Source organism: Micromonospora sp. NPDC049275, from assembly GCF_043197115.1.
Lineage (GTDB): Bacteria > Actinomycetota > Actinomycetes > Mycobacteriales > Micromonosporaceae > Micromonospora.
Genome location: NZ_JBICSN010000001.1, coordinates 354,292 through 466,791, shown reverse-complemented (window position 1 = coordinate 466,791; position 112,500 = coordinate 354,292). Strand labels below are relative to the sequence as shown.

The window sequence follows — 112,500 nt, the reverse complement described above, 5'->3', positions numbered from 1 at the left end:
CTCCCTTCCAGATGGCACGCATCCTGCGCTCCCTTCCCCGGTATCGACCATGCTCGCATCCGAAAGAACATGGCGCGAGGTGTTCGGCCTGCTACTACAGTCGGGTCGTGCCCGGCGCGCCGCTCAAGCCGATGCTCGCGATGACCGGGCCGCTCCCGGCGGGTGACGGCTGGGCGTACGAGTTCAAGTGGGACGGGGTCCGCGCGCTCGCCGACATCGCAGGCGGCGTCCAGCACCTGTACGCCCGCTCCGGCGTGGAGATCACCGCCGCGTACCCCGAGCTGGCCACCCTTGGAGAGCAGGTCGACGACGTGCTGCTCGACGGTGAGGTGGTGCTGCTCGGCCAGGGCGGGCAGCCCTCGTTCACGGCCCTCGCCGAGCGGATGCACGTGCGGGACCGCAACAAGGCGGCCCGGTTGGCGGCGGTCATGCCGGTCACGTACATGATCTTCGACCTGTTGCGCCGGAACGGTGAGGACCTCACCGGCTGGCCGTACGAGCGCCGCCGCGAGGCCCTGGAAGCGCTCGGGCTCGGCGGCGCCCGGTGGGCGGTGCCGCCGGTCTTCGCCGACGGCCCGGCGACGTACGAGGCGGCCGGGGAGCACGGCCTGGAGGGCGTGATGGCCAAGCGGGTCGGCGCCGTCTACCGCCCCGGGGTGCGCTCCCCGGACTGGGTGAAGGTCAAGCTGGAGGTGACAGGCGACTTCGTCGTGGGCGGCTGGCGGCCGGGCGCGCGCCGCATCGGTGGGCTGCTGGTCGGGGTGCCCGGCCCGGACGGCCGGTTGATCTACCGGGGTCGGGTCGGCGGCGGGATCGGCGCGGCCATCGAACGGCAGCTCCTCGCCGAGCTGGAGCCGCTGCGCTCGGGCGTGTCACCGTTCGCGCCGGGCGTGCCGCGCGAGGATGCCCGGGGCGCCATCTGGGTAGAACCCCGGGTGGTGGTGGAGGTGAAGTACGGCCAACGCACCCCCGACGGCCGGCTGCGCTTCCCCCGGGTGCTGCGGTTGCGCCCGGACAAGCCGCCGGAGGAGGTCGACGATGCCGGTTGAGAAGCTACGGGTGGACGTCGAGGGCCGCCCCCTGGAGCTGTCCAACCTGGACAAGGTCCTCTATCCGGCGGTCGGCTTCACCAAGGGTGAGGTGATCGACTACTACACCCGGATCTCCCCGGTGCTGCTGCCGCACCTGGCCGACCGCCCGGTGACCCGGATCCGCTTCCCCAACGGGGTGGACGACAAGTCCTTCTTCGAGAAGAACAAGCCCGCCGCGACCCCGGACTGGGTGCGGGTGGAGACGCTTCCCGCGCCCGGGTCGACAAAGGGCCGGGAGACCATCGACTACGTGGTCGCCGACGACCTGCCCACCCTGGTCTGGCTGGCCAACCTCGCCGCGTTGGAGCTGCACACACCGCAGTGGAAGGTGGGCGAGGACCCGGACATGATGGTCGTCGACCTGGACCCGGGGCCGCCGGCCGGGCTCGCCGAGTGCTGCCCGGTGGCGGTGCTGATGCGCGACCGGCTCGCCGACGACGGCATCGACTCGTACCCGAAGACGTCAGGCAAGAAGGGCATGCAACTGTGCTGCCCGATCGCGGGCACCCGGTCCGCCGATGACGTCTCCGCCTACGCGCGCCGGATCGCCCAGGAGTTGGAGAAGGCCCACCCGAAGCTGATCGTGTCGAAGATGGCGAAGAACCTGCGGCCCGGCAAGGTCTTCATCGACTGGAGCCAGAACAACGCGGCGAAGACGACAGTGGCGCCGTACTCGCTGCGCGCCCAGTCGGTGCCATCGGTGTCGACGCCGCTGACCTGGGACGAGGTCGAGGCCGGCGCCCGCGGCCGGCGACCGACCGTCCGCCCGTTCACCGCCGCCGAGGTCCTGACCAGGGTCGAGGAGTACGGGGACCTGCTGGCCGCACTGCTCGACGGTGGCCCCGAACTGCCCGACTGAGACCGGTGAGGCACCTGCCGCTACAGTTCGTCAATGCATCAGAGTGAGCTTGTCGATGCTCTGAGTGAGCTTTCGGCGCTGCGGGTCGAGCTCGACGGCCCCGCCGTGGTCGTCACGGTGCCGGCCATCGGTGAGAGCCTGCGCCTCTACGCCGAGGCGGTGACCTGGCTGAAACGCGGAGCGCTGCCCGAGGGGGATCCGCTCCTACAGATCGTGGTGCACCACCATGGCCAGGTGCTGCGGATGATTCTGCTGAACGACGATGTCGTGTGGCAGCCGGCCGATACCGAGTCGGTGCTGGACGCGCCGGTGCCGGTGCGGCTCACGGACGCGCCGGATCTCGTGGCGTACACCGAACTGGAACAGCAGTCCGTCGCGGCGCTGCGTGCCCTCGACGCGCCGAAGGCGAACCTGGCCACTCTCGCCGCGACGCTGCTGCTGCATCGGTGCGTGATCGTCGCCGCCCTGCGACTCGGCCTCCGGCCGCTTCGTGCCGTGCGGCGGTGGCATGAGCTCTGGTGTGAGGTGGGCGAGTTTTTGCCCGGGTCGTTCTGGCCCGACCCGGACTGGGACCGGCTCCTGGTGCAGGCCGGAGTGCCGTTGGCCCCGTACGAGGAGGCCCGGGCCCGGGCCCGACCCGCCGGGATCAAGGCGCTGACGGTGGCAGACCTGCGAGCGACGGAACCGAAGCTGACGATCGACCGGGCAGACGACACGACACTCGCCGCCTGGCGGCAGTGGATGAAGCTGACGCCGCGCCAGTTCTGCGAGGTGCTGACGGCGGAGCTGCCCGAGGCGCGGGTCGAGGTATCGCTCTATGCCGACGGCGGGGGAGCGGTCTCGCTGCGCATCGTGGCGGGCGGCGCGCTGCGGGCACTGCTGGAGCTGCGTCTCTCCTTTCCGCGCAAGATGACGTATCTCGACGAGATCCGCATCGCCGACGAGGCGACCAACACCGGGCTCTTCCAGCGCCTGCTGTCCAACGTGAAAGATCTGAATCGCGCGCTGGGGCTACAGTCGATCAAGGTCTATGCCACAGGTGATGGCAGCGTCGCTTTTGCCCTTGCCGGTTTCGACTGGGATCGCGGCGCACCCGAGTGAGCTGAGTCAGCGCTTTTCTGCCCGGCCCGCCAGAGTCCGCCGCAGCTGGGCCGTGGCGTCCGGGCCGATGGCCTCCTGGGTCGCCCCGAGCAGTCGGGCACACAGCTCCCGTGCGGTGTCCAAGCCGACGCGGGCCTGCAGCACCTCGCCTCGCAGAGTTGCGCGCTCGTCGTCCGCGACGGCACGGATATCGGCCACCTCCCGCCGCCGCGCGCCGCGCACCTCGTCCGCCACCACCAGAACGAAGTCAGTCCGTTCGAGGTCGAGTGCGGTGGCGCTCGAGCCGGCCGGGGTGGCGGCCACCGCGCGGGTGAGGGCCTCGGCGGGCAGGAAGAACAGCGTGGTGGTGGAGAACCGACTCAGGGCGGCCTGTTGCTGCCAGCGGGTGAGCAGCCCCGACTTGGCGTCGAGGAAGGGCGCCATCGCGAACGCGAATTCCACGTCGACGGTGGCGAGCAGGGCGCGGGAGGCGTCCAGGCCGGTCCGGAGCTGGTTGATCAGCGCGGACTGCCGGCGCAGCAGAGCGGCGAACTCCGTCTGGTCGTCGGCCCGGGGCTCGACGCCGGAGATCATGGTGTCGGCCAGTCTCAGGAGACGGTCGCCGTTGAGGCACAGCTCCTGCAGCGTGAGGACCACGTCGAGCAGGTGGGCGCCGACCTTCGCGTCCTTCGTGACCGCCCGCCGGTCCAGCAGTCTGGTGACGTACGAGCTGACGACCTGAACCACCGTGGACAGCAGTTCACCCACTGCGCCGCCCCCTCCGAAGTGGTGTGAGCGCGAGTGTAATCGCCAGGTCACAGCGGTTGGCCGCTGACGTCTCCGCCTACGTGTGATCGGCTGGCACGAGCGACTCGGCGAGCCGGGCGTAGCTGTCGCCGCCGTGGCCCGCCGCGATGGCCCGGTCGATGATCGACTGCACGGCGCGCAGCGGTGCGGTCTCGATGCCGCGCGCAGTGGCGGCGTCGACGACGTGGGTGACCGCCGAGCCCGCCGACGCGATGCTGGAAACCTGGGCGGCGAAGGTCCCGGACGTGAGTTGCTCGGCGAACCGGTCGGCCATGTCGGGCAACAGGCCGCCGATTCCTCTGGCGAAACGGGCGAACTCTGCTGGCGCGATGCCCTCGGCGCGGGCCAGCGCGAAGGCGTGCGCGAGTCCGCCGACCGACATGGTGAACAGGTCGAGCAACGCCATCTCGTACGCTGCTGCCGTGCCGGCGTCCGGACCGAGGTAGAGGCTGGCGCCGCCGAAGCTCTCCAGCGAGGGAAGGCTGTCGTCGAAGTGGGCACGCGGACCGCTGTAGAGGATCGTCGCGGCCGGTGTCCCGATGGTCGGCGCGGGCGTCAGGATGGCGCCGTCCAGGTAGTTGATGCCCCGCTGCGCGGCCCAGGTCGCCAGGTCCCGCGCCTCGGTGGCGTGCCCGCTGCTGAGGTTGACGAACGGTCCTGACGGCGGGCTGTCGAGGCCCGACAGGACGGCGCGAGCCGCCCGGTAGTTGATGACGCAGGCGATGACGATCGATGCCCGGTGTGCGGCATCCTCAGCCGTCGGAGCGAGCACCGCCCCGGCTGCCACGAGCGCGGTTGCCCGGCCGGGTGTGCGGTTCCAGACCACTGTGGGGTGACCGGCTGCGAGCGACGCGGCGGCCAGCGCTTGGCCCATCGGGCCGAGCCCCAGGACGGCGACGGTGGCGGGTTGGTTGTCCTCATGATTGCGGTGAGTCACAGCGACGACGCTAAACCTTGCCGTTGACGTGAAGGTCAAGCGCTGATCTGCTCTCGGTGTGCGGATCAGCGAACTGGCGCGGCAGGCCGGCACCACCCCACGCGCCCTGCGCTACTACGAGGAGCAGGGCCTGTTGCGACCGGCCCGTCTCGCGAGCGGCTACCGCCACTACGAGCCGCAGGCGGTGGGCACGGTGCGGCACATCCAACTGTTGCTGTCCGCCGGATTGAACACCGCGGCGATCGCCGAGATCCTTCCCTGCATCCCCGACGACGTGACCGTGCTGGCCCCCACCTGCCCCGAACTCCTCGACGCTCTTGCCGTGGAGCGCAACCGGATCACCACGTCCATGGATCGACTCGCCGCCGCTCGTGCCGTCCTGGACCGCCTCATTCAGGCCGGCTCAGTCCGCGACCAGCCCTGAGCACCGTCCTGCCTGCTCAGGGGCGGTTCAGTTCGCGGCGACGTGCGGCGCGGGCGAAGCGCGGCGCAGCCGCCACCAGGCACCGCCGACCAGGGCCACCGTGACGACGCTTACCGCGATGTCGCCGGCCAGGGCCGCCGCCGGGCTCGCCGGGGAGTACGGCGGCACCAGGTACGCGAACGCGGCGGCGCTGACCACGCTCGCCGAGCCGGATGTGGTTGCCCACGTAGTCGAACGCCTGCCGCAGGCTGAATCCGAGCCCCGGCACCAGCGTGGCCTCGGCGGCTGCACGGGTGTCGGCGTACTGCGTGTCATTCAGGTAGTCGGGGTTGAACAGGGACTGGTCCACCAGGCCGGCCTGGAGCACACCGAACGCGGCGGCGAGCAGCACGATTGTCGGCCAGCCCGCGCCGAGACGCCGGGCGGTCTCCCGGATCAGGATCGCCGCCCCGCCGTACATCGGAGCGAGGCCGATCACCACCGGAAGGAAGCCGTCGATGGCGAAGCCGCCCCACGAGCACTCGGCCGCCCACGGCGCGACCAGCAGCAACGCCAGCACCGGCAGGAGCCGCCGGCGCAGGGGCAGACGTTCAGCGGCGGCGGTGCGCTCAGCGGCGGAGGGGTCGTCAGTGGTGGCGGGGTCGGGTCCGGTCGACATGGGGCTCCTCGGCGGCGTCGCGGGGGTCACCTGTCACCGTGCGCGGGCCATCCGGCCACCCGATATGGCCATCGGCCGACGAGGCGTACGACCAAAGTCGTTGCGTAGGGTGGTGGCGACGTCGTCACCCGGGGAGCACGCAGATGCAGTCACACGCCACGGCCGACCTCACGGTCCCGCCCGCCGCCGAGAGCCCACTGCTCAGCTACCGCGACGAGGCGACCGGCGAACGCGTCGACCTGACCGCACAGCAGGTAGGCGTCTGGTCGGCGCGCAGCGCAAGCCTTCTGCGGGACGGCTGCGGTCTCGGACCCGGCAGCCGCGTAGCGGTCCTGCTGCCGCCGCACTGGCGTACCGCCGCGGTGTTGATGGGCGCCTGGGCCTGCGGCCTGGCGGTGTCGTTCCGGCCGCGCGCCACGGCGGGCCTGGCGGCGCTGGAGCCCGGCGGTGACCGGCCGTTCGACGCGGTCTTCGTGACTCCGGAGCGGCAGGACGACTGGCTGGAGGACGTGCCGGACGCCCCGCACCGCTACCTGGTCGGCACCGGGCCGGGGCGGCTGGCCGACGTGCCGCTGGGCTGGCTGGACTGGTCCGCCGAGGTGCTCCGCCACTCCGACGTGACGCCCGACCACACCGCCATCCACCCGTCGGATCCCGCGACCGCGGACGGCACGACCTACGGCCAGTGGGGAGCGCTCGCCCGGGAGTTCGCCACGATGCTGGACCTGCGCGCCGGCGACCGGCTGCTTGTCGACGCCGCCGAGACCGAGCAGCCGCTGAAGTGGTTGCTCGCGCCGCTGTCGGCGGGCGCGTCGGTGGTCATCAGCGCCAACCTCGACCCGGCGCGGCGGGACGCGGTCGTCGCCGCCGAACAGGTCACCCGGGTCCTCTGAGCGTGTGCCCGGCCCGGGATCGGATGATCCCGGGCCGGGTCCGTTGCCGGTTCAGCCGAACGCGGCGGCCAACGTGCCGACCTCGTAGGAGCCGCCCCGCTGGTGCACGATCACGGCGAGCCGGTTGGCCGCATTGATCAGGGCGACAAGCGCGACAAGCGCGGCGACCTGGTCGTCGTCGTAGTGCTTGCGCACCTGAGCCCAGGTCTCGTCGGACACGCCCTGGTAGGCGTCGGCGAGCCGGGTGCCCTCCTCGGCGAGCGCGAGCGCGGCCTGCTCGGCCTCCGTGAAAACGGTGGACTCGCGCCAGGCGGCGACCAGGCTGAGTCGAACCGCACTCTCGCCGGCCGCCACGGCCTCCTTGGCGTGCGTGTCGATGCACCAGCCGCAGCCGTTGATCTGGCTCGCCCGCAGCGACACCAGCTCCTGCGTGGACTTCGGCAGCGGCGACTGCTGCAGCACCATGCCGACGTTCGCGAACCGCTTGAAGAACTTCATGGCGAACTCGTTCTCGAACATGTTGAACCGGGCGTCCATGGTTCCGTCCTTTGCTGTGGTGTTCGATCGGACGACCATGAGATGCCGGCGAGCACAGCCCTGTGACGGTCGAGCAGGGTGACCACCGCCACAGGCGGGAAGGTGTCACAGAACGGTCGGCTCCGGCATCTGGTGGGTGACGCAGTCGACAGCGAACAGGAGTTCACAGTGGTGGACATGCCGCAGACCGCAGCCGACGACCGGCCGGACCGGGCCACCGAGGCCTTCCTCGCCCACCGCAACCTGCTCTTCACCGTCGCGTACGAGATGCTCGGCTCGGCCGCCGACGCGGAGGACGTACTCCAGGACACCTGGCTGCGGTGGGCGGGCGTCGACCTGGGCGCAGTGCACGACCAGCGCGCCTACCTGGTCCGCATCACCACCCGCCAGGCGCTCACCCGGCTGCGGACGCTCGGTCGCCGCAAGGAGTCCTACGTCGGATCCTGGCTGCCCGAGCCGCTGCTCACCGCGCCCGACGTGGCCGAGGACGTCGCGCTGGCCGACAGCGTCTCGATGGCCATGCTGCTCGTGCTGGAGACGCTCGCGCCGACCGAACGGGCGGTGTTCGTGCTGCGCGAGGTGTTCGACCTCGAGTACGACGAGATCGCCGAAGCCGTGGACAAGAGCCCCGCTGCCGTCCGCCAGATCGCGCACCGGGCCCGGGCACACGTCTCGGCCCGCAGGCCCCGCCAGGTCGTCTCCGCGGCGGAGGCCCGGCGCGCGCTCGACGCGTTCCAGCGGGCGGTCGACATGGGCGATCTGCAGGGCCTGCTCGACATCCTCGCGCCGGATGTGGTGTTTCTCGGCGACGGTGGCGGGATCAAGCAGGCCGTCCCGCAGCCCATCCTCGGTGCCGACAAGGTGGCCCGCGCGCTGGCATCCGGTTGGGAAAGGGTCGCGGGCAGCACGTCGTGGCGGTCGGCGCAGGTCAACGGCTACCCGGCGCTTGTCGTCCACCTCGACGGCGAGCTGGACACCGTCGTGGCCGTGCGTATCGAGGGCGGCCTCATCACGGGGATCTACGCAGTCCGCAATCCGGAGAAGCTGTCCCACATGCAGCGGGAGAACGTCCTGAGCCGCTGACGTCGGGCCACAACAGCGCGCCTCGCGCCCCTGCCGTTACATCCCAGATCAGGCCCGTACGCAGGTCTTTTGCCGGTGCCATCGGCGTGGTCTCATACCGGAATACGACGTCATCGACAGCGCACCGCTCCCTCACTGAAAGGTGCACCGATGTACAGGAGACAAACCTTCCGACTGGCGGTTCTCACCGCCACCGCCGCCACGTTCCTGGCCTCCGGCGGCGCCTCCGGTGCGCTCGCCACGGCCGCCCCCGCGACCGCCTCCCCGGGTGTCGCGGCGTGCGCCCCGGGCACCGCGGCGCGGGTCGCACAGGGCGCCACCGCGCAGGAGCCGGCGCTGTACTCCAAGAACGAGGCCAACGCCTACGGCGTGATCAAGGACGCGCCACGCCTGCCCAACGGCAGCGTCACCGTGCCGACCGTCTTCCACATGGTCTCCGACCACCCCCTCAGCGCCGCCGAGACGACCAGGTGGAACACCCTGATCGCGGCCCAGATGACGGTGCTCAACGACTCGTACGCGGGCCGTACGGCAGCGAACGCCTCGGACACCCCGTTCCGGTTCTCGCTCGTCGACACGACGTTCCCGGTGAACAGCGCCTGGTACACGGTCGAGCCGGGCAAGAACGAGCGGGACATGAAGAAGGCCCTCTACACGGGCGACTCCCGCACCCTGAACGTGTACGCGGCCAACATCGGCGGTGGCCTGCTCGGCTGGGCGTACTTCCCGAAGGGCTACAACAACGGCCGCGATTACATCGACGGCGTGGTGATGCTCGACGAGTCGATGCCGGGCGGCACGGCCGGCAAGTACGCCCTCGGCGACACGCTGACGCACGAGGTGGGGCACTGGCTGATGCTGGAGCACACCTTCGCGCACGGCTGCTCCGCGTCCGGCGACTTCGTCGCGGACACCCCGCGCGAGGCGGCCCCGCAGTTCGACTGCCCGGTGGGCGCGGACACCTGCACCGCACCCGGGTTGGACCCGATCCACAACTTCATGGACTACACGCAGGACTCCTGCATGGACATGTTCACCGTGGGTCAGGCGGACCGGATGAGCGACGCCTGGGTGGCGTTCCGCGCCGGCGGCGCCGGCTGACGCAAGCCGTGTCGAGGGCTGGCGGGCTGTGTCCCGCCAGCCCCTTTCCGTTCCTCACCGCCGGTGCAGCCGGGGCGAGCAGGGCACGGTGTGGTCGGCGGGCAGGGCACACCGGCCGCCGCCGGGCAGTCGCCGGTCGCAAAAGACCCAGTGGCGTACGCCCTGCTGGTCCTCGGCCGACACGGTCACCCCGCCCGGCTCGACGCGGGCGCTGAGCCGGGCCAGCACCCGGGCGGCGGTCCGGGCGAGGATCCGGGCCCGGAGCAGGTCGGGTGCGGTGACCGGCAGGTGGATCACCCAACGTTCCGTCATCGGCTCACCAGTCGGCGGATCAGGTCACGCACGGGGGACCGCCCTTCGTCGGGTCGCGTCGAAGTGGAGGGGGCGGCCTCCGCCGGTTGCGGTCGGCGGAGACCGCCCCACCCTGCGACCGCAGCCTCGATCGGCGGTACGGCAGCAGGGCCGCGCCGGGGGAGCGCGGAGGGTGGGGTCTCGGCGGCGATGCGAGACCGGTACGAGAGGCGCCAACCGACCGCAGCAGCACCGCATCACCGAGAGCGACGCTACCGATGCAGCATCACCTACGTCAAGTACCGCCCCGTCCTCTTCTACTGAACTATCATCACCTTCAGCTATGTCACCACCGTCACCTCTTTCAGCGGATGCATTGCCTACGTCGAGGGTGTGGATCAATACTGGGTGGGCCAACCGACTGCAAGGGGCCGCATCGTGCCTATCCCGCCCACCATGGACGAGCTGCTAGACGATCTGCGAAGCAAGATCAAGGACCGGACCTACCCGCCGGGCAGCCAGTTGCCCTCAGGTCGTGCGCTCGCCGACTCCTACGATGTCTCGCACTCCACGATCCAGCGCGCGATCGCGACGCTGCGGGAGCAGGGTGTGCTGGTTGGGCGCCCGGGGCGCGGCGTCTTCGTCGCAGAGTCCACCCGGCGCTGACGCACGCTGGTCGGCTCAGCGTTCGGTCACGGCCCGGTTGGCACACGCGGTTCTAGTCTCAGAACGAGGCATGTTCGGCAGTTATCCGTCGCCAGTGTCCGACCTGGAATCCCAGATCGTCACATTGCCAGGCTTCACGCCACCTCCCGTTGCGGCTCCAGCCACAACCCGGATCTCGCCGCTTGACACGCGGCTCGCTGGTGGTTGGAGCTTGACGAACTCTTGGACCAAGCCCAGCTCACGCTGGGTGGTCGATCGCTCGCACCGCACACCATTCAGCAGCGCGAGTGCTCTCATCGCCATGCAAGCCCTGCAGTCGCGGCACAACGGGCGTGCAGCCGCCGATGTGCACCAGCCAGAAGGTCAGACATGACGCAGCGTTTGCGCCTCACCACGGACACCACCAGATGTGGCAACATCTAGTACCGTGACTGCTGCTGCCACGCTTCGTGCTATCGATCTGTTCTGTGGCCCTGGGGGCTTGACTCAGGGCCTCAAGCAGGCGCGCTTCGAGGTCGTCGGGGGCGTGGAGCAGGAGCCGATTGCGTGTGAGACATACTCGCGCAACCACCCTGAGGTCCGTCTCTGGCAAGGCGACATCCGGGATCTGGATCCAGCGCGTGTCCGAGAAGAGCTGGCACTGGAACCCGGCGAGCTGCACCTCTTGGCGGGCTGCCCTCCCTGTCAGGGCTTCTCGTCGCTCCGCACGAGGAACGGGAAGCGTGCCGTCGATGACGGGCGCAATGATCTCGTCATGCAGATGGCCTCTTGGGCGGCCGAGTTCCGACCGCGAGCGATCTTGATGGAGAACGTGCCGGCCTTAGCCCGGGACCATCGCATGGAAATTTTAGTCACAGCTCTGGAAGAATTAGGCTATCCTGCTCGCTCGGCTTATCGCATTGTTGATGCACAGGAATACGGAGTTCCGCAGAGGCGGCGGCGGCTGGTTCTCATTGCCGTGCGTGATGACGTGATACCTATCGCTGAGAAGCCGTATCCACGTCAGACAGTGCGCGATGCCATTGGTGACCTTCCCATTCCTGGTAGCTCCGGTGACCGACTCCATGATTTGCCCGAGCGTCGGAGCCAAAAAGTGCGGGATATTATTTCACGTATCCCTCACGACGGCGGGAGCAGAAAGGAACTTGGCGAGGATCAGCTTGAATGCCACAAGCGCCTGGACGGATTCTATGATATCTACGGACGCATGGCATGGAATAAGCCTGCACCCACCATCACCAGTGGTTGCAGTAATCCTTCGAAGGGACGCTTCCTGCATCCAGAGCAGGACCGAGCCATCAGCTTGCGGGAAGCTGCGATACTTCAGAGCTTTCCTAAGAAGTATTGGTTCTCGCTGAGGCGAGGAAAAGAGGCTGCCGCCCTAATGATCGGGAACGCGCTGCCGCCTAAACTCGTTGAGGCTCACGCTACAGTCGTGCGGGAGTATCTAGAACAACATGCAGGCGTATAGCGGTGAACGGAAAGGGCGGACGTGGATCGATCTAAGTAAGTCGCACAAAGCACCGCTGACGGTTTGTTAGCCGGAATCGACGCAGTCGGAACACACCACTAAAGGTGGCTGCATGGCCAAGTTTCTTACTAGCGCTCGTGCAGTGGACATGCTCGGTCGCCAACAGATCGCGAGCATCCCTACAGCGCTCAGCGAACTCTTCAAGAATGCCTACGACGCGTACGCGGATCATGTCCGAGCCGACTACCTGTCATCACGGAGAATCCTGCTGCTGCGTGATGACGGCGTCGGTATGTCTGAGAATGATTTCCTCAGTCGTTGGCTGACTATCGCTACAGACAGCAAAGCGCGGCAGTCCAGCACGAGTCGGCCTCCGGTGCCGAGAAATGCGAAGCAACGTCCTACAATGGGTGAAAAGGGCATCGGCCGGCTTGCGGTGGCAAGCATCGGCCCGCAACTGATCTTGGTGAGCAGGCCTAGGGTCGATACGGATAGCGCCACCCCTGGACTTTCGGCGCCCGAGCCGCCTTCGATCGCCGCCCTTATTCAGTGGTCCATGTTCGAAATACCTGGCCTAACTCTAGATGATATCGAAGTGCCGCTGATCCGGATTTCGTCAGGCGAGCAGTTAACGAGGGAGCACCTAGGAAGCCTTAGGCAAGGTGCATTAGGCTCACTCGATAAGCTAAAACATATCCCGGATACTCTTCGCCATAGGGTCACCCAAGAGCTTTCGCACCTCACCTTCGATCCTGCTCCACTCCTGCGGCTCCCCGGACCGACACTTCGCGACGAAGGCCATGGCACCCACTTCATTATTGCACCCGTCAGTGAGGATCTTCCGGCAGCGATGTCGACCAGCAGGAGGGACCGAAAGGAGGGGATAGCCTCTCCATTTACTAGATTACTCATCGGCTTCTCGAATACGATGCTGCCGGGACACGCCAAGCCTCCGCTGAAGACGGAATTCTTTCAACACGACGTGGGCGAAGGACCCCGCGACCTGATCGATGAGGACGAGTTCTGGCGTCCGGAGGACTTCGAGAACGTCGATCACGATATTCGTGGGTCGTTCGATGAGTACGGACAATTTTCGGGCTCTGTTTCGATCTATGGTCGCCCTCCGGTAGAACATGTAGTCCCATGGCTCTCTGCTAAGGGCGCACGTACCAAATGTGGTCCCTTCGGTTTGAGGATTGGCTATGTGCAGGGTACTCCTAAGGAGTCCCGTTTAGATGCTGAAACGTTCGCGTTGGTGACGCGAAAGCTCGTGCAGATTGGAGGGCTTTACGTATACAGGGACGGTATCCGCGTTCTTCCGTACGGCAGTAGTGACGTTGACTATTTGAACATTGAGGAGCGGCGAACACGAAATGCCGGGCGCTACTACTTCTCATATCGGCGGATGTTCGGTGCGGTGGAGGTCTCAGCCATCGATAATCCAGACCTTCAGGAGAAGGCAGGGCGTGAAGGCTTCCGCGAGAACGGCGCATACCGTGATTTTAAGGCGCTTCTTGAAAACTTCTTGGTGCAACTAGCCGTCGATTTCTTCAACAAGGATGGCACGTATGGTGGCGAGTTTGACGAGATCCGGAGCGAACTCCGTCGAACGGAATCTGTCCGACGGCAGCGCGAGAAGAGAAGCCGCGTCGTTCGCGACAACTTTGCTGCTGATCTAAGGCGGGCGCTAGACGCCTTGGAGAGCAATCAGGTTCGGAGTGATATCGGGGAGGTCCTCGAGAGTTGGAGGATGGCCGTAGCCCGCTTCACCCAATATCCTGGACAAATCATGGCCGATGATGTGCTCGAGGCGGAACGTGGTGCCCGCCAAGATCTTGAGTTTATCAAGCGTCGCTATAAGGTAGTCCGACCGCGGGGTATCGGTCTGACATTACAACTAACTAGAGAGTTCGACGCATATCAACGTTCCTGGCAGCGAGTCTACGAGACTGACTATTTGCCCGCAGCCGGCGTTATCGCTGAAGATGTGGAGCGGATAGCGAAGCTGACTGGCTCACTCGTGATTCACTCTAGGCTTAAAGAGTCCCTGGAGGAGGCTCAGAGCCAGGGACGGCGAGAGATGGACGCGGAGGTCCGGTCCACCCGGGCGATGGCTACGGCCGCGCAGGAAAGGGTAAATGACTACATCCGTGAATGTCTCCTTCTCGTTGAGGCAGAGTCGCGCCAAGCTGCGGTGGAGTTGGCGCGCTTGGATACAAGTGGTTACGACGAGTTTGAGGCTGCGCAGGAGCGAGAGCGCCTAACTGATCGGGTCCGGTCCATAGTTGAACTCCAGCGCACTCGCCTCTCCGACCTCCAAGATGCGTTGTCAAGGCTTGCTGCTTCCCGTAGCGCTCTCGTTGAGGACGAGGTCGAGGCATTGGAGGAGGAAGTACTGGCGCTAAAGGACCAAGGAGAATCTGATCTCGAGCTGCTTCAGCTCGGCACGGCGGTGCAGGTAATTAGTCACGAGTTCGAGGCCAGTATCCGCTCGATTAGGAAGTCTATCCGCCAGATGCGGCCTTGGGCGAGAGCCAACGACCACTTAGCCGCAATCTTCCAGGATCTTGTGGCAGCATTCCAACACCTGGACGGATACCTCACTCTCTTTACACCTCTTCAGCGGCGCCTGTATCGGCAGCGGGTGCGGATAACGGGTGAGGATGTCGGCAGATTCGTCTACGATGTTTTCCGGGAACGTCTTGCAAATCATGAACTTGTACGGCTCGATGTTACGCCGGCTTTCAGGTCCTTCAGTTTAAAGGGTTACCCAAGTACGTACTATCCCGTTTTCGTCAATTTGGTTGATAATGCGCTCTACTGGGTAGGTGAGCGTCTTTCCGCGGGCGGATGGGTTCGGCTCGACAGCGACGGCTCGTCGATGCTTGTCGTCGATAACGGCCCCGGCATTCCGGAACGGGATAGGCAAGCGGTCTTTGAGTCGGGATTCACGAGGAAACCCGGCGGTCGAGGTCTAGGGCTTCGTATAGCTCGATCCTTGCTGTCAAGGGAAGGCTGGGTTCTTGAGCTTCCCAATCCTCAGCCAGAGGTTGGAACCTGCTTTCGTATTTCACCGAAAAATGAGTCGGAAATCGGCTTTGACGATCGGGGCGATGGGAAATGACGGCTACTGTCAATGGGGTCGAACTGCTATCCAGCCCAGGAACGCGGTTTTTGCGGAATGTCATTCTAGTTGATGACCGGGCTCTAGCAGGTGGTTCCGGCGACCAGTCCTCCTCGGACTCAGCACTGGTCAACGTCGCAGTGCCTGACGAGGTTGTGGCACAGTTTGACGGAGGAGACAAGGAGCCAAGTTCTGATGATGGTGTACCGGACCCCATTCCGTCTCGCGTAGCGCCCCGTAGCCCTCTCGATGATCTTCTGGGTGATACCCTCGGTCCGTCTGGGGACATTGACACGGCCGCGTTGGTGGACGCTTTTGCTGATATCGGAATCGCCTGTGCAATTATGGCACCGGAGACGGCCGAAGGTGATGATCGCAGGCGGATACTTCAGCTGGCAAATCGAAGCGATATAGTCATATTGGACTGGATCCTCGCTAGTCGCGATGGCAGCCACCGGGTGAGCAGTGATTCCCTCATTCGGGAAATCGTAGAGCAGGACAAGTTGGTCGGTGGGCGGTTGCGGCTGCTCTGCGTCTATACGACGGATCCTGACTTGGGTGCTGTGCAGCGGACAATCCTGCGGTCGCTAGAATCCGTTTACAAAGACGAAGACGTAGAGGCAACAGATTCGGATGGCCGGCTCCTGATTTGCGGCCCTCATTTGCGGGTGGTGATCTATGCGAAGCCAGTGCGGCGAGTTCGCGACAATATCGTAACTGAGGCTGAACTACCCGCTCGGCTTGTCAGCGATTTTAATGAGTTCTCGCGAGGCCTACTTTCTGGCTTGGTCCTCCACTCCTTGGGCGTGGTTAAGGATGAAGCGCACCGACTTCTTGCCCGCTTCCCTGATGAACTGGATGCTCCCTATCTCTCGCACCGAGCGATGGTTGGGCCGGTTCAAGCGGAGCAGTTCGCGCTTCAGCTGGTTTCAGACGAACTGGGCTCGGTGCTTTCGTCTGCAAACGTGCAGGCGGCGGTTCACCAAGCGCAGGTTGAAAGGCGCCTTGAGTACCTGCTCCCTCGTCAGCGGTCACCACGGGCGAAGCTTGGAAATAAGTATGTGTCGCTCGATCGCGACTCAACTTTCCAGCTGCTATCTGAGGTGCCTGACGATAAGACTGTCTCGCTAACTGACGGCGAGGCCCGTTCGATGAAGAAATTCCGGAATTATACCTCGCTGCTTGTGGAGTCGGAGGAGAGGGCGAACGAGTTGGATCACTCGTTCGCCGCACTATCCTGCCTGGCGCGCAATCCCAAGTTTGAACTCGAATCCGCTCCGCCGCCTGTGCTCGCTCTAGGGACTCTGGTGCAGCGCGTTTTCGATCCACGTACTGATTCTGATCAACCGCCAGTAGGTGATAGGTACTTCCTATGTCTTCAGCCTCTCTGCGATACCGTGCGACTGTCAGGTCCAACACCCTTTCCCTTTATTCCTCTCCTGGGTCGAACTGAGGGCGATACGAAGCCGTTTAACATCGTGACGTTCGCGCCTCAAATCGGGGGCGGATCTGCGGAGCGTTGTTATCTGTCCACGACCGGTAAGAGAATTAGAGACTTGAAGATGATGGAGTTTACCCCCAACACGGAGCGATTCGTTGGGGCAGTGTGGGACGCCGCAGGTGGTGCATGGCTTTTCAGGGATACCAGAGGGGACGCCTACTGGTGGCTTGGCGATCTGCGCACGGACCATGGTCACAGAATGGCCGGGAATTTCGGATCGATGTTGGGCCGCATCGGGTTGGATGAGTCGGAGTGGCTCCGTCTCATGGCCGAGTGAAGGGCCTGTTGTAGGCGGAATCGAGCGTCGATTGGCGGTCAACTCGCATTGACCCCCGGCGCGATTAGGGCTGTTACGACCACTGACGTGCCAGCAGAACATCGCGTACAACGGTCTCTACGGGGTGTGCGAGCACTATTTCGGGAAGCCGCAGCAGGCCGGCACCTCCCATGCGGTGTTCAAGATGCCCTGGGCGGGCGATCCACGTGTCAACATCCAGAACGACAAGGGCAAGGCCAAGGCGTACGAGGTACGGCGAGTGCTCAAGGCGATCGACAAGGAGGCCATGTGATGCAGACCGAGGCTCTGCAGGGGCTCCAGGACCTCCTGCGGGAAGTGATCGCGGACATGGAGGAGCAGGGCGAAGAGGTGCCGCAGCCATTCGCTGAGCGCAGCTACTCGGGCAAGTTCAACCTCCGCGTCGGCGAGAGCCTGCACCGCGAGCTCGCCATCCACGCCGCCGAGGATGGGATGAGCCTCAACCAGTACGTCCTACGGAAGCTCAGCGCCGCCTGAGCGGTCGGGCAGACCGTGTTGCGGTAGAAAGCGCAGTTGATCAACTAACTGTTCATCCCCGCTGCGCCCGTTTCTCATCAAGCTCGCCTGGCGAGTTCGCCAACGGCCGGCAGGGTCACTGAACGGCCGCGCCCACCGGCGTGCCACAGCACCTGTAGACCGGAGCGCTGGCATGCCCCCAACCGCACCGTGGCCCCGCCGCGTCGTGATCGCGGTGGCGTTCACAGTCACCCTGCTCGCCATGGCGGTTCCCGCCGGAGCACACCCGTACGGCTATCCGCAGACCGTGACCGTCGCGGCGGACGCGGCCCGCCCCGAGGTGGTCCACCTGCGGTGGAAGGCGGGCGGCGTCGACGAACTGACACTGCTCGGCGTCAAACTCGGCCTGCTGCCGCAGGACCGCGTCCTGCTCGACGGCGCGATCTCCTTCCAGGCTTCGGACGCGACGGTGCTCGCCTCGTCCGCGCCGTTCGCGAACTACCTGCTCACGCAGATGACAGTCAGCAGCGACGGCCATGCCTGCGCCGGCACCGTCGACCCGCCGCGTGACCTCGCCGGCTCCGGTGTGGACGTCGACTACACCTGCACGGGGCCGGTCGGCGTGGCCCGCGTCGAGGTCCGGATGTTGAGCGATCTCGACCAGGCGTACCAGACGGTGGCGACCGGCCCGCAGGGCAAGCGCCAGGTGTACGGCCCCGGCCGGTACGCCCACGACTGGGCGCTCGGCGACGTGCCCGCGGCGAGCGAGGCGAGCGTTGCCGATCACGGCCACGACCGCGCGACCGCCTGGAAGGTCGCCGGGAGCGTCGGCCCCCTGCTGCTCGTCGCGGCCGTCGTCGCTCTGCTGCGACGTCAGGTACGTCGCCGGCGGCTCGCCCGCGCCCGACCGTCCTGAGACCGGCCACCCGCTCTGGCCCCCCTGCCCGCGGCGGTCGGCATTCCGGTGCTCGGCGTCGGCGGTTCCTCACACCCAACAAACTCGCACCCCGACGAAGGAGAAACCTCGCCATGACGCACGCACTACGTGCGCGTAGGAAGCGAACACGCGGACTCCTGTCCGCGGTGGCGCTCCTGCTCATCGCCGGACCGGCGACGACCCTCAGCCCCACCCTCGCAGGAGCGCAGACCGTCCCGACCAGCGGTAACGCGCCGCTGATCAGCTTGAGCGACGGGCAGAACGTCGAGGGTAAGGTCCCCGTCGTCGTCGAGCCGGTCACCGAGAACGACTCGGTCACCACCCTCGCCGTCGACGGGGACCGGATCGGCGCCGACAAGACCGCCGGCACCGCCCACTTCGCCTTCGAGATGGGCGGCAACGGCACCGAGGCCCGCTACCGCAACTACATCACCGTCAACGGTCACACCGCCGAGGCCGACCGGGTGTACCTCCCGGACATCCCGGGCGGGCAGGTCGGCACCCTCGACTTCCCCGGTGACTGGTTGCAGCCCGGCACGAACACCGTCACCGTCCAGGCCGGAGCGAACTGGGTCGACACGACCACCAAGACCGTCGTCGGCTACGAGGAGTTGCCGAACGGCGAGGGTGGCCGCTGCCCCAACTACGACGACTACGCGTTGAGCAGCATCAGCCTCAGCCTGCTCGGCGTGGTCGCCGACGGCGAGCAGAACCTGTTCAGCTACAGCTTCGGCGACGGCACCTGCGGCAGCTCGGCGAAGCTGCTCAACCAGGCCCTGACCTTCGTCATCTCCGGCGAGCCGGGCAGCACGTCCGGCCTGCGCGCCGACCTGGACACCACGAAGCTGACAAACGGTACGCACACCGTCAGCGCGACCACCCTGTCGGGCGCGAAGACCTCCGTGACCGTCGACGTCAACAACGCGCCGGCCGGCGCGGCGGTCGTCACCCCCGGTGACGGTGCCCGTGTCCGTGGCACGCGGCCGGTCATCGCCGCGCTGCCCAGCGGCGGCAAGGACCACGTGGAGTCGCTGGCCATCGACGACAAGCCCGCCGAGAACGCGGAGACGCTGGCCACCGGCACCGCAACCCTCGGCCTCCGGGTCGAGGCCGGCAACTCGATCGAGGCCCGCTACCAGAGCTACGCGCTTGTCAACGGCCACCGGGTCGACCTCGGCGGCGACTACGGCGCGGCCGGAGCCGAGGACGTCAGGCTGGCGTTCCCGAACCGGTTCCTGCGCCTCGGCGACAACGTCGTCGAGGTCCGCACCGGTGACTACAACGGCACTCTGAACGGCGCGACCTGCGCCAATCACGACGACTTCACCCTCAACCGGGAGGCCACGAGCCTCACCCTGAGCACCGCCGGCACGGTGACGGCCGGCACCACGTACGTCGTCACCACCAGCGGCACGACGGTGACGAAGGCGGAGACGACAGCCGCCACGCTGGCGCTGGGCGACGGCACCTGCGCGGCCAACAGGGACGCCGAACTCCACTTCACCGTCGCGGGCGCGCCCACGACCCGTACGGTCGACACCCTGGGCAGCGGCGGCGACGCGCACCTGAAGATGTTCGTCGGCGGTAACGGCAGCGACAACGGGTACGACAACAGAGTGCTGATCAACGGCATCCCGCTGGAGATCGGCATGTGGGAGAAGGAGACCGCCGACCTCGCGTTCCCGAACGAGTGGCTGGTGCCGGGCGTCAACGCCGTGGAGTTCGTCGTGGGCAACGACCACGGCAGCACCAAGCCGGGCGGCTGCGACAACTTCGACGACTACACGCTGCGGGACTTCCAGCTCCTGCCGACCGACGCGAAGGCGACCCAGCTGACCCGCTCGATCGCGCAGACGACTGTCACCATCGGTTCGGCGAGTTACCCCGCCGGTTCCCAGGTGACCACGTACCTCGGCGACGGCACCTGTGGCAGCAGCTACAACTCGGTGCTGACCAAGGTGGTCCTGTTCGACGTGACCGCGCCGGACGGCGCGGCGCTGCCGGCGCTGGGCATGCGCGCCGACGTGGACACGACGACGATCGCGGATGGCGCGCACACCATCAAGGCGGTCGTCGGGGACAAGACCTCGACGCGGCGCTTCACCACCGACAACACCGCCCCGGAGGTCGAGAGCAGTGTGCCGGCGGCCGGGCAGCGGCTGACCTCGACAGTCGCGCTCAACGTCAAGATCAAGGACGCCTCGGGCGTGGTCGGCACGCCGGCCATCACCCTCGACGGCGCGGCCGTGAAGCAGGGCGACCAGATCGGCCACGGCCTGCCGGCCGGTGAGCACACCATCGCGCTGACGGCGACCGACGCGCTCGGCAATACCGCCACCCGCGAGGTGCGGTTCAGCAGCGCCAGCATCCCGGACGTTCCGACCGAGCTGAACTCGACGGTCAAGAACACCGACCCGCTCTCGGCCGAGCTGTCCGCCCGGATCCCCGGCGCCGACGGCGTCGGGCTGACCGCCACGTTCACCAGGGCGGACGTGGTCCTGCCGACGGGCGGCTACCAGGGCGAGGCGGCCGACGTGCCGACCACACTGGACGTGCAGCACGACAAGACCGTGGACGTCGCCTCGCTGCGTCCGCTCGACGGGGCGACGATCGACACTCCGTCCAGCCGTGGGGTGATCTTCCAGCGGTACGACCTGCCGGTCGGAACGACCAAGCAGGAGCCGACACTGCGCTGGTCCGGCACCATCGACCCGGCGCGGATCGTGGCGCTGCGGGCGTGGGACCCGGCCACCGGAAAGTGGGTCGTGCTGACCAGTTCGCGGGGGCAGGCCGGGCAGGACACCGTCCTGACCGCGCAGATCGAGGCCGGCTACCGCGACGGCGGTGTCGTGCACGTGCTTGTCACCGGCGAGGACCCGTTCGCCGACGACCTGTCGCCGCACGACGCGTCGGCGCAGAACGACAAGGACCGCTTCGAGGATCCCGCGTCGTACGACTTCTCGTTGGCGCACTTCACCGACACCCAGTACGTCACCGAGGGCGCGGCCGGCGGCACGTACGACGACTTCGACGGCAACGCCGAGCCCTCGGACGTCGAGACGGCCGAGGAGCAGGCGATCTGGTCTGCCGCGTACCGCGACCAGATGCAGTGGATCGCCGACAACGCGGCCAGCCGCAAGATCGCGTACGCGGCGCACACCGGCGACGTCATCGAGAACGACTACTACGACCCGCTGGCCAAGAACCCGGACGGCTCGCTGAAGCGGCCCGGTCTGCACGAGCAGGTCGAGAAGGAACTCGCAACGGCCTCGGGCTTCCAGAAGATCCTGGACGACAACGGCGTCGTCAACCAGGTCATCGCGGGCAACCACGACGACCAGTTGGGCGCCGAGACGGGCCCCACCTCCCGGTTCAGCCGGACCTTCAGCGCCGACCGGTACTACGGGACGGCGAAGGGCTGGCCGAAGGGCACCGAATACCACGCCTGGGACGAGAAGACGAACGCCGACGGCTCCGTCACGCCGGGCAGGGACAACCAGAACAACTACCTGCTGTTCTCCGCCGGTGGACTGGACTTCGTGGCGGTCGGCCTGTCGTACGGTGTCACGCCGGCCGAGGCCAAGTGGGCTGACTCGATCTTCAAGCGGTACAAGGACCGCAACGGGATCCTGCTCTCCCACGACTACCTGAAGCCGTCGCCCAACCCGGACGGTCGCGGCGCGGACTTCTCCGCGCCGGACGGCTCGCCGCTGTTCAAGCAGGTCGTCGAGGTCAACCCGAACGTCTTCCTGGTCCTCGCCGGTCACGAGCACGGCGTCGGCACCAACCTGAAGTCGAAGATCGGCGTCACGGTCAGCCACGACGTGGTCGAGCTTCTGGCGGACTACCAGTTCTACACGGTGACAGCCGCCGAGCTGTGGCCGACGCGGGTCGCCCCGGACGGCACGATCGACGTCAACGGCGACGGCACCCCGGACCACAAGGCCACCGACCGGCTGCAGTTCGGCGCGAGCTTCCTGCGCCTGCTCCAGTTCGATGTGGACCGGGCCGAGATGCACATCGACACGTACTCGCCGTTCCTCAAGAACTTCGGGGCGACCGAGTACGACGTCCGCCAGGACGGCAGCCAGCCGAAGCCGCGCTACAACGGGTCCGAGGACAACCTGACCCTGCCGGTGGACCTGAGCACCCGCAAGACGTCGTTCACCACCGACTCGCTCGCCGCGTACGTGCCGTCCGGCACGATCGGCACCGACGAGGTGACCTCGAACGGCGTCGCCACGGCGACCTGGGACAAGCTGCTGCCGGGCACCTCGTACGGCTGGATCGTGTCGGCGAAGAGCGCCGACGGTGGCGAGGCGGTGGCCCAGCCGGCCGTGTTCACGATCGCCAAGCAGGTCCCGACGATGACCGTCACCGCCGCCCCGACCAACTGGGGCACCGCGGCGACGGTGACCGTGCGCGTCGCGGCCGGCGGCACGCCGGTAACCGGCGCGGTGGAGCTGCGCGAGGGTACGACAGTTCGCGGTTCGACCACGCTTACCAACGGGACCGCGACGTTCACCCTCCCGGTGGGCCTCGCGGGCGGCCAGCACACGCTTACCGCGTCGTACGCGGGCGACGCCCACCTCACGCCGGTGGAGGCCACCGCCGTATTGACGGTGAACCTGCCGGCGCAGTGGAGTTCGTCGACCGTCTACAACGACGGGGACCGGGTCACCTACCAGGGTCGGGTCTTCCGGGCCTCCTGGTACACGAAGAACCAGAAGCCGGGCGCCGATGCCAACGGCGCGTGGCAGGAAATCGCCATGACCGAGGACGGCACGGCGATCTGGACCGCGTCGCGGATCTTCAACTCGGGTGAGTTCGCCATGTACGACGGTAAGAAGTGGCGGGCCCAGTGGTACACCCGCAACCAGAAGCCGGGTGACCGCAACGGCTCCTGGGAGGAGATCGCCCCGACCCCACCGGACAACAGCCCGGCGGCCTGGACGCTCACCAAGGTCTACAACGCCGGTGACCGGGTGTCCTTCAAGGGCCACGTGTACGAGGCGAAGTGGTGGACGCGCGGCCAGGAGCCGGGCGACAGGTCCGGCCCCTGGAAGCTGATCAAGTAGTCAGGATCGCGTCAACGCCGGCCCGGGACCGTAAGCGGTCCCGGGCCGGCGTGCTTGATCGACTCGGTTTACGTGAAACCGGGGCATCATTCCGCGTCGGATGCCGCGACTTCCTGGAAACCGAGCCGATCACAACGTGCGGCTAGAGGGCGAACAGGAGGACGGCGTCCAGGAGGACGACCACGGCCGTGGCGAAGTGGATGCCGAAGGCCACGGCCTTCGTTCCACCGTTGCGGAGCACGATGACTGTGTCACCCAGCGGGACGAGCGCCACGATCAGCATGAACCAGGCGACCGCGTCGGCGGTGGTGAAGGCGATCAGGGCGAGGCCGAGCAGGCCGTAGCTGAGATCGCGTACTCCCTTGACCGTGAGGTAGGCGGGGTCGCCGTCCGGTCGGGCCGGTACGCCGTACCCGGCGGCTGCGGCCTGCGGCGCCAGCAGGAAGCGCGCGCCGATGAAGACGACGAAGAGGCTGAGCACGATGGCGAGCCCGTAGGCGAGGGGTGACAACATGGTTCGCTCCAATTGCTAGCGCCGCTAGATGTAAGAGCGACGCTAGCAGAGCAACGACAGCATCGCTAGCGATGCTAGAGTTTCGGTCATGTCGACTCAGACGCGCCGGGAGCGCGAGCGGGCGGAACGGGAGCGGGCGATCATCGCGGCGGCCCGCGACCTGGCCCTGGCGGAAGGCTGGGACGCGGTCACCACCCGCCGGCTCGCCGCCGAGATCGAATACAGCCAGCCCGTCCTCTACAGCCACTTCAAGGGCAAGGACGCCATCATGGCGGCGGTCGCCGTCGAGGGCTTCGCCGAGCTGGCCGACGCGCTGGCCACGGCGCGGGCCTCGGCCGCCAGTCCCCGGCAGGCGGTCGCGGACATCGCGGCGGCGTACACCACCTTCGCCGAGCAACGGCCCGCGCTCTACGACGCGATGTTCACCCTCGCCGTGGATCTGCCGTTCGCCAGCCAGGACGTTCCGACCGACCTGGCCCGGGGTTTCGCCGAGCTGGCCGACGCGGTGCGTCCGATCGCCGGTGACGACGACCTGGAGGCGGTCACCGAGACGTTCTGGAGCGGCCTGCACGGGCTGGTCACGCTGATGCGCAGCGGCCGACTCCGCCGCGAGGGCCACGACCGGCGGCTCGCCGTCCTGGTGGACCGCTTCTCCCGCTGACCGCCGCCGGCCGGTACCCACGCATTCGACTCGGTTTCACGGAAACCGCGGTATCAACCTGCTCCGGACACCGCGACTTCCTGAAAACCGAGTCGATCAAGGAGACAGCAGCTCAGTCGAAGGTCGGAAGGGACGGGCCGAGGACGTCGTCGGCGTCCACGATCGTGTACGCGTAGCCCTGCTCGGCGAGGAAGCGCTGCCGGTGCGCCGCGTACTCAGTGTCGATCGTGTCGCGGGAGACCACGGTGTAGAAATGCGCCTGTCGGCCGTCGGCCTTGGGCCGGAGCACCCGGCCCAGCCGCTGCGCCTCCTCCTGCCGCGACCCGAACGTGCCGGACACCTGGATCGCCACCGCCGCCTCGGGCAGGTCGATCGAGAAGTTGCCGACCTTGGAGATCACCAGGGTACGGATCTCCCCGGTACGGAACGCGTCGAAGAGCCGCTCCCGCTCCTTGTTCGTGGTCGAGCCCTGCACGATCGGCGCGTCGAGATATTCGCCGATCTGGTGCAACTGGTCGATGTACGCGCCGATCACCAGCACCTGGTCGTCCGGATGTCTGTCGACGAGCGCCTTCACCACCGGCAGCTTCGTGCGGGCGGTCGCCGCCATCCGGTAGCGCTCCTCGGCCTCCGCCGTCGCGTACGACATGCGTTCCGCGTCGGTAAGCGTTACCCGGACCTCGACACACTCGGCCGGGGCGATCCAGCCCTGCGACTCGATGTCCTTCCACGGCGCGTCGTAGCGCTTCGGCCCGATCAGGCTGAACACGTCGCCCTCGCGGCCGTCCTCGCGTACCAGAGTCGCAGTGAGGCCCAGCCGACGGCGGGCCTGGAGGTCCGCGGTGAACCGGAAGATCGGCGCGGGCAGCAGGTGCACCTCGTCGTAGACGACCAGGCCCCAGTCGCGGGCGCCGAACAGATCCAGGTGGGTGAACGCGCCGCCGCGCCGCGAGGTGAGCACCTGGTACGTGGCGATGGTGACCGGGCGGATCTCCTTGCGCTCGCCCGAGTATTCCCCGATCTCCTCCTCGGTCAGCGACGTGCGGGCGATCAGCTCCCGCTTCCACTGCCGGCCGGCGACCGTGTTGGTGACCAGGATCAGGGTGGTCGCCTTCGCCTCGGCCATCGCCGCCGCGCCGACAAGCGTCTTGCCGGCGCCGCAGGGCAGCACCACCACACCCGACCCGCCGGCCCAGAACGCCTCGACGGCCTCCCGCTGGTACGACCGCAGCGTCCACGGCTTGCGCCCGTCCTTGCCGGCCTCGGCCAGCTCGATCGGGTGCGCCTCACCGTCGACGTAACCGGCCAGGTCCTCCGCCGGCCAGCCCAGCTTGAGCAGCGCCTGCTTGAGCCGGCCCCGCTCGGACGGGTGCACCCGGATCGTGTCGTCGTCGATCTTGTCGCCGAGCATGCCGGCGAGCTTCTTGCTCTTGGCCACCTCGATCAGCACCAGCCGGTCCAGCGCGCGCAGCACCAGCCCGTACGCCGGGTCGTTGGCGAGCTGGAGCCGGCCGTACCGGTCCATCGTGTCGGCCACATCCACAAGCAGCGCGTGCGGCACCGGGTACCGCGAGTACTTGATCAGCGAGTCGACCACGCCCTCGGCGTCGTGCCCCGCCGCCCGGGCGTTCCAGAGACCGAGCGGGGTCAGCCGGTACGTGTGCACGTGCTCCGGAGAGCGCTCCAGCTCGGCGAAGGGAGCGATCGCCATCCGGCAGGCCTGCGCGTCGGGGTGGTCGATCTCCAGCAGCAGGGTCTTGTCCGACTGCACGATCAGGGGTCCACCACTCACGCCAGCGTCCTCTCCTCGGTTGGCCGTCCGGCCGGAACGGGTCGCATACCCGCCGCTGGCCGACCATCCAGTGTTGCACGGCGAAGAAGCTCCCAAGAAAGATGAGCACCGGGTGCAACCAGGACGGCACTCACGAACGTCTAGGAAAGGGACGACCGTCCAAGGGAGGTGCCATGAGGCGTGTCCGGAGCATTTCCCGGTTGGTTGCCCTGGCGGTGGTCGTGCTGGTCGGTGCCGGCGCGTGCACGTTCGATCCGCAGTCCGGCGGGAGTGGTGGCGGGGGAGCCGCCCCGGTCGGCGCAGCGGAACAGGCATCGGGGGCGAGCGGCACGTCCGGGCCGGACCAGCGCGGCCGGCCCACACCGGCCGCGCCGACAGCGAAACCCACCCGGAAACCCACCCCGAAGCCGACCCGCACGGCTTCCACCCCGACCCCCGCCAGCAGTACGCCTACCGTCGCCGGCTGCCCCCAGGGCCAGCACCAGCGTGCCGTGGAGACGTACCTCGCGCGGCTGGGCGGGTTCGGGCCGGTGACCGTGGACGGGCGGCAGTCCGCCGCCGACTGCGCCGCCATCAAGAAGTTCCAGAAGAGGTACGGGATTCGCCCCGTCGAGGGACGCGCCGGACCGACCACCCTCGACGTGGCCCAGCGCCTCGCCACCACCGACACGACCCGCTGCAAGGCCGGCGCCGGCACCACCTTCTGCGTGGACCTCACCCGGCAGACCGTCTGGGCCCTCCGGGGCGGCAAGGTGGTCCTCGGGCCGACGGTGACCCGCACCGGCATGTCCGGCTACCGCACCCCGTCCGGCACCTACAAGGTCAACTACCGCAACCCCAAGGAGTGGTCCAACCCGTACGAGGTGTGGCTGCCCTACTGGCAGCACTTCACCCAGGGCATGGGGTTCCACGAGACCACCACCTACCTGCACGACAAGTCGATCGGCTCGCACGGCTGCGTCAACCTGCTGCACGCCGACGCCGTCCGGATGTGGGAGCTGGGCAAGGTCGGCACCCGGGTGGTGCTGATCGGCCGCCGCCCCGGCACCTGAACATCCCGCCCGACTCGGGGTTTATCCCCTGTCACACGCGTCCCGGTAGTGACACTCTTGGGAGTCCAGGGCCGCACCGGGCGGGGAGGCTGGGCATGACTGTCGACCGTGACGTGATCGCAGAGCATGAACAGGCGCCACCCGACGAGGTGTCTCGCGCGACAGTGGTCGCGTACGCCCTCGCGGCGGCGCTCCTCGTCGGGTGGTTCCTCTTCGGCTGGCTGGTGCTGCGGCAGGGCTTCGTCGACTCGGTAGGTGAGTCCGCCGGCGCCGGCTTCGCCCTGTTGCTTGTCGTCTCGGTGGTCGGCACCTTCCGGCGCAGCCGCCGCTGACCGAGCGGGCAGCAGCCGCCGCTGACCGAGCACGGCCGGCGGCGGCGGTGCCCCTGCTCAGTCCGCCAGCACCGCCGCCGTGATCCGGTGCAGTGCGAAGGTGTGCAGCATCTCGGTCCGCTCGTCCTCGGCCCGCAGGTAGCCGGCGCCGATCGACACCGGCTTGACCAGCCGGGACGCGGTCGCCCCGTGGGCGTCGACATACCCGACCCAGACCAGCGCCTTGTCGCGGACCGCCTGTTGAAGCACCGCCAGGGCCTCGGTGTGGGTGTGCGCGGGCACCGGGCCTCCGCCCAGCCCCGCCGCCCCGCCCCGGACGACCGCCGGCGCCCGCCGGGCCGCCCGCGCCGCCGCGTCGCCGCGCCGGATGTGCTCCACCACCCCGAGCAGCCGGGGCATCGGCAGCTTCGGCGCGGCCAGCGGGTCCAGCGTCCGGGTGGTCACCGGAACCCGCGCCGGAGCACGCCGGATCCGTGGCCGGGACAGCATCGTGCCGCCCGTGCCGTCCTCCTGCACCGGGGCGTACCCGGCGTCCCGCAGCGTGACAAGCATCCTGCTGACCTGGTACGGGGTGCTCAGCACGGTCGGCGCCAGCCGGCGCAACGCCAACGGCTCCAGCCGGCGGTCCGCCAGCACTTCGGTGAGCAGCGCCTCGTCGTCGCTGCGCAGGTACGCCCCGGCCGCTCCGACCCGCAACCCGCCGTGCTTACGAGCCACGTCGTCCACCAGGTAGCTGAGCCCCTGTGGTACCGGGGTGCGTGACCGGCGCCGGAACAGCTCGTGCAGGTCGTCGGCCGTGTAACCGGCGTCCAGTGCCCGCCGCACGCTCGCCGTGGTGACCCGGTGCACACTCGCCCCGCCGGCCGACTCGGGTTCGGTAGTCGCCTCCAGCTCGGCGGCGAGCCCCGGCTCCGGCGGCCCGGGCACCACAACTGTCAGGTCGGCCTGCACCAGGAAGTGGTCGACCGGGGCGGGCAGCAACGCGTCCAACGCCCGCGCGGCACTCGACGGGTCGCCGCTCTCCGCGTCCACGTGCAACCCCAGCGGGTCGCCGTCCGGCTCATCGGCCGACGTCAGCTCGCCCAGCAACAACCGCCCGTACGAGGTGAGCGCCCCCAGGCCTGTCACACCGAGCTGCGTCGCCTCGGCCAGCACCTCCCGATGGGCGGCCTCCCGACCCCGGCTGCGCCGCGGCGCCCGCCAGTCCAGCAGGGCCTGCACCTCCTCCGGGGTGGGCGCGGTCGCCGGTTCCAGGTCGGCGAGCACCCCGAGCACCGCCCGCCGTGTCGCCGGTGCGCCGGCACGCTCGGCCTCGGCGGACAGCGCGGTGATCGGACGGTCCCGGTCGTCACGCCGGCCGACCAGGCCGACCTGCCGGGTCATCGTCAGCCAGGCACGGGCCAGGTGCTCCCACCGCTGAGCCAGTGAGGCGGCACGCCACACCTCGTATCCACCGGTCGGCAGCACCTGCTGATCCGCGCCGTACCGGCCGGTCGCCGAACCGGACATCTCCAGCTCACAGGCGAGCCCCGCCGCGTACGCCACCTCGAGCAGCAGGGCGGTTGTCGGCTCGTCCAGCCCGCCGGTACGCGCCAGTCGGCGCAGGTCCCGAACGCCGATGCCACCCGAGCGCAGCACCGGCGCGGGTTCGGCGGCCAGCTGCTCCAGCAACCCCTCGGTGTGCCGTACCGCCTCCATGGTCTGGCCGGCGCCGGCCGAGTCGACGGCCTTCGGCTCACGTGGGGCGGCGGCCACCGGCGGGGGACTGCTGCGCAACGGCCCGAGCGGGCCGCTGTCGCGGCGCAGCAGCAGGCCCACCTCGCGGGGCAGCTCGACAGTGCCGCTGGCCGTCGACGAGCCGGAGGAGATGGGGACCAGCAGCCTGTTGTCGACCAGCCACCGCACCGGTGAGCCGGTGGGCGCGCCACCGTTCGTCGGGTCGGCGAGTACGGCGTCCTGCGTGCCGATCGGCGGTGCCTGCAACGCGCCCGGGGGCACGCTGCCCACGGGTGGTCCGGCCGCCAACCGGTCCAGGATCGCCCGGGCCGACGGGGGCGCGGCGAGCAGCGTCCGGCGCAGCTTCGCCGGGTCCGCGCAGAGCGCTGCCGTGCGCGGGTCCAGGTCCGCGGCCGGTCGACCGAGGCCGGCGGGGTACGGGGTCGCCTCGTCGACGGCGCCCGCCACGTGCATCGCGTGCTCCGGGCCGTACAGCAGGAAAAGTGCTCGTAGCCGGCCCACGGCGGCCCGGACGGCGGTCGGCGCCGGCGGGTGCGGCCCGGCGGTCGCCATGGCGAGCACCGCGTCGGTGGCCGTGGTGCCCTCGTCCGGGTGTCGGGTGAGCCGGGCGGCGTCGAGGATCAGAAGGGTGAACTGGTCCAGCCCGTCCAGGGCACGGGCCACCGAGACCCGGGACTGGGCGCGGATGGCCAGGGCGGAGACATCGGCGGGCACGGGCACGACGAGGTCCGGCCGGAGCTGGAGGAGCGCGGCCAGCGACTCGTCGGGCAGCGACCGCAGGTGGTCGGCGAGTGAGGTGGTCATCGTCTTTCCACGCTAGCCCGGGGTGGGGCTGTCGCGCCCCTCGGACGTCCGGCCGGTTGGGGGTCACCGGTACGTTTCTCGACATGCCCGCACTGACCGTCGGATTCGATCTCGACATGACCCTGATCGACTCCCGCCCCGGCATCGCCGCCGCGTACCGGGCGTTGACCGCGAGGACCGGTGTGCCTGTCGACGCCGAGCTGGCGGTGTCCCGGCTCGGCCCGCCGCTGCGCACCGAGATCGCGCACTGGTTCCCGCCGGAGCAGGTCGAGTCGGCCGTGCTGACGTACCGCGAGTTGTACCCGGCGTACGCGATCACGCCGACGCTTCCGCTGCCCGGGGCGCGGGAGGCCATCGACGCGATCCGCGCGCGGGGCGGACGTGTGCTTGTCGTCACGTCCAAGATCGGCCGGCTGGCCCGGCTGCACCTGGAGCACCTCGGTATCACGGTCGACGAGCTGGCCGGTGACCTGTTCGCCGAGCAGAAGGCGACAGCCCTGCGGGAGCACGGCGCGACCCACTACGTCGGTGACCACGTGGCGGACATGGTGGCGGCGGACGCGGCGGGGGTGCCGGGAATCGCTGTCGCGACCGGGCCGTGCTCCCCGGATGAGCTGCGGGACGCTGGCGCGGCAGTGGTGCTGGACGATCTCACCGGATTCCCAGCGGCGCTCGACGGCATGATCCAGCTAGCCTGGGAGCAGTAGCGGCTCAAGTGAAGCAGGGGTTTTCAGGTGCCTACGGGTCGAGTGAAGTGGTACGACACGGCCAAGGGATACGGCTTCGTCACCAGTGACGAGGGCGGCGACGTGTTTCTGCCCAAGGCCGCGTTGCCGGCGGGCGTCACCGACCTCAAGGGTGGTCAGCGGGTCGACTTCAGCGTGGTGGACAGCCGCCGGGGCGCACAGGCCATGGGCGTCAAGCTGCTGGATGCGCCGCCGTCGATGGCGGAGCTGCGACGTCGGCCGGCCGAGGAACTGCACGGCCTGGTCGAAGACATGATCAAGGTGCTGGAGGCGAAGGTTCAGCCGGACCTGCGTCGGGGCCGGTACCCGGACAAGAAGGCGGCGCAGAAGATCGCTCAGCTGGTCCACGCGGTGGCCCGCGAGCTGGAGGTCTGAGGCACCAGTCCGGCGGTGGCGGCGCGGTCGAGGAGCGCCGTCACCGCGGCGAAGCCGGCGTCGCCCAGGTCGGCGGTGAACTCGTTGACGTAGAGGCCGATGTGCCGGTCCACCACGTCGAGTTCCATCTCCTGGGCGTGCGCGAGGACGTACTCCCGGCTGGCCGCCGGGTCTGCCCAGGCCTGGCGGACCGACTCGCGGATCCAGCCGGCCGCGGCCACGGGGTCGACCGCGCCGCGCCGGGCCAGGATCGCGCCGAGGGGGATGGGCAGCCCGGTGTCGGCTTCCCACCACTCGCCGAGGTCGACGAGCGCGGTCAGCCCGTGCCGGTGGTAGGTGAACCGGGCCTCGTGGATGACCAGCCCGGCGTCGAAGCGACCAGCCGCGACGCCCGGCATGATCTCGTGGAACGGAACCACCTCGATCCGGGCCGGTGGTTGCCCGGCCGACCAGAGCCGGAACAGCAGGTACGCGGTCGTCCGATCGCCGGGCACCGCCACCGTGGCGCCGGCCAGGTCCGCGCGGTCACCCTTGGTGAGGACCAGCGGCCCACACCCGCGACCGAGCGCGCCCCCGCAGGGCAGCAGGTGGTAGTCGTCGAGCAGCCAGGGCAGCGCCGCGTAGCTCACCTTCACCAGGTCGAACGCACCCCGTTCGGCCGCCGTGTTGGTGACGTCCACGTCGGCGTACGTCACCTCGACGGGCGGCGCGCCGGGCACTCGCCCGTGCACCAGGGCGTCGAAGACGAACGTGTCGTTGGGGCAGGGCGAGATCGCCAGGGAGAGCGCCACACCCTCACGTTAGTCCCACTCGTGCGCGCTCGACCGGCGCGGTCCTGGGCCCTGTGACGCTGCCCGCAGAACAGGGGACCGAGCCTGCACGCGTGCACGCCACCTGTCACCTGCACGCCACCTGTCGCGGAGGTGCAGCCGTCCCGGAGCGGTGGGGGCATTGCCTCCCCCCTGTAGAGCTGCCCCGTCTCTGGGGCACGGTGCCAGGACAGCAGGCGGGCTGATCGGCGGCGGTGTGGGTGCCGATGACGGGCGGTGGTGCGGTGGGCGCCGGTGAACGGCGGGAGCCTGCTGTGGGTTCTTGAGTGTTCTCGAATAGTCGACTCACAGGCCGGGCCGGAGGGGCTACCGGACGCGTCTCCGGTTGTTCGGGGCGTCCCCTCCAGGTGACGGTTGTTCGGCTCTGGCTCGACGAGGAACTGACCGCCCGCCCCATCGATGGGGCAGCTCTACAGGCGCTCAGCAAGGGGATCCACACAGCAGCGCGGCGGTGTTATCAACAGAGTTATCCACAGGTGGATGACACCTTGTTGACGACGCGGGACTGAATGAAAACCATGGACGGATGGCTGCCGGCAGAGGTGTGATCGACCTAGGGGAGGCCCTGCGGGAACTTCGCCGGTGTGCCGACCTGAGTCAGCGCGAGTTGGCCGAGCGGTCCGGGGTGCCGAAGAGCACGTTGGCTCGCATTGAGGCGGGGCAGGACGCCCGACCGGCGTTCCGGACGGTCGAGCGGCTGATTTGCGCGGCAGGGGGTGAACTCGTCCTCGCGCTGCCCGGCAACTCCTGCCACGCGTTAACCGGCGACGGCCGCCTCACGGCAGCCGGGGAGCCGCCGCTCACGCTCGACGAGGAGCCAACGGTTGAGCCGCCGGAAGAACTGCGGGACGAGGCCGGTCGCCGCTACCCCGCGCACCTCGACGTACGTCGGGTCCGGACCCTCAAGGACTGGCCGGCCGCCTGGTGGGTGCACTCGTACACGCTCCCGGAGCGCCTGTGGCCGGTCCGCGTTCCCGAACTGACCTATGACCTGGACCGGGCTCGGCGGGACGAGCGGCGACGGCGGAATTGGACGCGCGCCCGGGTGCGGTTTCGGCGAGCGTCCGAAGGGCTGCCGGCCACGTCCTGGCGGCTTCTCGCCGAGGTGCCCGGAGCCGGGCCGGTCGGTGAGCTTAGGGCGCACGAGCGGAGCGTGGATCTTCTCCTGGGCGAGGAGTGGGGCGACCAGCGTGAGCTGGTGTTGGAGGGCGTCATCGTGGCTCCCGGCCTGCGGACTCTGGGCATCGGGCGGGGTCTGATCGAGCTGTTGTCCAAGGAGATGGCTGCGGCCGGACTGCGGGCCGCCCACGCGATCGCCGAGGCCGGCGACGTGCAGTTTCTGCTGGCCTGCGGGTTCGAGCTGCAGGCAAGTCGGCCGTCGGCACTAATGCTCGAAGTGTGAACGTCGCTCCCCGACGTGGCCACCTGCGTGCGGGTCGCAGCCGGGCCGCGGCTCAGCGCAGCGCTGGAGCCGCTGCGGTCAGCGCGGTGAGGGCCTCGCGCAGCCGCCAGGCGTCACGGTCGCGGGGGCCGATCGGGTTGGAGATGGTGCGCAACTCGGCGAAGGGCACCCCGGCCTGCGCGGCGGCGACAGCGACTCCGTACCCCTCCATGGCCTCGGCGACCGCCTCCGGATGCCGGCGGCGCAGCTCGTCGGTGCTGGCGGCGGTGCCGGTGACCGTGCTGACGGTGAGCACCGGGCCGGTCGTCGCCGCCGGCAGGGCCGCCCGTAGCGCCGCGAGCAGGCCCGGGTCGGCGGGGATGATGCTGCCTCCACCGAGCAGCGCGGGTGGCATGCCCAGCTCGTCGACAGCGATGAAGCCGTCGGGTGACTCGGCGCCCAGGTCGGCGGCGATGCTCGCGGTGCCGAGCACCGTGTCGCCGACGGCGGCCCGCCCGGTGAAGCCGCCGGCCACGCCGGCGCTGACCACCGCGCGGTACGGGCGACCGGCCGCCTCGGCCAGGGCCAGCAGCCGTGCGGTGGCGGCGCCCGCGACGGCCGGGCCCACCCCGATCGGGGCGACGGTGACGCTGGCGTCGGTCAGGCCGGCGCGTACGGCGTCCGCCTCGGCCGGTACCGCGGTCACCACCAGTAGGCCGGTCACGAGAGCGAACCGGGGGACTCTCGGCGGGTCTCGTCGTCCGCTCCGCCGCCCGGGCCGCCGACCGACGAGGAGGGGCGGTAGATGTGGTAGCCGGGCGGTGCGAGCCCCGGCTCGTCGTGCTGCGGTGGGTTGGCCTGGGTGGGCGCCGGCGAGGTGGGTGCGACGTTCGCGGGCTCGGCCTCCGGCTCGTCCTCGGCCAGTTCGTCGTCACCCAGCGGCCGGCCGGCGAGCTTCTCGGCGCGCAGCCGGGCGGCGACAAGCACCCCCCGGACGGCGGCCAGGATGCCCACGCCGGCGGCGACCGCGATGCCGGTACGGCCGTCGAACGGGACCAGCCCGAGCCCGCCGCCGACGACGAAGGCGAGCATCAGCACCGTCTCGGAGTGGGCGAAGGAGCTGGCCCGCAGCCGCTCCGGGATGCGCTCCTGGATCGAGGCGTCCACGGCGAGTTTGGCCACCCCACTGACCAGCGCGGTGACCAGACAGAGCAGGGCCACCATCAGCAGCGAGAACTGGATGACGGCGAGCACTCCCACCCCCGCCACGATGATCATGCTGCTGGACTGGATGGCGGTCGGCCGGTGGATGCGCAAGCGGGTGCCGACTGCGGTCGCCAGGAAGCTGCCGACGGCCAGCGCGCCGCCGATCAGCCCCAGCGCCCACTCCGCGCCCAGGTCCCGGCCGAACACGCCGGTGGTCAGGTCACCCTTCTTGATGGCGAAGGCGAGGAACAGCAGCAGGAAGCCGTACACCGCGCGCAGGGTCGCGGCGCCGATCAGGGTGGCGATCACCAGTCGCCCGGCCGGTCGGCCCCGGCCCAGCGGCCGGTCTTTACGGCGGCCCAGCACGCGCAACGCGCGGGGCACCCGCTCCGGCGGCTCCGAGTCCGCCTTCGGCGGCAGCCGCAGGGAGATCACCATGCCGATCAGGAAGATCACCGACGCGACGCGCAGCGGCCACTGCGGCCCGAACCAGAAGGCCGCCAACCCGATCGGCGCGACGAGCGCACCCGCCACCGTGCCGTAGACGCTGGCCCGCGCGCCCACCTGGGAGAGGCCCAGCCCCTCCGGCAGCAGCCGGGGCACCGCCGCGGACCGGGCCACGCCGTAGGCACGCGACAGCGCGAGCACACCGAACGCGGCCGGATAGAGCCCGAAGCCGTGGATGTAGTCGGAGATCAGCCAGGCCAGGAACGCCCGGCCGAGCATGGTGGCGGCCAGCGCGTACCGCCGGCCGTGCCGGAAGTGGTCCAGCAGCGGGCCCACCACGGGGGCGAGCATCGCGAACGGCACCATGGTCACGAGCAGATAGAGCGCGACCTTGCTGCGGGCCTCGCCGAGCGGCACGTTGAAGAAGATCGTCCCGGCCAGGCCGATGGCGATGAGCGTGTCACCGGCGCAGGAGACGGCGTGCAGGTCGAACAGGCGGATCATGCCGACCTCGCCGCCGGCGCCTCGGGTCCGGGCCCGGCCGGCCCGGCGGGTCACCCAGCGGCCGCCGCCCACCGAACCACGCAGGAGCAGGCGAACGGCCCGAATGCCGGTGCCGACGGTCCGCCCGAGGACGGATCGCCCGGAGCGGGAGTACGACGGCATGTGCACCATCCTCGCCCATCTGATCCAGGTACGCCGCACCACTGCGGTGAAAGGTTCCCCGGGAGTCCCTGTCACCCCTGTGGGGAGCATGGGGAACAATGGTCGGGTGACCAGGCCCGTCTCCACCCGTGCCGCCCGTCTCGACCAGGTCTGCGCCGCCGCCGTCGAGGTGGCCCGCGCTGGCATCACCGAGGTGGACGCCGACGACGTCGGCGACCACCTGCAGGTCGTGGCCGAGGGTGAACGGCTGGTCACCCACTACTTCGAGTGCCTCCTCGCCGGCTATCGCGGCTGGCGGTGGGCGGTCACCGTCACCCGCGTGGCGCGCAGCAAGACGGTGACCATCTGCGAGACGGTGCTGCTGCCCGGCCCGGACGCGCTGCTCGCGCCCGGCTGGCTGCCCTGGCAGGAGCGGCTCAAGCCGGGTGACCTCGGCCCTGGTGACCTGCTGCCGACCTCCCCGGAGGACGAGCGGTTGGCCCCCGGCTACCTGCTCTCCGACGACCCGGCGGTCGAGGAGACGGCCTGGGAGCTGGGTCTCGGTCGGGCCCGGGTGCTCTCCCGGGAGGGGCGCGCCGACGCGGCACAGCGCTGGTACGACGGCGACCACGGCCCCACGGCGGCCATCTCCACCGCCGCCCCGGCCGCCGCCCGCTGCGGCACCTGCGGCTTCTACCTGCCGCTGGCCGGCTCGCTGCGGCAGGCGTTCGGCGCCTGCGGCAACTTCTACGCCCCGGACGACGGCCGGGTGGTAAGCGCCGACCACGGTTGCGGCGCCCACTCCGAGACGCTGATCGAGGCCGCCGAGACCGCGGTGGAGGATCTTCCGACGGTGTACGACGACAGTGCGGTGGAGGCCATGTCGGTCAGCCGTGCCCCGGGTTCGGTGGAGGCGGCCGAGCCGGCGGAGCCGTACGGGCACCCCTGAGCGTTCGCGCCGGCGTGGCCGGGTGCGCTCAGTTCGCGCGGCGGCGGCGTCGGTTGGCGTCGTGGCGCAGCATGACGGCGAGGCCGGGGAACCCCCACAGGAAACCGGCCAGGCAGGTCCAGAGCCAGTTCTCGTGATCGTGCTCGGTCAGCCAGCCCCGGAAGAAGACCAGCAGCACCAGTCCGACGACCGCCCAGGCGATCAGCCCGGCGACGGCGAACGGCACCATCGGCGGGTCCAGCGGCGCGGGGCGCGGTGGCTGGTCGTTCGGCATCGGGCAAGCGTACGCGATCCGCTTCCCCTGCCCGCCGGTGATCTGGGACGATGCGCGCGACAACCGGAAGATCACCTGCGAGGACCTGATGGCAGTAGCGCCGCCCGAGAACGGCACACCTCCCGACCCCGCTCACCCGCGTAACGGCTTCGACCGGTTCTTCGAGATCTCCGCCCGCGGCTCGACGTTGAGCCGTGAGGTACGCGGTGGCCTGGCGACCTTCTTCACGATGGCGTACATCGTGGTGCTCAATCCATTGATCCTGGGCGGCGCCGTCGACGGTGACGGCAAGTCCCTCCCGATTCCGGCGCTGGCCGCGGCGACCGCGCTGGTCGCCGGCCTGATGACCATCCTGATGGGTGTGGTCGGCCGGTTCCCGCTGGCGCTCGCCGCCGGCCTGGGCGTCAACGCCCTGGTGGCGTACGAGATCGCTCCCGAGATGACCTGGGCCGACGCGATGGGCCTGGTGGTGATCGAGGGTGTGATCATCGCGGTGCTGGTGCTCACCGGCCTGCGTACCGCTGTGTTCCGCGCGGTGCCGACACAGATGAAGACGGCGATCGGCGTCGGCATCGGCCTCTTCCTGACCATCATCGGTCTGGTGGACGCGGGTTTCGTCCGACGGATCCCGGACGTCGCGAACACCACAGTGCCGGTGGGTCTGGGCATCGGCGGCAAGCTGGTGAGCTGGCCGCTGCTGGTCTTCGTGGTGGGCCTGCTGCTCACGCTGGTGCTTGTGGTCCGCCGGGTGAAGGGGGCGATCCTGATCGGGATCCTGACCTCCACCGTGCTGGCGGTCATCGTCGAGGCGGTCGCCAACATCGGCCCGTCGTTCGTCGACGGGAAACCCAACCCGAAGGGCTGGGCGCTGAACGTGCCCGAGCTGCCCAAGACGGTGGTGGACGTGCCGGACCTGTCGCTGCTGGGCAAGTTCAACGTGCTCGACTCGTGGGGCCGGGCCGGCTGGGTCGTCGTGCTGATGTTCGTCTTCACGCTGCTGATCACGGACTTCTTCGACACGATGGGCACGATGGTGGCGGTCGGCCAGGAGGGTGGCCTGCTCGACGAGCGGGGCACGCCGCCGAAGGCCAAGGAGATCCTGCTCGTCGACTCGATCGCGGCGGCGGCCGGCGGTGCGGCGAGCACCTCCAGCAACACGTCGTACATCGAGAGTGCCGCCGGTGTCGGGGAGGGTGCCCGGACCGGTGTGGCCAGCCTGGTCACCGGCGTGCTCTTCCTGCTGGCGATGTTCCTGGCGCCGCTGGTGGTGATCGTGCCGTTCGAGGCGGCGTCGACAGCCCTGGTGGTGGTCGGCTTCCTGATGATGACCGCCGTGCGGACGATCGACTGGTCCGACTACGAGATCGCCATTCCGGCGTTCCTCACCATCGTGCTGATGCCGTTCACGTACTCGATCTCCAACGGGATCGGCGCCGGTCTGATCACCTTCGTGGTGCTGAAGCTGGCCCGGGGTAAGGCCCGGGAGATCCACCCCCTGCTGTACGGGGTGGCAGTGCTCTTCGTGCTGTACTTCCTGCGCGGGCCGATCGAGTCACTTGTGCTCTGACCTGCCGTCCGGGCGGGGAACCGCGTAGGATTTCCCGCCCGGATCAGCACAAACATCCCCGTGAGCCTGGTCATAACGGATGTCGTTAGCCAGGCTCATTAGTTAAGCTAACTATCGTGACGGAGCGGACGGTGACGGCGGAACGCGTGCCACCGGCGCAGCTGGCTCCCCAGCTGCGAGATGCGATCACCCGACTCAACCGGCGGGTCCGCCAGGCCCGACCGGTCGGCGACCTCACGGTCACCCAGCTCTCCGCGCTCACCAGCCTGCGGCTGGCGGGCGCGCTGACGCCTCGGGAACTGGCCGATGTCGAACGGGTGCAGCCACCGACGATGACCAAGATCGTCGCGAAGTTGGAGGACCGCGGCCTCGTGCGGCGGACACCCCATCCGACCGACGGCCGGCAGGTCATCCTCGCGGCGACCGAAGGAGGGCAGGCCGTGCTCGACCAGTTCGAGCGGGCCCGCAACGAATGGCTGGCCCGCCGGCTGGCCGAGCTCGACGAGAACGACCGGGAGACCCTGCACAGGGCCGCCGAGATTCTCCAGCAGCTCGCTCGCGCCTGAGCCCGCGCCCGCGCCACTCCGGCCGTGCCGTCACCTGTCGATGACGTGTACGTCCGAAGGAGGCGCACCAAGAGTGCAGGCCAAGCTGAGCACGATGTTCCAGTCCCTACAGGTCCGTAACTACCGGCTCTTCGCGTCCGGGCAGCTGATCAAACTGATCGGCGTCTGGATGATGTTCATCGCCCAGGACTGGCTCGTCCTCGACCTCTCCGACAACTCGGCCACCGCGCTCGGCGTGGTCACCGCGCTGCAGTTCACCCCGGTACTGCTGCTCACCCTGCTCTCCGGCCGCCTCGCCGACCGGTACGACAAGCGGGTGCTGCTCTTCGCCGCCAACGCCTTCTGGACGGTGCTGGCACTCGGGATGTCCCTGCTGGTGCTCACCGACCTGGTGCAGCTCTGGCACGTCTTCGCGTTCGCCGCCCTGCTCGGCACGGCCAACGCCGTGGAGACCCCGGTCCGCCAGGCGTTCGTCTCCGAACTGGTCGGCACGCCCCTGCTGCCCAACGCCCTGTCGCTGAACGCCGCCGTGTTCAATTCCGCCCGGATCGTCGGCCCGGCGGTCGCCGGCCTGGCCATCGCCGCCTTCGACGTGGGCCCGGTCTTCCTCTTCACGGCCGTCAGCTCCATCGCGCCGCTTGTCAACGTGGTCCGGATGCGGACGAGCGAACTGCAGCGCGACGCGCTCCCACCGCGCGACGAGCGGGCGTCCGCGAAGGTCGTCGACGGGCTGCGGTACGTGTGGCGTCGGCCGGACCTGCTGTTGCCGATGGCGGTGATGTCGGTGATCGGCATGTCGCTGTTCAACTTCCAGCTCACCCTGGCCGCGCTGGCCAAGACGGTCTTCCACACCGGCGCCGCCTCCTTCGGCCTGTTCAGCACCGCCCTCGCCGTCGGCGCGCTGTGCGGTGCGCTCAGCGGCACCGGCCGGCGCAGCCGGCCGTCGGTCTGGCTGGTGCTCGGCGCCGCGATCGCCTGCGCCAGCTTCGGCACCCTGGTCGGCTTCGCGTCGACGTACTGGCTGGTCGTCGTGCTGCTCGTGCCCACCGGCTTCTTCATGGTCTTCTTCGCCCAGGCCGCCAACCAGCGCGTCCAGCTCGGGGTGGACGCCGCCTTCCGGGGTCGGGTGATGGCCCTGTGGGTGCTGGTGTTCCTGGGCACGAACCCGGTCGGCGCGCCGCTCATCGGTTGGGTCGCCGAGCACTTCGGCGCCGGCGCGAGCATCTGGATGGGCGGGCTGATCTCGCTGGCCACCGCGCTGATCGCCCTCACCTGGCAACTGCGCCGCGCCGGTGCGCGACTGCGCTTCCGGGTGCTGCCCATGCCCCGCTTCTACGTCACCTCCACCGACTGCTGAACCGCGCGTTGGGCCCCTTCCGACCGGAACGGGGCCCACGCGCACGGTCGGGAAACGTGCGGAGGTCCGGATCGGCGGATAGCGCGGATGCGGCCAATTCGCTGGCGGGGTGGCACGACGGGGCTTAGCGTCGATATGTGGGAGTCGAACGCGCGCTGATGCTCGCCCTGGCGTTCCTCGCCGTGGCCAGCCTCCCGGCGGCGTTCGCCCTGCTCTTCTGCGCCGACGAGATCATCGACCGCGTGGTCTGCGGCTGGTCCGAGTGGCGCGAGCGCCGGCGGGAACGCCGCACCATCGCCCGCCTCGACCGGGCCATCGAAGCCGACGCGCTGACCCGCGACATCGACCTCAGCGAGTTCGACCGCGCCGACCGCCGCCCACTGGAACAGCTCGCCGCCGACCTGCGCCGCCTCGGCGGTCAGCGGCTCGGCGGCAACGCCCGGTCCATGGTCTGGCACGGCGCGGTGCTCCAGGCGTACGACGACCGGCTCCGGCTGGCCTGCCGCGCCCTCGGCATCGCCGAACACCTCGCCGAGCTGAGCGGCGTCGACCAGCAGATCGAGCGGATACGCGTGGAGGGTGTGCTGCACGCCGCCGGCCTGACCCTGCCGGCGGCCCGCGCCGGGCACCGGCAACGGCACCGCTGACCGGCCGGAACTCGTGATCCACCCGGGTTCTTGGAAGTCGGGGCTTCTTGTTGGGATCGATGGCCCGGTTTCCTGGAAGCCGAGTTGATCACGCAGTGGCTGCCGCGTGTCGGCGGTAGCGGTCAGCCAACCGCCGACGTCACGCGTCAGGAGGACTCGCGGGCCGCCGGGCCGGTGCCGAAGAGCACGTCGTCCCAGCTCGGCAGGCGCTTGCGCGGCTTGCCGCTGGCGTCGGTGGACTCGCCACCGGCCGCCGCAGCGGCCGTACCGGTCCGCCGGGGCCGCAGCACCGCCAGCGACGGCACGGCCGGGACCTCCTTGGGCGCGTCCGAGTCGTCGTCGAAGGCCGAGCCCTGGCCGCCACCGAGCAGCGCGGCAGCACCGCCGCCGACCGGCCGCTGCCGGGGAGAGTCCGACCCGGCCAGAGCAGCCGGGGTACGCGGCTCAAGGCCACGACCCGACGAGCCGCCGAGCGGGCGGTCCAGCGAGGCGAGCAGGGCGTCCCGGCCGGCCCGGATCGGGTCGCGACCCGGGCGCGGGTGCTCGGACGCGGCAGGCAACCCGTGCCCGCCACGGCTCGGCTCGCCGCGCGACGGGCCGGGCAGGCCGTGCCCGGTCCGCTCCGGTGCCGGCTCCTGGCCGAGGATCGGCGTGGGCCGCTCGGCGCACAGGTACTGCGCCATGTCGTCGTGCGGCGTGACCACCTGCCGGGCCTTGTCCATGTCCCAGATGGCCTGCGCGGTGGCCTTGCCGGACGGCCAGGTGGCGATGATCCGCCAGGTGCCGTCGTCGCGCCGGTAGGCGTCCCAGGAGATCTTCTCGGTGTCGATGCCGTGCTGGCTCAGCCGGCCGTTGACCACCTCGGCGAGCGGGGTGGGCTTCTCCGCGCCCTTGAGGCGGGTGCGGCGGGCGTGCTGGGCGAGCATCGCCCGCTCCTGCAACACCGGGCCGGCGTAGCGCAGCACCCGGTCGACAGGCACCCCGGCGATCCGGGCGACATCCTCCGCGGACTCACCGGAGCGAATGCGGGCCTGGATGTCCCGAGGAGACAGTGAGGGAATCGGATCGGTCGTGGTCGGTGCCACCGCGAGCGGCGGGGCACCCGGCTCGGGGTGCATCACACCGGCGATGCGTTCGTCGATCGGCAGGGCGAGGAGGCGCCCCACCTCGTCGGCGAGCACCAGGGCCTGGCCGTCCTCGGAGAGGGCGACGAAGCGTACTGGGCGCATAGCGTTGCCTCCGTCCCGCTTCGCTGGCCGCACGCCACGAGTCGGCCACCCAGGCGTCTCGGACCACCGTACGCGCATCTGTCTCGGGGTGGGGGAAGCGACACCCCGCATGTCGCGACTGAGCTGCGGCGATGATCACGGTGGGTGGCCGTCGAAGGCTCGACGGACACCCACCGTGACGATGCTCAGAGGCGCTCGACCACGTAGTCGATCGACGCGGTCAGCGCCTCGACATCGGCCGGCTCGACGGCCGGGAACAGCGCCACGCGCAACTGGTTGCGGCCGAGCTTGCGGTACGGCTCGGTGTCCACGATGCCGTTGGCCCGCAGCGCCTTCGCGATCGCGGTGGCGTCCACGCCGTCGGCGAAGTCGATTGTCGCGACCACATTGGACCGCAGCGCCGGGTCGGTGACGAACGGGGTGGCCACCGTGGACCGCTCCGCCCAGCCGTACACCGTCGCGGCGCTCTCCGCCGTGCGCTTGGCCGCCCAGGCCAGGCCGCCCTGCGCGTTCATCCAGTCGGTCTGCTCGGCCGCCAGGAAGATGGTGGCCAGCGCCGGGGTGTTGTACGTCTGCTCCAGCCGCGAGTTGTCGATCGCGGTCACCAGGTCCAGGAAGGCCGGGATGTAGCGCCCCGACGCCTTGATCTCGGCGGCCCGCTCCAGCGCGGCCGGCGACATCAGGGCCAACCAGAGGCCGCCGTCGGAACCGAAGCACTTCTGCGGCGCGAAGTAGTAGACGTCGGTCTCGCCGACGTTGACCTCCAGGCCACCGGCGCCCGAGGTGGCGTCGACCAGGAGCAGCGCGTCGTCGTCCGCGCCGGCCACCCGGCTGATCGGCACCGCCACACCTGTCGAGGTCTCGTTGTGCGGCGTCGCGTACACGTCCACGCCGGCCTCGGCGACCAGGGTGGGCGCGCTGCCCGCCGCTGCCTTGCGGACGGTCGGCTCACCGAGGAACGGGGCGTCGGAGACCGACTTGGCGAACTTCGCGCCGAACTCGCCGAAGCTGGCGAACTGCGCCCGGTCGCGGACGAGACCGAAGGTGGCGACCTCCCAGAACGCGGTGGTGCCGCCGTTGCCGATGACGACCTCGTAGCCCTCGGGCAGCGAGAAGAACTCGGCGATGCCGGAGCGCAGCCGGGCCACCTGGTCGCGGACCGTCTTCTGCCGGTGCGACGTGCCCAGGTAGCTGGTCGCCACCTCGGCGAGCGCGGACACGGCCGCCGGACGGACCTTGGACGGGCCGCAGCCGAAACGTCCGTCGGCGGGCTTGATCTCGTCGGGAATCCGGATGATCGGTGCGTCAGCCACGGTCTTGAAGGTCCTTCCGCATGGGCGAGGGAGGGCTCGGCGCGGACCGGCGGCGGGCGCGTACGGGGCGCACGGCTGCCGGGATCCGTACCGGCGATCCGGCGACACTGCCGGCCCTCATCCTCGCACCCGGGCCGGGCCGGGGAAGTCGGGGTCCCGAGGGCCGGCCTGAGTCCTTCGCCACACCCCGGTGTCGATGTCCGGGCCGCACAGAGAGGGCCCCTCCTGGGCGTGAGTCGCCAGAAGGGGCCCTGCCTGCCGGTCAGACGCCGTGCGGGATGGCCGCCCAGCCCTCGACGTCGCTGGGCTTGCGGGTGTCCGGGCCGACGTAGCGGGCGGACGGGCGGACCAGCCGCTGCAGACGCTTCTGCTCCAGGATGTGCGCGCTCCAGCCGCCCATCCGGGCGCAGGTGAACATCGACGTGAACATGTGCGCCGGCACCTCGGCGAAGTCCAGGACCACTGCCGACCAGAACTCGACGTTGGTGGCCAGCACCCGGTCCGGGCGGCGGGCCTGCAGCTCGGCGAGGGCGGCCTTCTCCAGCGCCTCGGCGATCTCGAAGCGCGGTGCGCCCAGCTCCTTGGCGGTGCGCCGGAGCACGCGGGCGCGCGGGTCCTCGGCACGGTAGACCCGGTGGCCGAAGCCCATCAGCCGCTCGCCGCGGTCCAGGACGCCCTTGACGTAGCCCTCCGCGTCGCCGCTGCGCTCCACGGCCTCCAACATGCTGAGGACACGCGACGGGGCGCCACCGTGCAGCGGCCCGGAGAGAGCGCCGATGCCCGACGAGATGCAGGCCGCGGCGTCCGCCCCGGTGGAGGCGACGATGCGCGCGGTGAAGGTGGAGGCGTTCAGGCCGTGCTCGGCGGCCGAGATGAAGTACGCGTCGACGGCCTTGACGTGCCGCGGGTCCGGCTCGCCCCGCCAGCGCTTCATGAACCGCTCGACGATGGTCTGCGCCTTGTCGATCTCCTTCTGCGGCACCGCGGGCAGGCCGAGGCCACGGGCGGACTGTGCGACGAAGGAGAGCGCGGTCACCGACACCCGGGCGAGGTCCGCGCGGGCCTGCTCGTCGGAGATGTCCAGCAGTTGGCTGAGCCCCCAGTACGGCGCCAGCATCGCGACCGCCGACTGCACGTCGACCCGGATGTCGCCGGAGTGCACAGGCACCGGGAACGGCTCCGCAGGCGGCAGGCCCGGCCCGAACCGGCCGTCGACAAGCAGCGCCCAGACGTTGCCGAACGAGACCTGGCCGATCAGATCCTCGATGTCGACCCCGCGATAGCGCAGCGCGCCACCCTCGCGGTCGGGTTCGGCGATCTCGGTCTCGAAGGCGACGACGCCCTCCAGACCGGGTTTGAAATCGGCCATGTCGCTCTCCTGGATCTGCTCGGTGCGCCTGATCAGCTGAGCCGGCCCGGTCGGCCGAGCGCCTTAGGCGACCCTCAGGGATGTGTTCGGAACATCTTGCCTGCTGCGTAACCGGATACGCGACCCGCTGCGACTGTGCTGCACACGACATCTGAGGACGCGCATTCTCCGCGTCACTCGGTGAGACTGGGCGATGCGGACTGGCCAGCGCGGGAGGGTGCTGGTCGGGTCGTCGAGGAGGAGTGGGGACGTGACGGGCGACACACCCGCCCCGGCCGCGATGCGTAACGAGTACGCCGCGGACCTGGGCCTGACCGAAGCTGACCTGGCGGCCGACTGGCACACCCAGTTCGACAGCTGGTTCGCCGACGCGGTGGCCTTCGGGCTGCCCGAGCCGAACGCGATGGTGGTGGGCACCGCCGACCCGGCCGGCCGGCCGAGCGGGCGAACGGTGCTGCTGAAGGGGTACGACCCGGAGGGTTTCGTCTTCTTCACCAACCACCTGTCGCGCAAGGGCGTCGAGGCGACCGCCAACCCGTACGCCAGCCTGGTCTTTCCGTGGTTTCCCATGCAGCGTCAGGTGGTGGTCGCCGGGTCGATCGTCCCGGTCGACCAGGCGGTGACCGAGTCGTACTTCGCGAGCCGGCCACGCGGCTCGCAGGTGGGCGCCTGGGCCAGCCCGCAGTCGCAGGTGGTGCCGGACCGGGCCGCGCTGGAGGAGCGCTACCGGGAGGTGGCCGACCGGTACGCCGACGCGGACGCCATCCCGACCCCGCCGCACTGGGGTGGTCTGCGCGTCCGGCCGGACTCGGTGGAGTTCTGGCAGGGTCGGGCCGGCCGGTTGCACGACAGGCTCCGCTTCCGTCGCCTCGACGCGGGCGACTGGATCGTCGAGCGGCTGGCGCCGTGACGGGCGTACAGGAGGCCCGGCCGCGCGGAGCGCGCCGCTGGGCGATCGACGTCCGCCCGCTGCGCGTTCCGGCGTACCGGCGGCTGTGGCTCGGCAACACCGTGGCGATGTTCGGCTTCCAGTTCACCGCCGTAGCCGTGCCGGTGGAGATGTACGCGCTGACCCGGGACTCGTTCTGGGTCGGCCTGCTGGGTGTGGCTGCGTTCGTACCCCTGCTGATCTTCGGGCTCTGGGGTGGCGCGGTGGCCGACGCCCGCGACCGCCGGGCGGTGCTGCTCGGCGGGTCATTGTTGCTTTGGGCATCCACCCTCGGGCTGCTGGTCCAGGCGCTGCTGAACGTGGGCAGCCCGGTGCTGCTGCTGGTGTTGATGGCGGTGCAGTCGGTGGCCTTCGCGATCACCTCGCCGGCCCGCAGCGCGATGCTGCCCCGGCTGGTGCCGGACGACCTCGTCCCGGCCGCCAGCACCCTGAACTACACGACCTTCACCGCCGCCTCGGTCGCCGGCCCGCTCGCCGCCGGCCTGATCCTCTCCGCCTCGCCGGACACCAGCGTCGTCCTGCCGATCGCCTACGGCGTGGACGCGGTGCTGTTCACCGCCATGCTCTGGGCCGCGCTGCGGCTGCCCGCGCTCCCGCCCGAGCCGACCGCCGACGGCCAGGCCCGACGTGCCGGCCTGGCCAGCGTGATCGACGGATTCCGGTACCTCGCCACCACGCCGGTGCTGCTGCTCTCGTTCGGCGTGGACCTGATCGCGATGATCCTGGCCATGCCGAGGGCGCTGTTCCCGGAGATCGCCCACGAGCGGTTCGGCGGCGGCGGCTCGGTCGGCCTGCTCTACAGCGCCATCGCGATCGGCTCGATGATCGGCGGACTGACCTCCGGCTGGATCGGTCGGCTCCGCCGGCAGGGCGTCGGCCTGGTGGTCGCGGTGATCGGCTGGGGCCTGGCGATCGCCGCCGCCGGGCTGGCCCACCAGCTCTGGCTGATGGTCCTGCTGCTCGCCGTGGCCGGCGCCGCCGACCTGGTGAGCGCCGTACTGCGCCAGTCCATGCTGCTGGTGTACGCGCCGGACCGGATGCGCGGTCGGCTCCAGGGCGTCAACACGGTGGTGGTGGCCGGCGGGCCGCGCCTGGGTGACCTGCGGGCCGGCACCATGGCCGCCGGTTTCGGCGGTGGGGTGGCCTGGGTCGCCGGTGGGCTCGCCTCGGCGGTGCTCGTGGTGGTGCTCGCGGTCGCCTTCCCGGCGCTGCTGCGCTACCGGGCCACGACGGCGTCGAGCGGCGACAGGCCGTGACCGGTTAGGGTCGCCGACATGGAAAGCCCCGACCAGCGCCCCTTCTCCGGCGCACAGTGGACCATCGCCTCCGCGGGCCACGAGGCCGTCATCGTGGAGGTGGGCGGCGGGCTGCGGACGTACCGGCACGACGGCGTCGACCTGCTCGACGGGTACCGCGCCGACGAGGTCTGCCCCGGCTGCGCCGGGCAGGTGCTCGCGCCCTGGCCGAACCGGATCCGCGACGGCCGCTACCCGTTCGCCGACCGGACGCACCAGCTCGCGCTGACCGAGCCGGAGCGGCACGTCGCCATCCACGGGCTGGTCAACTGGGTGCCGTGGCGTCTGCTGGAGCAGTCCGCGGACGCGGTGACCCTCGGCTACGACCTGCCGCCGCAGCCCGGCTACGAGTGGCCGCTGCGACTGGTCAGCCGGTGGAGCGTGAGCGCGGACGGCCTGCGTGCCGAGCACGAGGTGACGAACATCGGCGCCGAGGTGGCTCCGTTCGGCTTCTCCGTGCACCCGTACCTGCAACTGCCGGGTGTCGCGGTGGACGACCTGGTCATGCGGCTGCCGGCGCGTACCCGTGTGCTGGTGGACGGTCGGCTGCTCCCGGTCGGGGCGACCCCGGTGGCGGGCACCGAGTACGACTGGACCAGCCCGCGTCGGATCGGCGACGCCGAGCTGGACGCCTGCTTCGGCGAGGTGATCCGCGACGCCGACGGCGGGTCCTCGGTGAGCCTGGCCGCGCCGGACTCCTCGTCCGGGGTGAGCATCTGGGCGGACGCGGAGTTCGGCTGGTGGCAGGTGTTCACCGGGGACGCGCTCACCGGCGAGCGGCACCGGCGCTCGGTGGCGATCGAGCCGATGACCTGCCCCCCGGACGCGTTCCGCTCGGGCAAGGACCTGCTCACCCTCAAGCCCGGCACGACCTGGCGGGGTGCCTGGGGCATCCGTCCCGGAGCCTGATGGAGTTCGCCGAGGTCGTCCGCCGTCGGCGGATGGTGCGCAACTACGACCCGGACCGACAGGTCCCGCCCGACGTGGTGGATCGGCTGCTCGACCACGCCGTCCGCGCCCCGTCGGCCGGGTTCGCCCAGGGGTGGGGCTTCCTGGTGCTGGAGGAGGCGGCCGACCGGGACCTGTTCTGGGCCGCCACCACACCTGAGGGTGGGGGACGGGAGCGCTGGCTGGCGGGAATGCGCCGGGCGCCGCTCATCGTGGTGCCGCACGCCAACGAGTCCGCCTACCTGCGGCGGTACGCGGAGCCGGACAAGGGTTGGACGGACCGGTCGGCCGACCGCTGGCCGGTGCCCTACTGGCACGTGGACACCGGCTTCGCCGCGCTGCTGATGCTCCTCACCGCCGTGGACGAGGGGCTGGGGGCGTGCTTCTTCGGGATTCCGCCGCAACGGTTGGCCGCGTACCGGGACGCGTTCGGCGTGCCGGAGGAGTACCAGCCCATCGGGGCCGTCACAATCGGTTACCGCGCACCGGACCATCGGTCACCGTCGCTGCGCCGGGGGCGGCGCGGCATGGACGAGGTGGTACGGCGCGGACGGTGGAGTTGAGCGGGCCGTCCCGATCGTCCGGCTTGAGGATCGGACGAGCGATAGCGAAACTGACATCAGGGAGCAGAACGACTCGTGCGCTGGGCGGCTAGGCTGGCACGGTCATCGGTACCGCGCCACGCGGTGCCCGCCGCGGCCCGGCTCGGCGTCGTCGGTCGGCCCGGCCACGGGGAGGGGAGCGTGCCGTCGTGATCTTCAGAGCGGTCCGGGACGGGCGTCCCTACCCGGAGCACAACCTGACGCTCAAGCAGTGGGCGGAGATTCCGCCGCGCCCGTTGCGCCTGGCTGAGTTGATCACCACCAAGCGCGAGTTGGCGCTCGACAAGCTCCTCGCCGAGGACTCGACCTTCTACGGCGACCTCTTTCCGCACGTGGTCCAGTGGAACGGTGGGCTCTACCTGGAGGACGGGCTGCATCGCGCCCTGCGCGCCGCCCTGCAACAGCGCAACCAGATCCACGCCCGTGTGCTGGTGCTCAGCGGTCCGATCGAGTGAAGCGACGCTGGCTGAGGCTTCGTTAAGGTGACGGCATGACTGCCCTCGATCTGCTCGACCTGGACCCGTCGCTCAGCGCGGAGGAGCGGCAGATCCGCGACGTCGTCCGCCAGCTCGTCGACGACCGGGTCCGCCCGCACGTCGCCGACTGGTACGAGGAGGGCCGCGTGCCGGCCCGCGAGCTGGCCCGGGAGTTCGGCAAACTCGGTCTGCTCGGCATGCACCTGACCGGCTACGGCTGCGCCGGCGCCTCCGCCGTCGCGTACGGGCTGGCCTGCCAGGAGCTGGAGGCCGGCGACTCTGGGCTCCGCTCACTGGTCTCGGTGCAGGGCTCACTGGCGATGTACGCCATCTGGCGCTACGGCAGCGAGGAGCAGAAGCAGCGCTGGCTGCCGGCGATGGCCACCGGCGAGGCGATCGGCTGCTTCGGCCTGACCGAGCCCGACCACGGCTCCGACCCGGCGTCCATGACCACCCGCGCCCGACGCGACGGCGACGACTGGATCCTCACCGGCACCAAGATGTGGATCACCAATGCGCCGATCGCCGACGTGGCAGTCATCTGGGCGCGCACCGACGAGGGCGTACGCGGGTTCGCCGTGCCCATGGACACGCCCGGCGTCACGGCCCGCGAGATCGGCCGCAAGATGTCCCTGCGCGCCTCGGTGACCGGCGAGATCGTGCTCGACGACGTCCGGCTCCCGGCCGACGCCCAACTTCCCGAGGCGGTCGGGCTCAAGGCGCCGTTGAGCTGCCTCACCGAGGCCCGGTACGGCATCGTCTGGGGCTCGCTCGGCGCGGCACGGGACTGCCTGGAGACCGCCCTGGCGTACGCCACCAGCCGAACCCAGTTCGGTCGGCCGCTGGCCGGGTTCCAACTCACCCAGGCCAAGCTCGCCGACATGGCCGTCGAACTGGTCAAGGGTCAACTGCTCGCGCTGCACCTCGGCCGGCTCGCCGACGCCGGCCGACTCCGCCCCGAGCAGGTGAGCGTGGGCAAGCTGAACAACGTGCGGGAGGCCCTGGCCATCGCCCGGCAGTGCCGCACCATCCTCGGCGCCAACGGCGTCTCCGGGGAGTACCCGGTGATGCGGCACGCGAACAACCTGGAGAGCGTGCTGACGTACGAGGGCACCTCCGAGATCCACCAGCTCGTCGTCGGTCAGCGGCTCACCGGGCTCTCCGCGTTCGCCTGACCTGCCCGTTTACGCATTCCGGCCGCTCGACGCGCGGCTGTCGTACGGGGGCCGTACCGTCATTGACAGACGACGTGTCTGACGAGGACGGTGACTGTGATGGCCCGCGAAGCTGGCATCAACGAGCCCACGAGGGAGTTCCCCGGTTACCCGACCGGCGACGACCTCAAGGAGCGCTCGGCGGCGACACCCGACCCCATGACGGACACACCCGGTGGCACCGGCGGCCCCCCGAGCGGTGGGGCCGGCGGAGCCGATGGGGGCGGTGCGAACGGGGGCGGTGGTGGCGGTGCCGCCCGTGGGCTGCTCCTGCTGCTCGGTGCCGCCGCGCTGGCCGTGGTGGTGCTGCTCGGCGTGCAGGCGACCGGGTTCCTGCCCGATTTCCGTAACCCGTTCGCCAAGGAGCAGACCGACCGCAGCCAGCCGCCGCTGCTGAAGTCGATCCAGGACCTCAGCCGCTACGTGGCCGCCGAAGGCAACTTCCAGGTCGTGGTCGACACCCAGAACGACAGGCGCAACGTCCCGGACTTCCTGCTCAACGAACGCACCCTGTTCGTCGGGGCCGGCAGCGTCGAGGCGTACGTCGACTTCACCAAGATCGGTGACGGTGCCATCGTGCAGTCCGCCGACGGCAAGTCGGTCGAGATCAAGCTGCCCGCGCCGCAGTTCGGCGAGACCAACCTCGACATGGAGAAGAGCTACGTCTTCGCCGAGAAGCGCGGCCTGCTCAACCGGCTCGGCGACCTGGTCGGCAACGACCCCAACCGGCAGCAGCAGGTCTACCAACTGGCCGAGGAACGGATCACCGCCGCCGCCCGGGACAGCGGGCTCTCCGCCCGCGCCGAGGAGAACACCCGCAAGATGCTGGAGGGGCTGCTGCGCTCGCTGGGCTTCCAGCAGGTCACGGTGACCTACACCGCACCCTGACCCGGGCACCCCGCACACGGAAGCGCCCGCCCCGACGACCGTCGGGGCGGGCGCATTCGTTTCGCGACCCTCAGCTCCGTCTCGCGGCCCCCGAGCTCCGCTGCCCGTGCCCGTGCCCGTGCCGCGCAACGACTCGCGCACCTTCCCATTTACAGATCTTGGACAGTTTCCGTTAACAGTTAACGGAAACTTTCCAAGATCTGTTCGGGTTGCGATCGCCGCGGAGCGCCCCCGCAGCCCGTGCCGGCATATCCGTCCGTGCAGTCGTGCCGGCATACCTGGGCCGGCGGCCCGCGCCCGTGCACATCAGCCTCTGCCGGTGCGCGCTGCGGGGGCTCTGCGCACGGGCCGCGCGGGTGGGTGCGCGGACCGGGGTGCCTCCGGGTGGAGGTCCGTGCGAGCGGTGTGTGCTCTCGGATGTTGGGCTTCGGTGTCAGGAGGAGGGCCACCAACGGCACCCGTGCGGTGGCCCTCCGGGCGGCTAGCTCAAGGGCATCTGGCTGTGGTCAGTGGCCGGTGGAGGCGAGGTAGCGGTCTTCGTTCGGCATGAGGACCCAGAGGATCAGGTAGACGATCACCTGGGTGCCGGGCAGCAGCAGCGACAGCAGGAACAGCAGCCGAACCATCCCGGCGGACATGCCGAACCGCTGGCCGAGGCCGGCGCAGACACCGGCGAGCATGCGCCCCTGGCGGGGCCGAACCAGTTTGCGACTCATCGTCGTACTCCCACTCTGCGGCGGTGCGCCGCGTCTGCGATCCACGGTACGAAGGGGTGGCCATCCCGCCCTCGGTCCCGAGGAGGATCGGCGGTCCGTGGACCCGTAGGTGCATTACCCGGGCCAACCCTCCCCAACTCCTCCCGCACCCCGTCCGGCGATCTGGCGGCGGTGAGCTGCCGGGAGGGTGGTGAGCTGGGCGGGTAGGCTCGCTGGTCGGGCACCCACATCCCGGGTGGCCGGCGGCCACCCGACCGGGCGGCCACGAGCGGGGCTGCCGGACCGGCGGCCACGACCGGGCGGCTCCCGTACGACGGGACGACGCCGAGGAAGCGCAGCCATGATCAGTGTTTTCGACCTCTTCAGCGTCGGCATCGGGCCGTCCAGCTCGCACACGGTCGGGCCGATGCGGGCCGCCCGTACGTTCGTGACCGGGCTCAAGGCCGACGGGCTGCTCACCGAGACGGCGCGGGTGCAGGCCGAGCTGTTCGGTTCGCTGGGCGCCACCGGGCACGGGCACGGCAGCGACCGGGCGGTGCTGCTGGGGCTGGCCGGCGAGGCGCCGGAGACGGTCGACACCGACACCGTCGGTCCTCGCGTCGAGCGGATCCGTGCCGAGCGGCGGATCAGCCTGCTGGACGCGCACGAGATCGACTTCGATCCGGACCGGGACCTGACGCTGCACCGCCGCCGGTCGCTGCCGTACCACCCGAACGGGATGACGTTCGTGGCCTTCGACGCGGCCGGGGTGCAGGTCAGGGCACGGAGCTACTACTCCGTGGGCGGTGGCTTCGTGGTGGACGAGGCGGCGGCGGGTGCGGACCGCATCAAGCCGGACAGCACGCGGGTGCGGTATCCGTTCCTGACCGGGGCGCAGCTGCTGGAGGTCACCAGCCGCACCGGGCTGTCGATCAGCGAGGTGATGCTGGCCAACGAGCGCTCGTGGCGCAGCGAGGCGGAGATCCGGACGGGCCTGCTGGAGATCTGGCGGGTGATGCGGGAGTGCGTGCAGCGCGGCTGCGAGCGGGACGGCGTACTCCCTGGGGGTTTGAAGGTCCGGCGGCGCGCGGCGGAGCTGCGGCGCGGCCTGGAGGCGGAGGCCCCGACGGCGGACCCGCTGCACGTGATGGACTGGGTGACGCTGTTCGCGCTCGCGGTGAACGAGGAGAACGCGGCCGGCGGTCGGGTGGTGACCGCGCCGACGAACGGCGCGGCGGGGATCATCCCGGCGGTGCTGCACTACTACAGCCGCTTCGTCGAGAACGCCGACGACGACGGCGTGGTGCGGTTCCTGTTGACGGCCGGCGCGATCGGCGTGCTGTTCAAGGAGAACGCGTCGATCTCCGGCGCGGAGGTCGGCTGCCAGGGTGAGGTCGGCTCGGCGTGCTCGATGGCGGCGGCGGGTCTGGCCGAGGCGCTCGGTGGCACCCCGGAGCAGGTGGAGAACGCCGCCGAGATCGGGATGGAGCACAACCTCGGCCTGACCTGTGACCCGGTGGGTGGCCTGGTGCAGATCCCCTGCATCGAGCGGAACGCGGTGGCTAGCATCAAGGCGATCACGGCGGCCCGGCTGGCCCTGCGCGGCGACGGTGTGCACAAGGTGTCGCTGGACAAGGTCATCAAGACCATGCGGGAGACGGGCGCCGACATGAAGGTCAAGTACAAGGAGACGGCGCGCGGCGGTCTGGCCGTCAACGTGATCGAGTGCTGAGTCCGGTCGATTCGGGGCATTCATTCACCGACTGCTAGCCTGTCGTCCGTTTCAGGAGGCGGGAGGCTCGCGGTGACCTCTGGCGTCGCGGCCCTGTGGTCGCACCGCAACTCGCTGCGCATCCTGGTCCGGCGGGATCTGGCGGTCAAGTACCAGCAGTCGGTGCTGGGCTACTTCTGGTCGCTGATCGAGCCCCTCGGGATGGGCGCCATCTACTGGTTCATCTTCGGCGTGCTCTACTCCCGGGACACCGGGCGGCACCTCGGCGATGCGACCGAGTCGTACCCGCTGTTCCTGATCACCGGGATCTTCGCCTGGATGTGGGCCAGTTCGGCGTTGAGTGAGGCCACCAACGCGTTGACCGGCCAGTCCCGGTTGATCACCACGATGAACGTGCCCCGGCAGGTCTTTCCGATCGGGCGGGTCACCGGCCGGTTCGCCGAGTACGCGGCCGGCCTGCCGATCCTGATCGCCATCGCGGTGATCTACGCGGTGCATGGCCGGATCCATCCCGGTTGGTCGCTGCTCGCCCTGCCGCTCGCGGTGACGGTGCAGGCGGTGCTGCTGGTCGGGCTGGCCCTGCTGCTGTCGGCGTGGAACGTGCTCATGCGCGACGTGGAGCGGTTTCTGCGGTTGATCATCCGGGTGCTGTTCTACGCCACGCCGATCATCTATCCGCTCAGCCTGGTCCGGGAGTCCAACCTGCCGGGCTGGCTGAAGGTGGTGTACGAGCTGAACCCGCTGGTCGGGATCTTCCAGCTGCACCACGCGATCTGGTACCCGGACGAGTTCCCGGACGCCCGGCTGCTCGCCACCACCGTCGGCGGCAGCCTGCTGGTGCTGGCCGCCGGCTGGTGGTCGTTCCGCCGGTTGGAGCCCGCCGTGCTCAAGGAACTCTGACGTGGCCGCGCCGATCATCGAGGCGGACGGTCTGGGCATCCGGTTCGTCCGCAACCGTCGTCGCCAACTGCGGCTGCGTGAGCTGTTCATCCACCGGGGCGGGCGCGGTGCCCTGCCGGGCCAGTTCTGGCCGTTGCGCGACGTGTCGTTCGCCGTCGAGCCGGGCGATACCGTCGGGGTGATCGGCCGCAACGGCACCGGCAAGAGCACCCTGTTGCGGCTGATCGCCGGGGTGCTCATCCCCGACGAGGGCGACATCCGGGTGCACGGCGCGGTGGCGCCGCTGCTGGAGTTGTCCGCCGGCTTCTCCAACGAGCTGACCGGCCGGGAGAACCTGCACCTGGTGGGTGGGCTGCACGGACTGTCGGCGAGCTACCTGAAGCGGCACTTCGACGAGATCGTCGAGTTCGCCGGTGAGCAGGTGGAACGGGCCATCGACACCTCGGTGCGGCACTTCTCGTCGGGAATGAAGGTGCGGCTCGGCTTCGCGATCATCTCGCACCTGCCGCACCCGATCCTGCTGATGGACGAGGTGACCGCGGTCGGGGACGCGGAGTTCCGCGAGAAGTGTTACGCGACGATTGATCGTCTGCTCGGAGAGGGGCGCACGCTGGTGCTGGTGTCACACAACGAAAAGGACCTGACCCGGTTCTGCCGACGAGGGTTGTACCTCGACGCGGGCCGGTTGACGCTCGACGGCACCATCGCCGAGGCGCTCGACGCGTACCACGCCGCGGTTCCGCGGTGACGCTCGCGATCGTGCTCGCCGCCGGGACGTCCGCGGCGGGCCTGACCACCGCGTCCGGTGAGCCGCTTGCCGACCGTCTCGCGACCCAGCTGCGCCGGGCCGGGGCGACCGAGGTGCGCTTCGCCGCCACCCTCGACGAGCTGGCCGCGCTTGCCGACGCGGCCGACGGTCCGCTGCTGATCAGTGGCACCGACCTGGTGGCGCACACCGCCGTACTGCGGCATCTCGCCACCAGCCCGGTGGGGCCGACGGTGGCGCTGGTGCTTACCGACCCGCCGGTGCCCGGACGGACGGCCGTGCGCGAGGAGCGCGGCCAGATCGTCGACGCCGGCCCGCTGGACGCCCTCGACGGCGACGCCACAGGCGTGTTCGGTGGCGCCTTGCGCGTCGGCGTCCACGACCTGCCGACCCTGGCCGCCGCCGCGCGGGCCGCCGCCGCCGTCGGCGCGCGACCCGTTCCCGCTCCGCTCGGCCCGGCCGGCGACGTGTCGCCGCTGCCGGCCGCCGAGGGAGCCGGCAGCGGCGGCCCCGGGTCCGCCGTGGACCGGCTCGTCGCGGGCCTCGCGGCGCGCGACACCCTGATCTTCGCCCAGCGGGTACGTCTGCTCGTGGCGCACCGGGTCGAGGACAGCGCCGGGCTGGTCGCCGCCGAGGCGGCGGTGACGGCTGTCGACGAGGACCGCGCTGAGCTGCGGCTGTCGGTGAAGGAGAAGGACGACTTCTTCTCCACGTACTTCGTCAGCACCTGGTCCCCGTACGTCGTGCGGCTGTCGGCCCGGCTGCGGCTCACCCCGACCGGGGTCACGGTGATCTCGGTGCTGTTCGCGCTGGCCGCCGCGGTGCTGTTCGGGGTCGGCGGACGGCCGGCGCTGGTCGGTGGCGCGGTGCTGCTCTACCTCGGCTTCGTGCTGGACTGTGTCGACGGCCAGTTGGCCCGCTACACCCGGCACTTCAGCGCCTGGGGCGGCTGGCTGGACACGATGGCCGACCGGGCGAAGGAGTACCTGGTCTACGCCGGCCTCGGCTTCGGCGTGAGTCACGCCGGGCTGGGCAACGGCTGGGCGTTGGCGATCGCCGCGATGACGTTGCAGACCGTCCGGCACATGACCGACACCTGGTACGGGGTGCTGCACGACGAGGCGGCACGCCGGCCCCGGACGGCTGGGGGTGCCAGCGGCGGGATCGGTGACCGGCTGAACGCCGCCTCGACGCGGGTGCAGGCGGACACGGGGTCGCTGTCGTACTGGCTGAAGCGGACCGTGGTGTTTCCGATCGGTGAGCGGTGGGCGCTGATCGCGCTGACCGTGGCGCTGTTCAACCCGCTGGTCAGCCTCATCGCGGTGCTGGCCTGGGGCGCGTTGGCGTTCGCGTACACCGGTGCCCTGCGCACGCTGCGGGCCCGCTGGATGCGGGTGCCGGTGCTGGACACGGTCGACGCGACCCTGCACCGCGACGACGGCCCGTTGGCCCGCCGGCTGCCGGTGGTCCGCCCGATGGGACCGCTCGCCCTGGCGGTGCTCGCCGCGCTCGGCCCGGCGGTGCTGCTGGTCGCGGCCCTGGTCGGTGACGCGCCGGACGGGCTGCGCTGGGCGGTGCCGGTGGCGTTGCTGGTGCTGCTGGCCGGTGGCCTGGGTGCCCGCGCCGCGCACAACAGCCCGCTGGACTGGCTGGTCCCGGCGGCGCTGCGGGCCGCCGAGTACCTGTTCGCGATCGCGGTCGGGGTGGTCGGCGGCGCGCCGGGGTGGCTGATCTTCGGCTACGTCTTCGTGCTCACCGTGCACCACTACGACCTGACCGCCCGGCTGGAGAAGCGGCAGACGGCGCCACCGCTGCACGCCGCGACGCTGGGCTGGGACGGACGGTCCACGCTCCTGGCCCTCGCGGCGATTGTCGGCGCCCTGAGTATCGGCATGGCTACACTCGGTGCGTACCTTCTCGTGGTTTTCGTGGCGAGCGCCGTCCTGGCCTGGTTCGTCCGGCCGGCCCGTAGCGCGCGGGCGTCGGCCGCGCCGGTGGGCGCGGGAGGTGTCGCACCGCGCTGACGGAGGGACGGCCGGATGACCCTGCTCAGTTTCGTGGTGCCGGCCTTCCGGGTGCAGGGATACCTGCGCGAATGCCTGGACTCGATCCTCGGCCAGCCGGAGACCGACCTCGAGGTGATCGCCGTCGACGACTGCTCACCGGACGCCAGCGGCGAGATCATCGACGAGTACGCGGCCCGCGACCAGCGGGTCCGGTCGGTCCGACTGTCGGAGAACGTCGGCCTCGGTCCAGCCCGCAACATCGGGCTGGACCAGGCCGTCGGCGAGTACGTGTGGTTTCTCGACGGGGACGACTGGCTGGCGCCGGAATGCCTGCCGAAGGTGGCCGAGCGGCTGCGCGCGACCCGGCCGGACGTGCTGCTGGTGGACCACGTGCGGACGCACTGGAACGACACCGCCACCCGCAGCGCGATGGCCGAGGTGTTCCCGGAGTCGCCAGGTGCGGCCACCTTCCGGCTGCGGGACCGGCCGGAGGCGATGCGGCTGCTGCACACCGCCTGGAACCGGCTGGTCCGCCGGGAGTTCCTGGTCGAGCTGGGTTTGCGCTTCTCGGACGGCTGGTACGAGGACGTGTCGTTCAGCTACCCGGTGCTGATGGCGGCGCAGCGGATCGGCGTACTGGATCGGGTCTGCGTCAACTACCGGCAGCGCCGCACGGGCGCGATCACGAAGACCCGCGGGGACCGGCACTTCGAGGTTTTCCCGCAGTGGCATCGCGTCTTCCACCTGATGGACGCCTGGTCACCGGCGGTGGACGCGCTGCGGCCGGCGGTCTTCGAACGGATGATCTGGCACTACCTGACGGTGCTCGGCAACGGTCAGCGGATCGCCCCGGAACTGCGGCAGGCGTTCTTCGCGCAGATCACCGCCGACTACGCGCGGTGGCTACCGGACGGCGGATATCCCGTGCCGGAGGGTGTCGATGGGGTCAAGCACCGGCTGGTGGCGACCGGCCGGTGGCGGACGTTCAGTGCGTTGCGGGCCGCCAGCCGGGCTCGTGACACGGCCCGCAGGCAGGCACGTACCGCCCGACGTCGGGTCGGGCCGGCGGCCCGGCGCGGCGCGCGGCTGACCCGCGACGGGCTGCTACGCGAGTACTACCGGGCGGAGCTGCGCCGGCCGGTGGACCCGACGCTCGCGGTGTACGCGGCCTACTGGTACCGCGGGTACTCGTGCAACCCGGCGGCGATCTACGAGGCGGCCCGCCGGCTGGCCCCCGAGGTTCGGGGCGTGTGGATCGTGCGCCGCGACCGGGTGGACGCCGTCCCGGCCGGGGTGGAGTACGTGGTCGCCGGCACCCCGGCGTACTACCGGGTCCTCGCGCGGGCCCGGTGGTTGGTCAACAACGTGAACTACCCCGACTTCGTGCGCAAGCGCCCGGAACAGGTGCACGTGCAGACCCACCACGGCACGCCGGTGAAGGTGATGGGTCTGGACCAGCAGCGCTACCCGATCGGCGCGGGCCGGATGGACTTCGCCGGTCTGCTGCGCCGGGTGGACCGCTGGGACTACAGCGTCAGCGCCAACAGCTTCTCCACCCAGATGTGGGACCGGGCCTATCCGGCGACCTACACGACGCTGGAGGTGGGCTATCCGCGCAACGACCGGCTGGTGACGGCCAACCCGGACGAGGTACGCCGGCTGCGCGCTGAGTTCGGCCTCGGGCCCGACGAGCAGGTGGTGCTGTACGCCCCGACGCACCGGGAGCACCTGCCCGGCTACCGCCCGCCCTTCGATCCGGACCGGTTCGTGGCGGCGCTCGGCGACTCGGGGCGGCTGCTGATGCGCAGCCACTACTTCCACGACCGGGAGCGGCGGCCCGGCCGACCGCTGCATGTCCAGCGGGTACGCGACGTCAGCGGCTACCAGCGGGTGGAGGATCTGTACCTGGTGGCCGACGTGCTGGTCACCGACTACTCGTCGGCGATGTTCGACTACGCCGTGCTGGACCGGCCGATCGTGCTCTACGCGCCGGACTGGGAGGCGTACCGCCTGGCCCGGGGTGTCTACTTCGACGTCACCGCGGAGCCACCGGGGGCCGTGGCCACCACGTTCGCCGACCTGCTCGACCTGTTTCGCACCGACGCGGTGCGCTCGGACACCGCGCAGAAGGCCCGCCAGCACTTCCGGGGCCGGTTCTGCGGCCTGGACGACGGGCGGGCGGCCGAGCGGGTGGTACGTCGGGTGTTCCTGGGCGAGCAGACAGAACCGTCGCCGGGCTGCTGATCGCCTCGGCACTCGTGCCGCGTAATTGGGGTGTCATGGGCCGAACATGAGACGTTTACCCGATGTGCGAGACCAATGATCCTAGTCACAGTCTTCTGGGGGTTCGGCCGACGACCTGGGGGAGGTGACGGTGAGCACCGTCGCGCTCAAAGATGTGAGCAAGATTTTCAAGGACGGCACGTTGGCCGTCGACAGCATAAATCTGGATGTGAACGACGGCGAGTTCATGGTGTTGCTGGGGCCATCCGGCTGCGGCAAGTCCACAGTGCTGCGCATGATCGCCGGATTGGAGGACCCGACGACGGGCGCCGTGCTGCTGGACGGAGAGCTGGCGAACGACCTGCCACCACGCGACCGCAAGATCGCCATGGTCTTCCAGGACTTCGCGCTCTATCCGCACATGACCGTCGGCGACAACATCGCCTTTCCGCTGCGGCTGGCCGGCGTGGAACCGGAGCCGCGCGGTGAGCGGGTCACCGACGTCGCCAGTGCCCTGGGCATCAGCGACGTGCTCGCCCGCAAGCCGGGGCAGCTCTCCGGCGGCCAGCGGCAGCGGGTCGCGATGGGCCGCGCAATCGTCCGACGACCCGGGCTGTTCCTGATGGACGAGCCCCTGTCGAACCTGGACAGTGGACTCCGCGCCGAGCTGCGCGCGGAGATCTCCGGGCTGACCCGGGAGCTGGGCGTCACCACCGTCTACGTCACCCACGACCAGGCCGAGGCGCTGACCATGGCCGACCGGGTGGCCATCATGCGCCGCGGCGTGCTCCAGGACGTGGGCACACCCACCCAGGTGTACGGCCGCCCGGCGACGCTCTACGTCGCCGCCTTCCTGGGCAGCCCTCGGATGAACCTGCTGGAGGCGTCGGTCTACGTCCACCTCGACAGGTACGTCACGCTCAACCTCGGTGACCAGTCGCTCTACCTGCCGTGGAACGACATCCGTAGCCGGGCGGTGGCGCACTACCACGGTGAGCGGATCGTGGTCGGGATGCGGGCCGAGGCGCTCACCCCGGTCGCCCCGGACAGCCCGGGTGACGTGCTACGCGGTCGGATCCGCTACCTGGAGCACCACGGGCACGAGTCGCTGGCGTTCCTCGACATCGGGGCGACCGCGATCATGGTGGACGAGATGGGCGCCCCACTGGACCCGCCGCCAGTGGGCCAGCGAGGCCTGCGCCGCTTCGGTGCGGTGATGCAGCGACTCACCGGCAAGCCGGTGGAGCCCGAGGAGGTGCCGAACGGTTCCGGGCAGACAAGCGTCCTCCCCGACCCGGGCCGGCACCACCGTCGCCCGGCTGAGCTGGCGGTGCGGCTGGCACCGTACCCGGCGGTCACCGCAGGTCACCCGCTCGCCGTGTCGGTGCGGATGGACGCGCTGCACTTCTTCGACGAGCGCGGCGCCCGGATCGACGTGGGTTGGCGCTGACGCCACGCCGCAGCGGGGTGGCGGGACGTCCGTCCAGTGCCCTACCGTCTGCCAACCTGATCCCGTATGTGACATATCGAGAGGGGTACACCCGTGTCGGGTGACCGTCCCAGTCCGCTCGTCATCGAGCGCATCCTGCGCGACCGGCAGGGCATCTGGCAGCAGATCGTGGCCGAGGGCGACCTCAACGCCCTGACGGGGCGGATGCTGGCCAGCTCCGCCGTCGCGCTCGCCTGCTACGGGGCGGTGCTCGGGGCGTTCCACAGCCCGTTGATGGCGCTCACGTCCGCGCTGAAGCTGCCCCTGCTGTTCCTGGTCACGCTGGCCATCTGCCTGCCCACGCTGTACCTGTTCAACCTGGTGTTCGGCGCCCGGCTGTCGGTGCGCCAGTCGCTGGCGCTGGTGATGGTCGCGATCACGGTCACCTCGATGCTCGCGGTGGCGTTCGCGCCGATCAGCCTCTTCTTCCTGATCACCGCGCCCGACTACGGCTTCTTCAAGCTGCTCAACGTCGCGATCCTTACGCTGTCGGCACTGGTCGGGCTGCGGTTCCTGACCGGCGGGATGCAGGTGCTCAACGACCACGGCCTGCTCGCCCCGACGACGAGCAACGCCCCTGCCGCCGTGCCCGCCATTGCCGTACCTGCCACGGTGCCCGCCGGTGCCGTGCCGGCCACGGTGCCCGCCGAATCGGCGGGGGCCGCCGGTGCGGTTGCCGAGCCGGTAGCCGTGCCGGCCGGAGCGGCTGCCGCCGCGACCGCGAACGGGGCCGCGCCCGACGCGACGACTGCACCGGCCCCGGGGCAGATTCCGACGCAGTGGAGCGGTCAGCCCGCCGGCGCCTCGTTCCCGCCCGGCATGTTGCCGCCGGGCTACCCGCCGGCGCAGCGCCAGTGGGGCACCCCGCCGGTTCGGCGCGGTGAGCCGACCCAGCGGCCGGCCAGCATGACGCTGCTCTACATCTGGATCCTGCTCTTCGGCTTCGTCGGCACCCAGTTGGCGTGGACGCTGCGGCCGTTCTTCGGCGACCCGGACAAGGACTTCTCCCTCTTCCGCAGCATCGACGGCAACTTCTACGCGGAGATCCTGCGTACGATCGCCAACCTCTGACCCGTCTCGTAACTGGGAAAACCCTGGTTGCCGCCCTCATTACCGAGAAGTAACGTCGGGCCATGACCATCGACTCCCGCAAGGTGGCGGCCGGCATCCTGGAAGCGGTGCCGTTCGCTCGTACGCTCGGCATCGAATTCGTCGAGGTGGCCCCGGAGGCGGACGGCGGGGTGCGGGCCGTCGTCCGGCTTCCCGACACGCCGGCCACCCATAACCACGTCGGCGGCCCGCACGCCGGGGCGATGTTCACGCTCGGCGAGACGGCCTCCGGCACGGTCGTGCTGGCCGCCTTCGGGCAGCTGCTCGACCGGGCCGTGCCACTCGCCGTCCGAGCCGAGATCGCCTACCGCAAGCTGGCCCGGGGGCCGGTGCTGGCCACCGCGCGGCTCGGCCGGCCGGCTCCCGAGGTGATCGCCGAGCTGGAATCCGGTAGGCGGCCCGAGTTCGCCGTCGAGGTGGAGATCGCCACCGAGGACGGCACGCCCACGTCGGCGATGACGGTGCTCTGGACGCTGCGACCGAACTGAGCCGGGCCACGGGCGTCCAAAACGGGTTTGCGGGCCCGGCCGGGTGGTTAGATTCGTACCGTGCTGGGCCTACCTGCTCATGTGACCGCCTGTCTCTTCGATCTGGACGGTGTGCTGACGCAGACCGCCCGGGTGCACAACGCCGCCTGGAAGAAGACGTTCGACGAGTTCCTGCGGCAGCGCGCCACGGCGACCGGAGAACCCTTCCAGCCGTTCGACCCCGGCCCCGACTACAACCGCTACGTCGACGGCCGGCCCCGCGCCGACGGCGTCCGGTCGTTCCTCGCCTCCCGGGGGATCGTGCTCCCCGAGGGCAGCCCGGACGACCCACCCGACGCCGACACCGTCAACGGCGTCGGCAACCGCAAGAACGTCCTCCTGCTGGAACAGCTGCGCACCTCCGGCGTCGAGGTCTACCCGGGCTCGGTGCGCTACCTGGAGGCGGCGACCGCCGCCGGGCTGCGCCGGGCGGTGGTCACCGCGAGCGCCAACGGGCGCGAGGTGGTCGCCGCTGCCGGGCTGGAAGCTCTGCTGGAGGCGCGGGTCGACGGGCTCGTCGCCCGGGAACAGAAGCTGCGCGGCAAGCCACAACCCGACACCTTCCTGGCCGGGGCCAGGATCCTCGGCGTGGACCCCACCCAGGCCGCCGTCTTCGAGGACGCGCTCTCCGGGGTGGCGGCCGGCCGCGCCGGCGGCTTCGGGTACGTGATCGGTGTCGACCGGGTGGGGCAGGCCGACGAACTGCTCGCGCACGGCGCCGACATCGTCGTCAAGGACCTCGCCGACCTGCTCGACGCGGGCGACGCCGCCCCACCGGTGCCACGCACGCCCGACCAGGCGTCGACAGGTGAGCGGGGCAGCGCGTGATCCGGGAACGGGCCTATCCGGTCGAGCCGTGGCACATCCGGGAGACCCGCCTGGACATGGACGTGCTGGCCCAGTCGGAGTCGGTCTTCGCGCTCTCCAACGGGCATGTCGGGCTGCGCGGAAACCTCGACGAGGGCGAACCGCACGGCCTACCCGGCACGTACCTCAACTCGTTCTACGAGCTCCGTCCGCTGCCGTACGCGGAGGCCGGCTACGGTTTCCCCGAGTCCGGGCAGACCATCGTCAACGTCACCAACGGCAAGCTGATCCGGCTGCTCGTCGACGACGAGCCGCTCGACGTCCGCTACGGCGAGCTGCTGTCCCACGAGCGGGTCCTCGACATGCGGGCCGGCACCCTGCACCGGGAGCTGCACTGGCGCTCGCCGGCCGGCCGCGAGGTAAAGGTCCGCAGCACCCGGCTCGTGTCGTTCACCCAGCGCTCGGTCGCCGCGATCAGCTACGAGGTGGAGGCCGTCGACCGCCCGCTGCGGCTGATCGTCCAGTCCGAACTGGTGGCCAACGAGTCACTGCCGGCGCAGAGCAAGGACCCCCGGGTCGCGGCCGTGCTGGAGTCGCCGTTGCAGGCCGAGGAGGAGCTGACCACTCCGGACGGCGGGCAGCTCATCCACCGCACCAAGGTCTCCGGGCTGCGGGTGGCGGCCGCCATGGAGCACGAGGTGCACGGCCCGGACCACACCACCATCGAGTCCGAGGGGTACGAGGACTGGGTCCGCACCACCATCGGCTGCGTGCTCAAGCCCGGCGAGAAGCTGCGGGTGGTCAAGTACCTGACGTACGGCTGGTCCAGTCGCCGTTCGCTGCCCGCGCTCCGCGACCAGGTCGGCGCGGCGCTGGCCGGTGCCCGCCTCGACGGCTGGGACGGGCTGCACCGGGAGCAGCGCAACTACCTCGACGAGTTCTGGGACGCCGCCGACGTGCTGGTCGAGGGCGATCCGGAGATCCAGCAGGCCGTGCGGTTCGGTCTGTTCCACGTACTCCAGGCCGGCGCCCGGGCCGAGCAGCGGCCCATCTCGGCGAAGGGGTTGACGGGCCCCGGCTACGACGGGCACGCCTTCTGGGACACCGAGATGTTCGTCCTGCCCGTGCTCACGTACACCCAGCCCAGCGCGGTGCGCAGCGCCCTGCAGTGGCGGCACAGCACCCTGGATCTGGCCCGGGAGCGGGCCGAGACCCTCAACCTCAAGGGCGCCGCCTTCCCGTGGCGGACCATCGAGGGGCCGGAGTCCTCCGGATACTGGCCGGCCGGCACGGCGGCGTTCCACATCGCCGCAGACATCGCCGATGCGGTACGCCGGTACGTGCTGGTCACCGGGGACACCGCCATGGAGCGGGAGATCGGGCTGGACCTGCTGGTGGAGACCGCCCGGCTGTGGCGCTCGATCGGGCACCACGACCGGCACGGCCGCTTCCACATCGACGGGGTCACCGGCCCCGACGAGTACACCGCGGTGAAGAACGACAACATCTACACCAACCTGATGGCACAGCGGAACCTGCTCACCGCCGCCGAGGTGGTGATGCGCTACCGGGACGAGGCGTTCCATCTCGGGGTCACCGACGAGGAGGCAGCGGGCTGGCGCGACGCGGCCAACTCGATGCACGTGCCGTACGACGACGAGCTGGAAGTGCACCAGCAGGTGGAGGGGTTCACCCGGCTCCAGGAGTGGGACTTCCCGCACACGCCCACCGAGAAGTATCCGCTGCTGCTGCACTACCCGTACTTCGAGCTGTACCGCAAGCAGGTCGTCAAGCAGGCCGACCTGGTCCTGGCGATGCACTGGCGGGGGGACGCGTTCACCCCCGAGCAGAAGGTGCGCAACTTCCTCTACTACGAGCGACGGACGGTGCGGGACTCGTCACTGTCGGCCTGCACCCAGTCGGTGCTCGCCGCCGAGGTGGGCCATCCCGACCTGGCGCACATCTACCTGCGCGAGGCCGCGCTGATGGACCTGCACGACCTCAACGAGAACACCCGTGACGGCGTGCACATGGCCTCGCTGGCCGGCGCGTGGCTAGCCCTGGTCAGCGGCTTCGGCGGCCTGCGCGACCACGACGGCGAGCTGTCCTTCGCGCCCCGGCTCTCCAGCCGACTCAGTCGACTGGAGTTCTCGCTGCAGTGGCGCGGGCTGGCGCTGCGGGTGGACGTCCGACCGCACCAGACGACGTACTCGCTGCGCCACGGTGGTCCGGACGACGTGGTGGAGCTGCGTCACCACGACCAGATCCTGCGGGTCACCTGCGACGAGCCGGTGACGGTGCCGGTCCCGCCGGCGGAGCCCTCGGGGCCGGTGCCGGAACAGCCGCCGGGCCGATCGCCGCTGCTCCGCTTGCCCGAGCACGAGCAGTGACGGCCGGGCGGGATTGCTCCCGCCCCGGCCGTCACAGGCGTACGTCAGATCGGCTCGCCTGTCGACGGGCGTCCGATCGCGTCCCGGGGCGCTGCCGCCTTGGGGTCGTCGGGCAGCCGGGCCGAAGCGGCCTGGTCGCCGAAGTCCTGGTTGCGCTCGGCGTCCTGTTCACGCTGGGCGCGCTCGGTCATTTGCTGCTGCCGGGAAATCTGCTGCTTGGCCATCGTGATCCTCGCGATCCGTCGGGGCGCGGCTGCGCCTACACGGTCTGCGGTCTCGTCGTCGCGTACCCGGCGGACCACCAGGCAAACGCCGTGCCTGGACGTTCGCGATCGGGGCCGTCCGACGCGGCGGGTGACCGGGCGCGTGTGGCGCGGCGAGCGCCGGGCGCGCGTGTGGCGCGGCGGGCGGGGTAAGCGGGCGCAAGGCGAGCACGTGGAGGTGCGGCATGGATGAGCAACGCAGCACGATGACCATTCCGGTCCGGGACGCCCAGCTTCCCGCCGATCTGCTGCTGCCCGCCGAGCCGGTCGGCGTGGTGCTGTTCGCGCACGGCAGCGGTAGCTCGCGGCACAGCCCGCGCAACGTCGCGGTGGCCCGGAAATTGAATGACCGCGGCCTCGCGACAGTGCTGGTGGATCTGCTCACCCCGGCCGAGGACGAGGTGGACGCGCGTACCGCCGAACTGCGGTTCGACATCGGGTTGTTGGCCAGTCGGCTGGCCGGGATCGTCGACTGGTTGGCGGCCGAGCGCCCCGCCGGTGACGTGCCTATCGGTCTCTTCGGTGCCAGCACGGGTGCCGCCGCCGCGCTGGTCGCGGCCGCGTCCCGCGCCGACCGGGTGGGCGCGGTGGTGTCCCGGGGCGGCCGACCCGACCTGGCCGGCGCGGCGCTGGCTCAGGTGCGTACCCCGACGTTGCTGCTGGTCGGCGGCCTGGACGAGGAAGTGATCACGATCAACGAGCGGGCGCGCGCCGAGTTGGGGGAGATCGGCGAGCTCTGGGTGGTGCCGGGAGCCACCCATCTCTTCGAGGAGCCCGGCGCGCTCGACCAGGTCGCCGACCATGCCGGCACCTGGTTCACCACCCATCTCGCCCGGACGACGGCTGCGCCGCGCCGCTCGTGAGCGACGCGGCGTGCCGCCTCAGGAGTGTGCCGGCGCCTCCGCGCTGGAGCGGCGACGCTGCACGGTGTCGATGATCCGCCAGAGGACGGCGGTGATCGGGACGCTGACGAAGGCACCGGCGATGCCCGCGATCAGGGTGCCGGCGGTGACCGCCACCAGGATCACGGCCGGGTGCAGCCGTACCTGACGCTTCATGACCAACGGTTCCAGCAGGTTGCCCTCGATCTGCTGCACGGCGACCACCGCGGCGAGGGTGAGCAGAGCTGTCGTCGGCCCGTTGGCTGCCAGCGCCACCAGCACAGCGACCGCGCCGGCCACCGTGGCCCCGATGATCGGTATGAAGCCGCCGAGGAAGGTGATCAGCGCCAGGGGCAGGGCCAGCGGCACCCCCAGCAGCACCAACGCCAGGCCGATGCCGATCGCGTCGATCGCCGCGATCAGCATGGTCCCCCGGCTGTACGCGCCCAACGTCTGCCAGCCGGCCCGGCCGGCCTCGGCGGCCACCTGTCGGTTCGGGCCGGTCATCCGGGACAGCGTCCAGTGCCACATCGACCGGCCGTCCTTGAGCAGGAAGAAGAGCAGCACCAGGGCAAGCAGCGCGGAGCCGACGACCTCGCTGGCCGTTCGGGCACCCGCCACCGGGTCCGGAGAGCTGCCACTGAGCCCTTCCCGAGCCTGGTCGATCAGCTTGTCGAGCTGGGCGTCGCTGACCGGCAGGGTGGACGTGACGAATTCTCGGCTGCGGTCCAACCCCTGGGTCAGTTCCTGGCTGAGCTGGTCGAACTGGCTGGCCGTCAGATTCCACACCAGCGCGCCCACCCCCACCAGGATGCCGAGCAGCAGCAGGACGGTGAGCAGCGCCGCCAGTGCCGCGGGCAGGCGCAGGCGGCGTAGCCGGAGCAGCACCGGATCGAGCAGCGCGGTGAGGAAGATGGTGGCGGCCAGGGCGATGGCCAGCGGGGCCAGCAGGACGGCGATCTGACCCAGCAGGTAGAGCCCGGCGATGATCACCACCAGGCAGGCGCTCCACAGCACCGCGGTCCGGACCAGCCAGGGCAGGGCCGCCCACGCCTGGCGTGCCCCGGTCTCGCCGGTCGCCGCGGTGCCGGGCGTGGGAGTGGTGCCGGTCGCCGGCGCGGTGCCGGTCGTGGACGCCGCGCCGCTTGTGGACGCGGTGCCGCTTGTCGGCGCGGCGTCCGCCCCGGGTTCGTCTGCCGTCATGTCGGCCCTCCTCGATCTCGGCGAGGTCGGTACCCGGCCGGCGCTGCGCCGACACCCGAATCGCGCCAGCGCTGGGCTGACCGTCGGAGGAACGGATGTGTCCTCCACGGCCCTGGGCGTGCCGCCCGCGCGGATCGTACGCCGAGGTGGGCCGGTCGGCCGGGCCTTCGCCATCCACGTCCGGACCGTCGGCGTTTGCGCTGACCGGCCCAGGGAACGCGAAGGAAAACGAGCTGAGGAGGAGCGCCGTGGGTGACTTCATGGACAAGGCCAAGGACGTCGCGGACAAGCACGACAAGCAGGTCGATCAGGGTATGGAGAAGGCCGGCGACATGGCCGACAAGCGCACGGGCGGCAAGTACGACGACCAGATCGACAAGGGCGTGGATCAGGCGCAGGCGCGTACCGGTGAGGGTGACCAGGTCCGCTGACGGATCGGACATGTCCCGGGCCGCCGAGGATTCGGCGGCCCGGGATTGTCTCTGTCGGACGGTACGTCGGTCAGTGCTGCTGCTTCTCGCGTAGCTCGTCCACCGAGGTCGGTCGGCCACTCAGTGCGTCACGCAGCCGGTCGATCATCCCGGTGCCGGGGGCGAGCAGCTTGTTCGCCGGCGGGTGGTCCGGCGCGCTCGGGTGCGGCCGGGTCGGTGCCACCTTCTTGAACGCCGTGACCTTGCCGGCCAGCTCGACCAGCTCCTCCCGGGCGGTGGCGGCGCGCAGCCGGGGGAAGAGGTCGCTCTCCTCGTCCTGCACGTGGTGGCGGATGGTGCTGGTCAGGTGGGCGAGCAGCTCGTCGAAGCGGGGGTCGGACGCCTCGACCGACTCCAGGTCCTTCATGGTCCGTTCGGCGTCGGAGTGTTCCTCGATCTCGTGATCGGCGAGTTGGTCGCCGTCGGGCAGCGCCTTGCGAGCCGTCGGATAGACGTACGCCTCCTCGGCCACCGCGTGACGGACCAACTCGGCGATCACGACGTCGGCGAGCTGGCGGCGGTGCTCGGGAGTGCCCTGCCGCGTCTCCAGTTCGACGAAGAGGGTCTCGACCTCGCGGTGATCGGCGACGAGGATGTCGACGACGTCCTGGTCGCCGGTGGTCTGTGGATTGGTCATCTGGGCCCCTTGCCGGTTGCGGTCGGTAGGTGTGTGGCCCCTGGTACCCCGCAGCGTTCGGGCAAACCCACGGTCGCCGATGGATTTGGCGGAAGGACCGTCGTCCGTGGTCGGGCTGACGGATGGTGCTGACGGTGTTCGTGGGACGCGCGGGACGGAGGAGCACGATTGGCCCGTCGGCCCCGGGGTAACCGCCGCCATGGCCGACGACCACCCACCAGCCGACCGGAACCGGTCGACGCTCGGCGAGGCCGCCGAGCGCAGCGGCCGGACGGTGGATCGGGTGTGGCACCGCGGCGGGCAGGCCAGCCGGATCCGGGTCCGGCAGCTGGAGGTCACCCTGGTGATCGCCGTCCAGGCCGGGCTGGCCGCGGCGCTCGCCGGCCTGATCGCGCAGCATTTCCTCGGCCCCGGGGCGCACGTCTTCGCTCCCGCCGCCGCCGTCGGTACGATCGCCACCGCCATCGGCCAGCGGGCCCGACGCACCTTCGAGCTGCTGTTCGGCGTCGGCCTGGGCATCGTCATCGGCGACACGTTGCGCTTCCTCATCGGCTCCGGGCCGTGGCAGACCGGCGTGGTCGTCGCCCTGGCCATCGCCAGCGCCCTCTTGGTGGCCGGCAAGGGCGGCCCGCTTGTCGGCCAGGCCGGCGGTACCGCCGTACTGATCGCCACGCTGGCACCGATGGAGCGTGGCCTGGAACTGCCGAGGATCGTCGACGCGGTCGTCGGCGGCGCGGTAGGTCTCCTGGTCGTGGCGCTGCTGGTGCCGGTCAACCCGATGCGCGTGCTGGACCGCGCCGCCGCGCCGATCTTCGCGGTCCTGCGCGAGCAGCTCGCCGAGCTGGCACAGGCGTTACGCGAGCGCGACGTCGACCGGACGAAGGGTGTCCTGGAGCGGCTTCGCGGCACCGAGGGCGACGTGGGACGACTGAACGACTCGCTGAGCGGGGCGGAGGAGGTGGTCACCATCGCCCCGGCGCGCTGGCACCGCCGCCAACAGTTCCACGAGTACGCCCGTAGCACCTCACACCTGGAGCGGCTGCTGCTGGACACCCGCGCGCTGGCCCGCTGGTCGACGACCGCCCTGCAGTACGACGAGCCGATCCCGTCGGAGCTGCCGGACGCGATCGCCCGGCTGGGACAGGCGGTGGAGGAGATGCGGAGGGAGTGCCGGGTCGGCGAAACCCCTCGGTGCACCCGGAAGCTGGTCGAGGAGTGTGCCGAGCTGGCCGGGCGGTCCGCCGCTCTCGGGGTCAAATCGTTCGGCGACGCGCTCGTCACCGGCCTGCGTACCGCTGCCAGCGACCTGCTCCGGGCGGCCGGCTGTGAACCGGACGACGCCAACCGGATCGTGCGCAGGGCGGCCGGCGCCGGCGAGGCGGCCATCAACCCACCGATCCGACGCCATCTGCACCGCGCCCGGCCGACGCGGGCCGCCCGGGCACGTCGGCGAACGCACCTCGCCGCCCGTCGGCGCGGCAGCGACAGGGCCGGCCTCCCCGCGCGGGAGAGACCGGCCCGGTGAAACCGTCGGATCAGGAGGAGTAGCCGCGCTCGGCGATCCAGTTGGCGACCTTCGGCAGGCTCATCCAGTACTCGCCCAGCGCCGGGTCGGCCGGGTCGGCGACGCGGATGGTGTCCCCACCGTCGCGGTAGCCGACGAGCGTCAGGTAGTGGCCGCCCTCGTACGAGTGCGGGTTGCCGTCGGTGTCCACTGTCGTGCCCTTGATGTTGGCCACCACCGGACGACCGGCGTCGATCGCGGCCAGCACGTCCCGGCGCAGCTGCTCGACCTGGTCGGGGCGGGCCACCGAGTCACGGATCTCGGTGGTCCGGTAGCGACCGCCGGTCAGCTCGTTGAGCACGCGTGTGGTGTCCAGGGCCGACGGTGTGCCGGCCTCGGTGGTGCCGAGCCGCTTGGCCACCTCGTCCTGGGACAGCGCCTTGCCCTGCGCGGAGAGCGCGATCCGGGTCGCGGCCGGGCCGCAGTAGAAGAAGTTCGGCTGGGCCTGGTAGTCGACGTCGAGGATCCGTTCGGCGCTGCGGTTGGTCTGGCTCGACGAGGACGGGGCGGCGTGCGCGGGGGCCGCCTGCGCGGCGACGGCGGGGCCGAGGGCGCAACCGCCGGCGACCAGCAGGCCGACGACGGACAGGCCACTCTTCTGCACGATCGGGTTCATGGTCGAGTCTCCGTTCGGGGGTGCCGCCTCCGTGGCGGTCTCGGCCGTGCGTACCGGGGACGTAACGGCCCTGCTCCGGGCGGCATTCCACCGCCGGCTGCCGGTCCGGGCGTCGTAGCCAGGTGTAACGGCTGCCGGCGGTGCGGGATTCCGCAGGTGTGGGCTCCGACGCCGAAGCGGTCAGACGGCCACGTAACGGACGTCAGGTCAGAGGCTTCCGAGCAGCCCGGTCACGGTGATCTCGATGACCACACGCTCCGGATTCGGGCGCGGTGTCCGGTATCGCTCGGCGTAGCGGCGCTCCGCCTCCGCCACCGCGGTGCGATCCGACCGGAGCACCGCTCGGCCCTCGATCGTCAACCAGCGGCGGCCGTCCACGTGGCAGACGGCCACCGGAGTGCCCGTGTCGCCGGCGGCGGCCACCTGTCGCGCCTTGCGGGACGTGCCGGAGGTGATCACCCGGGCCAACCCGGCAGCCGTGTCGAGGGTGACCCCGACCGGCACCACGTGCGGGGTGCCGTCGGCACGCAGGGTGGTAAGCGTCGCCAGGTGCCGTTCCGCGCAGAAGGCGGCGACCCGGTCGTCGCGGATGTCCAGCCGATGATCGCCCGCCACGTCCGTCCCCCGTCCTGTGCGCCAACCCTGATCATCGTACGGAGCGGGCGCGGTTCGGTTCCGGCGGCGCGTCCGGCTGCCCGGGCAGGCGACGGCCGGCCGCCCGGCGCTTGTGCACGAGCCGGGTGAGGTAGATCAGCGCGCCGGCCAGAACGCCCATGTCGTCCAGGTAGATCGGATCCGGGAGGATGTCCACCGGAAAGATCGTGTAGACCAGCGCTCCGTAGAAGGCCACCTTGCCGCCCGCGCCGAGCCCGGTCAGCAGCCGCCTCGTACGCACCAGGCGTACCGCCAGCACCACCGCGCCGACCAGTGTGGCGATCGCCAGGATGCCGGCGATCACCACGAGGACCCACGCCTGTCGGGACATGGCGTCACGCTAACCCACAAGCGCCGGCCCGGCGCGCTGCTGCCGAACCGCCCGCCGGGCACGGCGTGCTGCTGTCCCTGCGGTCGGGACGCGTGCCGCCGCAGGCGTCAGAACGCCGGCACCGCGGCCCGACCGCGAGCGACCACCGTGTTCTCCCGGGTCTGCTCGGCCGAGGGCCGGAGGACCTCGCTGAGCGGCAGCACCGACGCCGACTCCGCCACCCGCCGTCCGGTCGCCGCGTGGGCCTCCTCGCGGAGGCTGCGAGCCGCCGCCACGGCCAGCTCCGCGGCCCGCCAGGCCGCCTGCTCCCGCTCCTGGGCGACGACGTGCCGGGCCGCCAGGTTGTCGCGGATCGCCCGCTGCAGCACGAGTTCCTGCTCGACGGGGTGCAGCCGCGGGTCCCAGCCGTCGCGGTGCGCGAAGACGTCGCTGAGCTGCTCCACCGACAGTTCCCGCCGCCAGTACGCGTCCAGCGCGGCCCGGTGCAGGTAGCGCTCGCGGTCGGCGTACTCGGCAGGGGTCCGGGCGGTGTGCGGCAGCGGCATCGCGGCCGCCGCGCCGAGTCGCCGTACGCCGGTCTCGGCCGCCTCCAGTGCCTCCCAGGCGGCTTCGACGGTCTCCTGCGCGGCCACCCACTCGGCCCGTCGGCGCTGGGCGGTGGTGGTGGCGCGCTCGGCGGCCACCGCGATCTCCTGCGCGTAGCGGCTCTGCTCCCGCTCCTTATGGGCCTGTTCGAGCTGGCTGGGCATGGCGGCGTCGCGGATCCGGGCGGCCGGGTCGAGGCGGAACCGGCCGGGTCGCAGCAGGAGCGCGGCGACGGCGACCACAACGACCCCGAGGAGGCTCAGCCAGATGGCGGCGGCCCGGGGCATGTCGGGCAGGACGGCGGAGAGGACGGTCTGCATGATCAGCACCTCGCGGTCGAACGACGGTATCGACGGATGGGTCCTGACGGCACCGGGCCGGTCGCTCGACTGGTGTCGACGCGCCGGGCTCCGAGTGGTCGGGGTGAGCTGCGGATGGCCGCCCGAGGCTCGGGTCGATCGCGGCCGGGCGGGATCTCACGAGCCGGATCGGGTCTGGCTGCGGGTCGCACGGCGGCGGCGACCGGGCACCCGGACGCACGACCCGAAGCCGGGTCACGGGGAGCGTCGGGTGGCCGGACGGCCTGGGGTCAGCTGGTGGGAGGGCCGCGTCGGGGAGGGGCGCCGCGACCGGGCGCAACGGCCGGCGCGTGCTCCGCGCCCGCGAGGACCGGGCCGGTCGGGGTGGCGACGACGGCTTCGCTGCTCGGCCGGGGCTCGGCCGGCTGGCTCGTACGCTCGGTGGCCGCGACAGCCTCGGGTCGAACGGCGTCCACGCGGCTGCTGACGGCGCTGGGCCGTAGTTGCGCCTGGGCGGACGGCGGCGTGGCGGCGAGGGCGCCGCCGAGACCGACCGCGAGCACCAGCGCGGTGACCGCCAGGCGGGTCAGCTCCCGCAATGACCGCAGCACGGCCCACCGGGCTGGGCGGACCAGGGCTGCGGACGACACCCGACCAACCTATCGCCCGAGCCGGTGTGGCGCAGCACCCCGGCCGGCGCGATCGGGGTGACCGCCACCACCGTCGACACTGTGGACGGTGCAGGCCCGTGGCCGCGCCGGGTGCCCGGGAGCCGAACCACGATGACCCCTGCCGCAGCAGGCGGCAGGGGTCATTCGAGGATCTCGTGCGGCACCGGCCGCCGACGGGCCAGCCGGCGGTGCCGAGCGCCGTCGGTCGGTCAGCCGGCGGTGCCGAGCACCGGCGGCGCTTCGTCCCCGGCGTCCCGCCACACCATCTCGTCCTCGGTCAGCCAGGTCAGCCGCTCGTCGGACTCGTCGTCCTCGGGGCGACCGTGCCCGCCGAGCACCCCGGGGCGGTTGGCGCCCCGGCCGTTGCCCGCCAGGCCCTGGCGTCCGCCGGCCGCCCGACCGGGCTCACCGCGACGACCGTCGACGCTGCGCCCGACGCCACTGGCGGAACGGCTCTCGGCTGCGGCAGCGCCACCGGTCGGCCGGGCCGCCGTGGTGGGCGTGCTGCTCGACCCGGCGAGCGTGGAGGTGCTCAGCACCCCACCGGCCGGTGCCCCGAAGAGCGGGCTCGAGCCGCTTGCGGCGCTGGCGGCCACGGCGGTCGACCCGGACAGCCCGGCCAGGCCGGCCAGGCCGGCCGCCCCGCCGAGCGCCGGGTCCGCGCTGGCGAGGGAGGTGGTGCTGCCCTCGACGCCGCTGGCGGCGCCCTCCGGCCCGATGACGACGACCGAGCTGCCGGCGTTCTGGCCGGGGATGGAACCACCCCCGCCGGCCGGCGGGGGCGCCACGCCGTCGGGCGTCGCGATGGTCGCGCCGCCGGTGTGCGCGGTCAGGCCGGTGGCGGTCGGAGCGGCCGACGGCGTGGTGGTGGCCGGGCCGCTGCGCGGTGTCGGCCGATCGTTGTTGGTCGTCTGCGGAGTGTCCGGGTGGGGGTGGGGCGGGTCGACCACCCGGTCGTAGGCGGACAGGTCGTAGCCGGCGGCCAGCTCGGCCACCACGTTCACCATCCGCTGGTGTGCCTTCTCCTGCTCTTCCTTGTCCTGCTGGTGGCCCAGGAAGCCTCCGACCACGATGCCCGGAACGCCCAAGGCGGCACCCTTGAGCGCGCCCGAGACGGCCTGGTCGTTGTCGTCGGTCTCTTCCGGGCTCTCGGCCTGCTTGTGCGCGGTGCGCAGCTGGCCGGCCATCATGGTGAGGCCCTGCTTGACGCCGGCCATGCCCTCGCCCAGCGCGTCGGAGTGGTCGACGATCAGGGACAGCCGCCGCTGGAACTCCCGACCTGCCGAGCCCGTCCAGGTGTTGCCGAGCTTGTCGAGGTCGCCGCTCAACTCCCGGCTGAGGCCGTCCAGGATGCCCTTGAGGGCGGCCCACTGGGCGGCGATCCCGTCGATCTGCTCCGGATTGCCGGCCATCACCGCGTCGTACAGCTCGCGGTGGCTCTTGCCCTCGTAACGCTGGGTGTACTCAGACACGCCCGTCCCCCTTCGGCTGCAGCGCCCGGTCGACACCGGTCAGCGTGGCCGTGATGTCGGTGGCGTTGGCCGCGTTACGCGCCTCGGCGGTGCGGTAGTTGGCCAGGATGGTGCTGGTCGCCTGCTGCGCGGCCTGCACGGCCTGCCGGAGTCGCTCGGCCTGATCCACGTACGACTGGTGAACCTCGCTGTAGCGGCGTGAATTCTGGGTGGCGTCGGTGAACGCGCCCAGCGCGGGTGGACTGCACTGCATTTCGGTGTTGAGCTTGCGTAGCACCGACTCGGCCTGACTCAGCCGCGATGCCAGGTGCTGGTGGAAGTCCTCAAGGGACAGCGGGTCGACTTCCGTACGGCCGGTCATGGCAACATCCCCGTCGTTCTGGTTGACAACCGTCAGCGAAACCAGGTTAGTGCACGGCCGCGACCCGGGGCGACCCGTCCGAACGGCTCAGTCGTCGGCGCCGATCGATGCCGCGGGCAGCCCGCCGCCCGTGCCGCCGTTCGTCGGGGCGCCCGTGCCCGGGGCGTCGGCGGCCGGAGTGGATGACGTCGGCTGTGGCACGGACGCGGTCGCCGGCGCGTCACCGGGCGCGAACTGCACCAGCGCGTCCTGCAGGTCCAGGGTCGGCCCGGTCGGGATCAACGCGAGCAGCGAGCCGGGCACCGCCAGCGGGGTGACCCCTTCGTAGCCGAGCGCCCCCAGTGTCTCGGCGGAACCGAGCGGGTACCGGACGCCCTGCGGGCTGATCAGGTAGACGGTCGCACCGGCGGCGCCGGACCCGCCGGTGCCGGCGCCGGGCGCGGCCTGGGCCAGTACGCCCTTGCCGCCGGGCAGCAGCACCGACTCGGCCGTGCGGAGCGCGTCCCGGTTGGTCTGGCGCACCGGCACCGAGCCGGGCTCGTTCGCCGTCAGCTCCGCCGGAGCACGGTCGAAGACCTCCAGGGTGGTGGTCGGAGGACCACCGCCGGTGCCGGCCCGGTACGTCGCGCAGAGCAGTGTCTGCCCGGCCCGGGCCTGGTACAGGGTGGGCAGCGTCCGGGGCATTCCGTCCGCGTCCACCCGTTGCTCGGTCAACAGTCGACCGGCCTGGTCCGGCGTGATGTCGGTGATCTGACCACCGCCGCTGATGAGCAGCAGGGCCGTGATCTCACTGATCGAGACGAGCCCTTCCCGTGCGAGTACGTAGTGCTGCCCCGCCGCCTGGAAGACCTGACCGATGGTTGCGGGTCGGTCGGCGACGCTCAGGCCGCTCCGGTCGCCCATCCCGGGCAGTGACGGCTTGCGCAGCGGCGGCCCGGCCGGTACGGCGTTGAGCAGTTGCTGGCCGACCGGCAGCGGCGCCGTGCCTGTCATCCGCAGCGCGGCGACCGCCTGGTCACCGCCGCGCACCTCGAGCCGGGAGTTGCCGGTGAGCAGGTGCCGCTGACCGTCCACGGTGACCAGTACCGCCCGGTCGCCGAGCGGCGTGCCACCGGGCAGCGCGCGGTCGATCACGACGCGGGTGGTGGAGTGGCGCGGGTCGGTCGGGTCGGGCACGTCGCAGACCGACCACGGCAGACCGGTCAACGACTTGCGGTCGGGCAGCGCGTCGGGCGCGCCGACGATACCGACGGTCTGGCCACGTGGCCTGTCGCGCAGCGCGGCCTGCGACATGGTGCGTACCGCGGGGTCGGGCACGTTCAGGATCAGCCGTGCCGAGGTGTAGTTGAGTGTGGGGTGCAGCTGCCCCTCGGCGAACACGTACGTCGCGCCGGTCTCCCGCTCGATGACAAGCGTGTTCTCCTCCAGCGGCGCGGTGTTCCCGGTCAACTGGCCGTACGCGCCCACGCCGCCGAGCACCACCGCCGCGGCGATCACACTGCCGAAGACCGCCATGCCGAGCCGACGCATCGGCAGGTTGGTCGTCTCCGGATCGCCCGACATGAGCGCGGAGACGATCCGACGGGTGACGAAGCGGTACGCCTGCACCTGATCGCGGCGGGTCCGCATGACTTACCTCCGGCGGGGTGGATCCGCGACGATGTCCTCGGGGTGCCGTCGCGGGCTTCCCTACGATAAGGGTCCGACGGCGGGTCCTCGGGGCCGCCGCCGGATCGGTGCCGGGCAGACCCGGCACAGGGCCGTACCGTCCAGGAGGGACAGTCAGCGATGACGCAGGTTCAGGCGCCACCCGCCCGAGCGGTCACGGGGCCGTCCGACATCCCGGCACGGGCCACCCCGGCGGCCGACCGGCCGGGCCGGGGTCGTATCGGTCCGGTGCTGGTCGGCCAGCTCGTCGTCCTCGAGGTCTGTGCCGTCGCCGTCTGGGCCGCGACGGCCGGTCCGAGCTGGCTGCTGGCCACGGTGGCCGTCCTGGCGCTGGCCGTCGTGGTTGCCGCGTTCGCCCGCCGTGGCGGTCGCTGGTGGTTCGACGACGTGCTGCTGCGTCGCCGGCTGCGTCTCCGTCGCGAACGGGCGGCGGCCGCGCTGGCCGGCGGCACCGCCGTGGATCCCCGGCTGGCCGCGCTCGCGCCCGAGCTGGACGTCATCGAGTTGACCGACCGGGGCACCCGGCTCGGCATCGGGCAGGACGACCAGGGCTGGTTCGCCGCGGTCGCGCTGCAACCTGTCACCGGCGCCGCGGTCGGCTCGGTGGAGGCGTCGACAGTCGATCACGCGTTGCGGGTGCTCGCCGACTTCACGGCCCCGGTGTCCAGGACCCAGGTGGTCGCGCACACCCTGGTCTGGTACCCGGCCCCCGGTGCGCCGCCGGCGGCGCACCGGACCGTCTGGGTGGCGCTGCGGCTCACGGTCGCGGACGCCCGGGTCGAGACGGTGAGCCGGGGCGGTGGGCTGCCCGGCGTCCATCGGACGTTGGCCGCCGGGATCGGCCGATTGGGCAAGGCGCTGACGGCGGCCGGGTTGGCCCACCGCCCGCTGGGTCGCGACGAGCTGCGCGCCGCGGTCGTGTCGGCAGCCGGGTTGGACCTGGTGCCGGAGCCGCCGACGGAGAACTGGCGTGGGCTGCGCGGCGGCGGCTGGACGCACCGCTGCCTGACCCTGCGGGGTCGGCCGGACGCGCCGCTCGGTCCCTTGGTGGACGCCATCACCGCCACGTCGGCCCCCTCGCACACGGTGGCCGCGGCGGTGTCGCCCGACGGGCGCGTGGCGGCGCCTCTGCTCCGGGTCGCGGCCATGGACAACCACGTCGAGGCGCTGGTCAAGGTCGTCCGGGATGTCGCACACCGCGCCGGCACGCCGGCCCGGCCGTTGGACGGGCAGCACGCCCCGGGCGTCTACGCCAGCGCGCCTGTCGCGTCGACGCTGGGCGGCGTCGGAGGCCGGCAGCCCCGCTGACGTCGCGGTGGCCCCGACGGTCAGGGCCGCAGGTTGACGATCCAGTCGTACAGGCCGCAGACCCAGAAGGCGAGCGGCACCAGCGCGATGATCAGCATGATCTCGACGATGTCGAGCAGGCGGCCCCACACCGGCGAGATGCGCTTGCCGGCGACGGTCAGGCCGTAGATCAGGCTGACCATGGCCGCCAGCAGCAGGCCGCCGAGGATCAGACCGAGCCGGACCGGGAGCGATCCACCGGCGAAGGTGGCGGCGGCGGCCAGGCCCAGACCGACGGTGCCGGTGAGCAGCACCGGAACGCGCTGGGCCCGACCCAGGAGCGGCCGCGCCCGCAGCATCGACAGCAGGGCCAGCACCAGGCACAGCAGTACCGCCGCCAGGCTGCCGTCCAGGGCCAGCACGAGCTGCGCGCCGAGCACCAGCACCGACACCGTCCACAGCAGACCGGTCAGGAACTGGTCCGCCCGGTCGCTCCGCTCGAGCACCTGCCGCCCGTCCACCGACTCGCTGTCGGTCTTCAGGTCGTCCGGGCCGGTCGGGATCGACGGCACCGGCAGTCGGGCCAGCCGGTAGGCCACCATCGGCAGCGCCGGCACCACGCCGAACGCGACAGCCGCCACCACCGCGGCCCCGGCCGCGGCGTCGATGCCGAGGACCAGGCAGAGCAGCGCGCCCAGACCCATCCCCGCGCCCACCCCGATCGCGGCGAAGAAGAGCGGGTACCGGTCACCGACGGCCAACACCGCCACGGCCCCGGCGACGACCACGGCGGTGGCCGCGAGAAGAACGTGCGGACTGGCCAGCTCGGTCAGCTTTCGGTCACCGGCGAGCAGCAGCAGGCCGCCGGTGCCCGCGTACACCAGCCCGACCATCGCCAGCACCGAGCCCGTCCGGGTGTCACCCGCCGCCCGGGAGAGCACCGCCGCGCCGACCAGCAGCGCCACCGCGACCAGCGCGGCCGACAGAGCGCCGGGCAGGTGGGGAGGGCCGGTGAACAGCGCCGCCACGGCGCCGGCGCCGAACGCCGCCGCGGCGAACAGCACCGCGAACGAACGGGTCGCACCGACCTGCCAGGAACCCGGTCGCTGGGTGGTCGCGGTCGCGACCGCGTCCACCACGTCGTCGAAGACGATCTCCGGAGCGGTCGCGGACCGGGGATTGAAGTACAACACCTCGCCGTCGCGGACACCGAGCTGCGCGGCCGTACGACCGCCGTCCAGAGGTGCGCCACCCAGCCGGGACAGCGCCCAGCCGCCGTGCCGCACCCCGTCGTCGGCCAGGTCCTCCCCGGCGTAGCGCAGCAGGGTGGGCAGAAGGTCCGCCATCGGTACGTCCGAGGGCAGGGCCAGATCCATCCGGGTACGAGGAGCCACAATGGTGATCCGGCTCAGGCCACCGGTCGCCGTCTTCGTCGCCACAGTGGCCTCCTGGGTGTCCATCTACGATCATCGGGCCCGCAGTGCCGCGGTGCGGGTGCACCGCGCCCACGGGAGATTACCTACGATGGCGGGCACGTACAGTGCCCACCCGCGGGCTTCGAGTCGCGTCGGCACGACAGCAGGGCCGCTTCTGGGGAGGAGACAGCCGTGAGCACGGTGGTGTTCCGCCGACTCCCGCGCCAGCCGGGGCCGGCCTTGCCGCGCGGCGAGGTGGTGCTGGAGTCCCCGCCCGAGCTACCCGAGCCGACGCCCCGCGGGATGGGGCAACTGCTCATGATCCTGCCGATGGTCTGCGGCGTCGGCGCGATGGCGTTCCTCTACGCCGGCCGGGGCGGCGGCATGATGACGTACGTCGCCGGTGGGCTGTTCGGGGTGTCGATGCTCGGCATGGCCATCGGTTCGCTCAGCAACGGCGGCAACGACAAGGCCGAGCTGAACGCCGACCGCCGCGACTACATGCGCTACCTGGCGCAGATGCGCAAGCGCACCCGGCGGGCGGCGGCCCAGCAGCGGGACGCGATGAACTGGCGGCACCCCGAGCCCGACGCGCTGTGGTCGATCGCCGCGTCCCGCCGGCTGTGGGAGCGGCGGATCACCGAACCCGACTTCGGTGAGACCCGGATCGCGCTCGGCCCGCAGCGGCTGGCCGTGGAGATCGTTCCCCCGGAGACCAAGCCGGTGGAGGACCTGGAGCCGATGAGCGCCATCGCGCTGCGTCGGTTCGTGCGTGCACACACCACCGTGCCCGACCTGCCGACCGCGCTGTCGGTGCGCGCCTTCAGCCGGGTGGTGCTGCGCGGCGACCGGGAGCCGGTGCTCGACCTGACCCGGGCGGCCCTGGGCCAGCTGACGACCTTCCACGCCCCGGACGACCTGGTCGTCGCCGTTGTCGCCGCGCCCGACCGGCAGTCGACCTGGAACTGGGTGAAGTGGCTACCCCACGCCCACCACGCCGGTCGGACGGATGCCGCAGGCGCGCGCCGGCTGGTCTTCGCCAGCCTGGCCGAGGCCGAGGAGTCTCTCGCCGCCGACCTGGCCGGGCGACCCCGGTTCGCCCCCGAGGCCAAGGCGCTGACCACCGCGCCACACCTGGTCGTGGTGGTCGACGGGGGCGAGATCTCCCCGACCTGTCAGCTGGTGGGCCAGGGCCTGCTCGGCGTCACCCTGATCGACCTCTCCGGGACGGTGCCGCGCGACGCCGGCCGGTGGCTGCTCTGCCTGGACGTGGGCGACGGCAGCACCCTCGACCTGATCCGGGGCAGCTCGTCGTCGCGGCTCGGGCGGCCCGACCGGCTCACCGCCGAGGCCGCCGAGGGCCTGGCCCGGCAGATCGCGCCGTACCGCCTGTCGCAGCAGCAGGCCAGCAACGAGGAGCCGCTGGCCCGCAGCACGGAGCTGCCCGACCTGCTCGGCGTCGGCGATGCCGCCGCCGTGGACGTGCACCAGACCTGGCGGCCGCGCGGTCACCGGGACCGGCTGCGCATCCCGCTCGGCGTCGGCCCGGACGGCAACGTCGTCGAACTGGACTTCAAGGAGTCGGCGCACGAGGGAATGGGCCCGCACGGTCTGGTCATCGGCGCGACCGGCTCCGGCAAGAGCGAACTGCTCCGTACGGTGGTGGCCGCGCTGGCGGTGACCCACTCGTCGGAGGAGCTGAACTTCGTCCTGGTGGACTTCAAGGGCGGGGCGACGTTCGCCTCGCTGGACGCGCTGCCGCACACCAGCGCGGTGATCACGAACCTGGCTGACGAGCTGCCGTTGGTCGACCGTATGCGTGACGCGCTGGCCGGTGAGATGGTGCGCCGGCAGGAGCTGCTGCGCGCGGCGGGCAACTACGTGTCCCGTTTCGAGTACGAGAAGGCCCGGGCGGCCGGTGAGCCGTTGGCGCCGATGCCGAGCCTGTTGATCATCTGTGACGAGTTCAGCGAGTTGCTGGCCGCGAAGCCGGACTTCATCGACCTTTTCGTGATGATCGGCCGGCTGGGCCGGTCCCTCGGTGTCCACCTGCTGCTGGCCTCGCAGCGCCTCGAGGAGGGCAAGCTGCGCGGCCTGGACACCCACCTGTCGTACCGGATCGGTCTGCGGACCTTCTCGGCAGTGGAGAGCCGGATCGTGCTCGGCGTGCCGGACGCGTACGAGCTGCCGAACGCTCCCGGGCACGGCTACCTGAAGACGGACACCAGCACGATGCTGCGCTTCCGGGCCGCGTACGTCTCGGGGCCGTACCGGGCGCCCGGCCAGCAGGTCACCGCGTCACAGGCCCTGGTGCAGCGCCGGATCGTGCCGTACGGCGTCGACTTCATCCCGGCGCAGGCCCCGCAGGTGGCGGTGGACGCCGTGCCGGAGCCGGAGCAGCCGGCCGACGGCAAGGCCGTCGCGATGCTGGACGTCCTGATCGATCAGCTCAAGGGTCGGGGCCGCCCCGCGCACCAGGTGTGGCTGCCGCCGCTGGCGGACCCGCCGGGCCTGGGCGAGCTGCTCGGGCCGCTGGCCGTCGACCCGACCTACGGGCTCTGCACGGCGTCCTGGGCGGGCCGGGGTCGCCTCACGGTGCCGGTCGGCGTCGTGGACCGCCCGTACGAGCAGCGCCGTGACCCGATGATGGTCGAGCTGGCCGGCGCGGGCGGCAACGTGGTCATCGTCGGCAGCTCGCTCAGCGGCAAGAGCACCATGCTGCGGTCGTTGCTGGCCTCGCTGGCGCTCACCCACACGCCGCGCGAGGTGCAGTTCTTCTGTCTGGACTTCGGCGGTGGCGCGCTGCGCAGCCTGGAGCGCCTGCCGCACATGGCCGGAGTGGCCGGCCGGCGCGACGTCGAGGCGGTGCGCCGCACGGTGGCCGAGGTCGTCGCCGTACTGGACGAGCGGGAGACGCGTTTCGCCCAGTACGGCATCGATTCGGTGGCGAGCTACCGCCGTCGCCGGGCCGCCGGTGAGTTCGCCGACGACCCGTTCGGCGACGTGTTCCTGGTGGTCGACGGCTGGAACACGCTGCGCCAGGACTACGAGGAGCTGGAGCAGACGATCACGACGCTCGCCAACCGGGGTCTCGGCTTCGGGGTGCACGTGGTGCTCACGGCGGTGCGCTGGGCGGAAATCCGGATCAACATGCGCGATCTGCTCGGCACCAAGCTGGAGTTGCGCCTGGGCGACGCGGCGGAGTCCGAGATCGACAGGCGCTCGGCGATGAACGTGCCGGAGAAGTCACCCGGTCGCGGCCTGACCCGGGACAAGCTGCACTTCCTGACCGCCATCTCGCGGATCGACGGTCGGCGCGACATCGAGGATCTGAGCGAGGCGTCGGTGGCGCTGGCCGGGCACGTGGCGGCGAACTGGCCGGGGCGTCCGGCGCCGAAGGTGCGGCTGCTGCCGCGCCGGCTGCCGGTGTCCGAGCTGGCCCGCATCATCGACCGGTCGGCGCCCGGTCTGCCGATCGGCGTCAACGAGTCGGCGCTCGCGCCGGTCTACCTGGACCTGGCCAACGAGCCGCACCTGACGGTGTTCGGCGACGCCGAGTGCGGCAAGACCAACCTGCTGCGGCTGATCGCCCGGGGCATCACCGAGCGGTACACGCCGGCCCAGGCGCGGCTGGTGATCGCCGACTACCGGCGGGGGCTGCTGGGCGCGGTGGAGGGCGATCACCTGCTCGACTACGCGCCGTCCAACCAGGCGTTCGCGCAGGGGCTCGGCTCGATCCGCAGCGCGCTGTCCAACCGGTTGCCCGGTCCGGACGTGACCACCGCCCAACTGCGGGACCGCAGCTGGTGGAAGGGCCCGGACCTGTACATCCTGGTGGACGACTACGACCTGGTGGCGTCCGGTGGCAGCAACCCGCTGAGTGCCCTGCACGAGCTGCTGCCGCAGGCCCGGGACATCGGTCTGCACCTGATCGTCACGCGTCGGGTCGGCGGGGTGTCCCGGGCGCTCTACGAGCCGGTGCTGCAACGGCTACGCGAACTGGACTCCCCCGGCCTGCTGATGTCCGGCAACCGGGAGGAGGGCGCGGTCTTCGGCACGCTGCGTCCGAGCCCGCAGCCACCCGGTCGGGGCACGCTCGTCCGTCGGCGCGACGGTCAGCAGTTGATCCAGACCGCCTGGTCCGAGCCGGCCTGACCGAGCGTTCGGGGCCGGCTCGTGGGGTGGGACCGTCCGGTGTCGACGGTGGCGACGCCGCGATCCCGGACCCGTTCGGGTCGGAATCCCGTCCGAACGGGTGGCACAAACGACGCGATTCACCGCCATCCATCGATCGTGGCCGGTCAGGGCTGCGATGGCTGGACAGATTCCGCTACGGTCTCAGGTGGAGTGTCCGTCGGTGGGGTGTTGCTGCCTTGCCGCGGGGGAGGGGCGCGGCAAAGCCGCCGCCACACAACATGACGGAAGGGTGTGAAGCATGGCGTTCGAGGTCGAAGCTGCGACTCTCCATACCGCCGCGAGTGACGTGCGGTCCACGCGTAGCGAGGTCGACGGCGAGCTGAAGAAGCTGTGGAACGTAGTCGACGACCTGGCCATGGCGTGGAAGGGTCAGGCATCCACGGGCTTCCAGTCGCTGATGCAGCGCTGGAGCGAAGACACCGGCAACCTGCTGACCGCGATGGACAGCATCGCGGACCTGCTCGACAAGTCGGGTACGACGCACCAGGTCAACGACGAAGAGCAGCAGCAGATGCTGGACAAGTTCCACTCTGCTCTCAACCCGTGATCCGTAGCCAGCAGAGGAGGAAGTCGTGACGATCAAGGTTGACTACGCGGTCCTCGAGAGCAGCAACCAGCAGATGCAGGCGATCTCGAAGACCATCGACGAGAAGCTGGACACGCTGCGGTCGATGCTGTCCAAGCTCGAGTGGGAGGGCGAGGACCGCACCGCCTACGAGCAGCACCAGGCGAAGTGGGACTCGTCAGTTCGGGACATCAACAAGATCCTGAACGAGATCGGTGGTGCCGTCGGCATCGCCCGCGAGAACTACGTCTCCACCGAGATGAGCAACTCCAAGGTGTGGGGCTGAGACAATCACCGATGCGGCTCCGGTCCGGCTCGACCGGGCCGGAGCCGCATTGTGTTGGCGTCGGCACAGGTGCTGGGAGAGCGATGCGTACGGGGAAGCCTTTCCGATCGACACGGGCCGCGGCCGCGGCCGCGCTGGCGTTGTGCGCCGCGCTGACCCCCGCGGTGACTGTCGCGCCGCCGCCGGCTCAGGCCGCTGACACCGTCCGTGGCCTCCAGTGGTACCTGGACTACCTCAAGGTCCCCGCCGCCCACAAGATCACCAAGGGCGCGGGTGTCGTGGTCGCCGTCATCGACAGCGGTGTGGATGCCAACCATCCCGACCTGCGCGGCCAGGTGCTGGCGGGGCACGGCACCAGCGCCGCGGCCGCCGTGGACGGCAGGCGTGACGACGACAAGGTGAAGGGGCACGGCACCTGGATGGCCGGCATCATCGCCGGGCGCGGCGGTGGCGCGATGCACGAGCTGGGCATCGCGCCGGGCGCGAAGATCCTTCCGGTCTCGATGGGTGCCACGTTCAACGACCAGGATGTGCTCCTGGGTGTCCGGTGGGCGGCGGACAACGGGGCCGACGTCATCAACCTGTCCGTCGGCGGTGGCATCAGGACGGCTCCCCCAGATCTGGTGGACGCCATCAACTATGCCTTGAGCAAGAACGTCGTGGTGGTGGCCTCCGCCGGCAACATTGAACAGGGTGATCGACAGGTCACCTCGCCCGCCAACATCCCCGGCGTCATCGCCGTTTCCGGGTTCGACAAGCGGGGTCGCTTCTTCGCCGGCTCGGTGCAGGGCCCCGAGACGGTGATCGCCGGCCCGATGGAGAACATCATCGGTCCGGCGCCCAAAGGACTGTCACCGAACGGCTACTCGGTGAGCAGCGGGACCAGTATGTCTGCCGCGATCATCTCCGGGGTGGTGGCGCTGATCCGTTCCGAGTACCCGAAGCTCGACGCGGTCAACGTCATCAACCGGCTGATCAAGACCGCTCGCGACGCCGGGCCGTCCGGCCGTGACCCACAGTTCGGCTTCGGCACTGTCGACCTGATGGCCGCGCTGACCCGGTCCGTGCCCCCCGTGACGGCGAACCCGCTGACGGAGGGCGCGGCTGCTAGCCCGACCCGCCCCGGCGGTGCCGCCGCGCGGCCCGGCGACGACGACGGTCCCGCCGTTGAATTCGGAGTGACGAACAAGACCGGCGCGATCGTCCAGGTGGTGCTCTGTCTGGGCGTGCCGATCGTCGCGCTGATGGTCCTGCTGGTGGTGCTGCGACGCCGCAAGCGGCGCCCACCGCCACCCGGCGGCCCGTATCCCGGCGCGCCGCCACCCGGCTGGCCCGCCACCCAGCCGACACCGGCCGGGTACGGCCCGCCGCCGGGCCAGGCTGCGCCCGGATACCCGCCGCCCGGCTACCCCGCGCAGGGCAATCCGCAGGCGCCTACCGCTCCGCCGCCACCGCCGGGAGCGTCCGGCTGGCCTGGCTCGGCCCAGGTGGCACCGCCGCCCGGCCCGCACCAGCAACAACAGTGAGCGCAGACCACCAGTCAGGGTTTCGGGGAGGGGACCGATGACGGACGACAGGACCGGCCAGCCGGCACGGTACGAGAACGACGACCTCTACATCCCGGTGCCGGTGGGCGGGTTCCCGACGTCGGGTCTGGCCATCACCGGCCTGGATATCGACAACGTCAACCACGCCGAGACGCCGAAGGGTCTGGTCACCGCGCCCGGCGAGGCCGGCGTCAAGACCGAGTGGGACGCGACAAGCCTGGACTCGGCCATCACCTGGCTGGAGACCCACGCCGCGTACCTGAACAAGCTCTCCTACGACATGGTCGACATCCAGGACCTGATGGGTGGCGCGGCCAGCGGCGTGGCCGGCGGAGCGGGCGGGCAGCCGAGCCCGCTCGGCGGGTTCGACTGGGCGGCCCGGTTGGCCGCCAAGCACCAGGGGCTCTACCAGGGCACCGAGTCCGGTGTCCGGAAGCTCTCGCAGAACCTGTACGACGCGGCGGAGGCGCTGCGCCAGGTCAAGCAGAACTACGAGACGGCGGAGGAGCAGAACAGGATGTCCGCCGCCGACATGCAGCGTGTCTTCGGTGACGTGGCCGGCAACGGCGACGGTCGCTAGGACGGGGGAGGACGGCAGATGGGCCTGAGCTGGGAAGAGATGTGTCAGAAGGTCGTCATCGATGGCCGGCCGGGTGACGTGACAAGCGCCGCCCTCGGCTGGGAACAGCTGATCAAGAATCTCAACAACGTCAAGCAGAGCCTCGACACCAACATCAAGGACCTGGGCACGACCTGGAAGGGCCCCGCGTACGAGGCGTTCAAGGGTCACGTCGCGCAGATCTCCAAGGACACCGGGCAGATCGTGGCGGACGCGGAGAAGGGCACCGGCATCGTCCAGTCGCTCAAGACCGCCGCCGACAAGCTCACCGCGGCCCAGCGCGACTTCCCGATCCCGGCGACCTGCGTCAACGACGTCCTGGAGGCGCGCAACGCCAAGCTGACCCTCGGGGTCGGCTTCTTCGAGGCGAAGGTCTCGCCGGACTTCCTGGGCTGGTTCGACCCGGTGACGGCGATCGCCGACTGGATCAACGACCAGTCCGAGGACGCCGCGAGGGTCTTCCAACAGGTGAGCGGCGACTACCAGGCCATCGCGCCTGGCACCCCGGGGGAAGTCGGCCCCAAGACCACACAGGCCCCGACAAGGCAGACCCCCGACCTGGACACCGGCGGTGGCGGTGGGGGCGGCGGCGGTGGAGTGCCGAAGCTCGGTGGCGGCCCGTCCGCCGGCGACCTGGGCGCCACGCCCTCGATCGGCGCCACCGCCATGCCGGACACCGGCAATCTGCCCAGCGGCTCCGGCGCCCACCCGGATCTCTCCGGCGGTTACGACTCCGGCACGGGCAACTACCCGGGCACCGGTGGCGTCCCGGGCGTCGGCGGCGCGGGCGACGAGTTCAGCAGCGGCCTCGCGGGTGCGGGCGGCGGTTCGCCGGGCCTCGGCTCCGGCCTCGGAGGCGGTGGGCTGGGCTCCGGTGGCCTGGGCTCGTCCGGTGGGCTCGGCAGTGGCGGCGGCGTGGGCAGCGCCGGGGCACTCGCGGGTGGCGGCGCGCTCGGTCGGGCGGTCTCCCCGGGCATGGGCCCGATGATGGGTGGCGGCGCGGCGGGTGCCGGTCGCGGCGGTGGCCGGGGCGCCGGTGGTCGACTCGGCGGCGGCAAGCTGGGCGGCGGCATGGCACCCGGCATGGGGGGTGGCGCCGCCGGTGGCGGCGGTGCCGGTCGGGGCGGTGCCGGGCGTGGCGCGGCGGGCGCCGGTGGCCGGGGTGCGGGTGCTCGGGGCGCCGGTGGTGTGGCCGGGGCGGGCAACGGCGCCGGCTACGGCGAGGAGGACACCGCCCGCAACACCTGGCTGGAGGAGGACGAGGACGTGTGGGGCGCGGACGGCGGTGGCACCTCCGGCATCCTGCGCTGAGCTTTTCGCGCCACGGCGCTGCTGCGGTTGACCGCAGCAGCGCCGTGCCGCGTTCCATCGCCGTGCCGCCCGGGGCGGTGCCCGCTCAGCCGTTGACCGGTTCGTCGGTACGGCGGCCGGGGCGCCAGCCGCGTCGGCGGCCGCGCGCCATGATCGGTCGCGCGATGAGCAGCAGTACGGCGAGCAGCCCACCGATGGCGGCGGCCCAGATCGCGACGGTGCGTTGCCAGCTCAGCGGGTCGGCCCCGGCGGTGGGTGCGGCAAGCCTGGCGACCGGCTGGTTGGTGCGGGTGCCCAGCAGGCTCGACACCGCCCGGTACGGGTTGACCACGCCGTAGCCGACCTCGGCGTTGCGCCCCTGCGGCGGGTTGTCCGCCGTCCGTTCCAACCGGTCGGCGACCTGCTCCGGGGTGAGATCCGGGTAGGCGGCCCGAACCAGCGCGGCCACCCCCGAGACGTACGCGGCGGCGAAGCTGGTGCCGCCGGTCGGCTCGGCGCGGTAGCCGGAGCCACCCGGCGCCGGGCCGATGATGTTCAGTCCCGGAGCGGCGACGTCGACGAAGGTGCCGCTGACCGAGGTGCCGACGTGCCCGCCCTGCTCGTCCACGCCCCCGACGGCGATCACCCCCGGGTACGCGGCCGGGTAGGCCGGCCTGTCCTCCTGGGTCTCCTGTCGGTTGCCCGCCGCGGCGACAAGCACCACCCGCTTGGCGAGGGCGCGTTCGACGGCCTCTGCCAGATCGCTTCGCGGCAGGGTCACCAGGGACAGGTTGATCACGTCGGCGCCGTTGTCGACCGCCCAGTCGATGGCTGCGGCGATCTGCCCCGGCAGCGCCTCGTCGTTGGTGCCCTTGGCATCCGGCAGGACCCGGATCGGCAGGATGCGCGCCGCCGGGGCGACACCGCTGAACGGCACCCCGGTGCCCTCCTTGCCGGCGATGATGCCGGCGACCATCGTGCCGTGACCAGCGAGGTCACACTGCCCCTGTTTGGCCGGCAAGTTGTTGAAGTCGCGCCCCTCGAGCACCTGACCCTTCAGGGCCGGGTGGATGGCCGAGACCCCCGAGTCGATGACCGCAACCGTCACCCCGGCGCCCCGGGAGAGTGGCCACGCCGCGGCCGGATCCACCCGGCGCAGTGCCCACGGCATCTGCACCAGGCCGTCCTCGCCGGCCGGGCCGCAGGTGGGTGCTGCCGCGACCGCCGGGGACGAGGGGACCACCAGGGCAGCGCCGAGTAGAGCCGCCAGGGTTCCACTGAGGACGGCTCGGACGGCACGGCGGGACGGCTCGGTCGCGCTCGGCGGCAGGCATTCGCGCACCCGCAGAGATTACCGCTGCGCCGCGTCGGGCAGCGGCCCGCCGACGCCGTTCCGGCGGGGACGCCGCCGCCCGAAGTCGGCGCCGCTCGGAGCCAGGCGCGACGATGCCGGGCGCGGCGGGGTAACGGGGACGCCGGAAGGGGTCGGCGTGCGCCGATGGCGTTCAGTGTCGGCGCGAGGTCGCGGTCAGGGTTGGGACGTCACGTCGTCGGCGGGTGCGTCGGCGAAGAGCGCGAGCAGCGCACCCACCTGGCGGTCGGCCTCGGCGGGGTGCCGGAACCGGCCGGCGGGGTTCAGGGTGTACTCGTTGCGGCGCCCCACGCGGGTGCGGTGCAGGTAACCGCCGGCCTCCAGGTCGGCGACTATGGCCTGGGCGGCCCGCTCGGTGACGCCCACCTCGGCCGCCACGTCGCGCAGCCGCGCGGTGGGGTCGCGGGCGATGGCCAGCAGCACATGCCCATGGTTGGTCAGGAACGTCCAGTTCCGGCCGCCTCCGGCCGTCGCCGCGCTCGCCATCGTGGCGCCGCCTCTCCGGTTGTCCGCCCCACCCTATGCCGCCGGCGTGTCGGGCCAGATGCCGACGGGCCGGCCCGGTCCCTGCGGCCGGAGATCGGTTCGGGTTCTACGTATGAAATCTAAATCACGCATACCTTGACGCCTCTTGCGGTGCGTGTGACCGTGGAGCCCGGGCCTGCGCCCACCGCCGGCCCGGCTGAAAACCCTGTTGAGCAGGTCAAACGCGTGGAGACGAGGTGCGGGAATGAGCCGTTCCGGTACGCCTGGCGAGCAGCCCGGCCCGCAGCGGGTCGGCGATCGAGCGGCGACGTCGACCGAGCCGGCCCGTGCCTACGCAGAGCTGGCCGCCGGCAATCGCCGCTTCGTCAGTGGAGCGCCGCGCCACCCCAACCAGGACGCCGGGCACCGGGCCGCCGTGGCCGACGGGCAGCACCCGTTCGCGGTGATCGTGGGCTGCTCCGACTCCCGGTTGGCCGCCGAGATCATCTTTGACCGGGGGCTGGGCGACCTCTTCGTGGTCCGTACGGCCGGGCACACCGCCGGCCCGGAGGTGCTGGGCAGCGTGGAGTACGCGGTCACCGTGCTCGGCACCCCGCTGGTGGTGGTGCTCGGCCACGACTCGTGCGGCGCCGTGCAGGCTGCCCGCGAGGCGTCCGCCACCGGCATCGCGCCCCCGGGGCACCTTCCCGCGGTGGTCGACGCCGTACTGCCCAGCCTGCGGCGCGCAACAGCCGAGGGCGTGACCGATATCGACGGCATCGTCGACATCCACATCGCCCAAACCGTCGAAACGCTGCTCGGGCAGTCGCCCGTGCTGGCGGCCGAGGTGGCGCAGGGACGGTTGGCGGTGGTGGGGATGTCGTACCGGCTCGCCGCCGGTGTGGTGCGCCCGGTGACCCCCGTACCGTCGGGTGCCGCGACTGTCGACGCACCCGGCGCCGCGGACGCCCCGGCAGCTACCGCCGCCTGACAGGGCGAGGGCCGCCCCGCGGGGTGCGGGACGGCCCTCGGACTCCTGAGCGGTGGGTCAGAGCAGCGACATGTGCACGTGGTCGGTGTGGTTCGACGGCCCGCTGTACGACTTCCAGCCGGTCGCCGGGAACCAGATCTGCCGGTTCCAGATCACGTAGTAGATGCCGAGGCGGTCGGCGTTGCGGATGAGGAACGCGGCGACGTTGTTGCCGTACATGCGGGTGTCGTTGTTGTGCCACGGGCTGAAGCCGCTCTTCTGCAACGACCAGTCACAGGCGCGGCCCTTCGGGTGCTCGTACGGGCCACCGTTGCGGTGGCAGCCGACGAACCGGTTGAACCCGGCCCGTTTGACCTCCTTGTACGCGTGCAGGGTGCGCGGCGTGACACAGCCGGAGGTGGTGGGGTCCTCCTCGCTGCACGACTGCGGCTTCCAGTCACCGTCGGCGGTGCGACCCGGACCGATCCGGGCGACCGGCGAGGTGGCGTCCACCAGGCCGCCTGTGAAACCCTGCCCGCCGACGAGCGCGAGCGACTTCTCCGCGTCGCGCTTGTCCTTCGCCATGAGGGCGGTCTGCTTCTGCTGCTCGCGGACCTCCGCGTCGAGGGCCAGCTTGGCCTTCTCGGCGCGGGCCTTGACCGCGTTGACCTCGGCGAGCTTCTTCTCGTTGACCATGTTCATCTCGTCGAGCGCCGCGGCCCGTTGGACGAACGAGTCCGGGGCGTCGCTCTCGAGCAGCATCGCGATCGCGCCGACGCGCCCGGTCCGGTACGACTGGGCGGCGATCTGCGCGACCTGCGGCGCCAGCGCGGCCAGGTCGGCCTTGGCCCGCTCGACCTCCAGCGAACGCTCGAGCTGCCGCTTCTTGGACTGGTCCAGCTTGGACTTGGCCGCCACGTAGTCCCGGTTGGTCTGCTCGATCACGTCGTCGAGCAGCTTGGGCTCGTCGTCCTGCTCGTGCCCGGACGGTGTGGGGGTCGTCGGGGCGGCGTGGGCCGGGAGGGGCCCGGCGAACACGGTCAGCGCGGCGAGCACGGCCACCACGGGTGTCAACCAGCGGCGTAGGGGTGCCGTCACAATGTTCCCTTCCGTCGACCGCCGACCGGGTTAGCTGACGGGTTCGGGGCGGAAGTGGCCCCTACCGCTGGCGCGGATTCACCCCACGTGCCTGGGTCCCCGGCTCGCCGGTTGGCGATTGGGCGGTGGCACCGCAGGCGCCGCTGCGCGCCTTCATCGGTGACCGGCAGCGAGGTTACCCGAGACTCCACCGCCTGAGCTACGTCCCGATACCCACTAAAAGTGTCATTTCGCCATGGCGTTGAGTGACCAGTGACGCGGTTCTCAGGGCGGATGCCCGATCCGGTCACGCTGAGGAGTGTCACCATGCCGTATCCGTGCTCCTGTTCGGCTCTGGCCACCGGGCGGTGGCGGCGGATGGGGGTGGACGCCGCTCCGGATCGGGCCCGTCGGGCCGAGCCGCTGGCGGGGAGCTGGGGCCGGCCGGTGCCTCCGTCCGGTCCGCACGGGGGCGCGGCGTCAGGGCGTCGGCGTCCGCGCCCCGCACCGGCGTCGACCCGGCCGCGGTCACCACCGCGGCCAGCCCGGTGGTGAGGGGTACGGCGGCGCGACATGCCCGGGCCGGGCGGGTCGAGCGGAACTGCTGTGGTCGGAACCCAATGCGAGACTCCCAACGATCCGGTGCGGGGTACGTGCCGACGGGCCGGGCGGTTCACCTCCGCCGGACGAACACGGTGACGAGCGCATCGGATGGCTGGCTGACGAACGGGCGGTCACGCACAGTGACCGACGGGCCCGGCTGGTACGTGCCGGCGCCGCTGCCTGGCGGTGCCGGCGCCCGGCTGTGTGGCGGGGACCGGTGGGCCATCGTGGGAAATGGTAGTCACGGCGGGAGCCCGGCCGGTCCGCCGGCTCAGCCGCGCTTCATGAGTCGGCCTACGGCCGCCATCATCTCGGTGGCCATCTCGTCGGCCCGGCCCTCGGCCGCTCCCTCGTGCATGCAGTGCCGGGCGTGCCCGTCGAGCAGGCCCAGGGCCACCTTGTCGAGCGCGGCCTGGATCGCGGAGATCTGGGTGAGCACGTCGATGCAGTAGCGGTCGTCGTCGACCATCTTCTCGATGCCTCGGACCTGGCCCTCCACGCGGCGGAGCCGCGCGAGCAGCTGGTCCTTGCTGGCGGTGTACCCGCGGATCGGGGTGGGAGCGCTCATGACGACGAGAATAGCGTACCCCTGGGGGGTATGGTAACGTCGCTTCCTGCTGGATACCCCCACCGGGTACCGGTACGTGAACGGACACCGGTCTGACTCGGCCTTACCCCTGGGGGGTATAGGCTGGCAGACGATGAAGGGAGAGATTCGATGGTCGACACGACGTACCAGGTGCGGGGCATGACCTGCGGGCACTGCGTCAGCGCCGTCAGCGCCGAGGTGGGCGCCATTGCCGGCGTGCGCGACGTGCAGGTGGATCTCGCCACCGGCCGGGTCACCGTCACCAGTGAGCAGCCCGTGGCCACCGAGTCCGTCCGGGCCGCTGTCGACGAGGCCGGTTACGACCTCGTCGAGGCGTGAGCGGGAGGCCCGAGGTGAACACGGTGACCAGGCTGGGCGGGTTCGCCCTCGGTCTCGCGGCGGTCTTCGGCGCGGCGTACGGGATCGGCCGGGTGGTCGACCCGGCCGCCCCGGCCGCCCAGAGCGGGCACGACGGCGGCGCCGTCCACACCTCGGGCCCCACCACGCACGACGAGGTGACCGATCGGGTTCCCGGTGGCTTGCTCGTCTCCGACCGCGGTTACACACTCGTTCCGGTGGCCGCCCCGGCAGGCGAGTTCGCCTTCCGCGTCGGTGGGCCGGACGGCCGTCCGGTGACCAGGTACGACGTGGCGCACGACAGGCGGATGCACCTGATCGTCGCCCGCCGGGACCTGTCCGGTTTCCGCCACGTGCACCCCGACCTGGCTCCCGACGGCACCTGGCGGGTCGACACCCCGCTGGCCGGTCCCGGGCAGTGGCGGGCGTTCGCCGACTTCACCCCGACCGGGGGCGAGCCCCTGATCCTCGGGGTGGACGTGACGGTCCCCGGTGAGTTGACCGAACGGCCGCTGCCCGCCCCGGCGAGCAGCACCACCGTCGACGGGTACACGGTCACCCTGGCCGGCACGCCGCAGCCCGGCCGCACGTCGCCTCTCACCCTTACCGTCAGCCGGGACGGGCGGCCGGTCACCGACCTGGAGCCCTACCTGGGGGCGTACGGGCACCTGGTGGCGTTGCGCCGGGGCGATCTGGCGTACCTGCACGTCCACCCGGACGGAACGCCCGGCGACGGGCGTACCCGACCCGGTCCGCAGGTCACCTTCCTCGCCGAGGTGCCGTCGGCCGGAAGCTACCGGCTCTACCTCGACTTCCGGCACGGCGGGCGGGTGCACACCGCCGAGTTCACAGTCGTTGCCGACGCCGCCGCGACCGGCGGCCCCACCCCGGGTGGACCGTCCTCGACCGGCGGCGCCGAGCACGGCACCCCCGGCCACGGGCACAACTGACGGGACCAGACGATGACCACCACCAGCAGACCCCTGCCCGAGGCGCCGAACCGGATCGAGCTGGCCATCGGGGGAATGACGTGCGCCGCCTGCGCCGCCCGGATCGAGAAGAAGCTGAACCGGATGGACGGGGTGAGCGCCACAGTCAACTACGCCACCGAGAAGGCCACGGTCCGGTACGCCGACGGTGTCACCCCGGACGACCTGATCGACACGGTGCAGAAGACGGGCTACACGGCGGCCCTGCCGGCCCCGCCGACGACCGAGCAGCCGGCCGACCCGCTGCGGGGTCCGCGTACCCGGCTGTGGGTGTCGGTGGCGCTCAGCGTGCCGGTGGTCGTGCTGGCCATGGTGCCGCCCTGGCAGTTCGACTACTGGCAGTGGCTGTCGCTGACCCTCGCGGCTCCGGTGGTGGTCTGGGGCGGGCTGCCGTTCCACCGGGCCGCCTGGACCAACCTGCGGCACGGCGCCGCGACCATGGACACGCTGGTCTCGCTGGGCACCCTGGCCGCGTTCGGCTGGTCGCTCTGGGCGCTCTTCCTGGGCGACGCGGGGATGCCCGGGATGACGCACCCGTTCCGCTTCGACATCACGCGCACCGACGGCGCCGGCACCATCTACCTGGAAGCGGCCGCCGGGGTGACGGTGTTCATCCTGGCCGGCCGCTACTTCGAGGCCCGGTCCAAGCGGACCGCCGGGGCGGCCCTGCGCGCCCTTCTCGAACTGGGCGCCCGGGACGTGGCGGTGCTGCGCGACGGGGTGGAGACGCGGATCCCGGTGGACCGGCTCGCCGTCGGTGACCGGTTCGTGGTCCGCCCCGGCGAGAAGATCGCCACCGACGGGGTCGTCGACGAGGGCACATCAGCCGTCGACGCCAGCATGCTGACCGGTGAGTCGGTGCCGGTCGAGGTCGGGCCGGGCGACGGCGTGGTCGGTGCCACGATCAACGCGGGGGGCCGATTGGTCGTCACCGCCACCCGGGTCGGCGGCGACACGCAACTCGCCCGGATGGCCGACCTCGTCGAGCAGGCGCAGAGCGGCAAGGCCGCCGTGCAGCGGCTGGCCGACCGGATCTCCGGTGTCTTCGTGCCTATCGTCATCACCCTGGCGGTGGGCACCCTCGGCTGGTGGCTCGGCACCGGCGCCGGTCCGACCGCCGCGTTCACCGCCGCCGTGGCCGTGCTGATCATCGCCTGCCCGTGTGCCCTCGGGCTGGCCACGCCTACCGCGCTGTTGGTCGGCACGGGCCGCGGCGCCCAGCTCGGCGTGCTGATCAAGGGGCCGGAGGCGCTGGAGTCGACCCGCCGCGTCGACACCGTCGTACTGGACAAGACCGGCACCGTGACGACTGGCCGGATGACGTTGGTGGACGTCGTGCCGGCGAGCGGTGAGGTCCGCGCCGAGTTGCTTCGGCTCGCCGGGGCCGTGGAGGCCGCCTCCGAGCACCCGATCGCCCGGGCCGTCGCCACGGGTGCCGCCGAGGTCGGAGCGCTGCCCCCGGTGACGGGCTTCGCCAACCTCGAAGGGTCGGGCGTCACCGGCACCGTCGACGGGCGGGCCGTACTGGTCGGCCGGCCCCGGCTGCTGCGCGAGCGCGGTGTCGACGTACCGCCGGAGGTTGACCGGGCCGTGCGGGACGCCGAGGCCGCTGGGCGTACGGCGATCGTCGCCGGCTGGGACGGACTGGCGCGGGGTGTGCTCGCGGTCGCCGACGTGGTCCGGCCCACCAGCCGGACAGCCGTGGCTCGGCTGCGTGCGCTGGGGCTCACCCCGGTCCTGCTGACCGGGGACAATCCCACCGTGGCCCGGGCGGTCGCCGCCGAGGTGGGCATCGACGAGGTGATCGCCGAGGTGCTGCCCGCCGGGAAGGTCGACGTGATCAAGCGGCTCCAGGCCGAGGGGCGGTCGGTGGCGATGGTGGGGGACGGGGTGAACGACGCGCCGGCGCTTGCCCAGGCCGACCTGGGGTTGGCCATGGGCACCGGCACCGACGTGGCGATCGAGGCGTCCGACCTCACCCTCGTCCGGGGCGACCTGGATGCGGCGGTGGACGCCATCCGGCTGTCCCGGCGCACGCTCGGGATCATCCGGGGCAACCTGTTCTGGGCCTTCGGTTACAACGTGGCAGCCCTGCCGCTGGCCGCCGCCGGGCTGCTCAACCCGATGATCGCCGGCGCCACGATGGCGCTGTCCTCGGTCTTCGTGGTGGCCAACAGCCTGCGGCTGCGCCGGTTCCGCTCGGCAGCCGATCGCGGATTGTGACGACGGCGATGGTTGGGCCGGTGGCGGTGGGGGTACCTCTGCTGTCGTAGCGACGCTTGCAATGGAGGTTGGCAATGGGATTCGACGACAAGATCAACAACGCCACCGAGGACGCGACCGGCAAGCTGAAGGAAGGCGCCGGTCGGGCCACCGACAACGAGCAGCTCGAGGCCGAGGGTCGCGCTGACCAGTCCACGGCCAAGCTCAAGCAGGCCGGCGAGAAGATCAAGGACGCCTTCAAGAGCTGACGTACGACGTAGCAGAACGCCGGGCCGGTGAGTTTCACCGGCCCGGCGTTGCTGTCTGTCCGGGGCCGCCAACCCTGAGATCCCCCTGATTCCGCTTCCGAGCGCACCGCCACGTGCCGTTACCTGCTAACTTCTGTTGGCATGTGCAAGGGCTGGTTATGAGTGCCGCCTCACCGCCGACCGGCGACGACCTGGTCCGGATGCTGGCCACCCTGGCCAACCCGCACCGGCTGCGGGTCGTCGCCGCGCTGGCCCGTGAGCGTGCCTATGTCAGCGGGCTGGCCCGGCAACTGGGCATCAGCCGGGCGCTGTTGCAGGTCCACCTACGGAAGCTGGCGGCGGCCGGGCTGGTCACCGCTCGCCTGGAGTTGTCGGAGGACGGGAAGGCCATGAACTACTACGAGGTGGAGCCGTTCGTGCTCACACTCACCCCCGAGGTCATCGCGGCGGCGGTCCAGACGCTCACCGTGCCCGACTCGGCCGAGCAGTCCGGAGCGGACCGATGAGCGACCACGACTGGACCGAGGTGGTCGGCGCGATCGGCATCTTCGGTTTTCTGATCAGCGTGGTCACGGTAAGCGTCGTGCAGTTCGCCAAGACCCGGCGGGCCCGGTACGAGGCGGCCCGCGCGGACGACTACCGCCGGCTCGCCGAGAGGGCCGTCCAGTCCCAGGCGGAGAACGCCCGCCTGCTCGCGGCAATGGACGGCCGGCTGGGCGGGATGGAGACCCGGATGACGACCCTCGAACACGTCCTGCGCGAGGTCGACTGACCGCGCCGCAGACGGAGGCCCCGGGCCGTCGAGCGGCCACTCGACGGCCCGGGAGGGAAGCAGCATCACCTCGCCCAGTGGGCGAGTCTCACCGGTAACGCTCCTTCGAGGAGAGGACAGCACCTCATGCTGCGCGTACGCAAATCCGCAGTCGGCTGGGCGGTCGCCCTGGCCCTCACGGCCGCCGGCCTGACCCCGGCGAGCCCGGCCGCCGCCCGACCACAGCCCGCCCCGACGATCGACTGGCGGCCCTGCGCCGCCGACGCCAGCGCCGAGTGCGGCACCCTGTCGCTGCCGGTGGACTGGAACCGACCTCGGGGCGAACGCTTCGACCTGGCGCTGGCCCGCCGCGTCGCCGATCCGGCCACCCGGGAGGGTGCGCTGGTGTTCGGTCCCGGCGGGCCAGGCGACAGCGGGGTCGACCGGGTGGTGAACGGCAGCTCCCGGTTCAGCGCCAACCTGCGGGCCCGGTTCGACATCGTCAGCTTCGACCCGCGCGGCACCGGCGGCAGCAACCCGGTGGTCTGCTCCCGGGACCTGCTCGCCCGGCAACCGCAGTTGATCGCCGACCAGGCCCAGTTCGACGCGACGCTGGCCGGCAATGTGCTGTTGCGGGCCGACTGCCGGGCGCGTACCGGCCCGCTCTACGACCATGTGGACACCACAAGCGCCGCCCGTGACCTCGACGCGATCCGGGCCGCGCTCGGCGAGCGGCAGTTGACCTTCCACGGCAGCTCGTACGGCACCCTGCTCGGTGAGCGGTACGCCGAGCTGTTCCCGCAGAAGGTCCGGGCCATGGTGCTGGAGGCCGCCATGGACCACAGCCTCGGCACCCGGGCGTTCCTCGACACCCAGGCCGTCACCTCGGAGGACGCGTTCGACGAGTTCGTCGCCTGGTGTGACAGATCCACGGCGTGCGTCCTGCACGGTCAGGATTTCCGGGCGCTCTGGGAGCGGCTGCGTGCACGGGCCGAGCGCGGCGATCTGGCCGACCCGAAACGGCCCGGTGTCGTGCTGACCCCGTTCGAGCTGACCCGGCTCACCCACAAGGAGTTCTACGACACCTGGCGGTGGCCGGGACTCGCCGAGTGGCTGGGCAGCATGGACGCCCCCAGCGCCGTGCGGGCCGTCGTCCCGGCGACGGGCGACGCCGTGGCGCCGTACCCCTTCGCGGTCTTCTGCCAGGACTGGAGCCTGCCCGTCCGCGACTACCGCGAGTACGCCGGACACCTGCGCCGGATGGCCCGGCTCGCGCCGGACCTGCGATACCCGACGGCGGTGTTCGCTCTCGCGACCTGCCTGGGCACGCCGACGCCGGTTGCCAACCCGCAGCACCGCCTGCGCGTGCGCACCGACGTGCCGCTGCTGATCGCCGCCACCGTGCACGACCCGGCGAGCGGGTACAACTGGGCGACAAACGTGGCGCGGCAGTTGGGCCGGCACGGCGTGCTGCTGACCTACGAAGGTTGGGGGCACGGCAGCTACACCACGAGCCCGTGCGTGGGGCGGGCCGTCGACGCCTACCTGATCGACCGGGTGGTGCCGCCCCGAGGCACCCGCTGCCCGGCCGTCGACACCGACGTGTGACCGAGCCGCCGGTCGTCGGGTGGTCAGATCTGCCCGGCGTCCGGCGGCGGACCTACCGGGGCGCGGCCAACCGGGCGGCCCGCGCCTGGAGATAGCGCTGCTCCGGCAGGCTCGTGGTGCCGCGTGCCGCCGCCAGGTACGCCTCCCGCGCGGCACCGGGCTCCCCGGCCAGCTCCAGCAGGTGCGCCCGGACCGCCGCGAGCCGGTGGTGCCCGGCCGTGCGGCCGTCGGAGTCCAGGGCGGTGAGCAGGGCGAGCCCGGCCCGTGGCCCGTCCACCATGGCCACCGCGACCGCCTGGTTGAGCGTGACCATCGGATTCGGGGCGATCCGCGCCAGCAGCCGGTAGAGCGCCACGATCTGCGGCCAGTCCGTCGCCGCCGCCGTCGGCGCCTCGGCGTGCACCGCCGCGATCGCCGCCTGGAGCTGGTACGGGCCGGGCGGCGACCAGGTCAGCGCCTCGGTGACCAGGGCGACTCCCTCCGCGATGGCCTCGGCGTCCCACCGGGTGCGGTCCTGCTCGGTCAGCGGCACCAGCTCGCCGTCCTCGCCGACCCGGGCCGCCCGGTGCGCGTCGGTCAGCAGCATCAGCGCCAGCAGCCCGGTCACCTCACCGTCGTCGGGCAGCAGCCCGTGCAGGACGCGGGCCAGCCGGATCGCCTCGCCGGTCAGCTCGGCCCGTCGCAGGTCCGGCCCGCTGGACGCGGTGTACCCCTCGTTGAAGATCAGGTAGAGCACCCGGAGCACGGTGCGCAGCCGCTCGCCGCGCTCACCCGGCCCGGGCATCGAGAACCGGGCTCCGGCGGCCTCGATCCGCTGCTTGGCCCGCCGGATCCGCTGGCTCATCGTCGCCTCGGGCAGCAGGTGCGCCCGGGCGATCTGGGCGGTGCTGAGCCCGCCGACCGCCCGCAGGGTGAGCGCCACCTGCGCCGAGGGCGCGAGCGCCGGGTGGCAGCAGAGGAAGAGCAGCGTGAGGGTGTCGTCGGCGTCCGCCACCGCAGGCGGGGCGTCGGCCGCCGGGGCGACCTGGGTGTACGCCGGCTCGCGCAGCGCCACCGCCACCTCGCGGTCCCGGCGGGCGCTCTCGCTGCGCCACTCGTCGGTGAGCCGGCGGGTCGCCACGGTGAGCAACCAGGCGCGCGGGTTGTCCGGTACGCCCTGGCCGGGCCACTGCGTCGCGGCCGCGAGCAACGCCTCCTGGACCGCGTCCTCGCACCTGTCGAACTGGCCGTGCCGGCGGACCAGCAGGCCGAGGACCTGCGGCGCGAGCGTGCGCAGCAGGTCCTCGACCGTCCGGTCGTCGGTCACATCTCCGTCCCGGCCTGCTCCATGATCGGCCGGACCTCCATCGCGCCGCCGTAGCGCACGTCCGGCCAGCGGGCGGCGATCTCGGCGGCCCGCTGCGGGCTGTCGCAGTCGACGGTCAGGTAGCCGGCGAACTGCTCCTTGCTCTCCACGAACGGCCCGTCGACGATCTCGGTGTCGCCGCCGACGCGCCGGACCGTCTGCGTCTGCGCCGGGTCGGCCAGCGCCTGGCCGTCGACCAGCTCGCCGGTCTCGGTCAGCTCCTTCATGATGTCGTCGACCTCGCCGAACAGGGCGTTGCGGTCCTCCTCGGTCAGCTCCTCGGTGAAGCCGGGCCGGTTCCAGATCAGCAGCATGTACTTCACGGCGATGCTCCTCGCTCTGCTTGTCGCTCCCCGGTCGGGGCGCGGCTCACCGGAGGGTCGGAGCCGACACCCCGTTCCCTACCGGTACCGAAGAAAATCGCAGAAAATATTTGCCGGCGGTGGTGCCCACGCCGGGCGGATCACTGTCGGCCGGGCACCTGTCGAGGCCGCCTGCCGCCGCCGACGTCCAGCGCGGCCCGGTCGGCCGCCGAGGTGCCTGACGACCAGCCCTCGGCGTCGCGGACGCTCAGCCGGTGCCTGGTGACGCCCGGGAAGAGGGTGCCCAGCCGCTCCTGGACCGCCTCGCCGCGTGCGGCGAGCACCGGCAGCAGCCGCTCGGACCCCGCCGTCTCGACGGCCGCCTGGTCCGCTGCCTCGGTGGCCGCGCGCAGTCGTTCACCGATCCGCAGCGCGAACGCGTTGAGGAAGGACTCGTCCCACACCTTCGTCCGCCGGCCCGACCCAGGGCGGCGCTCGGTGCGCCCGCGCAGCATCGCGGCGGTGGCCTGCACCAGCAGCGAGGTGTAGAGCAGCTCCACCGCCACGAGGTCCGCCGGCCACCCCAGCACCGTGGTGAAGCCGAGATCGTCGGACCAGACCGCCTCGCACCGGTTTGCCGCCGCCACCTCCTGCACCAGCAGCGCCTTCGCACCCGCGTACGGGGTCTCGGTGCCCAGCCGCACCCCGCCCGGCAGGTCGCCGCGCTCCGCCCCGGCGGCCAGCAGCGCCTCGTCGATGCTGTGCCGGGCGATCAACTCCTGCGCCTTGCCGGTCAACGCCTCCGCCTCGGCCGGGAAGGTGGTCGACTCGGCCTTCGCGAGCAGCGCACGGACCCGGTCCAGCATCGGCGACCCGCTGCGGCCCGTACCGGCCACGCGGGGGACGGCCGCACCTGTCGAGCCGGGCGGTGGGCGGAGCACCGCGATCGGCGGCAGGCTCTCCACAAGCGCGAGTACGTCGACCGCCGCGCGCAGCGCGTCGACCCGGTCCAACCCCTCCGCGGCGGCCCAGGCGGCAAGCAGGTCGCGGCCGTCGTCCCGGCCCTCGGCGGTCAGCCCGCGTAGCTGGTCGTCCCACCAGTCGGGGACCGGCCCGGCCTGCTCGCGTCTCTGGGCGGCCAGCGCGTCCCGGACCAGCCGGGCGGCCCTGGCATCGAGCCGCCGCCCGGTGATCCGGTGTACGTCGACGGGCTGCCAGCCGCGCGGCCAGAGCTGCCCGAGAGCACGGACCAGCCGACGCCGCAGGGCCGCGTCCACAGCCGTGGCGGCGTCCGCCGCGCCGGTGCCGACCATCAGCCGGTCCAACTGCCGTTCGGCCCGTCGTACGTCGGTGCCGCGCACCGCCGCGAGCGCGTCGGCGACGAGTTCGTCCGCGTCCGGCACAGGCACCTCCTCGATGGTTGCCCTCTCAGGCTCCATGATCATGCCGGTGGTCGTGCGGAAGTCGCGAAACGGGGACCGTGGCGGTGCCTCACCGGCAGTGGCTTCGGCGGGCATGGATCGTTGAGTCCGGGGTAGTGCGGCAGTGATTCGGGCGAATGCGAGGTGTGTGATGGTCGGTTCCAGCCTGCCCAGTGCACGTACCGTCGACGCCCGTTCCTCCATCCTCGCGGGCGTCCTGATCGGTGTCGCGATCATGGCCGCCGTGGACGAGATCGTCTTCCACCAGTTGCTGGCCTGGCACCACTTCTACGACCGGTCCACGCCGTCGGTGGCGCTGCTCTCGGACGGGCTGCTGCACGCCGCCGAGGTGATCGCCCTGGTCGGCGGGTTCTTCTGGTTCGCCGATGTGCGCCGACGGCTGGCCCTGTCGCCCCGGCTGGCCTGGGGTGGCGTCCTGCTCGGCGCGGGAGGGTTCCAGCTCTTCGACGGGCTGGTCGACCACAAGGTGCTCCGGGTGCACCAGATCCGCTACGGCGTCCACCTGGTGCCGTACGACGTGGTCTGGAACGTGGCCGGCGCGGTCCTGCTGCTGGCCGGCGCGGCGCTCATCTGGTGGACGCGGTCCCGCTGGCCGGGTGACGGCTCCCGGTGACGGCAGTCGCTCCGGGCCCACCGGCGGTGCCACCCGGCGGGCCCCCGGCGGACGGATCGGGCTGGTCGGTGCTGCCGCCCCTGGCACACGGGGGCCACGCGGCTGTCGGGCCGGGTTGGTTGCCGCTGCTCCCGGTCGCGGTGCTGGCCGTCGGCTACCTGCTGGCCGCCGTACGCGACAGGCGCGGCTGGGACCATCGGCGTACCGTCGCCTGGCTGGCCGGGTGCGCGGTGCTGGCGGTCGCGCTCGGGCCCGTGACCGACGTCGCGGGCGATCCGCGCTGGCACATGGCGCAGCACCTGCTGCTCGGCATGCTGGCCCCGCTGGGGCTGGTCCTCGGCGCGCCGGTGACGCTGCTGCTGCACGTCGCGCCAGCACCGACGCGTCGGCGGGTCGGCCGGCTGCTGCGCGCCCGCTGCCTGCACCTGATCGCCCACCCGGTCACCGCCGCGCTGCTGAGCACCGGCGGGTTGGCGCTGGTGCTGCTCACCCCGCTGTACGCGGCGGCGGAACGCCAGCCGGCCCTGCACCACGCCGTGCACCTGCACTACCTGGCAGCGGGCTACCTGTTCGCCTGGTCGCTGGCCGGGCCGGACCCGGCGCCCCGCCGCCCCGGGCTGGCCGTACGGGTCGGCGCGCTGCTCGCGGCGTCGGCGGGCCACGCCGTGCTCGCCAAGCACCTCTACGCGCGGGCCGGCACCCTGCCCCCGGGGCTGACCGACCCGGACGCGGCGGCGTTCCGCTCGGCCGCCCAGCTCATGTACTACGGAGGCGACGTGGCAGAGCTGCTGCTGGCGGTGGCCCTCTTCGCGACCTGGTACCACCGCCGGCGGTCACCTCGCGCGATCAGCGGGCTCGCGTCACGACAGCGCCCTGTCGTGACGCGAACCTCGTGATCAGCTCTGCGCGGGCGGGGCGGCCAGGACGGCGGTGAGCCGCCGGAGGAACGCGCGGATGTCGTCCTCGCTGTGGTGCGTCTCGGCCTGGTCGTTCAGGGGGCCCGAGTAGAGCAGCGCCTGGTCCAACGCCTCCCGCGTCTCGGCCCGGCCACCCGGGTAGAGCCCGGCGGCCACCCCGTCGGCGACCCGGGTCACCACCGTATCGTCGAGCGTCCTGTCGAACTGGACCCCGTAGAGGATCCCGTTGACGTGGCCCTTCCAACTGTCCGTACCCATGCTCGTCGACTCCCCTAGAAGATCCGGCCGCCATCCCAGCCCAGAATCGGAACCCCGTTGACGCCGTTGCGTTTGAACTCGGCGTCGAGATTGGCCATGTGGCTCGGGTCGGGCTGGTAATGACCGCTGCGCGCCGTGGCGTACTGGACCCTACCGTCCTTGACGACCAGCTCGCCGGCCGCGGCGACCGGGTTCCCGTTACCCAGAGTGGAGTGGTGGAAGTCGCCGACCCGCTGGTAGTTGGACGCGTAGAGGTTGCCGTTGCGGTCCATCACGAAGATCGCCTGATCGTTTCCGCTGAACACGGTCTGCGCGCTCGACGAGTCGAACGGCTCGCCGTTGCGCGCGCTGCGCAGTACGCCGTCGCCATCGAAGAAGACCCGGTGCTGTTCGAGCTCCTCGGGACTGAGCCGGCGCACGGCCGTCGGGAAGTGGCCCCCGGGCAGATGCTCGTTGCGGTACTTGTCGAGCATCGCCTTCGTGTTGGGGTAGCGCGGCGTGGTGTGCGGGCCGGGCACGCGGGGCCGCTTCGGGCCGCCCTTCGCCCCCTTGCGGGCGAAACGGCGCAGCAGCGTCTTCGCGCGCTTCAACAACTGCGGAATGATCTCCTTGACGACCCGCTCGATGACCTCCTTGATGACCCGCTGGATCGCCATCCGGGCCAGGCCGATCGAGACGGGGATCTGCGCGAGCGAGGCGCCGAAGCTGGGTGCCGCCGCCGCCAGCGCGATCGCCACCTGGATCACCAGGATCGTCAACTGGACGATCACGATGATCTTCTGCGTAAGGGTGATGATGGCCATCACCAGCAACGCCATGCCGATCAGTTCGGCGGCCTGCGCGCCGTCCTCGATGCGGCGCGGCGCACCCTCCTCGCCCTGCCACGCCTGCTCGAACGCCCGGACGTCATCGCCGTTGTTGGTCGTGCTGACCTGCGCCGCGCCCGACTGCGCCTCCCCGGCCGCCGTCCGCAGCCGGCCGGCGAACGCGAACCACATCTGGGACGCCTCGAACAGCAACTCCTCGTCGGCGGTAGGCCAGGTGAAGCCGACCCATCCCAGCGCCTCGGCGAGCTCAGGAGGAAGCTGCATACCCACTGGGCAGCTCCATCCTCGTGAAGAGTTCCGCGTTGGCGAGGTCGGTCGCCTCGTGCGCGTCGGCGCTGAGGTCGAGGTTCTCGGCGGCCTCCAACAACTGGTCGGCCATCGACCGGTACACGTCGAGCGCATGTGTCAGGACCTCGACGTACACGGCCCCGAAGAGGGAGCCCGCCTCGTCGGCGCCCCAGGGATTACCCGCCCCGTTCACAGTCGACTCGAGGCCGCTGACCGCCTCGCCGAGCTGCTGGCCGGTTGTCGCGATCGACGACGCAGCGGAGTGCAGGGCGTCGACGTCCACCTCGATCCCGTCGGACACGGCTCAGCGACGATTCATCCGGCGGGTGGCCGCGTCGAGGTCACCGATCATCTGTTGGAAGCCACGGAACGCCTCCTCGGAGACCCGTTCGAGCTGCTGGGTGAGGGCCGTGCTGTCGACCTGGGCGGCGGCCGTCAGGTCGGCCCGGCGGGCACGCTCGTCGGCCTGTGCCGCCTGGACCGCCTCCAGGACGTACTCGGCGATCATGCTCGTGCCGGCTCGGGACAGACTCGGGTCGATCACCAGCGTCCGCAGGGCGCCGAAGGCGTCGACCTCCGCCTCGACCAGGCCGGCCCCACCGGTGCCCCGCCCCACCGTCTGCTCGGCGTCCGGCGCGGGCCCGTCGCTCTCACCCGGCTGTGCCGTGACGGCGCCCGATGCCTGGCTCAGCAGGCGCATCGCCTCTTCGAGCGAGCCACTCAGGCCGGACGGATCAATCCCGCTCGCCATGCTCGTCCCCCCAGGTACGCAGTCGACCGTCGGTGCACGACGGTACCAACGCGACACCCGCTCGGGTATCCCTTGGTCCGCTGTGGGTCAATCCCAGGAGGCGAGGATCTCGTCGACAGGCGCGAGGTCACGCCCCGGATCGGGCGCGGGGGCGGGCGGGCCCGCGGGCGTACGGTCGAAGCGGGGCGCCGGGGCCGGCTGGATCTCGCCGTCCACCTCGACGAACGTCCCCCGGGCCGCGTTGTGCGGGTGCCGGTGCGCCTCCCCCGGGGCGAGCACGGGGGCGACGCAGGCGTCCAGGTCGGCGAAGACCGTCGTCCACTCGTCCCGGGTCCGCTCGGCGAACCGTTCGGTGAACCGCCTGCGCAGCTCGTCCCAGCCGCTCGGGTCGTACTGGTCGGGCAGGTCCGCCTCGTCGGCCAGGTCGAGACCCGCAAGCAGTACGGCGTAGAAGGCCGGTTCCAGTGCCCCGACGGCCATGAAGCCGCCGTCGGAGGTGGCGTACGTGTCGTAGAAGGGCGCTCCTCCGTCGAGCAGGTTCCGCCCGCGCGAGGCGGCCCACAGGCCGGTGCCCAGCAGCCCGTGCAGGAACGAGGTGAGCAGCGCCGAGCCGTCCACCATCGCCGCGTCGACGACCTGGCCGACGCCGGAGCGTTCCCGTTCCAGCAGGGCTGCCAGCACCCCCACGGCCAGCACCATGCCCCCGCCGGCGAAGTCACCGAGCAGGTTCAGCGGCGCGTGTGGGCGGGCGCCGGGTCGGCCCAGGGGCTCCAGCGCGCCGGCGACCGCGATGTAGTCGATGTCGTGGCCGGCCCGACCGGCCAGCGGGCCGTCCTGACCCCAGCCGGTCATCCGCGCGTACACCAGGCGGGGGTTGTGGCCCCGGCAGACGTCCGGGCCGAAGCCGAGCCGCTCGGCGACCCCCGGTCGGTACGCCTCGACGAGCACGTCCGCCCGCTCGACCAGGCGCAGCAGGTCGGCCACACCGGTCGGGGACTTGAGGTCCAGCGCGGTGACCCGGCGACTGCGCTGCAACGGTCCACCGGTCGGCGCGGCCAGCCGTCCGGCGCCCGGTCCACCGGGCCGGTCGACGCGCACCACGTCCGCCCCGAGGTCGGCGAGCACCATGCAGCCGAACGGGGCCGGCGCGAGACTCGCCAACTCGACGACCCGCACCCCGGCCAGCGGCCCGCCGCGCGCGGCCGTCACGCGACGCCTGCCGGTTCGGCTGAACGGGCATCCGGCTCGGTGCCGGTCGGCGGCTCGGCGGCGAGCCGGTCGGCCAGGTCGGCTGGTGGGGTGAACCGGTCGCCGTACGCCTCGGCCAGCTCGCTGGCGCGCGCCGCGAAGCCGGCCGGGCCGCCCGCGTACTGCCGGACGTAGCGGATCACGCCTCCCGTCCAGGCGGGGAAGCCGATGCCGAAGATCGAGCCGATGTTGGCGTCGGTCTCGGTGTGCAGCACCCCCTCGTCGAGGCAGCGCAGCGCGTCGAGTGCCTCGGCGAAGAGCATCCGCTCCTGGAGGTCGGTGAACGGCACCGCCCGGCCGGTGTCGCTGACCAGGTCGGCGAGGCCGCTCCACAGCCGGCCCCGGGTGCCGTCGTCGTAGGAGTAGAAGCCGCGCCCGGCCGCACGCCCCGGCCTGTCGTACGCGTCGACAAGTTCGTCGACGAGCCGGTGTGCGGGCAGCGGCAGGTACTCCTCGCTGGCCGCCTCGAACTGGCGACGGATCCGCTGGATCAGGGTGAGGCTCACCTCGTCGGCCAACGCGAGGGGTCCGGTCGGGTAGCCGGCCTGCAACGCGGCCTGCTCCACAGACGCGGCCGGTACGCCCTCGGCGACCATGCCTACCGCCTCGTCGATGAACCTGCCGATCACCCGGCTGGTGAAGAAGCCCCGGCCGTCGTTGACCACGATCGGGGTCTTGCCGATCCGTCGGCCCAGGTCGAAGGCGCGCGCCACTGCCGCGTTCCCAGTCCGCTCGCCGACCACGATCTCCAGCAGCGGCATCCGATCCACAGGCGAGAAGAAGTGCATGCCGATGAAGTCCGCCGGCCGGTCCACTCCCTCGGCCAGGGCGGTGATCGGCAGGGTGGAGGTGTTGGAGGCGAGCAGCGCGCCCGGCGCGAGCACCGGCAGCACCTCGGCGAAGACCGCCTTCTTCAGGGCCGGGTCCTCGAAGACCGCCTCGATGACCGTGTCGCAGCCGGCGAGGGCGTCCACCTGGTCGGTGGTGGTGATCCGGTCCAGCACCGCGCGGGCGTCGGCCTCCGTGGTCCGGCCCTTACGGACCCGGCGGGCGAGCAGCCGCTCGGCGTGTTCCCGAGCCCGCCCGGCGGCCTCCGGCGACACGTCCCTCACCACCACGTCCAGGCCGGCGCTGGCGCAGGCGTACGCGATGCCCGCGCCCATCATGCCCGCGCCGAGCACCGCCACCTTCCGCACCTGCGGGACGTCCACGGAAGGTCGGGCCGCACCGCCGTTGACGGCCTTCAGGTCGAAGAAGAACGCGCCGATCATGTTCTTGGCGACCTGCCCGGTGAGCAGGCCGATCAGGTGCCTGGTCTCCACGGTCAACGCGGTGTCCAGGTCGACCTGTGCGCCCTCGACGGCGGCGGCCAGGATCGCCTCCGGCGCGGGCAGCCGGGCACCCTTGAGCTGCTTGCGCAGGGTCGCGGGGAAGGCGGGCAACTGGGCGGCCAGCGAGCGGCTGGCCGGAGTGCCGCCGGGCATCCGGTAGTCCGGCCGGTCCCACGGCTGGGCCGGGTGCGGGTTCGCCGCGATCCAGGCCCGTGCGCGATCCAGCAGCTCGGTGGGCGTGGCGACCACCTCGTCCACGATGCCGGCTGCCAGGGCGTCGGTCGGGCGCATCTGCCGGCCGGTGAGCAGCACAGTGGTCAGTGCCCCGGCCAGGCCGAGCATCCGTACGGTCCGGGTGACGCCACCGGCGCCGGGCAGCAGGCCCAGCGTCACCTCGGGAAGCCCGAGCCGGGAGCCGGGCGCGTCGAGCGCGATCCGGTGGTGGCAGGCGAGGGCGATCTCCAGGCCGCCGCCGAGCGCGGAGCCGTTGACCGCCGCGACCACGGGTCTGCCCAGCGTCTCCAGGCGGCGCAGGTCCCGCTTGATGGTGCCCAGCAGCTCCGCCAGGGCGGGCGCGTCGGCGCGGGTGGCCCGGATCATCTCGGGTAGGTCACCACCGGCGAAGAACGTGGACTTCGCGCTCGTCACGATGACGCCGACGAGATCGCGCTCGGCCTCCAGCCGGTCCAGCACGGCGCTCATCGACGCCGCGTACGCCCGGTTCATGGTGTTCGCGGACTGGTCGGGATCGTCCAGGGTGAGGGTGACGATGCCGTCGTCGCCGCGGTCGTACCGGATGGTGGTGGTCATGTGTCTCTTCCCCCGGGTCAGCAGCGCTCGAGAACGGTGGCGACGCCCATGCCGCCGCCGATGCAGAGGGTCACCACGGCCCGGCGCAGGTCGCGGCGCTCCAACTCGTCCAACGCCGTGCCGAGCAACATGGCTCCGGTGGCGCCCAGCGGGTGACCGAGCGCGATCGCGCCGCCGTTGACGTTCACCCGGTCCGGGTCGAGCCGCAGGTCGCGGACGTACTTGAGCACCACCGCCGCGAACGCCTCGTTGATCTCGAACAGGTCGATGTCGTCGACTGTCAGCCCGGCGACGGCGAGCGCCTTGTGGGTGGCCGGGATCGGGCCGGTCAGCATCAGCGTCGGGTCGGCGCCGGTGACGGCCACGCCGACGATCCGGGCGCGCGGGGTGAGGCCGAGATCCTGACCGACCTGCTCCGACCCGATGAGCACCAGCGCCGCGCCGTCCACGATGCCTGACGAGTTGCCGGCGTGGTGGACGTGCTCGATGGCCTCCAGCCAGTGGAATTTCTGCAACGCGACCGCGTCGAACCCGGCCGCCTCGCCCATCGTGGCGAAGGACGGGGTGAGCCGGCCCAGCGCCTCCCGGGTGGTCTCCGGGCGGGGGTGCTCGTCGACGGTGAGGATGTCCAGCCCGTTGCCGTCGCGCACCGGCACCACCGAGCGGGCGAAGTGCCCACCGGCCAGTGCCTTGGCGGCCCGCTCCTGAGAGCGCAGCGCGTAGCCGTCCACGTCGTCGCGGGTGAAGCCCTCCAGGGTGGCGATCAGGTCGGCGCTGACGCCCTGCGGCACGAACGACGTGGCCAACGCGGTCTGCGGGTCGGTGGCCCAGGCCGCGCCGTCGGAACCCATCGGCACCCGGGACATCGACTCCACCCCGCCGGCGAGCAGCAGGTGCTCCCAGCCGGAGCGGATCCGCGCGGCGGCGGAGTTGACCGCCTCCAGCCCGGAGGCGCAGAACCTGTTGAGCTGCACCCCGCCCACCTGGTCGGGCAGCCCGGCCAGCAGCGCGGCGGCGCGGGCCAGATCACCGCCCTGCTCGCCGACCGGGGTCACGATGCCGAGCAGCAGGTCCTCCAACCGGCTCACGTCCAGGCCGGGGTTGCGCTCTCGCAGCGCGTCGATCAGGCCGACCACCAGCGAGATCGGCTTGACCCCGTGCAGCGCGCCGGTGTCCCGGCCGCGTCCGCGCGGGGTGCGGACCGCGTCATAGACGTACGCCTCAGAGGGCACGGGCGATCAGCTCCTTCATGATCTCGTTGGTGCCGCCGTAGATCTTCTGGACGCGGGCGTCGGCGTACATCCGGGCGATCGGGTACTCGGTCGTGTAGCCGTAGCCGCCGAAGAGTTGCAGGCACCTGTCGATGACCTCGCACTGCCCGTCGGTGAGCCACGACTTCGCCATCGCGGCCGTGGCCACGTCCAGGTCGCCGCGGGTGTGCCGGACGATGCAGTCGTCCAGGAAGACCCGGCTGACCCGGGTACGGGTGGCGCACTCGGCGAGCACCATCCGGGTGTTCTGGTGCCCCATCAGGGTCTTGCCGAAGGCGGTGCGCTCCTTGGCGTACGCGACGGTCAGCGCGACGGCCCGCTCCATGGCGGCCACCGCGCCCACGCCGATGACCAGCCGTTCCTGCGGAAGCTGCCGCATGAGCTGGATGAAGCCCAGCCCCTCGGCGCCGCCGAGCAGGTTGGCCGCCGGCACCCGGAACTCGTCGAAGAACAGCTCGGCTGTGTCGTTGGCGTGCAGCCCGATCTTGGACAGCAGCCGGCCCCGGCGAAAGCCTTCCGGGTCGCCGCCCACCTCGCACACCAGCAGCGAGACGCCTGCCGCCCGCTGCTCGGGGTCGGTCTTCACGGCCACGAGAATCAGGTCCGCGAGGCCGCCGTTGGTGATGAACGTCTTCGCGCCGGTGAGCAGGTAGTCGTCGCCGTCGCGGACCGCCCGCGTCCGCATCGCCTGGAGGTCCGAGCCGCCGTCGGGCTCGGTCATCGCGATCGCGCCGACCAGCTCACCGCTGCACAGGCCGGGCAGCCACCGTCGCTTCTGCTCCTCGCTGCCGTACGCCACCAGATAGCCGGTGACGATGCCACTGTGGACGGCCAGGCCGAGGCT

107 protein-coding genes and 1 riboswitch (2 of these 108 cut by a window edge) are annotated in these 112,500 nt (G+C 71.2%); of the genes, 63 read left to right on the top strand and 44 right to left on the bottom strand.

All coding sequences use genetic code 11. The annotated features are described in order from the left end of the window. Positions 1 to 22, bottom strand: the 5' portion of a protein-coding gene (locus tag ACGFIE_RS02210) for a Ku protein (RefSeq protein ID WP_393290167.1). It extends 1,001 nt beyond the left edge of the window; the window shows 22 of its 1,023 coding nt (coding positions 1-22); it begins with the start codon at positions 20 to 22; the stop codon falls past the left edge of the window. An 85-nt stretch (positions 23 to 107) separates the two neighbouring features. On the opposite strand from ACGFIE_RS02210, the gene ligD (ACGFIE_RS02205) reads away from it, so the two are divergent. The 3 genes from ligD (ACGFIE_RS02205) to ACGFIE_RS02195 are packed head-to-tail and all read left to right on the top strand — an operon-like array spanning position 108 to position 3,051. Next, on the top strand, positions 108 to 1,049 hold the full coding sequence (gene ligD / locus ACGFIE_RS02205; RefSeq protein ID WP_393290165.1) for a non-homologous end-joining DNA ligase: 942 nt from the start codon (positions 108 to 110) through the stop codon (positions 1,047 to 1,049). Continuing rightward, positions 1,039 to 1,950 carry a non-homologous end-joining DNA ligase gene (gene ligD / locus ACGFIE_RS02200; RefSeq protein WP_393290163.1) on the top strand — a complete coding sequence of 304 codons (912 nt, stop codon included), beginning with the start codon at positions 1,039 to 1,041 and terminating at the stop codon, positions 1,948 to 1,950. The genes ligD (ACGFIE_RS02205) and ligD (ACGFIE_RS02200) overlap by 11 nt, the downstream gene beginning before the upstream one ends. Positions 1,951 to 1,983: 33 nt before the next feature. Next, complete coding sequence (locus tag ACGFIE_RS02195; protein WP_393290160.1) at positions 1,984 to 3,051, top strand: hypothetical protein; 1,068 nt, start codon at positions 1,984 to 1,986, stop codon at positions 3,049 to 3,051. A 6-nt stretch (positions 3,052 to 3,057) separates the two neighbouring features. Here ACGFIE_RS02195 and ACGFIE_RS02190 read toward each other — a convergent pair whose 3' ends face one another. After that, positions 3,058 to 3,798 (bottom strand): hypothetical protein, encoded by a 741-nt coding sequence (locus ACGFIE_RS02190; protein ID WP_393290158.1) that lies wholly within the window; start codon positions 3,796 to 3,798, stop codon positions 3,058 to 3,060. A 76-nt stretch (positions 3,799 to 3,874) separates the two neighbouring features. Beyond that, on the bottom strand, positions 3,875 to 4,774 hold the full coding sequence (locus tag ACGFIE_RS02185; RefSeq protein WP_393290156.1) for an NAD(P)-dependent oxidoreductase: 900 nt from the start codon (positions 4,772 to 4,774) through the stop codon (positions 3,875 to 3,877). A gap of 58 nt (positions 4,775 to 4,832) precedes the next feature. Between ACGFIE_RS02185 and ACGFIE_RS02180 the strand changes: the two genes are divergently transcribed. Continuing rightward, the gene (locus tag ACGFIE_RS02180; RefSeq protein ID WP_363687752.1) at positions 4,833 to 5,198 is read left to right on the top strand and encodes a MerR family transcriptional regulator; all 366 of its coding nucleotides are present in this window, start codon (positions 4,833 to 4,835) and stop codon (positions 5,196 to 5,198) included. 16 nt (positions 5,199 to 5,214) lie between these two features. On the opposite strand, the gene ACGFIE_RS02175 is transcribed toward ACGFIE_RS02180, so the two are convergent. Next, positions 5,215 to 5,856 (bottom strand): hypothetical protein, encoded by a 642-nt coding sequence (locus ACGFIE_RS02175; protein ID WP_393290154.1) that lies wholly within the window; start codon positions 5,854 to 5,856, stop codon positions 5,215 to 5,217. A gap of 143 nt (positions 5,857 to 5,999) precedes the next feature. On the opposite strand from ACGFIE_RS02175, the gene ACGFIE_RS02170 reads away from it, so the two are divergent. Beyond that, positions 6,000 to 6,749, top strand: a complete 750-nt coding sequence (locus ACGFIE_RS02170; protein WP_393290152.1) for a TIGR03089 family protein — start codon at positions 6,000 to 6,002, stop codon at positions 6,747 to 6,749. Between the two features lie 51 nt (positions 6,750 to 6,800). Here ACGFIE_RS02170 and ACGFIE_RS02165 read toward each other — a convergent pair whose 3' ends face one another. Next, entirely contained in the window at positions 6,801 to 7,286 is a 486-nt protein-coding gene (locus ACGFIE_RS02165; RefSeq protein WP_358140039.1) for a carboxymuconolactone decarboxylase family protein, read from the bottom strand. A 177-nt stretch (positions 7,287 to 7,463) separates the two neighbouring features. Between ACGFIE_RS02165 and ACGFIE_RS02160 the strand changes: the two genes are divergently transcribed. Next, on the top strand, positions 7,464 to 8,369 hold the full coding sequence (locus ACGFIE_RS02160; protein WP_393291237.1) for an RNA polymerase sigma-70 factor: 906 nt from the start codon (positions 7,464 to 7,466) through the stop codon (positions 8,367 to 8,369). 150 nt (positions 8,370 to 8,519) lie between these two features. After that, entirely contained in the window at positions 8,520 to 9,470 is a 951-nt protein-coding gene (locus ACGFIE_RS02155; RefSeq protein WP_393290150.1) for a zinc metalloprotease, read from the top strand. A 54-nt stretch (positions 9,471 to 9,524) separates the two neighbouring features. On the opposite strand, the gene ACGFIE_RS02150 is transcribed toward ACGFIE_RS02155, so the two are convergent. After that, positions 9,525 to 9,782 (bottom strand): hypothetical protein, encoded by a 258-nt coding sequence (locus ACGFIE_RS02150; protein ID WP_393290148.1) that lies wholly within the window; start codon positions 9,780 to 9,782, stop codon positions 9,525 to 9,527. 435 nt (positions 9,783 to 10,217) lie between these two features. On the opposite strand from ACGFIE_RS02150, the gene ACGFIE_RS02145 reads away from it, so the two are divergent. The 8 genes from ACGFIE_RS02145 to ACGFIE_RS02110 all read left to right on the top strand — a co-directional run bounded on the left by ACGFIE_RS02145 (position 10,218) and on the right by ACGFIE_RS02110 (position 23,310). Beyond that, on the top strand, positions 10,218 to 10,427 hold the full coding sequence (locus ACGFIE_RS02145) for a winged helix-turn-helix domain-containing protein (RefSeq protein WP_393290146.1): 210 nt from the start codon (positions 10,218 to 10,220) through the stop codon (positions 10,425 to 10,427). A 427-nt stretch (positions 10,428 to 10,854) separates the two neighbouring features. Further along, entirely contained in the window at positions 10,855 to 11,898 is a 1,044-nt protein-coding gene (locus tag ACGFIE_RS02140; RefSeq protein WP_393290144.1) for a DNA cytosine methyltransferase, read from the top strand. Between the two features lie 112 nt (positions 11,899 to 12,010). Next, entirely contained in the window at positions 12,011 to 15,022 is a 3,012-nt protein-coding gene (locus tag ACGFIE_RS02135; protein ID WP_393290142.1) for an ATP-binding protein, read from the top strand. Then, positions 15,019 to 16,800 carry a response regulator receiver domain gene (locus tag ACGFIE_RS02130; RefSeq protein ID WP_393290140.1) on the top strand — a complete coding sequence of 594 codons (1,782 nt, stop codon included), beginning with the start codon at positions 15,019 to 15,021 and terminating at the stop codon, positions 16,798 to 16,800. Before ACGFIE_RS02135 ends, ACGFIE_RS02130 begins: the two co-directional genes overlap by 4 nt. Before the next feature lie 124 nt (positions 16,801 to 16,924). Continuing rightward, positions 16,925 to 17,092, top strand: coding sequence for a toxin HicA (locus ACGFIE_RS02125; RefSeq protein WP_393290139.1), 168 nt, complete (start codon positions 16,925 to 16,927; stop codon positions 17,090 to 17,092). Beyond that, positions 17,092 to 17,316, top strand: coding sequence for a type II toxin-antitoxin system HicB family antitoxin (locus ACGFIE_RS02120; RefSeq protein WP_393290137.1), 225 nt, complete (start codon positions 17,092 to 17,094; stop codon positions 17,314 to 17,316). The genes ACGFIE_RS02125 and ACGFIE_RS02120 overlap by 1 nt, the downstream gene beginning before the upstream one ends. Before the next feature lie 172 nt (positions 17,317 to 17,488). Then, positions 17,489 to 18,211, top strand: a complete 723-nt coding sequence (locus tag ACGFIE_RS02115; RefSeq protein ID WP_393290134.1) for a hypothetical protein — start codon at positions 17,489 to 17,491, stop codon at positions 18,209 to 18,211. A gap of 167 nt (positions 18,212 to 18,378) precedes the next feature. After that, on the top strand, positions 18,379 to 23,310 hold the full coding sequence (locus tag ACGFIE_RS02110) for a carbohydrate-binding protein (protein ID WP_393290132.1): 4,932 nt from the start codon (positions 18,379 to 18,381) through the stop codon (positions 23,308 to 23,310). A 142-nt stretch (positions 23,311 to 23,452) separates the two neighbouring features. Here ACGFIE_RS02110 and ACGFIE_RS02105 read toward each other — a convergent pair whose 3' ends face one another. After that, entirely contained in the window at positions 23,453 to 23,824 is a 372-nt protein-coding gene (locus ACGFIE_RS02105; RefSeq protein ID WP_393290130.1) for a DUF4267 domain-containing protein, read from the bottom strand. A gap of 88 nt (positions 23,825 to 23,912) precedes the next feature. On the opposite strand from ACGFIE_RS02105, the gene ACGFIE_RS02100 reads away from it, so the two are divergent. Further along, positions 23,913 to 24,485 carry a TetR/AcrR family transcriptional regulator gene (locus tag ACGFIE_RS02100; protein ID WP_393290128.1) on the top strand — a complete coding sequence of 191 codons (573 nt, stop codon included), beginning with the start codon at positions 23,913 to 23,915 and terminating at the stop codon, positions 24,483 to 24,485. A gap of 112 nt (positions 24,486 to 24,597) precedes the next feature. Here ACGFIE_RS02100 and ACGFIE_RS02095 read toward each other — a convergent pair whose 3' ends face one another. Next, positions 24,598 to 26,277, bottom strand: coding sequence for a DNA repair helicase XPB (locus tag ACGFIE_RS02095; protein ID WP_007454807.1), 1,680 nt, complete (start codon positions 26,275 to 26,277; stop codon positions 24,598 to 24,600). Positions 26,278 to 26,450: 173 nt separating this feature from the next. On the opposite strand from ACGFIE_RS02095, the gene ACGFIE_RS02090 reads away from it, so the two are divergent. Then, positions 26,451 to 27,329 carry a L,D-transpeptidase family protein gene (locus ACGFIE_RS02090; RefSeq protein WP_393290125.1) on the top strand — a complete coding sequence of 293 codons (879 nt, stop codon included), beginning with the start codon at positions 26,451 to 26,453 and terminating at the stop codon, positions 27,327 to 27,329. Positions 27,330 to 27,424: 95 nt separating this feature from the next. Then, positions 27,425 to 27,661 carry a hypothetical protein gene (locus ACGFIE_RS02085; protein WP_363687732.1) on the top strand — a complete coding sequence of 79 codons (237 nt, stop codon included), beginning with the start codon at positions 27,425 to 27,427 and terminating at the stop codon, positions 27,659 to 27,661. 57 nt (positions 27,662 to 27,718) lie between these two features. Here the strand turns inward: ACGFIE_RS02085 and ACGFIE_RS02080 are convergent, their stop codons facing one another. After that, the gene (locus ACGFIE_RS02080) at positions 27,719 to 30,202 is read right to left on the bottom strand and encodes a helicase-associated domain-containing protein (RefSeq protein ID WP_393290123.1); all 2,484 of its coding nucleotides are present in this window, start codon (positions 30,200 to 30,202) and stop codon (positions 27,719 to 27,721) included. 83 nt (positions 30,203 to 30,285) lie between these two features. Between ACGFIE_RS02080 and ACGFIE_RS02075 the strand changes: the two genes are divergently transcribed. Both ACGFIE_RS02075 and ACGFIE_RS02070 read left to right on the top strand, forming a co-directional pair. Continuing rightward, positions 30,286 to 30,909 carry an HAD family hydrolase gene (locus ACGFIE_RS02075; protein ID WP_393290120.1) on the top strand — a complete coding sequence of 208 codons (624 nt, stop codon included), beginning with the start codon at positions 30,286 to 30,288 and terminating at the stop codon, positions 30,907 to 30,909. Positions 30,910 to 30,936: 27 nt separating this feature from the next. Further along, on the top strand, positions 30,937 to 31,323 hold the full coding sequence (locus tag ACGFIE_RS02070; protein WP_358096360.1) for a cold shock domain-containing protein: 387 nt from the start codon (positions 30,937 to 30,939) through the stop codon (positions 31,321 to 31,323). Here ACGFIE_RS02070 and ACGFIE_RS02065 read toward each other — a convergent pair. After that, positions 31,284 to 32,114, bottom strand: coding sequence for a 1,4-dihydroxy-6-naphthoate synthase (locus ACGFIE_RS02065; protein WP_393290117.1), 831 nt, complete (start codon positions 32,112 to 32,114; stop codon positions 31,284 to 31,286). The two genes, ACGFIE_RS02070 and ACGFIE_RS02065, sit on opposite strands and share 40 nt — an antisense overlap. A 565-nt stretch (positions 32,115 to 32,679) precedes the next feature. On the opposite strand from ACGFIE_RS02065, the gene ACGFIE_RS02060 reads away from it, so the two are divergent. After that, positions 32,680 to 33,555, top strand: coding sequence for a helix-turn-helix domain-containing protein (locus ACGFIE_RS02060; RefSeq protein ID WP_393290115.1), 876 nt, complete (start codon positions 32,680 to 32,682; stop codon positions 33,553 to 33,555). Between the two features lie 52 nt (positions 33,556 to 33,607). On the opposite strand, the gene ACGFIE_RS02055 is transcribed toward ACGFIE_RS02060, so the two are convergent. Together ACGFIE_RS02055 and ACGFIE_RS02050 are read right to left on the bottom strand one after the other, a co-directional pair. Beyond that, positions 33,608 to 34,258 carry a futalosine hydrolase gene (locus ACGFIE_RS02055; protein ID WP_393290112.1) on the bottom strand — a complete coding sequence of 217 codons (651 nt, stop codon included), beginning with the start codon at positions 34,256 to 34,258 and terminating at the stop codon, positions 33,608 to 33,610. Continuing rightward, a complete protein-coding gene (locus tag ACGFIE_RS02050) occupies positions 34,255 to 35,853 on the bottom strand; it encodes an MFS transporter (RefSeq protein WP_393290109.1) in 1,599 nt (532 codons plus the stop codon). The genes ACGFIE_RS02055 and ACGFIE_RS02050 overlap by 4 nt, the downstream gene beginning before the upstream one ends. Between ACGFIE_RS02050 and ACGFIE_RS02045 the strand changes: the two genes are divergently transcribed. Then, complete coding sequence (locus ACGFIE_RS02045; RefSeq protein ID WP_393290107.1) at positions 35,852 to 36,781, top strand: DUF3027 domain-containing protein; 930 nt, start codon at positions 35,852 to 35,854, stop codon at positions 36,779 to 36,781. The two genes, ACGFIE_RS02050 and ACGFIE_RS02045, sit on opposite strands and share 2 nt — an antisense overlap. A gap of 28 nt (positions 36,782 to 36,809) precedes the next feature. On the opposite strand, the gene ACGFIE_RS02040 is transcribed toward ACGFIE_RS02045, so the two are convergent. Further along, on the bottom strand, positions 36,810 to 37,055 hold the full coding sequence (locus tag ACGFIE_RS02040; protein WP_007454822.1) for a DUF2530 domain-containing protein: 246 nt from the start codon (positions 37,053 to 37,055) through the stop codon (positions 36,810 to 36,812). Positions 37,056 to 37,143: 88 nt separating this feature from the next. Here ACGFIE_RS02040 and ACGFIE_RS02035 point away from each other — a divergent pair, with 88 nt between their 5' ends. From ACGFIE_RS02035 to ACGFIE_RS02020, 4 genes are all read left to right on the top strand, one after another. Beyond that, positions 37,144 to 38,622: an NCS2 family permease gene (locus ACGFIE_RS02035; protein ID WP_363687928.1), complete on the top strand. Its 1,479-nt coding sequence runs from the start codon at positions 37,144 to 37,146 to the stop codon at positions 38,620 to 38,622. Between the two features lie 116 nt (positions 38,623 to 38,738). After that, a complete protein-coding gene (locus ACGFIE_RS02030) occupies positions 38,739 to 39,188 on the top strand; it encodes a MarR family winged helix-turn-helix transcriptional regulator (RefSeq protein ID WP_393290104.1) in 450 nt (149 codons plus the stop codon). Between the two features lie 73 nt (positions 39,189 to 39,261). Further along, positions 39,262 to 40,545: an MFS transporter gene (locus tag ACGFIE_RS02025; protein WP_393290101.1), complete on the top strand. Its 1,284-nt coding sequence runs from the start codon at positions 39,262 to 39,264 to the stop codon at positions 40,543 to 40,545. Between the two features lie 137 nt (positions 40,546 to 40,682). After that, positions 40,683 to 41,192, top strand: a complete 510-nt coding sequence (locus ACGFIE_RS02020) for a hypothetical protein (RefSeq protein WP_393290099.1) — start codon at positions 40,683 to 40,685, stop codon at positions 41,190 to 41,192. 146 nt (positions 41,193 to 41,338) lie between these two features. Here ACGFIE_RS02020 and sepH read toward each other — a convergent pair whose 3' ends face one another. The 3 genes from sepH to ACGFIE_RS02005 form a co-directional block, all read right to left on the bottom strand. Beyond that, complete coding sequence (gene sepH / locus ACGFIE_RS02015) at positions 41,339 to 42,421, bottom strand: septation protein SepH (protein ID WP_393290097.1); 1,083 nt, start codon at positions 42,419 to 42,421, stop codon at positions 41,339 to 41,341. Positions 42,422 to 42,606: 185 nt separating this feature from the next. Continuing rightward, positions 42,607 to 43,734: a phosphoserine transaminase gene (gene serC / locus ACGFIE_RS02010; protein WP_393290094.1), complete on the bottom strand. Its 1,128-nt coding sequence runs from the start codon at positions 43,732 to 43,734 to the stop codon at positions 42,607 to 42,609. 262 nt (positions 43,735 to 43,996) lie between these two features. Further along, entirely contained in the window at positions 43,997 to 45,103 is a 1,107-nt protein-coding gene (locus ACGFIE_RS02005; protein WP_393290092.1) for a citrate synthase 2, read from the bottom strand. Between the two features lie 193 nt (positions 45,104 to 45,296). On the opposite strand from ACGFIE_RS02005, the gene pdxH reads away from it, so the two are divergent. The 7 genes from pdxH to ACGFIE_RS01970 all read left to right on the top strand — a co-directional run bounded on the left by pdxH (position 45,297) and on the right by ACGFIE_RS01970 (position 51,475). Beyond that, the gene (gene pdxH / locus ACGFIE_RS02000; RefSeq protein WP_393290089.1) at positions 45,297 to 46,013 is read left to right on the top strand and encodes a pyridoxamine 5'-phosphate oxidase; all 717 of its coding nucleotides are present in this window, start codon (positions 45,297 to 45,299) and stop codon (positions 46,011 to 46,013) included. Continuing rightward, on the top strand, positions 46,010 to 47,308 hold the full coding sequence (locus ACGFIE_RS01995; RefSeq protein ID WP_393290087.1) for an MFS transporter: 1,299 nt from the start codon (positions 46,010 to 46,012) through the stop codon (positions 47,306 to 47,308). The genes pdxH and ACGFIE_RS01995 overlap by 4 nt, the downstream gene beginning before the upstream one ends. A gap of 18 nt (positions 47,309 to 47,326) precedes the next feature. Next, a complete protein-coding gene (locus ACGFIE_RS01990) occupies positions 47,327 to 48,256 on the top strand; it encodes an aldose 1-epimerase family protein (RefSeq protein WP_393290084.1) in 930 nt (309 codons plus the stop codon). Then, the gene (locus tag ACGFIE_RS01985) at positions 48,256 to 48,858 is read left to right on the top strand and encodes a nitroreductase family protein (protein WP_393290081.1); all 603 of its coding nucleotides are present in this window, start codon (positions 48,256 to 48,258) and stop codon (positions 48,856 to 48,858) included. Before ACGFIE_RS01990 ends, ACGFIE_RS01985 begins: the two co-directional genes overlap by 1 nt. 188 nt (positions 48,859 to 49,046) lie before the next feature. Then, positions 49,047 to 49,352 carry a type II toxin-antitoxin system VapB family antitoxin gene (locus ACGFIE_RS01980; protein WP_393290079.1) on the top strand — a complete coding sequence of 102 codons (306 nt, stop codon included), beginning with the start codon at positions 49,047 to 49,049 and terminating at the stop codon, positions 49,350 to 49,352. Between the two features lie 35 nt (positions 49,353 to 49,387). Beyond that, on the top strand, positions 49,388 to 50,548 hold the full coding sequence (locus tag ACGFIE_RS01975) for an acyl-CoA dehydrogenase family protein (protein ID WP_393290077.1): 1,161 nt from the start codon (positions 49,388 to 49,390) through the stop codon (positions 50,546 to 50,548). A gap of 99 nt (positions 50,549 to 50,647) precedes the next feature. Then, positions 50,648 to 51,475, top strand: coding sequence for a DUF4230 domain-containing protein (locus ACGFIE_RS01970; RefSeq protein ID WP_393290075.1), 828 nt, complete (start codon positions 50,648 to 50,650; stop codon positions 51,473 to 51,475). Between the two features lie 506 nt (positions 51,476 to 51,981). Here ACGFIE_RS01970 and ACGFIE_RS01965 read toward each other — a convergent pair. Further along, positions 51,982 to 52,191, bottom strand: a complete 210-nt coding sequence (locus ACGFIE_RS01965) for a PspC domain-containing protein (protein ID WP_234589045.1) — start codon at positions 52,189 to 52,191, stop codon at positions 51,982 to 51,984. A 340-nt stretch (positions 52,192 to 52,531) separates the two neighbouring features. Between ACGFIE_RS01965 and ACGFIE_RS01960 the strand changes: the two genes are divergently transcribed. The 10 genes from ACGFIE_RS01960 to ACGFIE_RS01915 all read left to right on the top strand — a co-directional run bounded on the left by ACGFIE_RS01960 (position 52,532) and on the right by ACGFIE_RS01915 (position 66,120). Then, positions 52,532 to 53,902, top strand: a complete 1,371-nt coding sequence (locus tag ACGFIE_RS01960; protein WP_393290073.1) for an L-serine ammonia-lyase — start codon at positions 52,532 to 52,534, stop codon at positions 53,900 to 53,902. 72 nt (positions 53,903 to 53,974) lie between these two features. Then, positions 53,975 to 54,802 carry an ABC transporter permease gene (locus tag ACGFIE_RS01955; protein ID WP_393290070.1) on the top strand — a complete coding sequence of 276 codons (828 nt, stop codon included), beginning with the start codon at positions 53,975 to 53,977 and terminating at the stop codon, positions 54,800 to 54,802. Between the two features lies 1 nt (position 54,803). Further along, on the top strand, positions 54,804 to 55,550 hold the full coding sequence (locus tag ACGFIE_RS01950) for an ABC transporter ATP-binding protein (protein ID WP_363684784.1): 747 nt from the start codon (positions 54,804 to 54,806) through the stop codon (positions 55,548 to 55,550). Continuing rightward, positions 55,547 to 57,592 carry a DUF5941 domain-containing protein gene (locus ACGFIE_RS01945; protein ID WP_393290068.1) on the top strand — a complete coding sequence of 682 codons (2,046 nt, stop codon included), beginning with the start codon at positions 55,547 to 55,549 and terminating at the stop codon, positions 57,590 to 57,592. Before ACGFIE_RS01950 ends, ACGFIE_RS01945 begins: the two co-directional genes overlap by 4 nt. 15 nt (positions 57,593 to 57,607) lie before the next feature. Continuing rightward, positions 57,608 to 59,818, top strand: a complete 2,211-nt coding sequence (locus ACGFIE_RS01940) for a CDP-glycerol glycerophosphotransferase family protein (RefSeq protein WP_393290065.1) — start codon at positions 57,608 to 57,610, stop codon at positions 59,816 to 59,818. Positions 59,819 to 59,948: 130 nt separating this feature from the next. Next, a complete protein-coding gene (locus ACGFIE_RS01935) occupies positions 59,949 to 61,247 on the top strand; it encodes an ABC transporter ATP-binding protein (protein ID WP_393290063.1) in 1,299 nt (432 codons plus the stop codon). A 93-nt stretch (positions 61,248 to 61,340) separates the two neighbouring features. Then, positions 61,341 to 62,357 carry a hypothetical protein gene (locus tag ACGFIE_RS01930; RefSeq protein WP_393290061.1) on the top strand — a complete coding sequence of 339 codons (1,017 nt, stop codon included), beginning with the start codon at positions 61,341 to 61,343 and terminating at the stop codon, positions 62,355 to 62,357. Between the two features lie 62 nt (positions 62,358 to 62,419). After that, a complete protein-coding gene (locus ACGFIE_RS01925; protein ID WP_393290059.1) occupies positions 62,420 to 62,884 on the top strand; it encodes a DUF4442 domain-containing protein in 465 nt (154 codons plus the stop codon). A 60-nt stretch (positions 62,885 to 62,944) separates the two neighbouring features. Further along, positions 62,945 to 63,751, top strand: coding sequence for an HAD family hydrolase (locus tag ACGFIE_RS01920; protein WP_393290057.1), 807 nt, complete (start codon positions 62,945 to 62,947; stop codon positions 63,749 to 63,751). Further along, positions 63,748 to 66,120 carry a glycoside hydrolase family 65 protein gene (locus ACGFIE_RS01915; protein WP_393290056.1) on the top strand — a complete coding sequence of 791 codons (2,373 nt, stop codon included), beginning with the start codon at positions 63,748 to 63,750 and terminating at the stop codon, positions 66,118 to 66,120. The genes ACGFIE_RS01920 and ACGFIE_RS01915 overlap by 4 nt, the downstream gene beginning before the upstream one ends. A gap of 44 nt (positions 66,121 to 66,164) precedes the next feature. Here ACGFIE_RS01915 and ACGFIE_RS01910 read toward each other — a convergent pair whose 3' ends face one another. Continuing rightward, complete coding sequence (locus ACGFIE_RS01910; RefSeq protein WP_358096282.1) at positions 66,165 to 66,344, bottom strand: hypothetical protein; 180 nt, start codon at positions 66,342 to 66,344, stop codon at positions 66,165 to 66,167. Positions 66,345 to 66,568: 224 nt separating this feature from the next. Between ACGFIE_RS01910 and ACGFIE_RS01905 the strand changes: the two genes are divergently transcribed. After that, entirely contained in the window at positions 66,569 to 67,246 is a 678-nt protein-coding gene (locus ACGFIE_RS01905) for a dienelactone hydrolase family protein (protein WP_393290053.1), read from the top strand. 18 nt (positions 67,247 to 67,264) lie between these two features. Here the strand turns inward: ACGFIE_RS01905 and ACGFIE_RS01900 are convergent, their stop codons facing one another. Beyond that, complete coding sequence (locus ACGFIE_RS01900; protein WP_393290051.1) at positions 67,265 to 68,467, bottom strand: AI-2E family transporter; 1,203 nt, start codon at positions 68,465 to 68,467, stop codon at positions 67,265 to 67,267. A gap of 260 nt (positions 68,468 to 68,727) precedes the next feature. Between ACGFIE_RS01900 and ACGFIE_RS01895 the strand changes: the two genes are divergently transcribed. Then, positions 68,728 to 68,898, top strand: coding sequence for an antitoxin (locus ACGFIE_RS01895; RefSeq protein ID WP_255787856.1), 171 nt, complete (start codon positions 68,728 to 68,730; stop codon positions 68,896 to 68,898). A 70-nt stretch (positions 68,899 to 68,968) separates the two neighbouring features. Here the strand turns inward: ACGFIE_RS01895 and ACGFIE_RS01890 are convergent, their stop codons facing one another. Then, entirely contained in the window at positions 68,969 to 69,574 is a 606-nt protein-coding gene (locus tag ACGFIE_RS01890; RefSeq protein WP_363684802.1) for a hemerythrin domain-containing protein, read from the bottom strand. Between the two features lie 199 nt (positions 69,575 to 69,773). Between ACGFIE_RS01890 and ACGFIE_RS01885 the strand changes: the two genes are divergently transcribed. Next, the gene (locus ACGFIE_RS01885) at positions 69,774 to 71,099 is read left to right on the top strand and encodes an aromatic acid exporter family protein (RefSeq protein WP_393290049.1); all 1,326 of its coding nucleotides are present in this window, start codon (positions 69,774 to 69,776) and stop codon (positions 71,097 to 71,099) included. A gap of 10 nt (positions 71,100 to 71,109) precedes the next feature. On the opposite strand, the gene ACGFIE_RS01880 is transcribed toward ACGFIE_RS01885, so the two are convergent. The 8 genes from ACGFIE_RS01880 to eccB form a co-directional block, all read right to left on the bottom strand. After that, on the bottom strand, positions 71,110 to 71,754 hold the full coding sequence (locus ACGFIE_RS01880; RefSeq protein ID WP_393290047.1) for a C39 family peptidase: 645 nt from the start codon (positions 71,752 to 71,754) through the stop codon (positions 71,110 to 71,112). A gap of 207 nt (positions 71,755 to 71,961) precedes the next feature. Next, positions 71,962 to 72,369: a pyridoxamine 5'-phosphate oxidase family protein gene (locus ACGFIE_RS01875; protein ID WP_393290045.1), complete on the bottom strand. Its 408-nt coding sequence runs from the start codon at positions 72,367 to 72,369 to the stop codon at positions 71,962 to 71,964. A 31-nt stretch (positions 72,370 to 72,400) separates the two neighbouring features. Further along, a complete protein-coding gene (locus tag ACGFIE_RS01870) occupies positions 72,401 to 72,739 on the bottom strand; it encodes a hypothetical protein (protein WP_393290043.1) in 339 nt (112 codons plus the stop codon). A 107-nt stretch (positions 72,740 to 72,846) separates the two neighbouring features. Next, entirely contained in the window at positions 72,847 to 73,644 is a 798-nt protein-coding gene (locus ACGFIE_RS01865) for a hypothetical protein (protein ID WP_393290042.1), read from the bottom strand. A gap of 269 nt (positions 73,645 to 73,913) precedes the next feature. Further along, positions 73,914 to 74,273: a hypothetical protein gene (locus tag ACGFIE_RS01860; RefSeq protein WP_393290039.1), complete on the bottom strand. Its 360-nt coding sequence runs from the start codon at positions 74,271 to 74,273 to the stop codon at positions 73,914 to 73,916. A 230-nt stretch (positions 74,274 to 74,503) separates the two neighbouring features. Further along, the gene (locus tag ACGFIE_RS01855) at positions 74,504 to 75,766 is read right to left on the bottom strand and encodes a WXG100 family type VII secretion target (protein ID WP_393290037.1); all 1,263 of its coding nucleotides are present in this window, start codon (positions 75,764 to 75,766) and stop codon (positions 74,504 to 74,506) included. Then, positions 75,759 to 76,127, bottom strand: a complete 369-nt coding sequence (locus ACGFIE_RS01850) for a hypothetical protein (protein WP_393290034.1) — start codon at positions 76,125 to 76,127, stop codon at positions 75,759 to 75,761. The genes ACGFIE_RS01855 and ACGFIE_RS01850 overlap by 8 nt, the downstream gene beginning before the upstream one ends. 87 nt (positions 76,128 to 76,214) lie before the next feature. Further along, entirely contained in the window at positions 76,215 to 77,756 is a 1,542-nt protein-coding gene (gene eccB / locus ACGFIE_RS01845) for a type VII secretion protein EccB (RefSeq protein WP_393290031.1), read from the bottom strand. 159 nt (positions 77,757 to 77,915) lie between these two features. Between eccB and ACGFIE_RS01840 the strand changes: the two genes are divergently transcribed. Then, positions 77,916 to 79,103 carry a type VII secretion protein EccE gene (locus ACGFIE_RS01840; RefSeq protein ID WP_393290029.1) on the top strand — a complete coding sequence of 396 codons (1,188 nt, stop codon included), beginning with the start codon at positions 77,916 to 77,918 and terminating at the stop codon, positions 79,101 to 79,103. A 20-nt stretch (positions 79,104 to 79,123) separates the two neighbouring features. On the opposite strand, the gene eccD is transcribed toward ACGFIE_RS01840, so the two are convergent. Then, the gene (gene eccD / locus ACGFIE_RS01835; protein WP_393290027.1) at positions 79,124 to 80,542 is read right to left on the bottom strand and encodes a type VII secretion integral membrane protein EccD; all 1,419 of its coding nucleotides are present in this window, start codon (positions 80,540 to 80,542) and stop codon (positions 79,124 to 79,126) included. 147 nt (positions 80,543 to 80,689) lie between these two features. On the opposite strand from eccD, the gene eccCa reads away from it, so the two are divergent. The 6 genes from eccCa to ACGFIE_RS01805 all read left to right on the top strand — a co-directional run bounded on the left by eccCa (position 80,690) and on the right by ACGFIE_RS01805 (position 89,022). Next, a complete protein-coding gene (gene eccCa / locus ACGFIE_RS01830) occupies positions 80,690 to 84,652 on the top strand; it encodes a type VII secretion protein EccCa (protein WP_393290025.1) in 3,963 nt (1,320 codons plus the stop codon). A 280-nt stretch (positions 84,653 to 84,932) separates the two neighbouring features. Beyond that, a complete protein-coding gene (locus tag ACGFIE_RS01825; RefSeq protein ID WP_363684829.1) occupies positions 84,933 to 85,241 on the top strand; it encodes a WXG100 family type VII secretion target in 309 nt (102 codons plus the stop codon). A 25-nt stretch (positions 85,242 to 85,266) separates the two neighbouring features. Beyond that, a complete protein-coding gene (locus ACGFIE_RS01820; protein ID WP_393290022.1) occupies positions 85,267 to 85,545 on the top strand; it encodes a WXG100 family type VII secretion target in 279 nt (92 codons plus the stop codon). A gap of 83 nt (positions 85,546 to 85,628) precedes the next feature. Next, the gene (locus tag ACGFIE_RS01815) at positions 85,629 to 87,071 is read left to right on the top strand and encodes a S8 family serine peptidase (protein ID WP_393290019.1); all 1,443 of its coding nucleotides are present in this window, start codon (positions 85,629 to 85,631) and stop codon (positions 87,069 to 87,071) included. Positions 87,072 to 87,108: 37 nt separating this feature from the next. After that, complete coding sequence (locus ACGFIE_RS01810) at positions 87,109 to 87,672, top strand: hypothetical protein (protein ID WP_393290018.1); 564 nt, start codon at positions 87,109 to 87,111, stop codon at positions 87,670 to 87,672. 18 nt (positions 87,673 to 87,690) lie between these two features. Next, positions 87,691 to 89,022 carry a WXG100 family type VII secretion target gene (locus ACGFIE_RS01805; RefSeq protein ID WP_393290016.1) on the top strand — a complete coding sequence of 444 codons (1,332 nt, stop codon included), beginning with the start codon at positions 87,691 to 87,693 and terminating at the stop codon, positions 89,020 to 89,022. Between the two features lie 85 nt (positions 89,023 to 89,107). On the opposite strand, the gene mycP is transcribed toward ACGFIE_RS01805, so the two are convergent. Both mycP and ACGFIE_RS01795 read right to left on the bottom strand, forming a co-directional pair. After that, a complete protein-coding gene (gene mycP / locus ACGFIE_RS01800) occupies positions 89,108 to 90,343 on the bottom strand; it encodes a type VII secretion-associated serine protease mycosin (protein ID WP_393290014.1) in 1,236 nt (411 codons plus the stop codon). A gap of 186 nt (positions 90,344 to 90,529) precedes the next feature. Further along, entirely contained in the window at positions 90,530 to 90,859 is a 330-nt protein-coding gene (locus ACGFIE_RS01795) for a helix-turn-helix transcriptional regulator (protein WP_393290012.1), read from the bottom strand. Between the two features lie 244 nt (positions 90,860 to 91,103). On the opposite strand from ACGFIE_RS01795, the gene ACGFIE_RS01790 reads away from it, so the two are divergent. Beyond that, complete coding sequence (locus ACGFIE_RS01790; RefSeq protein ID WP_393290010.1) at positions 91,104 to 91,829, top strand: carbonic anhydrase; 726 nt, start codon at positions 91,104 to 91,106, stop codon at positions 91,827 to 91,829. Between the two features lie 57 nt (positions 91,830 to 91,886). Here the strand turns inward: ACGFIE_RS01790 and ACGFIE_RS01785 are convergent, their stop codons facing one another. Together ACGFIE_RS01785 and ACGFIE_RS01780 are read right to left on the bottom strand one after the other, a co-directional pair. Continuing rightward, positions 91,887 to 92,906: a coiled-coil domain-containing protein gene (locus tag ACGFIE_RS01785; RefSeq protein ID WP_393290008.1), complete on the bottom strand. Its 1,020-nt coding sequence runs from the start codon at positions 92,904 to 92,906 to the stop codon at positions 91,887 to 91,889. A 4-nt stretch (positions 92,907 to 92,910) separates the two neighbouring features. Beyond that, positions 92,911 to 93,041: riboswitch (cyclic di-AMP (ydaO/yuaA leader) on the bottom strand. 718 nt (positions 93,042 to 93,759) lie between these two features. Further along, positions 93,760 to 94,056, bottom strand: a complete 297-nt coding sequence (locus tag ACGFIE_RS01780) for a metal-sensitive transcriptional regulator (protein WP_355027247.1) — start codon at positions 94,054 to 94,056, stop codon at positions 93,760 to 93,762. A 150-nt stretch (positions 94,057 to 94,206) separates the two neighbouring features. Between ACGFIE_RS01780 and ACGFIE_RS01775 the strand changes: the two genes are divergently transcribed. From ACGFIE_RS01775 to ACGFIE_RS01745, 7 genes are all read left to right on the top strand, one after another. After that, on the top strand, positions 94,207 to 94,416 hold the full coding sequence (locus ACGFIE_RS01775) for a heavy-metal-associated domain-containing protein (RefSeq protein ID WP_007454941.1): 210 nt from the start codon (positions 94,207 to 94,209) through the stop codon (positions 94,414 to 94,416). A 14-nt stretch (positions 94,417 to 94,430) separates the two neighbouring features. Further along, the gene (locus ACGFIE_RS01770; RefSeq protein WP_393290005.1) at positions 94,431 to 95,384 is read left to right on the top strand and encodes a hypothetical protein; all 954 of its coding nucleotides are present in this window, start codon (positions 94,431 to 94,433) and stop codon (positions 95,382 to 95,384) included. Between the two features lie 12 nt (positions 95,385 to 95,396). Further along, a complete protein-coding gene (locus ACGFIE_RS01765) occupies positions 95,397 to 97,646 on the top strand; it encodes a heavy metal translocating P-type ATPase (RefSeq protein ID WP_393290003.1) in 2,250 nt (749 codons plus the stop codon). A 74-nt stretch (positions 97,647 to 97,720) separates the two neighbouring features. Next, positions 97,721 to 97,894, top strand: a complete 174-nt coding sequence (locus ACGFIE_RS01760; RefSeq protein WP_036410891.1) for a CsbD family protein — start codon at positions 97,721 to 97,723, stop codon at positions 97,892 to 97,894. 158 nt (positions 97,895 to 98,052) lie between these two features. Further along, positions 98,053 to 98,400: a helix-turn-helix domain-containing protein gene (locus ACGFIE_RS01755; protein WP_363684849.1), complete on the top strand. Its 348-nt coding sequence runs from the start codon at positions 98,053 to 98,055 to the stop codon at positions 98,398 to 98,400. Further along, on the top strand, positions 98,397 to 98,666 hold the full coding sequence (locus ACGFIE_RS01750; protein WP_393290000.1) for a hypothetical protein: 270 nt from the start codon (positions 98,397 to 98,399) through the stop codon (positions 98,664 to 98,666). The genes ACGFIE_RS01755 and ACGFIE_RS01750 overlap by 4 nt, the downstream gene beginning before the upstream one ends. Before the next feature lie 126 nt (positions 98,667 to 98,792). After that, the gene (locus ACGFIE_RS01745) at positions 98,793 to 100,253 is read left to right on the top strand and encodes an alpha/beta hydrolase (protein ID WP_393289998.1); all 1,461 of its coding nucleotides are present in this window, start codon (positions 98,793 to 98,795) and stop codon (positions 100,251 to 100,253) included. A 52-nt stretch (positions 100,254 to 100,305) separates the two neighbouring features. Here the strand turns inward: ACGFIE_RS01745 and ACGFIE_RS01740 are convergent, their stop codons facing one another. The 3 genes from ACGFIE_RS01740 to ACGFIE_RS01730 all read right to left on the bottom strand — a co-directional run bounded on the left by ACGFIE_RS01740 (position 100,306) and on the right by ACGFIE_RS01730 (position 103,345). After that, positions 100,306 to 101,559: an RNA polymerase sigma factor gene (locus ACGFIE_RS01740; protein WP_393289995.1), complete on the bottom strand. Its 1,254-nt coding sequence runs from the start codon at positions 101,557 to 101,559 to the stop codon at positions 100,306 to 100,308. Then, positions 101,556 to 101,912 carry a YciI family protein gene (locus ACGFIE_RS01735; RefSeq protein WP_393291235.1) on the bottom strand — a complete coding sequence of 119 codons (357 nt, stop codon included), beginning with the start codon at positions 101,910 to 101,912 and terminating at the stop codon, positions 101,556 to 101,558. The genes ACGFIE_RS01740 and ACGFIE_RS01735 overlap by 4 nt, the downstream gene beginning before the upstream one ends. A 149-nt stretch (positions 101,913 to 102,061) precedes the next feature. Then, on the bottom strand, positions 102,062 to 103,345 hold the full coding sequence (locus tag ACGFIE_RS01730; protein ID WP_393289992.1) for a DUF2786 domain-containing protein: 1,284 nt from the start codon (positions 103,343 to 103,345) through the stop codon (positions 102,062 to 102,064). 127 nt (positions 103,346 to 103,472) lie between these two features. On the opposite strand from ACGFIE_RS01730, the gene ACGFIE_RS01725 reads away from it, so the two are divergent. Both ACGFIE_RS01725 and ACGFIE_RS01720 read left to right on the top strand, forming a co-directional pair. After that, positions 103,473 to 103,955 carry a DUF2243 domain-containing protein gene (locus tag ACGFIE_RS01725; protein ID WP_393289990.1) on the top strand — a complete coding sequence of 161 codons (483 nt, stop codon included), beginning with the start codon at positions 103,473 to 103,475 and terminating at the stop codon, positions 103,953 to 103,955. Beyond that, a complete protein-coding gene (locus ACGFIE_RS01720; RefSeq protein ID WP_393289987.1) occupies positions 103,952 to 104,851 on the top strand; it encodes a cytochrome c oxidase assembly protein in 900 nt (299 codons plus the stop codon). The genes ACGFIE_RS01725 and ACGFIE_RS01720 overlap by 4 nt, the downstream gene beginning before the upstream one ends. Here ACGFIE_RS01720 and ACGFIE_RS01715 read toward each other — a convergent pair whose 3' ends face one another. The 8 genes from ACGFIE_RS01715 to ACGFIE_RS01680 form a co-directional block, all read right to left on the bottom strand. Next, the gene (locus ACGFIE_RS01715) at positions 104,852 to 105,130 is read right to left on the bottom strand and encodes a hypothetical protein (protein WP_393289985.1); all 279 of its coding nucleotides are present in this window, start codon (positions 105,128 to 105,130) and stop codon (positions 104,852 to 104,854) included. It abuts the gene before it with no gap. A gap of 14 nt (positions 105,131 to 105,144) precedes the next feature. Further along, positions 105,145 to 106,221: a hypothetical protein gene (locus ACGFIE_RS01710; protein WP_393289982.1), complete on the bottom strand. Its 1,077-nt coding sequence runs from the start codon at positions 106,219 to 106,221 to the stop codon at positions 105,145 to 105,147. Further along, complete coding sequence (locus ACGFIE_RS01705) at positions 106,205 to 106,546, bottom strand: WXG100 family type VII secretion target (protein WP_393289981.1); 342 nt, start codon at positions 106,544 to 106,546, stop codon at positions 106,205 to 106,207. The genes ACGFIE_RS01710 and ACGFIE_RS01705 overlap by 17 nt, the downstream gene beginning before the upstream one ends. Positions 106,547 to 106,549: 3 nt before the next feature. Continuing rightward, a complete protein-coding gene (locus ACGFIE_RS01700; protein ID WP_393289979.1) occupies positions 106,550 to 106,996 on the bottom strand; it encodes a YbaB/EbfC family nucleoid-associated protein in 447 nt (148 codons plus the stop codon). An 87-nt stretch (positions 106,997 to 107,083) separates the two neighbouring features. After that, positions 107,084 to 108,205, bottom strand: a complete 1,122-nt coding sequence (locus tag ACGFIE_RS01695; protein WP_393289977.1) for a CaiB/BaiF CoA transferase family protein — start codon at positions 108,203 to 108,205, stop codon at positions 107,084 to 107,086. Further along, positions 108,202 to 110,385, bottom strand: coding sequence for a 3-hydroxyacyl-CoA dehydrogenase NAD-binding domain-containing protein (locus ACGFIE_RS01690; RefSeq protein WP_393289975.1), 2,184 nt, complete (start codon positions 110,383 to 110,385; stop codon positions 108,202 to 108,204). Before ACGFIE_RS01690 ends, ACGFIE_RS01695 begins: the two co-directional genes overlap by 4 nt. A gap of 17 nt (positions 110,386 to 110,402) precedes the next feature. After that, entirely contained in the window at positions 110,403 to 111,617 is a 1,215-nt protein-coding gene (locus tag ACGFIE_RS01685; RefSeq protein ID WP_393289974.1) for an acetyl-CoA C-acetyltransferase, read from the bottom strand. After that, a protein-coding gene (locus tag ACGFIE_RS01680; protein ID WP_393289972.1) for an acyl-CoA dehydrogenase family protein crosses the window boundary here: on the bottom strand, positions 111,607 to 112,500 show its 3' portion. Its footprint extends 267 nt past the window's final position; the window shows 894 of its 1,161 coding nt (coding positions 268-1,161); its start codon lies beyond the right edge, outside the window — the gene reads right to left on this strand; its stop codon occupies positions 111,607 to 111,609. Before ACGFIE_RS01680 ends, ACGFIE_RS01685 begins: the two co-directional genes overlap by 11 nt.

Coding starts and splice junctions, on each gene's coding strand:
- ligD (WP_393290163.1), top strand. CDS start 1,039: ATGCCGGTTGAGAAGCTACGGGTGGACGTCGAGGGCCGCCCCCTGGAG.
- ACGFIE_RS02195 (WP_393290160.1), top strand. CDS start 1,984: ATGCATCAGAGTGAGCTTGTCGATGCTCTGAGTGAGCTTTCGGCGCTG.
- ACGFIE_RS02175 (WP_393290154.1), bottom strand. CDS start 5,856: ATGTCGACCGGACCCGACCCCGCCACCACTGACGACCCCTCCGCCGCT.
- ACGFIE_RS02170 (WP_393290152.1), top strand. CDS start 6,000: ATGCAGTCACACGCCACGGCCGACCTCACGGTCCCGCCCGCCGCCGAG.
- ACGFIE_RS02165 (WP_358140039.1), bottom strand. CDS start 7,286: ATGGACGCCCGGTTCAACATGTTCGAGAACGAGTTCGCCATGAAGTTC.
- ACGFIE_RS02160 (WP_393291237.1), top strand. CDS start 7,464: ATGCCGCAGACCGCAGCCGACGACCGGCCGGACCGGGCCACCGAGGCC.
- ACGFIE_RS02155 (WP_393290150.1), top strand. CDS start 8,520: ATGTACAGGAGACAAACCTTCCGACTGGCGGTTCTCACCGCCACCGCC.
- ACGFIE_RS02150 (WP_393290148.1), bottom strand. CDS start 9,782: ATGACGGAACGTTGGGTGATCCACCTGCCGGTCACCGCACCCGACCTG.
- ACGFIE_RS02145 (WP_393290146.1), top strand. CDS start 10,218: ATGGACGAGCTGCTAGACGATCTGCGAAGCAAGATCAAGGACCGGACC.
- ACGFIE_RS02135 (WP_393290142.1), top strand. CDS start 12,011: ATGGCCAAGTTTCTTACTAGCGCTCGTGCAGTGGACATGCTCGGTCGC.
- ACGFIE_RS02130 (WP_393290140.1), top strand. CDS start 15,019: ATGACGGCTACTGTCAATGGGGTCGAACTGCTATCCAGCCCAGGAACG.
- ACGFIE_RS02120 (WP_393290137.1), top strand. CDS start 17,092: ATGCAGACCGAGGCTCTGCAGGGGCTCCAGGACCTCCTGCGGGAAGTG.
- ACGFIE_RS02115 (WP_393290134.1), top strand. CDS start 17,489: ATGCCCCCAACCGCACCGTGGCCCCGCCGCGTCGTGATCGCGGTGGCG.
- ACGFIE_RS02105 (WP_393290130.1), bottom strand. CDS start 23,824: ATGTTGTCACCCCTCGCCTACGGGCTCGCCATCGTGCTCAGCCTCTTC.
- ACGFIE_RS02100 (WP_393290128.1), top strand. CDS start 23,913: ATGTCGACTCAGACGCGCCGGGAGCGCGAGCGGGCGGAACGGGAGCGG.
- ACGFIE_RS02090 (WP_393290125.1), top strand. CDS start 26,451: ATGAGGCGTGTCCGGAGCATTTCCCGGTTGGTTGCCCTGGCGGTGGTC.
- ACGFIE_RS02085 (WP_363687732.1), top strand. CDS start 27,425: ATGACTGTCGACCGTGACGTGATCGCAGAGCATGAACAGGCGCCACCC.
- ACGFIE_RS02080 (WP_393290123.1), bottom strand. CDS start 30,202: ATGACCACCTCACTCGCCGACCACCTGCGGTCGCTGCCCGACGAGTCG.
- ACGFIE_RS02075 (WP_393290120.1), top strand. CDS start 30,286: ATGCCCGCACTGACCGTCGGATTCGATCTCGACATGACCCTGATCGAC.
- ACGFIE_RS02060 (WP_393290115.1), top strand. CDS start 32,680: ATGGCTGCCGGCAGAGGTGTGATCGACCTAGGGGAGGCCCTGCGGGAA.
- ACGFIE_RS02045 (WP_393290107.1), top strand. CDS start 35,852: ATGTGCACCATCCTCGCCCATCTGATCCAGGTACGCCGCACCACTGCG.
- ACGFIE_RS02050 (WP_393290109.1), bottom strand. CDS start 35,853: ATGCCGTCGTACTCCCGCTCCGGGCGATCCGTCCTCGGGCGGACCGTC.
- ACGFIE_RS02040 (WP_007454822.1), bottom strand. CDS start 37,055: ATGCCGAACGACCAGCCACCGCGCCCCGCGCCGCTGGACCCGCCGATG.
- ACGFIE_RS02035 (WP_363687928.1), top strand. CDS start 37,144: ATGGCAGTAGCGCCGCCCGAGAACGGCACACCTCCCGACCCCGCTCAC.
- sepH (WP_393290097.1), bottom strand. CDS start 42,421: ATGCGCCCAGTACGCTTCGTCGCCCTCTCCGAGGACGGCCAGGCCCTG.
- ACGFIE_RS02005 (WP_393290092.1), bottom strand. CDS start 45,103: ATGGCCGATTTCAAACCCGGTCTGGAGGGCGTCGTCGCCTTCGAGACC.
- pdxH (WP_393290089.1), top strand. CDS start 45,297: ATGCGGACTGGCCAGCGCGGGAGGGTGCTGGTCGGGTCGTCGAGGAGG.
- ACGFIE_RS01990 (WP_393290084.1), top strand. CDS start 47,327: ATGGAAAGCCCCGACCAGCGCCCCTTCTCCGGCGCACAGTGGACCATC.
- ACGFIE_RS01985 (WP_393290081.1), top strand. CDS start 48,256: ATGGAGTTCGCCGAGGTCGTCCGCCGTCGGCGGATGGTGCGCAACTAC.
- ACGFIE_RS01975 (WP_393290077.1), top strand. CDS start 49,388: ATGACTGCCCTCGATCTGCTCGACCTGGACCCGTCGCTCAGCGCGGAG.
- ACGFIE_RS01970 (WP_393290075.1), top strand. CDS start 50,648: ATGGCCCGCGAAGCTGGCATCAACGAGCCCACGAGGGAGTTCCCCGGT.
- ACGFIE_RS01965 (WP_234589045.1), bottom strand. CDS start 52,191: ATGAGTCGCAAACTGGTTCGGCCCCGCCAGGGGCGCATGCTCGCCGGT.
- ACGFIE_RS01960 (WP_393290073.1), top strand. CDS start 52,532: ATGATCAGTGTTTTCGACCTCTTCAGCGTCGGCATCGGGCCGTCCAGC.
- ACGFIE_RS01940 (WP_393290065.1), top strand. CDS start 57,608: ATGACCCTGCTCAGTTTCGTGGTGCCGGCCTTCCGGGTGCAGGGATAC.
- ACGFIE_RS01925 (WP_393290059.1), top strand. CDS start 62,420: ATGACCATCGACTCCCGCAAGGTGGCGGCCGGCATCCTGGAAGCGGTG.
- ACGFIE_RS01910 (WP_358096282.1), bottom strand. CDS start 66,344: ATGGCCAAGCAGCAGATTTCCCGGCAGCAGCAAATGACCGAGCGCGCC.
- ACGFIE_RS01905 (WP_393290053.1), top strand. CDS start 66,569: ATGGATGAGCAACGCAGCACGATGACCATTCCGGTCCGGGACGCCCAG.
- ACGFIE_RS01900 (WP_393290051.1), bottom strand. CDS start 68,467: ATGACGGCAGACGAACCCGGGGCGGACGCCGCGCCGACAAGCGGCACC.
- ACGFIE_RS01895 (WP_255787856.1), top strand. CDS start 68,728: ATGGACAAGGCCAAGGACGTCGCGGACAAGCACGACAAGCAGGTCGAT.
- ACGFIE_RS01890 (WP_363684802.1), bottom strand. CDS start 69,574: ATGACCAATCCACAGACCACCGGCGACCAGGACGTCGTCGACATCCTC.
- ACGFIE_RS01885 (WP_393290049.1), top strand. CDS start 69,774: ATGGCCGACGACCACCCACCAGCCGACCGGAACCGGTCGACGCTCGGC.
- ACGFIE_RS01880 (WP_393290047.1), bottom strand. CDS start 71,754: ATGAACCCGATCGTGCAGAAGAGTGGCCTGTCCGTCGTCGGCCTGCTG.
- ACGFIE_RS01870 (WP_393290043.1), bottom strand. CDS start 72,739: ATGTCCCGACAGGCGTGGGTCCTCGTGGTGATCGCCGGCATCCTGGCG.
- ACGFIE_RS01865 (WP_393290042.1), bottom strand. CDS start 73,644: ATGCAGACCGTCCTCTCCGCCGTCCTGCCCGACATGCCCCGGGCCGCC.
- ACGFIE_RS01850 (WP_393290034.1), bottom strand. CDS start 76,127: ATGACCGGCCGTACGGAAGTCGACCCGCTGTCCCTTGAGGACTTCCAC.
- eccB (WP_393290031.1), bottom strand. CDS start 77,756: ATGCGGACCCGCCGCGATCAGGTGCAGGCGTACCGCTTCGTCACCCGT.
- ACGFIE_RS01840 (WP_393290029.1), top strand. CDS start 77,916: ATGACGCAGGTTCAGGCGCCACCCGCCCGAGCGGTCACGGGGCCGTCC.
- eccD (WP_393290027.1), bottom strand. CDS start 80,542: ATGGACACCCAGGAGGCCACTGTGGCGACGAAGACGGCGACCGGTGGC.
- ACGFIE_RS01825 (WP_363684829.1), top strand. CDS start 84,933: ATGGCGTTCGAGGTCGAAGCTGCGACTCTCCATACCGCCGCGAGTGAC.
- ACGFIE_RS01815 (WP_393290019.1), top strand. CDS start 85,629: ATGCGTACGGGGAAGCCTTTCCGATCGACACGGGCCGCGGCCGCGGCC.
- ACGFIE_RS01810 (WP_393290018.1), top strand. CDS start 87,109: ATGACGGACGACAGGACCGGCCAGCCGGCACGGTACGAGAACGACGAC.
- ACGFIE_RS01805 (WP_393290016.1), top strand. CDS start 87,691: ATGGGCCTGAGCTGGGAAGAGATGTGTCAGAAGGTCGTCATCGATGGC.
- ACGFIE_RS01795 (WP_393290012.1), bottom strand. CDS start 90,859: ATGGCGAGCGCGGCGACGGCCGGAGGCGGCCGGAACTGGACGTTCCTG.
- ACGFIE_RS01790 (WP_393290010.1), top strand. CDS start 91,104: ATGAGCCGTTCCGGTACGCCTGGCGAGCAGCCCGGCCCGCAGCGGGTC.
- ACGFIE_RS01780 (WP_355027247.1), bottom strand. CDS start 94,056: ATGAGCGCTCCCACCCCGATCCGCGGGTACACCGCCAGCAAGGACCAG.
- ACGFIE_RS01775 (WP_007454941.1), top strand. CDS start 94,207: ATGGTCGACACGACGTACCAGGTGCGGGGCATGACCTGCGGGCACTGC.
- ACGFIE_RS01765 (WP_393290003.1), top strand. CDS start 95,397: ATGACCACCACCAGCAGACCCCTGCCCGAGGCGCCGAACCGGATCGAG.
- ACGFIE_RS01760 (WP_036410891.1), top strand. CDS start 97,721: ATGGGATTCGACGACAAGATCAACAACGCCACCGAGGACGCGACCGGC.
- ACGFIE_RS01755 (WP_363684849.1), top strand. CDS start 98,053: ATGAGTGCCGCCTCACCGCCGACCGGCGACGACCTGGTCCGGATGCTG.
- ACGFIE_RS01750 (WP_393290000.1), top strand. CDS start 98,397: ATGAGCGACCACGACTGGACCGAGGTGGTCGGCGCGATCGGCATCTTC.
- ACGFIE_RS01745 (WP_393289998.1), top strand. CDS start 98,793: ATGCTGCGCGTACGCAAATCCGCAGTCGGCTGGGCGGTCGCCCTGGCC.
- ACGFIE_RS01735 (WP_393291235.1), bottom strand. CDS start 101,912: ATGCTGCTGATCTGGAACCGGCCCGGCTTCACCGAGGAGCTGACCGAG.
- ACGFIE_RS01730 (WP_393289992.1), bottom strand. CDS start 103,345: ATGATCATGGAGCCTGAGAGGGCAACCATCGAGGAGGTGCCTGTGCCG.
- ACGFIE_RS01725 (WP_393289990.1), top strand. CDS start 103,473: ATGGTCGGTTCCAGCCTGCCCAGTGCACGTACCGTCGACGCCCGTTCC.
- ACGFIE_RS01715 (WP_393289985.1), bottom strand. CDS start 105,130: ATGGGTACGGACAGTTGGAAGGGCCACGTCAACGGGATCCTCTACGGG.
- ACGFIE_RS01710 (WP_393289982.1), bottom strand. CDS start 106,221: ATGCAGCTTCCTCCTGAGCTCGCCGAGGCGCTGGGATGGGTCGGCTTC.
- ACGFIE_RS01700 (WP_393289979.1), bottom strand. CDS start 106,996: ATGGCGAGCGGGATTGATCCGTCCGGCCTGAGTGGCTCGCTCGAAGAG.
- ACGFIE_RS01690 (WP_393289975.1), bottom strand. CDS start 110,385: ATGACCACCACCATCCGGTACGACCGCGGCGACGACGGCATCGTCACC.